The organism is Nocardia sp. NPDC056100 (genome assembly GCF_042266325.1).
Classification (GTDB): domain Bacteria; phylum Actinomycetota; class Actinomycetes; order Mycobacteriales; family Mycobacteriaceae; genus Nocardia.
Genome location: NZ_JBHJVY010000005.1, coordinates 112,724 through 228,066, shown reverse-complemented (window position 1 = coordinate 228,066; position 115,343 = coordinate 112,724). Strand labels below are relative to the sequence as shown.

Below are 115,343 nucleotides of genomic sequence, written 5' to 3'. Positions count from 1 at the left end.
CGGTCGCGACCCGGACGATGCGCACCGGATCCGAGGTGAAGCGCAGATCATCAAGTGCCGCATCGAGTTCGGTCAGCACCTTCGCGCCGGTGTGCACCGGATCGACGAACGGACCGGCGAGCAGGGCCAGGGTGTCCGAGGGTTCCGGCAGCACCCGATCCAGGGCCGCCCGGATTTCGGGCCACATATCGTCACGGCCGCTGTAGAACCCGATATAGAGCAGCGAATGCAGCGCTTCGGAGACGATTTCGGGATCACCGCCGCCGGAGTCGGCGTCATTTCGCAAGGCGGCCAGCAGCATTCGGCTCGCGGTCGCGATATCACCCTCGGTATTGAGCAATTGGTAGGCCGCGGCCAGCGCCACCGCCAGCGACCGGCCACCCGTCGCGGACTCCGGAGCGGTACGCAGTAATCGGGCGGTATCGGACACCTCCCCGGTCAGCAGCGAACCCAGATACGCCGCGCGCGCGGTGCGGCGCACCCGATCGGACTCGGCGGGACTGAGTTCCGCGGCGCGCAGCATGGTCGCGGTCGCGCGCACGCTGTCCCCCGCGTGCAGCATGCGCCGCGACACGCTTTCGAGCAGTCCGGCCAGTTCCTCATCGGGACCGGCGGCGGCCTGACCCAGATGCCAGGCGCGACGCGACGGTGCGTCCGCGAAAATATCGGCGAGCAGTCGATGCGCGTTCCGGCGTTCGGCTCCGGTCGACAACTCCACCACCGCCGAACGCAATAGCGGATGCCGGAATTCGAGCCTGCCGGTGCGCGGATCGGTGCGCACGATCCCGGCACGCTCGGCAGGTGCGAGCTCATCGCGCCCGTCCGGTGTCGCGAGACGAGCACCGAGCACCACCGCGTCCTCCGCGCCCGCCAGCACCGCGAACAACAGCATGCGCCGGGTACCGGCCGGGAGATATCGCAGCCGATCCGCGAATACCTGCTGTAGTCGCCGGGTCAGCGGGAGCATCTCGGGCAGACGCGCACGACCGCCCTCGATCTCCAATGCGACGGGCAATTCCAGCAGTGCGAGCGGATTCCCGCGCGCATCGGCGCGCAGGCGGCCGCGCACCCCGGTGGGCAGCGCCGGGAACGCGGACCGCAACAGCTCCTCGGCGGTGCGATCGTCCAGCGGCCGGACATCGTGAACGCGAAAACCGCTGCGGGTGAACGCATCACCGGAATCGGTACGCACCGCCGTCAACAGTCGGATATTCGTATCGGACAGCCGCCGCAGCGCGTAGATCAATGCCATGGCGCTGGACAGATCCAGCCACTGCACATCGTCGACGACCAGCAGCAGTGCCGCGTCCCCGGCACAGGTCCGCAGCAGAGCCAGGGTCGCAGCCCCGGCCAGCAACTGTCCCGGGACCGGACCCGCCGCCGACCCCATCACCACGCGCATCGCCTCCCGATGCGGTTCGGCGAGCGCGTCGACGCAGTCGATCGCGGGTTGCAGCAACTGATTCAGAGCGCCGAACTGGGTATCGGCCTCGAATTCCAGCGCACCCGCCCGCAGCACCCGCACCCCGTGCCAGCCCGCCACCTCGATCGCGGCGTGCAGGAGCGCGGTCTTGCCGACTCCGGGTTCGCCGGTCAGCACCAGTACACCGTCCGCACCGCATTCGCCCGCCACGAAGCGGGTGAGCAGGTCCATCTCGGCCTCGCGCCCGAACAGCACCGGTATCACACTCCGAAGTCCGCACCAGTCCCGCCATGAGGTGATGTATCCGGAGAGTTTAGGTCAATCGCACAGTGCGGAAAGAACATTCGCCGCGCCGGGTCGCGGGCTAGCCGCGTGGCAGAACGGCACCGAGCGGGTTCAGGACCAATTGCGAGCGTGTGGCCTGGACGGTGACCTCGTAGATGTCACTGCCGTTCAGACGGGTGTCGATGAAGCGGCGCAGCTCCGCGTTGTCGGGGTGCCCGGGGTCGGCGGGACGCAGGTCGAGCGCGCCTTCCAGACCGCGCGGATTGTCGTCCAGGCCGGAACCGCGTGGCAGCAGGCGGAGTTCATCGGCCGTGTACAGGCCGATGTCATAGGCGCGACCGGTGGGCGAGGTGAGGGTGGCGGGGTGTTTCGTCTGCGCCCAATCGAAGTGGTCCAGGCGCAGGGTCCAGCCGTCGGGCAGTGCGCCCTGGAAGGCCAGATCACTCGGCGCGACGAGGGTGTCGGCCGACCGGTCCCGGGGTGAGTTGGCGATCGGAATACCGCCCAGTTCCTGATCGGTCGGGGTGAAGTCCCAGGCGGGGGCGACCAGATCCTTGTGCCAGTAGCCGGTGCGGCCGTTATCTCGACCCTCGACGCGCAATTCCCGGTTCTCCATCGCGGGACCGCTGTCGTGAATGGACAGGCGGGCGGTGATCTCGCCCGGAATCTTGGGCTGTCGCAACCAGTCCTGCGCGGGTAGCGAGATCGCGGCGTATTGCGGGTCGACGCGTTCGAGCAATTGATTGGGGGCCGAAGCCTTCTGCCCCTGCGGCTGCCAGGTGTACCGCCCCGGAATGTGATTCGCGCCCGCCAGATCCAAATCGTATTTGCGCGTGTACATATCGCCGTACCGATTCATCACGAAGGTCACCGAACCCGAGGTGGTCAATGCCTCGGAAATGAAGCGGCCGTCCTCCGGTCCGCCGATCTCATAACTCAGATCGGCGGGCAGCCAAGGATCCTGGTAGGTGATGCGCGCGCCGTCCTGCGAGAGCGCGACCAATTGCACCAGGCCCGCGGTCGTCGGATGGGTGTAGCCCTCGGCATCGGTGAAACTCGCCGACATGCGATGGCTGATCGCCCAGCGGCTCGATGCGATCGGACCACCGCCGGTGCCCGGAATCCGCTCACCCGGCCACAGCCAGATCGGCCCGCCGTAGGAATAGGTCCAATTCCACAGCAGCGGACCGGAAAGCAGATTGTCCATGGAGTAGATCCAGCCGTTCGCGTCCGCCGCGACCAGCATGTTGTTGTTCACCGAGACCGCGACGATCCCGCCGTCGAGACAGCCGGGCGTCGGTATCCTGCGCCACGGCGAATTCGATTCGCGCGGGCGGGTGTACAGCGAACCATCGCGCAGCACCACATCGACGAAACTGTTGAATCCCTGGGTGTTATCGCGGAAGTCGACGCTCGGCGGGAACGAAAGATCGGCCGATGCCACGGGCAGATCGTCGAACTCCGACACTCCCCTGATGCTCGGCAGCGGCAGGAACAAACCCGGTAGCGGCGGCAGAATTTGCAGGGTGCCGATCGCGGGCACACATCCGAGCGGGCGGGAATCCGAATCCGCGGCGGCCACACCCGTGCCCGGTCCGATAACCGCCACGCACACCGCCGCGATGAGGGCCGATGTCCCTCGCGCACAACGCCCCGTCATGAAAATCAGTCGCCTCCGCTCCGCAATTCTTCGCCCGGCCGGGTTGAATCTCCGGCACTGTAACCCGCCGAAGTCGCCGCGTACGCGCACTCGCCGCACGCGTCTATCGGAATTCGCCCGAACGTATGATGTTCGAACGCAGTGACCAGAACCGCCGGAAAGGGGTGCGCGATGCCGGACAGCGATGCCGTCGAGATCCCGACCCGCACACTGGTGGAAAGCATGATCCGGCAGGACTCCACCATTGACGCCGGTGAGCTGTACGCCGTCGCGAACACCCTCGGCATGACCGATCAGCAGGTTCGGCTGTGCATCAAACGGCTCGTCGCCGAGGGACAGTTCACCCATGAGGGCCGGGGCCGCAAGGCCGTGCTGTACGCGACCGATCGCACCCGCGGGGCGCTCGAACCCGATATCGAATTCCTGCGCTATATGTACCGGCAGGATCGCGGTGTCGAGCCCTGGGACGGACATTGGCGACTGGCAGCGTTCGGGATTCCCGAAACCGCGCGGCAGGCACGAGATGCCATGCGCGACACCATTGTCCGGCTCGGCGGCGCGCCCATTCAAGGCGGACTGTATGTGAGCGCCAATCCCTGGGAGGACCGGATCGCCGCCGCCGCGGCCGAACTCGGCGTCACCGAATATCTCACCCTGCTCAGCACGACCGATCTGCTGATCGGCGGCACCCGCACCCCGCGGGCGCTGGCCGAGAGGCTCTGGCCGCTGGATCGACTCGCCGCCGGGCATCGTCGCCTGCTCGAGGTCGCGCAGCGGATACTGCGCGCACTGCGCGCGGCCACACCGCCCACGCCGACCCAACGGCTCACGCTGCAAATCGAATTGGGGACCGAGTTCACCCGCGCCCTGGACCCCGATCCATTGCTGCCGCCGGAACTGCTGCCCCGGGGTTGGGTCGGCGCACAGGCGCGCGCGGCGGTCGCGGCCTGCTGGGCGGAGCTGGCGCGCACCGAAACACCCAATGCCACAAGGGTTTTCCAGTGGTACTACGACGTCACCGCCGAGGTGCTGCGGGAACAGCCCGCTCGGGCGTCAACCCGGTAGCGACCGCGGCAGTCGGTACAGCGCTATCGCGCCCAGGACCGCCGAAATGACGGTCAGTGTGAACCACAGCCACCGCCAGGTCGGCGGTAGCGGGATCAATACCAGCGTCACGATCGGATAGATCAGCGCGGCTCGGCGCAGGCGGCGCTCGTTCACCACCTGCCGCCGTATTCGCACATCGGTGCGCATGCGCGAGCGCGCGTACCCGACGCGTCCCACGAGCACGCTCCAGGTGTGCAGTGTGATCACGCAGGAAGCCAGCAGGAATGCCAGGCCCAGCAGCTGAGTCCACTCCGGCGGGTGCGCTACGCCCGGATGCGTGAACGGGAGCGTGATCAACGCCAGCAGTTGCGAGGCGGCCGCTTCCAGTGCGCGCTGCCGTGCCATCGGATCCAGTCGTCGCAGGTCGGCCCACTGAACATTCGATGCTCCTGGCAGAAATCGCTTCACGCGATCTATCATCCCATAAACGATCGTCTGCGAAATGATAGGAACTGTGATGAAGGTACTGGCGCTGGGCGGTCCGGGCGCGATGGGAGCCGTCGCGGTGCGCACCGCCGCGCGACTCCCCGGCATCGAGGAGATCGTCGTGGCGGATCGCGATCTCGATGCGGCGCGGCGACTTACCGCGGAGCTGCGCGCGGGAAGCTGCGCGGTCCGCGCGCAACGGGTAGACGTGACCGACTCGGCCGTTCTGCACGACGCGTTGCGGGACGCGGATGTCGTACTCAATACCGTCGGGCCCTACTACCGATTCGGACTGCCCGTACTGCGTGCCGCCATCGCCACCGGTACGCACTACCTCGATCTGTGCGATGACTGGGAACCCACGCTGCGAATGCTCGAACTCGACTCCGCCGCAAGGGAAGCCGGGGTCTGCGCCGTGATCGGGATGGGCGCGAGTCCGGGGGTGAGCAATCTGCTCGCGATGGCCGCCGCGGGCGCACTCGATACCGTCGAGGACGTCTACACCGCCTGGCCGGTCGATGTGCCGCGCGGCAGCACCGAGGAGCTGTCACCGGAGGATGGCGCGCATCCGCCCGCCGCGCTCATGCACTGGATGGAGCAGATCAGCGGCACCATTACCGTTGTCCGCCACGGCCGTACGACTCGTGAGCCGCCCTTGCGTCCGATCTCCTTGGAACTGCCCGGCGATCGGCGCGGCACCGGTTACACCGTCGGCCATCCCGAACCCGTGACGCTGCACCGCACACTGCGCCCCACCGGCGAGGCCGCCACCCTGATGATCGTCACCCCGGGTACCGCGGCGTTTCTGGACGTCCTGCGCCGCGATATCGATCGCGGCGAACTGACCAATGAGACCGCCTCGGCACAGCTGCTGAAACCCGGTCTACTGCGCGGTATCCGGTCGCTCATCGCCGCCGGTCGATTCCACTCTCCCGGTACCCTGCCGCCGTTCTTCGCCGCGGCTCGCGGACGCAGGGACGACCGGCCGCACACCACCCTGGCGTATCTCGCGGACGATTCCGGAACCGGCACACCACTGTTCATCGACGATATGAGCCGCGCGACGGGAATCCCATTGGCATTGGCTCTATCCCAGCTCGTCGACGGCAGCGCCCGCCGCCCCGGCGTCCATCCCCCGGAATCGGTGATGGACCCGGACCGCTTCTTCCGCGACCTCCGCCCGCATCTCGGCCTGTCCGGTGACGGTCCCGCGGTCATTGTCGAGCACTTGACGGGATGCTGACCGGTAGCTAAACAGTGAGGTCTGGTCGGTATTTTCCATCCTGGTGAATCGTCAATCTGATCGGTCCGCCCCGAAACATGCTTTCCGGCAGGTACTCTCGTTGCAATGGGACATCGTGCACTGTTCTCGCTGGCATGCATCGTTCTGGCCGCCTCGTGCGCGATAGTCGCACCCGGCACCGCCACGGCGGATTCGGGGCTACCGCAGGTCGGCGGCAATTTCATGTGGGGTGTGTCCAGTTCCGGATTCCAGAGCGAAGGGTCTGCGCCGGACAGTAATTGGAGTCGGTACGCCAACTCCGGGCGCGCGCAGGGCTATGGCAATTCGGTCGATTTCCTGCATCGTTACGGTGAGGATATTCAGCACGCCGCCGATCTCGGCGTCGGTGTCTACCGAGTTAGCGTGGAATGGGCTCGGGTGCAACCAAATCCGGGCGAATGGGATTTTTCTTTCTATGACGCCATGATCGCGCGCATCCGCTCGGCCGGTATGCGGCCCATGATCACCCTGGACCACTGGGTGTTTCCAGGCTGGGCGGTCGATCGCGGCGGCTGGCGCAATCCCGGCATGGTCGACGATTGGCTGACCAATGCCCGCGCCGTGGTGGATCGGTACGCGGGGTCGGATCCGCTGTGGGTCACCTTCAACGAACCGCTCGCCTATGTCGGCCAGGAACAGCGCATCGGCGATATCGGCACGCTCGATGTCACCCCCATGATCGATCGCATGGTCGCCGCGCACCGCGCCATCTACGACCACATCCACGCGCGCCAGCCCGGTGCGATGGTCACCAGTAATCTCGCCGCCAACGATCTCGGTGCGGCACAGGCCGACGCGTCCTTTATCGACCGGATCGCCGACAAGCTCGACTACATCGGCATCGACTACTACTACGGCGGATCGCTGTCCAAACCGCCGAATGTGGTCGCGAGCCTGCTGAATCAGCCCTCCGGTCTCATTCTCGAACCCGAGGGGATCTACTACACGCTGCGCCGCTACGCCCAGAAGTTCCCGGGCCGCCCGCTGTATATCGTCGAGAACGGGATGCCCTCGGACAACGGGTCGGCCACCACAGACGGTATGACCCGCTCCGACAACCTCCGCGACACCGTCTACTGGGTCCAGCGCGCCAAGGCCGACGGTATGAACGTCATCGGCTACAACTACTGGAGCATCACCGACAATTACGAATGGGGCAGCTACGCACCGCGTTTCGGGCTCTATACCGTCGATGTCACCACCGATCCGAGCCTGACCCGCCGTCCCACCGATGCGGTGAACGCGTACCGCGATATAGCCAATTCCGGTGGCGTTCCGAACGGCTATCTCCCCACCCGGGCTCCGGCGCTGTGCTCACTACAGGATCTCCCCTCGAGCTGCTTCGCCCCCGTCACAGTCCCGGGCCGCTGACCCGCGGCGGTTCGTAATCGCCGATCAGCGAACGGGATCCGCGGCTGAGAGCAGCGCTTGCGCTGTGTCGCACAGGGTTTCGATGGCCTCATCCCTGGTGAGGCCCGCGACGTCGACGAGCCAGATGAACGATTCGATGCCGGTGGCCGAGCGAATCGCTATGGCCAGACGGTGAATATCGACCTCCGGGCGCGAGTCCCGCAGCGGGGTCAGCGCATCCTCGATCCAGCCGATGGCCCGGCCGCGCCGCAGCGGGGACGATTCGGCCGCACCGGGCTCCAGCGAAAGCCGCAGGGAGGCGCGTAATTCCGGCTCCCATTCCAGATTGATCCGGCCGCATTCGCGCATCACCAGTTCGAGTCGGGTGCGGACATCGCCGGGGGCCGGATCTGGCAGCAGTGACGTCTGCTCGATCTCCGGTCGCACCGCCGCGAGCAGGGTTCGCTGATTCGGAAAGTACCGATAGGCCGTGGTCCGGGAGATATCCGCGGCCTGGGCGGCATCCTCGACGGTTGGGATGAGCCCCTGCGCCAGCAGCGCCCGGGTCGCCGTGATCAACGCCGTGCGCGTGCGCGCCTTCTGTCCCCGGCGACCGGATTCCTCATATGGCACCGACATGCCCATCATGGTACCTTAGTCCCATATACTTTCCGGAGGCCGCTCATGAGCACCGATCCCGTCCTCGTCAGCCCGGAGTTGTACCGGGTCATCTTCGAAAATGACCGCGTCCGCGTCCTGGAATACCGCGATAAACCCGGCGACCGCACCCGGCCGCACGACCACCCCGACAGCGTGATGTACCCGCTGGCCTCCTTCCGCCGACGCATCACCTCGGGCGGACGCCGGGTCGAGGTCGAACTGACAGCGGGTCAGGTGCGCTGGGTCGGCGCGCAGGAACACGAGGGCGAGAACATCGGCGATACCGACAGCCACGCCCTGTTCATCGAGCTCAAGGAGCCCGCACCGGCACCGGCCGCCCCCACCCTGGGCCCCAGCGCGCCGTAGGGCCCGAATGCGCTTCGCGTCGCCGCTGATTCGTGTATCCCGGCGACACACGTAGGCTCTGGCTCATGCATGACTCAGTCACCGTCCATATGTCGGCCGCACCGGAACCGATCTGGGATCTGATCAGCGATGTCACCAATGTGGGCCGGTTCAGCCCGGAGACGTTCGGGGCGGAGTGGATCGGGCGGGCGACGGGACCTGCTGTCGGAGCGAAGTTCCGTGGGCACGTGAATCGGAATGGGTGGGGGCTCAAGTACTCCACGGTGTGCCGGGTCGTCGCGTGTGAACCGGGCCGTGAATTCGCCTTCACCGTGCTCGGTCCGGGCGGTATGGAAATCAATACCTGGCGCTACCAACTCGAACCGACGGACTCGGGCACCTCGGTCACCGAATCCTTCCAACTGCACAACTCGCCGCCGATCCGGCTGTACTGGCTGCTCGCGGGCTGGACGCGCGGCAAGACGAATGTCGAGGGGATGCGCGAAACCCTCGCACGCATCAAGGCCTACGTGGAAACCCCGCGCTGACAGCGAAATCCGCCGCCCGAGGTCAGCAGGCGATCTCGAGCAGCCGCTGCCGAGCCGAGCGCTCCCCCAACTCCGCCATGGCCCCGGGCGGATTCCCCGCCAGATCCCGCAGGCACATCCGCACGATCCACACCACCCACCGCCGCGAAAACCGATCGCCGAACTCCGAGAACAGCCGATCGACCATCGCCTCGACCAAATCCCGCTCACGCATCGGCCGCAACGGCCCCGCCACGTATCCATCGGTCATACCGAAAGCTTGATCGCCCGAACGACAGCGCGGGAGTGACCAAAGTCCCCCACCCGAGGGACTTCAGCCCGGACTACATCCCCGCCACATCGCCACCGCTGGGCATTCCACCCCCGTTGATTCCTGGGACAGAACTATTCGGTGCGGGGGCTCTTTCGCTTACAGTTGGTTAGCAAGATGCTTGCAGTTGTTAGCACTGGCTTTGCTGTGAGCGGGACAGACAAAGGAGTCTGACGATGCCGGGTGCTCTGGCTGCGACTACGTCCATGGTGATCGATGATCGATTCACGGGGGTGGCGGCGAGGTTTTTCCGTATGTTCCGGCGGCGGGGGCAGGGCGGTGGGGCGCTGTCGGTTTACCTGCACGGGGAGCCGGTGGTGGATGTGTGGGCGGGGTGGGCCGCGCCGGATCAGCGGTGGCGGGGCGACACCATCGCGCTGTCGTATTCGACCGGTAAGGGTGTCGCGGCGACCGTGGCCAATCGGTTGATCGAGAGTGGCGTACTGGCGTTGGACGCGCCGGTTGCGACCTATTGGCCGGAGTTCGCGGCGAATGGCAAGGGCGACATCACAATCCAGGACGTGCTCAGTCATCGGGCGGGATTGCAGCGGATTCGGGGACTGCTGCCGGACGCGCATGAGCTGCTCGATCACGATCGCGTCGCCGCGGCCATCGCCGCTTCCGCACCGGATCCCATGCGGCTGCGGGCCTCCGGCTATCACGCCATCACCTTCGGCACCCTGATCGCCGAAATCGCACAGCGCGCCACCGGGCGGGACTTCCGCGATGTGCTGCGTACCGAACTGGCGGAACCGCTGGGCGACAACGACTTCTGGTTCGGCGTGCCCGAACACCAACGCGATCGGGTCGCCACGCTGGGGCCGCGACTCGGCATCGCCCGCATTCCGATGGACACCCTCATCGCGCCCTTCGCCGCTGTGCGCCAGGTGCGTTCGGCACGCGGCGCGGTCTATGACGGCTGGGCCGATATGACCACGGGCCCACTGCCGTACGACGCCATGATGCCGGGCTGGAACGGCACCTTCACCGCCCGCGCGCTCGGCAAGATGTACGGCGCGCTCGCCAATGACGGTCAGCTCGGGCATCGGCGGCTCTTGAATCCGGAGACCGCCGCGGCCATCGCCCGGATGCCCGCCAATAGCCGCTACGACTATGTGCTCGGCGCCGCACCGCAATTCGCGCGCGGCTACCATCGCGCCATCGTCGGCACCAAGCTCACCCGCCGCGCCTTCGGCCACTTCGGCCTCGGCGGTTCCGGCGGCATCGCCATTCCCACGCTCGGGCTCTCGATCGGCTTCGTCACCAACCACCTCGGCAGCATCCCGACCTCGGTGGCCGATACCCGGCTGCCGTTCCTGGCGGCCTCGGCACAGCGCGCGGCAATGGCGGCGGCCGAAACCGCCCCGGTGGCGGATCGCTACGCGGAAGCCGGTTAGACACCGACGAATTGGACCCGGGTGCGGTCGCGGCTTTGCCCGCCCCGGCAAAAGCCGCGCCGCACAGCGGGTTTCGCTAGCTCACGTCGATCACATCGTCGGCGGGGCGGCGCGGGGTGAGTGGGAGTGGTGCCGCGCCCGCGGCCGCCCACCCCACTCGCACCATGGCCTGCGGGTACGCGGCGTCCTGGAGCACCTCGGTACGAATGGCGGCGGCCAGGTCCGGCATGGCGAGTGGTTCGGATTGCAGGCAGCTAGACAGGGTGAGGCTGGAGGCCGTGAGCAACAGGGCGCTGGCGGCCTCACCCGCGCGCAGATGTGCGCGGCGGTCATCGGCCGGGGTGCAGATCACCAGCCATTCCGAACTGTCGGCCTCGGTGTCGACATCGCTGAGCTCCGGACTCGCGAACGTGCGCAGCATGATCTCGTCCGCGGTGCGCGCGGGCGGCGCGCTGGCGGCGGGGACGCCGTCCGGTGAGCCGTGCCTGCCGCTCCAGCGCGCCATCTCCGATTGATAGCGCGGGTCCAGCGCATGCCGGTCGGCGGCGCGATGACTGGCCTGCGCCAGGGCCCCGCGCAGTGATGCGGGCACCTGCCGGGCGGCGGCCCCGAAGTGCGGTGCGACCGCGGACATGCGGCGCAGATGCGACTGGGTGACCAGGCGCGGACCGAAGCGGCGGCGATCGGACTGCCGGTGCACGATCGCGGCGGCGAGCTCGATTTCGCCCTGTTCGGGCGGGTGCGGGGTGACCGTGACGGCGGCCAGATGATTCGGATCGGCCGCATCGGGCAGATACTTCACCTGGGAGCGCCAACCCAGTACCGCGAGCGCCACACGCAGATGATGCAGTGCCGCACCGCAACTCATCACCAGACCGCGCGAGTCCGGATCGGCGGCGGGCAGGTGGCGTTCCGGATCGGCGAACAGATTGATGACATCGTCGTCGAGACGCCAGCGCCACGGCTGGGTGTTGTGTATCGACGGCGCTCGGGCGGCCATGCCGACGGCCGTCTCGAATGCCTGCGCCAAGGCGCTCCGGTCGATCATGCGCCCGTACCTTCGGACGCCACTACGCTCTGGTCGATCATGCGCCTTCACTTTCCGATATCGCCGGCGCGCATGGCGCCGGCGGGCCGCTCCAACGGGGACGCGGGCGGCGATCGTGACCTCCATGCTGCCCTATCGCCATGACCAGTTGCCCGCGGCCAGGACTCGCAGAGGGTGATTCAGCTCGCAAAATACCTTCGTGAACTGGGTATTTTAGAGTTTGGTTAGGATGCCCTACATGACGAGAGTAACGCTGCGTTCGGTCCCGAAACGAGTGCCCGCGGTCGCGCTGGCGGTTCTGGCCGGTGCCGCGTTCGTGCCCGCGCTCCCGGCATCGGCGGCACCGTCCGGGCCCTCGATCGAACTGTTCGCCGCCGATGGCGTGACCCCGCTCGGCGATACCGTGCTGCATCCCGGCGACCGGATCACGGTCAAGGGTGCGGGCTTCGATCCGGCCGCCAATACCGACGGGCTGCCCGTGCCCGTTCCGCCGGGCGTCCCGCATGGGACGTTCATCACTTTCGGTGCGTTCGCCCCGGAGTGGCGGCCTTCGACGGGCGCGCCGACCGCATCGCGCGCGGCAACCCGCTCGGCCGTGCAGTGGGTATTGAGCGAGCCCGCGCTGAACCAGGTGCCGCGTGTTCCCTTCGATCTCCAGCGGACCATTCGCAACCAGTGGGTGCCACTGTCCGCGAACGGTGATTTCACCGCCGTGCTCGAAGTGTCGCAGCCGAGCAAGCTGCCCGCCGATGCCGTCTACGGCGTCTACACCTATGCCGCGGCCGAGGCGGTGAACGCAAATCAGGAGCTGTCCGCCCCGGTGCGTTTCGATCCGGCACCCGGCCCGAACACACGCGTGGCGCCCAGCGCCGATCTGAGCTGGTCTCTCGCACCGGGATTCGCCGATACCGTGACCGGCACGCTACAGGGATCGGTCACCGGCGCGGACGGTGCGGGCGTCCGCGATAAGGCGCTGACCTTCGCACTCGACGAGGCGGATATCGATCCGCGCACCGGTCTGGGCACCGTGCGCTATCGCGGGGCGATCACCGCCTCGACCCGATTCCACCTCGGCGAGATCGCACTGGCGAATCCGTGGATCGAATTCACCAGTGCCGGAACCTGGCTCACCGCGGAAACCTCCACCTCGGACACCATCGGCACCGATTCACTGCATCGCATCCGGGTGGCTCGGCTCGATGCCCCGGCCACCCCGGGCCGCACCGAATGGCAGAACGTATCAGCCACTTTCGAACCGGTGCTGACCCCGGCCTCATTGCAGCTCTATGCGGGCCGCGCCGCCGCGCCCGTCAGCTTCCGCTACTGACACCCGTGCTTGTATGGGACGGTGACCCCCGACCGTGATTTGCCAGGAGAACGCCCGCCATCCGTAGTCCCAGATAGCAAGCTGCTGCTGCGGTTTGCTCCGGGTGGCTGGCGCTGGGACGCCGGGCTTCGCACGGCATTGGCGTTCGGTCTGCCCGCAGCGCTGCTGGTGGCCTGCGGTCGCGCGGACTGGGCGCTGTTCGTCTGTTTCGGCGCGTTCGCGGTGATGTACGGCGAGGGCCGGGCGTATCGCGTTCGGTGGCAGGTGATTTCGATCGCGGGCGCGGCCCTGCTCGCATGCGTCGGGCTGGGTATCGCGGTCGGTGCGACCACGCCGAGCACCGGCACCGCGGCTTGGCTGGTGGATGTGGCGGTGCTGCCGGTTCTGGCGGTGCTCGGGGTGTACCTGATCGATGCCGCCCGATTGGGGCCGCCCGGGGTGATGTTCTTCCTGGTGGCCTGTTCGGGTGCGCTCGCGGCGACCCGTTCCGGGGTGGGGGCGGACGGGATCATGATCGCGACCGCGCTCGGCGTCGCGGGCGCGCTGCTGGTATCGATGGCTGGGCGGCTGATCGCACCGCATCAGCCGGAACGGATCGCGGTGGCCCTGGCGGTGCGAGCGGTGGACGAGTACGCGGCCGCACGCGATCAGGGCACGGCGACCGCAGCCCAGCGGCATCGCGCGGCGGAAGCACTGTGGAATGCCTGGGGAACGGTCTACGACGCCGGACTGTCCGAGGACACCGAAGGCGCGACGCTGCAACTGCTTTCGGCGCATCGGCGCTTGGGAACCACCGATCCGGAGGCGGACGCGCAGGGAATTCCCCTGGCACGCCCCACAATCCGGTATCGACTGCTGCGGTCGCTGAACTGGGACTCACACGCGGCGGTCACTTCGGTACGCGTCGCCTGCGCCGTCGTCGTGGCGGGCGTACTCGGCGGACTCAGCGGCTCGGATCACCCGCACTGGGCAATCTTGACCGCCCTCATCATCTTGCAGGCCGGACCGGATCGGGTACACGGCCGAGTCCGCGCGATCCACCGCCTGGTAGGCACCGCCGCCGGACTCGTGGTCTTCGCGGCCCTGATCCAGTTGTCCCCCACCGGTTTCGCTCTCGTCCTGGTGCTCGCCGTACTCCAATTCGGCGTAGAGCTCTTCATCACCCGCAACTATTCGGTAGCCGCGATCTTCTTCACCCCGGTCGCCCTGCTGGCCGGCGGCGCGGGCGCGAACGGCCAGGCGGTGGGCGCGGTCATGCGAGATCGCCTGGTGGAGACCGCGATCGGCGTCATCATCGCCCTACTGGCCCTGCGCTTCATCCTCCCCCGCGCCCACCGCCGCACCTTCACCTGGACCGAACACCGCGTCCGCACCGGCACCACCGTCCTGCGCGACCGCCTGCGCGAGGCCGCCGCCGACGCGCCCCCGATCCTGGAACTACGCCGCGACCTGCAATTCGACCTGATCGGCGCGATGCGCGCCGGAATTGACTCCACCCACAACGATCCGCACTGGGCCCAACAGGTCTGGCCCCCGCACGCCGAACTACTGCACTCGGGCTACGACCTGCTCGCCGCATGCCGCGCGGTCCCACCGGGCGCCAAGATGTAGTGCCCGCCCGGCGATCTCGTCGAGACTGTCCGCATCGGTGTTCTCGATGCGATGAATCGCCATTTCCGGGAACAGGATTCGTAGCTCATCGAGGGTGCGCAGGTAGTTGGCACGCAGTGCGGTCAGGTGGGCGGGGCTTTCATGGGTTTCGATGCTGCCGCGGGCGGCGCAGCGGCGGGCGGCTTGTTCGGGTGGGGTGTCCAGCCAGAGGATGGTGTCGGGGAGGGTGGTGCGGTAGGCGGTGGAGAAGCGTTCCAGTGCGGTGGCGGTGGGGTGGGACAGGATGGTGACGATGTCGTCGAGGGTGGTCTCCAGGTCGGCGCCGAGGTGGACGCGGGCGGATTCGGTTCGCTGCCAGGCTTTTACGGCCGGTGCAGCACCGGGTTGCAGTTGGTCGGCGAGGGCCAACACATCGGCCAGGCGGGTTGGATCGCTGCGTTCGCTCTGGGCGATGCGGGCGTAGAGCGGGGCGTAGACGAGGGTTTCGATGAGTGGGTGGCGTTCGCAGACCAGCACATTCGGGTCGAAGGTGGTGCGGAAGAAGTCTTCGACCGGGCCGTAGAGGGTCATGCGGAGGTACAGGGCGGCGGCCTTGACGGCCCGATAGCCGACCGTGTCCGCCGCATCGCTCACCGCTTTGAGCTGGCGGGACAGCTCGTGCAGCGGGCCGTTCGGCGTGTGGTGGAAGTCGGGGCAACTCAAGGCGATCCAGCGTTCATCGGGCGGGGCCAGGTGGCGCAGCCGGGCGATGAATTCGGATTTGCCGCTGCCGTCGATGCCCACCACGGCTATGCGATGGGGTGCGGTCATAGCGCCGCGCCGATCGGGATGGCGGCGGCGATGGTGGCGGTGAGGGTGTTCGGATCGGCGGTACCGTCGAGTTCTCGCCAGCCGAGTTCGCGGGAAAGGCCGTCCAGCACGGTCTGACTGTGCTGCTGGAACCTCAGGAAGGTGTCCGCATCGCCGTATCCGCTTTCGTAATCGCTGCGTTCGAGCTTGCGGGACAGCGCGGTCTGCGGGGATACCTTCAGGTAGCAGGTCAGATCCGGCTCGGGGAAGCCGGAAGCGTATGCGCGCAGGGCGCTGGCGTCGCCGCCGTGCGCGACCTCGGTGGCGAAGTACTTGTACCAGTAGGCATTCAGCAGAATCACCTCCGGTTCCGTATCGGCCGCGAGCTCCACGGCGACCTGGACGGCATGGAATAGGAAGAGCGCGCGTGAGAGCGGGCGCAGCACACGCAGATAGCCGAAGACCTCGTCGCGGTCACGGAAGGGCAGTCGCGATGCGATGGCGGGAGCGTCGAGGGCATCCCAGATCCCTGCTTCCGCGACGCGAATTCCCCTGTCTCGCAAGACCGCTGAGACGGCAGCGACCTGGGTACTCTTCCCCGAGGCGTCACCGCCCGCGATGCACACCACGGTGGGCATCAGCTCTCCCCCGCCCAGTCGAGCCGCTGCACCACGCCGGACCCACCGTCGAGGCGCACGCGTTCGCCATCGCGCACGATCGACATCAGCCCCGGTACCCCGACCACCGCCGGAATGCCGAGTTCGCGTGCCAGCACGGCCGAATGCGACAGTGTGCTGCCGCGTTCGATCAGCAGACCCTTGACGCTGGGGAACAACGGCCCCCAGCCGGGATCGGTGCGGCGGGTGGTCAGGATCTTGCCGGTGACGTCGAGATCGTCCTCGGGACTCATGACAATCTGCACGTCGCCCTCGACAATGCCCGGCCAGCAACCGGTTCCGCGCAATGTCGCCGAATCGGCGACGGCCGCATCGGGAACCGCGGTGTCGGCGGCCAGCGACGGCGGGCCGGTGGTCTCGAACTGGTTCGGTGGTTCGACCAGTTCGTAGCGGGCGAATTCGGCGATGCGGTTGCGGGCGAGCGCCCCCAGATCCGAGGTCATGGACCTGCCCTCGGCGAATGCCTGGATTTCCTCCATGGTCAAGTAGAAGACATGCCCCGGCCCATCCAATTGCCCTGCGGCGGCGAGCAATTCACCGATGCGCAGGTAGACCGACCGGCCGACGCCGATGATCCGGGTCCGGGTGAGCCGGACTCGTTCGCGGTCGCGCACCGCACGCCGGGCCTTGCGCAGCACCGCGATCAGGCGGGTGCGGCGCGCGGCGGGCAGGGTATCGAGCACCTCGCGCTCGAACACCTCCTGTCGTGCGCGATGGGTGCGTTCGAGTTCGTCCGCGTCGATCCCGTTGTCGTTCACATAGTTTCGCAGCACGGTGACGATGAAAGACGGATCCTGGCGCAGCGAAACGGTTTCCAGCTTCTGCTCGCCCATGCACCGGTCGCCGTACAGCTCGATGTAGTCGTCGAGCACCTGCCGCACGGCGGGTGAAGCCTCCCGCACCGCGTCGTAGCCGGTGCGCGGATCGCCGGTGAACACCGCTTCCCGCAGCGCCGCGTCCGTGCGAATTCGCCCGGCCAATCGCATGAGAATCACGGTGGGCTGGAGTGATTCGACCGCCTCCTCCGAAGCGAGCAGTCTGGCGACCACCTCCTCGGGCACCGGCGTCCCGTCTTTGGCCAGCAGCCGCCGCGCCCGCCCGGCCTGATTGCTCAGATACAGATCGTTGATCATCTGCACCGACCAGCGCCCAAACAGCCGCAAACCCTGATCGGCCAGCTCGAGCAGTTCCCGCAGATCGGTGGCGGTGGCCTGGGCGCGCCGAATCCGATCGACCTCCGCGCCGACCTCCTGCTGGAATCGATCGACCAGCGCACCGCGATTGGCCATCCGCCAGCCCAGCACCGCGACCACGGGCAGCAGTTGGGGCAGGCGCACCAGTCGCTCGCGCAGACCGGGATGGATGCCCTCGATGAAGTCGACCGGGTTCTCGACGCCGATCATGCGCTCGACGTCTTCCTTGTTCCGCCGGAAGTACGGGGCCAAACTCAGTACCCGGTACCAGTTCTCGATGTTGTAGTACACCCGGCCCGAGACCAGTCCGACCATATTGCGCAGCACCTGATCGTGCGCGGCGATGACCGGTTCGCGCACGCCGATCATGCGCAGCGTCTCGGTGAAGATCACCTCGTACACCCGCGCCGCCCAGGAGAAGGTGAGCGGTGAGGTGACCCCGTTGAAGCTCTCCTGGATATTGCTGTTGTCCCACACCGCACGCCAGGTTCCGAGCGAGGCCGGATCGGCGGCCGTGGCGGCCGCGGTGATCGGACGGGTTTGCAGCACAACGATTTCGCCGCCGCGCACGGTCCATTCGATGTCCTGCGGTCCGCCGAGCGCGGTCGCTATGCGCACGCCTTCGCGCACCAGCAGCGAGGTCTGCTCGGCAGTGAGGCAGCGGCGGGTGCGGCGATCGCCGTCGATCGGTTGTTCGCGCACACCGCCCGCGGCATCGCGGATGTACTCGACGTCCTTGTCCGCGATCCGCGTGGTGAGCTCGGATCCACTGTGGGACAGCACGAATTCGTCGGTGGCGCAGGCCCCGCTCACAATCCCCTCGCCGAGCCCCCAGCAGGCGCTGATCAGCGCCTCGTCCATGCGGCCGGTGATCGGGTTGCCGGTGAACATGACTCCGGATACCTCACCATCGGCCATATCCTGCAGGATCACCGCCACTTCGGGCGCGGCGGCCTCGGAGTCGCCGCGATAGTGCAGTGCCCGCGCGCTGAAAGCCGAAGCCCAGCACCGCCGAATGGCGTCCAGCACCTGGTCGGCATCGGTGCGGAACAGGTAGCTCTCGAAGATCCCCGCGTACGAGCGGTCCGCACCGTCCTCACCGACCGCCGAACTGCGGACCGCGATCGGTCCTCTGCCACGCATGAATTCCGTTACAGCATCGGTCAATTCGGCGTCGACGGGCGATTCGACAATCGCCTCGCGCAGCACGGTCGCTGCCGCGGCGCGCTCGGCATCGGTCGTCGCGGCCGCGACTCCGCGATACAGCTCCGGCAACCGTCCCGATCGCAGGTGCGCGTCGAATGCCTCGATGGTCACCACCGACCATTCCGGAACGCGCGCACCGGTGCCGAGCAGCCGGGCCAGCCCGATCGCCTTGCCGCCCACCAGCTTCCCGTCCGCTTCGGTAACACTGTCACCGGCGTGCAATAGCGCTGCTGCGTTCTCTGACAGCACGGTCATCAGTCGGCTCCGATCGCTTCGATAATGTTCATCCGTGCCACCCGCCACGCCGGTATGAGGCTGCCGACGAGGCAGATCACCAGCGCACCGACGGCGAGCGTGAATGCCGCCGGGACGGGCACGAATTCGACGTCCACATTCCAGGCGCGCGCGGAGGCCAGATCCGCGATGACCTGTTCCACCGATCCGAAGATCAGCCCCAGCACGCCGCCGGTGATACCGATCGCTCCGGCTTCGGCGAGCACAATGGCCAGGGCGAGCCGCCGGCTCGATCCGATGGCCCGCAGCACCCCGAGCTCTCGCCGCCGTTCCAGCACCGAGAGCAGCAGCGTATTGATCAGCGCCACAGCGGAGATGATCACCACGATGATCCAGATCAGGTGATTGAGCCGGGTGGCCTGGTTCAGCGAATCCCCGAAACCCTGGACCGCCGCCGCACCCGTATAGGCCAGGGTCCCGGCGGGCAGTACGCCCTGCACCTCGGTCAGCAGCCGGTCCGGATCGATGCCGGGCGCGGCGTGCAGTTCGAGCGTGGAGGCCCCCTGGCGGGCGAACCACTCGCGCATGTTCGGGAGCGCCATGCCGATCGCGCCATTGAGGCCGGAGAAGAACGGCACCGTGGCGAGCACGGTGATCGCGCGCTCCCCCGTGGCGGTCGGCATCGAAACCGAGTCCCCCACTTTCACTTTCAGCGCATCGGACAGATCACTGGACATGATCACGCCCTGACCATCCAGTACCGCCTGACGCACCTTCGAGTCCACGGCCGCCAGCAACGGGCTGGCCGCGCCGGGTGCGAGCCCGAACGCCATGGCCCGTTTACCGCCGAGCGCGACATACCCGGCCTGGCCCTCGACGACCTGCGCCACATCGGGCAGCGCCCGCAATCGCTCCGGCAGATCCGTCGCCAGCAATGGTCCGGTGGGGAACGTCCCCGCCTGGGTCGTCGACACCCAGACATCCGCACCGCGCAGCGCCGCGAACGAATCCTTGGTCGAGTCAACGGCATTGGTATTGCCCGCGCTGATCGCGAAGGTCGCGGCCACCGCGACGCTGACGGTCATCAGCGTCGCCCAGGCGCGCTTCGGCGAGCGCCGAATGGCCTCGGCCGCGAGCTCACCGGCACTGCCGAACCGGCTCGCCACCCACGCGGCGGCGCGCACGATCGGCACGCCGAGCGCGAAGCCGAGCAGCACCTCGGCGGTGAACATGGTGGTGATTCCGGCGTTCGCGGCGATACCGGGCTGCCGGGTCGCCACGAACGCGCCGATACCGATCACCACCGCCGCCACCCCGGCCGCCACCCGCAGTCGCGGCCGCACCACATCGGCGACCGAGACGCCCACGGGGGCAAGCGCTTCCACCGGGGAGACCCGGTACACCTGCCGCGCGGCCAGACCGGCAGCGCCGACGCAGACCAGTACCGCGACGATGACCGCCAGCGGAATCGCCCACACCGGCACGATGAATTCGATGCGCGCGCTCACGGCTTGCAGGAACAGATCCGGCAGTCGCTCGATGGCGTAACGGCCCAGCAGCACACCGAGTCCCGCACCGAGCAGCGCGCCCAGGGCTGACAGCACGGCCGTCTCCAGCAGGAGATCTCCGACCAGGGTGAGCCGCCGCCCGCCGAGCGAGCGCAGCATGGAGATCACCGGTCGGCGCTGTGCGATGGCCATACCCATGGCCGTGTAGATGAGGAATCCGGCGACCAGGAACGCCATACCCGCCGCCGCGACCGCGGTGAAGCGAATGAGCATGACGCCATTGCTGGATTTGCTCGCTTCGGCGGAGGATTCGGTCACCACGGCGCGCCCGGCCACGGCCTTGCTCACCGCCGGCCGCAGCGCGTCCGCACCGCCGTCGCCGATGATCAGCACCGAATCCAGCACCCCGGATTTACCGGCCGCCCGCTGCGCCAGTGGCAGCGGTGCGAGCAGATAGCGTCCGCCGTTGAATCGGGCCGCCTCCGGGCTGTCCAGCACCCCGGCCACCGTGACCTCACCGCCGCGCAGCGCGATCCGATCGCCCACGGCGAATCCGGTGTCCGGACCCACCAGCACGCCGTCCTTGACGGTCGTCAATGCCGCGGCGTGCCCGGTCAATTCGTTCTTGATCGGACTGTCGAGCGCGGCGGCGGTGGCATCGGTGCCGAGCAGCAGCACGGTGCCGCGCGCGGTGCTCACCGCGGTGCGAACCACCGGAACCGCCGCCGTCACACCCGAGACCCGGGCCACCTCATCGCGGACCGCCGCCGGGAAACCACTGTCCGAGGCCCCGGAGACCTCGAGCACGGCATTGCCGCCGAGCCCGGCCGCCACCCGATCGATGGATTGATCGATGGAGCCGATGATGCACAGCACGGTCACCAGCAGCGCCGTCGAGACCGCCACCACCGCGATGGACGCCAGCGCCCGCCCCCGGTGCACGAGCAGATCGCGAATACTGAGGAACCGCAGTCGATCCCAGGCGGAGAGCATCAGGCGGCACTCTTCTCGTCGCTGCTGACGCCGCCGTCGCGCAGGGTGATGACCCGGTCGGTGGCCGCGGCCGCGACCATATCGTGGGTGACCGTGATGACCGCGCGCCGCCGTTCGGTGTCGTGCGCGATCGAGGCCAGCAACTCCATGAGCTGCGCACCGGTCTTGGAGTCGAGGTTGCCGCTGGGCTCATCGGCCAGGATCAGCGGCGCGTCCAGCATGAGCGCACGGGCCACGGCGACACGCTGCATCTGACCGCCGGACAGTTCGGCGGGCCGATGGTTGGCGCGGTTGGCCAGATCCACCAAGGCGAGCAGTTCGAGCGCGCGCGGTTTGGCCTTGCGCAGCGTGCCGCCGTCCAGCAGCAGCGGCAGCGCGACGTTCTCCCAGGCGCTCATGGTGGGCAGCAGATTGAAGAACTGGAAGATGAAACCCACGGTGCGGCGCCGGAATTCGGCGAGACCGTCATCGCCGAGCGCACCCAGCGCGCGGCCCTCGAATTCCACCGTGCCCGAATCAGGAGTGTCCAGGGCCCCGAGAATATGCAGCAGGGTGCTCTTCCCGGCCCCCGACGGGCCGACGATGGCGCTGAACGTGCCCGCTTCGAAACTCAGGTTGAGCGTGGACAGCGCCCGCACCTGCTGTTCGCCGATGGTGTACGACTTGGATACGTCTTTCAGCTCCAGCACTGGAGCACCTCCTCGATACTCGCCAATGGCGTTCCCAGATAGCCCGTTTCGAGGCAGTGGTCCAGCAGCACGCGCAGATAGTCCGGTCCGGTGTCCGGCGGGGGCGCACCGAGCAGTTCGGTCGCGGCGGCGGTGCCGAAGTCGCGGCGGCTGTCGAAATAGTTGGTGTACTGCGCGCCGATCCGCAGGTAGTACTCGCGTTCGACGGCATCGAGGTCCGCCGGGTCGAAGGTGGACGCGGGTACGAAGCGCGCCACCTCGAAGGAGGGGTATTCGGCGAAGATCTCGGACATGGCCCGCAGCGAGGTGGCGTTCGCGCCCACCGCGTGGCAGGTGTTGCCCTGCGCCTGATCGAATCGCGTTGCGGCGGCGACGATCACATCGGCCACGTAGTCGATGGGCGCGAAGGTCAGGGTCGCGTCGTAGCGGCCGGGCAGGCTGCGGAGCTTGCCCTCCACGATCAGTTTGACCACGCTGTAGAGGTTCTTGTAATCGCGAATCGCCCCGGACCCGGTCAGCCCGGTCACGATGCCGGGGCGCACAACCGTCCAGCGCAGGCCGGGCAGGTTCCGAATATGTTGTTCGGCAAGATATTTGCTGCGCTCATAGCCGTTGCCGAAGGATTCGGATCCGGAAGCGAAATCCTCCTCGATGAACCCTTCGCGGCGACCGCACACATAGGCCGTGCTCACGTACACCAGCGGAATGTCCCAGGACAGAGCCAGTTCGGCCGCATGCCGGGTGCCGCCCACGTTGAGTTCGGCGTAATCCCGTTCGGGGGCATCGAAATCGGTGGTGGCGGCCGAATGCACCAGGGTGCCGACATGCTCGCGCAACAGGGCAAGCGCGTCCGCGGCGAGCCCGAAACCGGGCTCCCGGACATCGCCCTTCACATACGCGACTTCGGCTGCGCCACAGGTGAACTCGACCGCGTCGATACGAGTGCCGCGACTGTCCACGATTTGCGGTGTGCGATGGGTGAGCACCACGACCGGAATCCCGCGCGCCCGCAGCCGCGCCACCACTTCCGCTCCGACCAGACCGCTCGCACCGGTGACCAGTACCGCCTTCGAGTCACTCACGCGTACCGCCCACGGATCCGAGGGTGGTGGCGACCAGGGTCACCACATCGCCGACCCGCAGCACATTCGTCAACTGTTCGGGGGCGTAGCGCGGCAGGCCGAAGCCGCGTTCCAGCGCGACCGTGAGTTCCATCAGGCGGATCGAATCGAAGCCGAGATCCTCGATCAGCCGCTGTTCATCGCGGACCGCGCTGGGCGGCTCGGGGGCCATATGCGCGATCAGGGTGCGGGTGCGTGCGGCGATGGTCGCCGCGTCGATCGGAATCACGGTCAACGGTTCACTTCTCCTTCACTGGCCCGATGACGCTGATGCGGCTGGGCGCCACCGGACGCCAGCAGGTCCTGCACCTCGTCGATCGGAAGTTCGGTGTTCAGATAGGCGGCCAGGCGCAGCCAGTCGTAGGTGATGGTCAGGGTGCGCCGCCATTGCTCATGCGAATCGAAGGCGGCCGGGAAGGTGAGATCTGCTACGCCCCTGGCGATATCGACCAGGGCGTCCACCGTCGCGAGTCCGGTGTATTCGGTGCCGGATTCGATCAGTTCGGTGAAGCGCACCGCCTGTGCCGCGCGCACCCGCGCGATCAATTCGGCCCGGTCCGCGCTCTGCGGGAGCAGTCGATCGAGCGTGGCGACCGCGGCGATATCGGGCGGTAGTGGCGCACATCCATTGGTGGACAGCAGCATTCGCACCACACCGCGCACCAGGCGCTCGGTCGCGGCCTCGGCGACCCGGCCCTGACGCTGTTCCAGCGCGCCCACCAGATCTTCGCGGGCGTTCTCGATGATCACGTTCGACCACACCAGCGCCGAGGCGCATTCGGTGAATCTGGCCGCGGGCAACGGGGACAGTGTGACGGACCGATCCGCGTCCCGTGCGCCGCCGCCCAGCCCGACCAGGACGGGCGCGGTGGTGGGCGGGGGCGTGTACGCGCCGATCACCTTGACCATGGCCACGGCGGGCCGCAGCGCACCCGCGTCCCGCCAGCTCAGGCCGACCAGGCCGAGCCGGGTGAACTCGGCGAGATCGGCGTGCGCGGACGCACGCGCACCGGCGGTCACATCGGCCAGCGAGCGGCCGAATACCACCGAGCGCCAGGCTTTCGCCGCGCCGTCCGACAGTACGAAGACCTCACGATCGGCGCGCAGTACATGAATGCGGCCGTCGATCGGCCACGAGGTAATGCCGCCGATCCGGCTCAGCCGCACCATCTTCGGATCGTTCGGGACGACCGGGTGACCCAGGGTCACCACGAATTCCAGGACCTCGTCCAGCATGCCCGGACCACTCACGTCGTCGGTAAGCCGGTGCAGCAGCGAGTAATACCGCTGCGCCACTTCGCCTTCGTCAATGCGATCGAGCTGCGGGCCGATCCACTTCGATTCGATATAGGTCTCGCCGCGATCGGCGGCCCAGCCCTTGATCGCGTCGAGCAGGCCATCGCGCGCCCAGCCGGTCGCCTCCGGCCACGCCTCGAGTGCCGCCATCGCCACGGCCTGGCGCAGCGATTGCTGTCCCCGGGCGAACCACCACGCGCTCATGAGCGCGGCGAACTCGGCGTAGGGGTACTGCTTCCGGATCTCCTCGACATCGACCGCACCGGACCGGACCACGGTGGCGCGCAGGAATCGCTGGCAGCGATTGAGCACGTCCTGGTTGAGTTCGATCAGGGCGGTCGAGTCGGAATCGTCTTGGGGCAGCGCGTTTCTCGCGTAGGCGAGCTGGCTTTCCAGCTGCGCCCGCGATCGGGTGCGGATCTCCACCCGGCGACCGCCGAGGAACAGCACGGTCGGCATCTCCGGCGCGGGATCCGCACCCGGTACGGCCACCAGGAAATCGATATCGGAGCCGGTATTACCGAAACCCTCCGCGATCGAACCCTCCAGCAGGACGGTCGAATCGGCGGGAATGTCCACCACCGCCAGGGCCGCAGTCAGCAGGTCCGCTATCTCACCGTCGGTCAGCAGCGCCTGCGCCGGGCGGCGCGGTCCGGCCGCGGTCACCTCGGAGCCGCGCAGCGCACCGTGCACGGTGACGTCGTCGCCGAGTTCGCCGCCGCGATACAGCTCCCACATGAGCCTGCGCCGGGGTTTACCGCTCGAGGTGCGGCGAATCAGACCGGCCCGGCCGGTCACGATGGTCAGCTGCTGTGCGGGGCCGAGATCACCGCGCAGTACCTTGCGCGCCACCTCGATCCAGTCGCCCGGCCGTGCCTCGGCGAACAGCACGATGCCCTGATCCGCGCCGGTGCCCTGCATGGCGACGGCCGCGAATCTGTGTTTGGCGAGGCCGGTTTCGTGTGCGACGCGATGGTCGACGTCCTCCATGAACACCGGTTTGCCGCGCACCTTGATGCTCGCGCCCATGCGGCCCAGCACGTAGAGCTGGCCGTCACGCAGGAATCCGGCATCGCCGGAATGGACCGCGCCGTCGATGAAACGCGTCGCGCCCTCACGATCGGGCTCACCCGGGATCGGCTGATAGCCCTGGGCCACCGACGGTCCCGCGATCACCACTTCGCCGAGTACGCCCTCCGGGAGCGGCGCACCCTCGGTATCGACGATCGTGATGGTGGATTCGGCTGTGGAGCAGCCCAATCCGACCACCCACCCGGCCTCGGGCAGTGCGCCGCCATCCACGACCGCGGTCGCCAGCACCCGCACGGCCGCACCGAAGCGCAGCGTCGAGCTGTCCACCCGGAGCGCGGTGGGCATTCGATCCGCCACGGAAATCGTTGCCATGAGCGTGGATTCGGCCAGACCGTAGGCCGGGCGCAGGCTCTCCGGGCGGTACCCGGTATCCGCGAGCAGCGTCGTGAAGGCGTGCACATCGGCGATATCGATCGGCTCCGCACCGGTGATGAGCGACCGGAGGCCGGACAGATCCAGACCCTCGAGCTCGGCGGGCTGCACCCGTTTGGCGGTGTAGCCCATGCCGAATGACGGCGATACCGAATGGTGCGCGCCCGCGAGAGCACGCAACCAGCGGCCCGGATCGCGGACGAACTGATCCGGACGCATCAACCGCAGCTCGCCCTGTTTCGCGACGCTGGCCAGCAGGCCGCCGATCAGACCCATATCGTGATAGAGCGGCAGCCAGGACACCGTGACGTCACCGGACCGCCAGTCCACGGCCGAGGTGATGAACGAGGTGTTCGCGCCCAGGTTCCGCCAGCTGATCCGCACCCCGCGCGGCGTGCCCAGTGAGCCCGAGGTGAACTGCACGAGTGCGAAATCATCAGCCGGTACGGGTGCTCGCTCGAAGGGTTCGCCGTCGGCGTCCGGAATGCCTTGCAGGACCAGCACTTCGGTCACACCGTCCAGCGCACCGGCCGCGCCGTCCAGCAGGTCGGCCGCGCCCGCCATCGCATCGGTCGCGCCCGTCAGAACTTCTGTGGCGCGCTTGATGGTTTCGGCGATATCGCCCGAGGTCAGCACGATGCGCGGTCGCGCCTGCGTGAGGATGCCGCGCAGGTGCGCCACGTACTCCTCGCCGCCGCCGAATACCGGCGGCGGCACCAGGCTCAGCGTCGCACCGCAGGCCCACACCGCGTACATCGAGGCTATGCAGTCGAAGCCGGTGGGCAGCACCACACACACACCGTCGCCGGGGCGCACCCCGCGTTCGCGCAGCAGCGCGGCGATACGCCATGCGGCCGTACGCAATTCGGGGTAGGTGCGGCGCTGCCAGCCGTCGGCCTCATCGGCGAGGTCGATTCCGGTGTCCGGGTTCGGGTCTAGCAGCCAGCCGCACATCAGCGTGAATTCGGCGCAGTCCGTCGCGCTCATCGAGTGTTCCGTCATTGCCGATCACACCTTCTCGACCAGGAAGCCGGTGAGCGACTCCGGCGTGCAGTATTCGAACAGGTCAACCACGTGGATATCGGTCACGCCCAGCCGGGCGCGCAGGCGTTCGCCGACCTGGATCACCATCGCCGAGGTGCCGCCCGCGTCGAAGAAGCGGGTGGAGCCGTCGAATTCGGCTCCGTCGAGCACATCGGCCCAGATGGCGTCGACCACCTCGCGGATATCGGCGCGCCCGGCCGTGCCGTCGAAGGTGATCTCCTGCGCGGCAGCTGTTTCCGCTTCGTACAGGCGGGTCAGCGCGGCCGCGTCCACCTTCGAATTCGCGGTCATGGGCATCGCGGTCCGCGTCAGATAGCGATCCGGTTCGAGATAGCGCGGGAGTGCGGCGCGCACATCGCGGCGCAGCTCGTCGATCGTTCCCGTGCCCGGCGCGAGCACGATGAAACAGACGAGTTCGGCGGTCAGGCCCGCGCCGAAGACCGTGGCGTACACCGCCTCCACCCGTCCCGTAGCGGCGACCGCGTGCTCGATCTCGCCGAGCTCACACCGATGCCCGCGAATCTTGACCTGCCGGTCGATGCGGCCGGTGATCACGAATTGCCCCGCGTCATCGAGATATCCGCGATCGCCGGACAGATAGGACGGCACACCGTCGACCTCCATGATGCGCGCGGCGGTCAGATCATCACGGCCCAGATAGCCCCGCATCAATCCCGGACCGTTCACCACCAGTTGGCCGGGGACGCCGCGTGGCACCACGCGCAGCAGATCGTCCACCACCGCCATGCCCACATCGGCGAACGGTCTGCCGATCACCGATTCGGCCGGGAAGTCCGCCGGATCGGCGGGCACCGCGAAAGCGGTGTGGTAGACGGTGGTTTCGGTGATGCCGTAGCTGTTCACGACCCGCACATCGGGGCGTGCGGCGACGAAGGCCGCCACCGAGGAGTATTCGAGGCGCTCCGCGCACAGGATCACGTATTCGAGCGCGCGGGCGGCGCTCAGGCGGCCGGACACCATGGTGAATGCCGAGGGAGTCTGGGAGAGCACCGCGATCTCATGGTCGGCGATGTACTCGGCCAGCCGGTGCGGATCGCGTCTCACGGCATCGGCCGGTACGCAGACGGTGCCGCCGCTCAGCAGTGCGCCGAAGGTCTCGGCGAAGGACACGTCGAAGGCCACCGAATGGAACAGCAGCCAGCGCCGGCCCGGGCCGGTCGGAATGGCACGGCGCAGGCCGTCGAAGAAACGCGTCAGCGAAGCATGTTCGACCTGAACGCCTTTCGGGGTTCCGGTGGTGCCCGAGGTGAACAGCAGGTAGGCGAGGTCGGTGGTTCCGACGGGATCGGGGAGCGGGGTCGCCGCGGTGAATTCCAGCGGCAGCCGCACCTCGCGTGCGCCCTCCACCGGGTCCGGGACGTCCACGAGTACGATCAGGCCGCCGCAGCCCGTGACGACCTGCGCGTAGCGTCCCGGACCCGAGGCCGGATCGATGGGTACATAGATCTTGTTCGCCTTGAAGACGCCGAGCAGGGTTGCGACCTGGCGCGCGGAGGCTCCCAGGCGGACGCCGATTCGATGCTCGGGCAGGGTGTTCACGATCCAGCTCGCGATATCGTCCGACAGGCGATCCAGCTCGCGGTAGGTGAGCCGGGTCGAATCATCGATCACGGCAACAGCATCGGGAGTGCTCGCGGCCGCGGCCCGGTACGCCTCGACCAGGGTCTGCTCGGGGAATCGGGTCTCCGGCAGCACCTCGGCGGCGGACTCCGCTGTCACCCAGCGCAATTCGGTCAATCGAACATCGGCCGCAGTCACGCCGTGCCGCAGCACCTGGGTGTACAACTCGCCGATATCGCAGTGCGGCAGATGATCGGCGCGTTCGATGATCAGGGTCGCCGAATCGGTGCCGACCTCGATATTCATCGACAGCGGGTACTGGATGAACCGCCGGTCGACATGCACAGGCACGCCGACCTCATCGTCGATCACCACCGCCAGCGGGCGCGGATAGACGGTGAAGCTGACCGAAGGCTGCACGGCGTCAACGGAATCCGAGGCGATCAGCCGGCGGGAGAAGTCCGCGAAGGCGAACTGTTCGAACTCGATGAGGTGCGCGAGCTGCCGGTCCGCGGCGCGGCACAGGTCCGCGAAGGTCGCCTCGCCGCTCAGGTCGAACCGGACGGGCAACGCGTGGACCCGCACACCGCGTGTGGCCTGCGCGGCCGCACTCGCACGGCGATTGGACATCGGTACCGACACCACAACCGAGTCCAGCCCGGACAGGCATCCGACGGTCAGCGCGTAGGTGCTCAACAGAACCGAATACCGGCGCACACCAAGCTTTTTCGCGAGCGTTCCGGCGGCGCGATAGTCCGCGCCCGGAAGGGTATGGCGCAGGATCTCCCCCGCGACCCGCCCCCGGGCGTCCCGGCGATCCCAGCCGTCGATGCCGAGGTTGTCGATACCGGCGAATTCACCGGCGTAATAGCGCTGCGCGGCAGCGGGATCGGCTCCATACGGTTCCACGGTGTCCACCGGGGAACTGGTACTCGGGCTGATATAGCCGGGGTCCGCGTACCGGGCCGCGAAATCGCCGATCAGATTGTAGAAACCGAATCCGTCGCAGAGCACGTGCGCACCGGCGAACAGGAAATAGGATTCCTCGCCGACCACCGCCACCTCGGCGTGGTACAGCGGGGCATCCGACAGCTCGAATGCCGAGTCCGCGAGCGCCTGTACGCGATCGCGCACCGCCTCGATATCGGAATACGCACGCACCGAACAGGATTGCCGAATGCTCGTCGCCGTCACGATGATCTCGCCGCTCGCGTCGAGTTCGAAGATCTCGTTGAAACTGTCATTGCCGTGCAGCACCGCCTCGACCGCGGCGGCGAAGCGCACCGGATCGGCTCCGGCGGGCAGTCTGGACAGCAGGGACCAATTCGATGCCGGATCACCGGGACGCACCTTGGCCGCCAGCACGAAACGGCGCTGACTGGGGGTCGCATATCTCACGAAGCTGTCGCCTCCTCGCGGTCGACGGAATGCACCGAACGCAGGGTTTGCGCGAAAACCTTTGCGGCGACCGCCACATGGGCCGGATCGGTGAACAGGGTGTAGTGATCGCCCGGCACGTCGATGATTCGGACCGCGCCGCGCGTATGCCGCTGCCAGGACATGGTCGCGCCGAGGTCGATGCCCAGCGCTCGCGCGCGCGGCGCGCTCAGCGGCTGGCGCGCCCGCAAGACGGTGATCGGGGAGGCGATCCGGCCCGCGGGCCGATACCGGTCCAGCGCACGGGTATTGGCCAGCCAGATCTCCCGGAAGGAATCGAGCACGACCGCCCCACTGCGATCGGTGTCAGCCGCCGAGCGGTACCCGGGCAGCGCCGCGGTAGCCGTCCGCAACCGCCCCTCGACCTCCGTCGCGAGCTGATCGGAATCCACCCGCAGCCCACCGAACGCATCGGGCGCGAACGAATCGAACATGATCACGTGCCGAGCGCTGACCCCCGCGCCCTCCTGTAGCTGCCGCGCGATCTCGAACGCGACATTCCCCCCGAACGAATATCCGCCCAGTACCAGCCGATCATCGATCGCCCCGGCTCGGCGCAGATCGTCCACGCAGGCCGCCGCGATCTCCTCGATGGATCCCCCGGCCGGATGCGGCGCGCGGAACGCCGCCAGCCCGATCTCCGGAACCACCCGGGACAGCGCCGCATAACAGTAGTTGGTGCCCCCGGCGGGCGGGAAGAGATGAATCATCGGTTCCCCGGACCCGAAGGCCAGCAACCCATCCCGGGTCCCGGCGGCGGTGGCCTGCCCGGCCAGCGCCCGCCCAAGCTCACCTACCGTGGTGATACCGTCCAGCGCCCCGAAATCCACCGCGAACGGAATCCGATCGGTCACCTTGCCGACAATCGCCACCAGCGCGATCGACTCCCCGCCCGCGGCGAAGAAATCGGTCCGCTCATCGATTCCAGCGCCGAGCTCCTCCGCCGCGAGCCGCAAGAACAACTCCCGCACATCGGCTTCCACCCCGCCGGACACGGCAACGCTCGCCGCCCGGCCGGATACGGTCACGACCCGTTCCGATTCGGGCGCGGCATCAGCGCGGCTCGATGTGGTGGTGTCGGCTAATCCGCCAGGCACGCCAGCGGCAGCCGCCCCAGCCGACGCTTCCGCGTCGTTCTTCGAATTTGACGACACTCGTGCCGGGTCATCGAGCCGAAGCGGCAGCCCATGGAAGGTCTCCGCCAAAGGCGCGGGCGGCAACCAGATTCGGTGCGCCTGGCTGTGTGCACCTGGCTCTCCGGCGACCACCCGTGTCTGTCGCGTCGCCGGGGCGCTGCCGCTGTTCGAGATCCCGTAGGGGTCACGGTCGGCCGGACCACTCGGCTCCCGGGTGGCCGCGTCCTCGTGGAGCCGATCGACGAGTTCGGTGACCGAGTCGATGTGTGCTGTCCAGGTGGCCTCCGGGTGGCGGCTACGCGCGTCGAGGGTCGCGGCGATATCTGCCAGGTCCAGGTCGGCGTGATCGCGCAAGTACGCGGCCAGGCGCGTGCGGTAGCCGCGAAGGGCCGCTTCCGAGCGCGCGTGCAGCGTGATTCGGACTCCACGATCGCCGCCCGCACGCGATACGCCGGGGTGGGGTGCGCGTTCCAGGATGACGTGGGCGTTGGTGCCACCCATGCCGAAGGAGCTGACCGCCGCGTAACGCAGATCCGGGCTCGGCACCGGTTCGGTGGCGATCGTGAAAATCGAATCGTCCAGCGGGATGGCCGGATTGGGCGCGCGGTAGCCGGGTTGCGGGAAGATGCGACCCGAGTCCAGCGTCAGGATGGTTTTGAGCAGGCCGATCATGCCCGCTGCCGCATCGAGGTGACCCAGGTTGGCCTTGGCGGACCCGAGGTGGCAGGGCGCGGTGCGGCCGCCGGTATCGGCGTATGCCCTGCTGAGGGCACGGAATTCGATGGGGTCGCCGAGTTGGGTGCCGGTGCCGTGCGCTTCGAGGTAGCCGATGTCGTCGGGTGAGACGGCGGCGCGGCGCAGGGCGGCGGTCAGCACGTCCACCTGTCCGGAGACCGCGGGTGCGCTGAAGGCCATGCGCTGTGCGCCGTCATTGTTGATCGCGCTGCCCGCGACCACCGCGAGGATCGGATCACCCTGTGCCAGCGCGTCTTCCAGGCGGCGCAGCACGACCACTCCCCCGCCGCTGCCGCGGACGGTGCCGTCGGACTCGGCGTCGAAGGGCCGGGACGATCCCGTCGGCGACATGATGCCGCCGGTTTCGTAGATATAGCCGTGCGGCTGCGGGAAACTCAGCGATGCCGCGCCCACCACCGCGATGTCCGCATCACCGAAAGCCAGTCCCGCACAAGCCTGATGGAGTGCGACCAATGAGCTCGAACAGGCGCTCTGAATGGTGAGCGCGGGACCGGTGAAACCGAACCGGTACGCCAGTCGCGCGGCCGCGAAATCGCGATCATTGCCGATCAGCGATTGGTAGTCCACGCGTGCGGTACTGACCCGATCCACCCGGCCCCGGAGGTAGGAGGATTCGGAAACCGTTACGTACGAGCCGATTCGGGCGTCACCGGTGGCAATGCCACCGGACTCCAGCGCCTGATGCGTCAGCGTGAGCAGTAGCCGCTGCTGCGGATCGGTCCAGCGCGCCTCGGCGGCGCTCATGCGGAAGAATTCGCGATCGAAGTCCTCGGCCCCGGGCAGCGGTGATGCCACCCCGACATAGTTGGCGTGCCCGATGTCCTCGGCATTCAGCCCGGACGCCAGGGCCCGCTCCCGTGACACCGACTCGAAATGGGTTGCCCCCCGGTCGAGTTCGGCGCGGAACAGATCGATATCGGTCGCCCCCGGAACCTTGATCGCCGCCCCGATGATGGCGAACTTCATTTACGCCTCCTATCCGGTGGTGAGAATCGCGACGGCGAAGACGATCTGCCCGATCAGCCACACACTGGCCGACGCCTCGGACACGTTCTTGGCTCCGACCCGAGTCGGCTTGCGCCAGAACAGCAGTGCGGCGGCCACCGGCAGCAGCGCGGTCGCACCCAGGGCGGCGTACGCCCAGCCTGCGCCCCGGTCGATCGCGGCCAAGGTGGCGAATTCCAATGCCGTCACACCCAGCGCCAGGCCCGCCAGTACCACCACGGTCCCGGTCAGCCCGAGCGAACGCGTCCAGGACGACGCCGATTTGGTGTAGTCGACCACCGTCTCGCGGGTGTCCTCCGGGGTGCGCGATTTGCGCGCGATCTCGAGCAGCAGCGCCGCCACCGACCACAGCGCCACCAGCCACCACACCTTCGCGGGCACCCATTCCGCGCCCGCGCCCATCTGCGCGGCCCAGACCGCGCCCACACCCCAGAACGGGATGACCGACAGCGCGAGCAGCACCCGCCGCGCCTCCAGCCACTCCCCGATCCACGCCCACTTCACCTGGACGAACTGCACCAGGTTGTTGGAGACGAAAATGCCGAGCAGCCAGACCGATACCGGCCCGAAGCCGCGGTCGACGTAGAACGTGCCGCCCAGCACCACCAGCAGACTGATGACGCCGATGATCTTGAGATGTGTGAAGGTCACCAGCCCGCGCTGCAATACCCGCTCGGGATAGTGGGCGTTGTCATGCGCCGCGTCCTTGTGATCGTCGATGGTCCGCACCATCAGTGTGTAGGCCACGAACGCCGCGAAACCCACGAACAGGTCCACCGTGAACCCGGCGGTCTTACCGGTGATGACCTGGCCGAACAGGAAGGCCACCAGGAACATCGGGAACTGCCCGAGCACCTGCCAGGCCGGGAATCGTTCATTGGAGTACGCCAGCAGCCGCAGGGCGAACGGGGACTGCCTGGTCGCGGTCAGAGTGCTCACGCGTGGAATTCCTGTCCGGTCGATCGAGAGGCCATCTCCGCTTCGATGTCGTCCAGCCGCCGCACCGTCGCGGTCACCCGCTCGATATAGCGCAGTCCGTGCACCGTGTGCACCAGCAGATACAGCGAGAGACGGCGAATGGTGAAGTCCGCCAAGGCGAGTCGGTAGCCGTGCCGCCACACCACCGGATCGATGTCCACGCCCGCCGCCTCCGCCACGGCGCGGCGATGGAATTCGAGGTGGGCGTCGACTGTCTCGACGTCCACGTCCGGGGTGAGCACATAAGCGAGCAGTTCGACCAGATCACGCTGTGGCAGATGGATACTCGCCAATTCCCAGTCGTAGGCGACCAGTGCGTCCGCGCCGCCGCTGGGCGAGCGCCGCAGCGCGATATTGCGGGAGTTGAAGTCGTTGTGCACCAACGTGCGCGGCATCGCCTCGAGCTGCTGCCACCAGTCCCCGATGGTGTCGATGCGCTCCAGCGTCCGATCCAGCCACGGCCCCCGCATGAGCTCCGGATATTCCGCGCGGTGATGGCTGAACAGTCCCCGCCACAGTTCGGCCATGCCCGCGAGCCGGGGTGCGTCGGTGGGCGGGCCGAGCCAGGGCAGCTCCAGCAGTTCGTCGACGCGGCCGTACCAGTGGCCGTGGATATCGGCGATACCGCGCAGCGCGGTGTGGATGTGCGCCTCGGTCCACCGTTCGGGGGTGTCCGCGGAATCCTTCAGAATCACGTTGTCGCCCAGGCGTTCCAGGATGAGCAGGAAAGCTTCGCGTTCTGGGGCTTCGTAGATGCCGTAGCAGTGCGGCATGATGCGCGCCAGCGGTCCCGGATTCCGGTACAGCTCCAGCTCGCGCATATGGGTGCCGAGGAATCCGCCCGCGTCACCGGCCCGTGCCCAGGCTTCCGAGAGCGGCCCGCCCGCCAGCGAGACCAGTCGATGCGCGGCCAGCACCACTTCACCGTCGAGGGGTTTGGCCTTGACCATCACCTCGAGCGGATCCGGATCATCGAGGAAGTGCACGTCCACCGGCAGTACGCCGACCAGCTTCTGCATGCTCACCCGCTGGGTGAGCTCACTGATAACGCTTGCGGCGGTTGAGTTTCCGATGACCTTCACGGTTTCCACCGGGCGTTCCCGGGTGGTCAGCACCGTATCGAAGAATTCGGGGGTCAGATCGGGTTCGGTGAACCAGTTGACCGGCCGATTGCGGCCGAGCCGCTCGTGCGCGGTCGCGAACTGCCCGCCGATGACCGCCGAGAGCGTCGAAAGATCCAGTGCCAGTGCGTATCCGGCAATGACCTCGGCGAGTCTGCGGGCCGTGCCGGTGCCGCCGCAGCCCATCATCTCGAGATAATCGGACTGCTGCGGCAGCTGGGTGCCGCCGCCCACGGTGCCGATGGCGAGCGCGGGCAGCAGCAGCGACGCGTAGATGCCATCCCCGTCCGCCTCGATGCCGAGCAGACCGGAACCGGATTCGTGGACACAGGCGATGTCCTGTCCGGTGGCAGCGAAGATCGCCGCGATCGCGTTGGCCACGTTGATATTCGGCGATAACGCACCGCTCAGGGCCGAACCCTGGACGCCGATATTGAAGGCGCGGACCATATCGGCCTGATCGACCTTGAACACGCGCCGCAGGACATCGCCGCTCACCCGGCATTCCGCGGTGACGCGCATACCGCGGCCATTGGCCAGCGAGCGCTGGGCGATCTTCTTATCGCCCCCGGCATTGCCCTCGATGCAGTAGGACCGGATGGTGATCTCGGGATCGTCGCGCAGTTGCGCGTCGATCCACTGGCAGGCGTGCCAGGTGCACGCGGTGGTCATATTCTGGCCCGAGGCGTCCCCGGTCTCGTATTCGAAGAGCATGTCGACGCTGCGCCCGACCTGCAACGGCCGCAGGCCGACCAGTCGCGCGTGCTGGGACACCGTGGCGATCTGCTCCGCCAATTCCGCGTGATGCTCCTGCACCCAGCGGCCGAAGCGTTGTGCGGCAACGACATCGTCCAGGTCGAAGCGCGGTGAGCGCACCATGCGCTGGCCGAGCACCCGGGTGTGCACACCACCCGATTCCGATACCGCGCGAGCGCCACGCGTGGCCGAGGCCACCAGCGCGCCCTCGGTGGTGGCGAACGGCGCGGCGATCCAGCCGTGCGCGTATTCGCCCTCGAACAGCAGCGGACCCGCCAACCCGACCGGGATCTCGACGCTGCCGATCAGGTTCTCCACATTCCCGACCAGCCGAGTCGGGTTGAGCTGGAAGCGATCCAGCGAAGACAGTTCGCTGCCGGTCAGCTCCCGAATCCAGGAGAGCCGGTGCCGGCGCGCGATCTCACTCTCATGCCCGCGGTCCGGTATACGGGGAATTCCGATCGCAGATTCACTGATCAACACACGTCCTCACTCTGTTTCGCCGCAGCGGAAAATTCCCATCGCCCGGCGGCGCACAAATCCCAACGGTCCGTTCCACGACAATGTGATGTCCCGCGACGCTCGAATCGTTCGAGTCGTCCGCCCCGCCCCTGCTCGATTACGGAATACTCACCACGCTGCGAGCCGGCGGCCATCTGGACCGAACACCAACTCTGCCAGAGGGCTACCTGCGAGTCATTGCATGAATCGACGAAATTGCGCGGCGCGCGTTCGTCTCTCGTGACAAAGCACCGTCGTGACCCCGATTCGGCTGTGACGCAACATCACTGAGACTGGACTAGGCTCCCCCTAACAGCCCCCAGTTTTGTTGGACGCACGCGTCCAAGTTTCATAGTAGGCTGGAATCTCAGCAAACCGAAGCCGATGAAGCCTTCAGGGTGCGGTGCGCGGCGAACGCACGGAACATACGGATTCGGAATACGGGGAGATCAGCGAATTGGCACACAACTCACCGCTCGCGGACGACTTCGCGCGATCGGACATCGACCATCGAATAGCACCGGACGCACCGATTCTGGCCCGCCTCGCGCGAATATCGCACACCGCCCACGGTGTCGACGCACACACCCGGGAATCCATTCGGCTGCTGACCGCGGCGATACTCGAATACATAGATCGAATCCCGGACTACGGCACCGCGGATCCGGCCGAACTGCTGACACCGCTGGTCGAGCACCATCTCGACGAGCGGTCCGCCGGACGGCCGCTGCTGGCGGGTTTCCTGCGCGCCACCGACCACCTCTGGCGGCACGCGAGCGCGGCCGCACGACCGGAGGATCACGCCGATGTGATCGCCTTCTCGCATCTGCTGCTGCGACTTTCGGGCCAGGTCATGTCCGCGATCACCGAGAAGCACGTGCACCTGGAACAGGCCGGGCACGATCGGGAACGGGAACTGCGCAGAGCCCTGTGCTCGGCCCTGGTACAGGGCGCACCGTCCGAGGACCTGGCAGCCCGGGCCGGTATCACCGCCGATCACTACGACCTGCTGGCCCTGCACCTCGCCACTCCCGAGGGTGCGATTCCGGCCACCGATATGCTGACCACCCGTCGGCGCATACGCATCGTCCGGCGCGCGCTGGACGAACTGACCGGCGGCCCGGCCCTCGAAACCTTCGACGGCCAGAGCGGTTTCGCGCTGCTGCCCGGTGACACCGTCACACCCGAACAGCGTCGCCTGCTCGCGCGCACCCTGACCGAACAGCTCGGCGTCAGCGCGATTGTCGCCGAATGTACCGGGGTGCAACGTGATTCGATGCCCCGCAAGGCCCGGCAGACCGCCGAGGTCGCCGAACTCGCCCGGCATCTGCACCGCCCGGCGGGTAGCTACCGGCTCGAGGATCTACTGCTCGAATATCAGCTGACCCGGCCCGGAGACGCCCGCGATCAACTGGCCGAACGCATTCTGCCGCTGCTGGATCAACCGCATCTGGTCGAGGCGATGGAGGCACATGTCAGATTCGGCGCGGATCGGCAGAAGGCGGCCGCGTCCGTGCACATCCACCCGAACACCTACAGCTATCGGCTGCGCCGCATCGCCGAGGTCACCGGTATCGATCCGGCCGATCCGCACGGATCACGCCTCATCGCGGCGGCACTGACGGTGCACCGCATCCAATCCTCGCGACAGACCGACCCGCAGTGACCGCCCCCGCGAGCCATACGGCTCGCGGGACCGAACCCCGTGTGGGGCAACGCACGACCCCCTCGCCAATATGTGACACTGATTGGTGTCACAATGGTGCAGCGGGACCGCCGGATGCGGAGGCGGACCGCGAAGCCCCGGAATGGAGGTGGGCAGGTGAAGCTGGGCATCGCGCTGTCGATGACGGCACACGCGGCGACCCCGGTCGAAGCCGCGCGCATATTGGAACAGCGCGGCTTCGAATCCTTGTTCGTGCCCGATGATTTGGATTCCCATACCCCGGATGAGCCGTTCGCGGCGCTGGCCAGGGCCGCCGCGGCAACCGAGCGATTGATCGTCGGGACGGTCATGACCCGGCGGGTGCGGCGCGATCCCGTTCAGCTCGCCGAACAGATCGACACCCTGGACCGGGTATGCGGTGGCCGCATGGCGCTCGGGCGCGGACCCGGCTGGATGCGCATCGGCGACGGCCTGCGACCCCGGGACCATGCCGACCACATTGCCCGATTGCGTTATCGGGCAGCCGAACTCGGCCGGGACCGGGTCCACATCACCTTCTATCAATTCGGCCTGCCCACCCCCGAGATCCTCGATCAATGCGATGATTTCGGCATCGACCGGCACGTCTCGAATCTCGGGGCGCTCCCGCTCGGACTACTGGAGCGGACACTGGACGAACTGGCTCGAATCTGAACCCCGGCAACCGAATCCGGGATCAGCTACCCGGAAAACCCTGCGGCAGCGGCTGGAAGTCCGCCTTGAACTTGGGCCCCGGCGGCAGGCCACGCAGTACGGCGGTGATCCACGCGACGGCGGGGGCCCAGCCGGTGACGGCGTTCGCGCCGTGCTCGGGAATCGGGACGGTGTAGAAGCGCAGATCCGCGCCGCGCTCCCAATAGGAGTTCACGGTCGGGATGACGGTCGAGGGCGGAATGACCTCGTCCCACATACCGTGCCACCACAGGATCGGGGTATCGGGGATGTGCTTGCCGAGACTGTTGTCCTGCAGGATCTGCACGATCTCCGGTGAGTTCTCCAGCGACTTGCCCGGCTGGTAGTAGGCGCTGATCGGCCGGTACATGCCTTCCAGCAGAATGGTTGGCAGACAACGACTCTGGAAGTCCGCGGCCAGTTGCTGACCCTCCGGGGTGAGCAGTTCCTCAGGGCGGAACGCATCGGGGTACTCGCGCGCGAAGCTGGTCAGGCCGAGCCACATGGTGAAATTGCCGATGCCCGCGATACCGGTCTGCTGCTTGGTGGCGTACCTCGCGACATCGACCAGGTTGCCGGGCGTACCGCCGATCGCGGTGCCGAGCAGTCGCACATCCGGGGCATAGCTTGCCCGAAGTTCCGCCGCGCGAATGGAACCCGAGCCGCCGCCGGAGTAGCCGTACAGCGCGATATCGGAGTCCGCGAGCCCGAGTGCGTCGTCATTCTTCATGGCGCGCAGGCTGTCCAGCACCATCTTGCCCTCGGCGTAGGTGTTGAACGTGCTGAACTTGCCGTCGAAGTCCGGCACATTGATCGCGAAACCCTGTGCCAGCCAGCCGATCGCGAGCGCGGACTCCTTCATGGTGCCGACCTGCAGGGTGTACGAGGGATTGCAGGAGGAGTTGGTCGAGTCGATGGCCTCCTGGAACGAGACCACCGGCCGCGCACTCCCCTGCCACGGCACCCCGGGCACGATGACGGTCGTCGCGGTCACGATCGGATTGTCGTGAACATCGTTGGAGCGGAACAACAATTGCCTGGTGTAGACCGGGAACGGTATGCCCAGGAAGCGGGTCTGCACCTCCCGCGAGCGCACGATCTGCCCGGGTGCGTACGAGGCGATATCGGCCGGATCGTCGTACCAGGGATCCTCGGACGGGACCGGTACCGGCAGCATGTCGTAGAACTGCGGTTCGGTGGGCAATTGCGGTAGCTGATTCTGATCCAGCGGCATCGGCGGATATCCGGGATCGGCCGTCGCGGCCTGCGCCCCACTCGCCACCACCATCGTCGACATCGCCGCCACGGCCAGCCGTCTCAACCCGGGCTTACCCACTCGATCCTCCAAGCATCATCGCTTCTATAACGCAGGTCACACCGCACCGCCGGAGTGACCCAGACGATAGTCGGCAGCGCCAGTGTTGCACACCCGTGTCCAACTTTGAAGAGCCAGCCCGCGTGCGAGATTCGATCTGGCTGACCCAAAGGGTGTTCGCGGTGGTCACGACGTGGTTTCCTGCGCTGATCGATCGGTTCGAGCGAAAGGCCCCGCCATGTCCGTGCACAACTCAGTCGAGCCCGGATCCGCGCCGCGGGTGGTCAAGCTCGGCACGAATATCGGCGCGCGCATCGAGGGGGTGCGGCTCGGCGGGGACCTGGACGCGCGGACCGTCGCGGCGATTCGGGCCGCGCTGCACGAGCACAAGGTGATCTTCTTCCAGGGTCAGGATCAGCTCACCGAGGACGGGCAGTACGAATTCGCGGAATTGCTCGGCAGCCCGACCACCCCGCATCCGACGCTGACCTCGGCGGGAGCCAAGAGTCTGGCCATCGATTCGCGGCACGGCCGCTCGAATGTCTGGCACACCGATGTCACCTTCGTCGATCGGGTGCCGCAGGCCTCGATTCTGCGGGCGGTCACCCTGCCCAGCTACGGCGGTTCGACCACCTGGGCCTCCACCGTCGCCGCGTACGAGGCGCTGCCGCAACCGCTCAAAGTGCTGGCCGAAAGCCTGCGCGCCCGGCACACCAATCTGTACGACTACGCCGGTGAGGGTCGTTCGACCGAGGAGAACTCCGCGGCCTATCGACGGGAATTCGAGTCCGAGTACTTCGAGACCGAACACCCCGTGGTCGAGGTGCATCCCGAGACCGGTGAGCGCGCGCTACTGCTCGGCTGCTTCGTGAAGGAACTCGTCGGGCTGACCGGAAATGAGTCGAAGGCCCTGTTTCAACTCTTCCAGAACCGGATAACCCGGCTGGAGAACACGACCCGTTGGAACTGGTCGCTGGGTGATGTGGCCATCTGGGACAACCGCGCCACCCAGCACTACGCGATCGACGACTACGACGGCAGCGAGCACCGCAAGCTGACCCGCATCACCCTCGCGGGTGCGGTCCCGGTCGGCGTGGACGGCCGGTCCAGCACCGTGATCTCCGGTGACGCCGGGTACTACTCGACGGCCGCGACACCGCGCGCGGCCTGAAAGGCACAACGACATAACGGCGATTCGCCTACCGCGCGCCGCCCGCAGCCGGTGGGCACGATCGACTACCGTCTAACGGCTCACGCGTCCGGTGAATACGCAGACAGGTAACCGACCCGGCCCCCGGCCGACGAGGGGAATCCCGTGCATTTGTGGAGCTATATCCGAGGACGTGGCGAGACGCTGGCCTTCCTCACCTATCAGCATGCGTCCCTTGCCTTTCAGACGGTGCTGGTCGGGACGATCATCGCCGTCGTGATCGCGATCGCGGTGTATCGGCTGCCGCTGCTCTCGGCGCTGACGCTGACCTCGAGCCGGGTGGCGCTGACGATTCCGTCGCTCGCGCTGCTGGCGCTGCTGCTGGTGCCGTTCGGACTCGGGGTGGTGCCGTCGTTCATCATGCTGGCGTTCTTCGCGACCCTGCCGGTGATCGGCAACGCCATCGTGGGCTTGCGGTCGGTGCCGGAATCGGTGATCGAATCCGCGCGCGGTATCGGGCTCTCGCGCAGGCGGATTCTGTTCACGGTCGAATTGCCGATCGCCTGGCCGGTCATCCTCACCGGCATCCGGATCTCCACGCAGATGGTGGTCGGCGTGGCCGCCATCGTCGCGTATGTGCTCGGCCCGGGTCTCGGCTCGCTCATCTTCAACGGCCTGTCCCGGCTCGGCGGCGCCAACGCACTCGAAATGGCGCTGACCGGAACCATTCTCATCGTCGTGATCGCGTTGGTGTTCGACGCGCTCCTCGTCCTGCTCGGACGGCTCACCATCGCAAAGGGACTCTCATGACCGAGGCAGTGACCCGGCCGCCCGTTCCGGCCGAACGCAATGTGACCGGTGCGTCCATCGTGCTGGACGGTGTGGTGAAACGCTATCGGGGACAGGAGAAGCCGGCGGTCGAGCGGCTCGACCTGGAGATCGAGGCCGGGCATATCGTCGCGTTCGTGGGACCGTCGGGCTGCGGTAAGACCACCACGCTGAAGATGATCAACCGGTTGATCGAACCGACCGACGGGCGGATTCTCATCGACGGGCGCGATGTCACCAAGGAGGATCCGGATAAGCTGCGGCAGTCCATCGGCTATGTCATCCAGTCCGGTGGCCTGTTCCCGCACTGGTCGGTGGCCAAGAACGTGGGAGCGATTCCGCGCGTGCTGGGCTGGGACAAGAAGCGGATCGCCGAGCGCACCGAATATCTGCTCGATCTGGTCGGGCTCGATCCGGCCACTTTCGCGGACCGGCTGCCCAAGGATATGTCCGGCGGACAGCAGCAGCGCGTCGGCGTCGCACGGGCGCTGGCCGCCGATCCGCCGGTGCTGCTCATGGACGAACCGTTCGGCGCGGTCGATCCGATCACCCGGGTTCGGTTGCAGGACAGTCTGATCGCCATTCAGCACGAGCTCGGCAAGACCATCGTGATCGTGACGCACGATTTCGAGGAGGCCACCAAACTCGGGGACAAGGTGCTGATCCTGTCCGAGGGCGGGCATATCGAGCAGTACGCCACCCCGGAGGAGATTCTCACCGATCCGGCCACGCCGTTCGTGGAGGAATTCGTCGGATCGGGGGCGAAGCTGGCGTACCTCACCGTCTCGCGGGTGCGAGATGTGGAGTACGACAAGGTGATTACCGCACGCATCGGTGAACCGTCGGGGGAAGTGATCGCGCGCGCGAAGGCCGCCGGGCACGATTGGATCGTGGTGGTCGATCGTTCCGGGCGACCACGCGCATGGCCCACCCTCGCGGAAGTCGCCAGCAAACCCGAAGTGTCGGACTTCCTGGATCGGCGGTTGCCCGTGGTCGCGCGCTCCTCCACGCTGAACGACGCCTTGGACGCCATGCTCGCGACCAGTCAGGGAGCCACGCTGGTCACCGACGGACGGGGCGCGGTGGTCGGCTCGCTCAATATCGGGGCCGTGACGGAATTGATTCGCACCAAACTCGCGGAGGGGCATCCCGAGGAAGAGGATCTGTCCTACGAAACCCATGTCGACGGAACCGAATACGCGCCGACACCGGTGATCGCCGCCGATGACGAACCGGATTCCATCGCGGTGACCGCGACCGCGGACTCGGATGGGCAGTCATGAATCGATTGCGCCGCACGCCGATCGACGTCTGGTTCGAACCGATCATCATTCTGGCCATCGGGATCGGATACCTGCTCTGGTACCGGTCCACCACCTTCACCGCCACCGAGAAGGCGTCGCTGGGCTGGGCCAATCTGCAGACCACGATTCTGGCGCATATCAAGCTGACCGTGGTGGCCACGCTCATCGTGGTCGTGGTGGCGATACCGCTCGGAATCGCGCTCACCCGACCGGCTTTGAAGCGTTTCGAGCCGATCGTGGTCAATATCGCCAATATCGGCCAGGCGGCTCCGGCGGTCGGGCTGCTGGTGCTGTTCACGTTCTGGCTCGGCACCGGATTCCGCACGGCCGTCATCGGTCTCGTGGTCTACGCCATCCTGCCGATCCTGCAGAACACCATTATCGGTCTGCGACAGGTGGATCAGCGCACCATCGAGGCGTCCCGCGGTATCGGCTTCACGGCCGCGCGCACCCTGGTGCAGGTCGAATTGCCGCTCGCGGTGCCGGTGATCCTCAATGGGGTGCGCACCGCGCTGGTGATCCTGGTCGGCACCGCGACGCTGAGCACCTTCATCGGCGCGACCAGTCTGGGCACGCTGATCACCACCGGTGTCACGCTGTTCCTGCCCAAACTGCTCATCTCCGGTGCGATCCTGGTCGGCCTGATGGCGCTGATCATCGATTGGCTCGGCAGACTGGTCGAACTGGCCGCGACTCCGCGAGGCATCTCATGAGGGCGATACGGGCCGGATCGATTGCGCTGCTGGTGGTTTCACTGCTCGCCGGATGTGATCTGGTGAGTTCGTCGGGGACCTTCCACGCCGCGAAACTGGTGGACGGCGGGCAGCCACTGGATGGCGCGAAACTGGTGGTGACCTCCAAGAGCTTCACCGAGGGCGTACTGCTCGGCAAGATCACCGCGACCTATCTGGCCGCGGCCGGAGCCGATGTCACCGATCTGACCGGTGCGCCCGGTTCCGCCTCCTCGCGGCAGGCCCAGCTCAACGGCGACGCCGATATCCTCTGGGAGTACACCGGCACCGGCTGGGTCAACTACCACAATGAGACCGAGACGATCGTCGACCCGCATGAGCTGTGGCAGCGCGTGCACGATATCGAGCGCCGGGACAATGATCTGGAATGGCTGCCGCCGTCGAACTTCAACGACACCTACGCATTCGCCGCCTCCGGTCCGACCGCGCAACGCCTGAAGGTGAAGTCCCTCTCCGATGTGGCGGCACTGCCGGTCACCGATCGCACCTTCTGTGTCGATGACGAATTCTTCAGCCGCTCGGATGGTTTCATCCCCATGCTCGCGAAATACGGTATCCCCTACAACGATCCGAACGGGGTCCCGTCCGGCAACGTCACCCGCATGGACGCGGGCGTGGTCTACCCGGCCACGGCCAAGAGCGCACCCTGCAACTTCGGCATGGTCTACACCACCGACGGCCGCGTGAAGAACCTGAATCTCACTGTCCTGGAAGACGATAAGAAGTTCTTCCTGCCCTACAGCGGTACCGCCGTGGTGCGCGGCGCGATCATCGACAAGTATCCGGAGCTGCGCACGCTGCTCGGCACCATCTCCGAACGCCTCACCGACCAGCTGATGCAGGACCTCAACGGCCGGGTCGACATCGACGGCGAGGACCCGTCCGATGTCGCCTACGACTGGCTGAAGAGCGAAAAGCTGGTCACATAGCGGGAATCAGAGCCGCGGCCTTCGATCCGCCCGGTGGGACAACCGCTCGGTGAACGTCTCCGCCCAGGCCGCGGCCTCGGTGCCCTCATCGGCGGCGGCCTTGCGTCGCCGCGCCTTCACATGCCCCAGCCGCTCCGCGCGCTTGCCGCCCCCGGGCTGCGCCTGCAACGCGAGAATCCGCACACACCAGGAGACATACGCCTCCACCCCCATTCCCGCCGCCTCAGCGGCGGCGACCAGCGCACGCCAGTCGTCCTCCCCCACCGTCACCGAAATATCTCTACTAGCCATACCACTCCACGCTAACCCTCGAATCTCTCGATTCTCGCCGAATGCCGCCGAACAACACCCGTGAGGGCTTGCTAACCCAGTCGTTACGCACCGTAGCCACGCGGAAACGCCTGCTACATAGCGTATACAGGCATGTCGACACCATTGCGGACGCGCGCCAACGGGGCCAGTGGACACCTGCGCGACACCGTGTACGCCACGCTGCGCGACGAACTCATGAACGGTCAGATCAAGTTCAGTCAGCGGTTGACCGAACCGAAAGTCTCGGCCCGGTTCGGGATTTCGCGGACACCGGCGCGCGAGGCGCTGGCCATGCTGTGCTCGGACGGACTGCTACATCGGGAGGAGATCGGGTTCAGCCCGGTGCGGCCCAGCATTCCGAAGGTGCGCGATCTCTATGAGCTGCGAATCGCGCTGGAGCTGAGCGGAATTCAGCGCGCCATCGACAATGCCGATATCCGGCACGATCATGAGCTGCTGCGGCTCGAACGGGAGCACTGGCTGGCCCTGCGGGCCGATCCGCCCGCGCAGGAGCCGGGATTCGTGGTCGTGGACGAGGGCTTCCATATCGCATTGCTGACCGCGTCCGGCAACGGTGAACTGGTGCGCGCCCTGATCGCGGTCAATGCCCGCATCCGGCACGTCCGCATGTACGACTTCATGGTCAACAACCGGGTCGAGGTGACCATCGCCGAACATCTCGCGATTCTGGACGCCGTTCTCGCCGACGATCTTCCGCTCGCCTACGACCTACTGCACCGGCATATCGGTGAATCCCTCGACGTCGTGGTCGAGCGGGTCACCCGCGCCATCGTCGCCATGTCCATGGCCATTGAACAGGAGTAATCGGTGAGTTCGAGTTTCGACACCGTACTGATCGCCAATCGCGGTGAGATCGCCTGTCGCGTCCTGCGCAGCGCCCGCGAGCTGGGGCTCAAGACGGTCGCGGTGTACTCCGACGCGGACCTCGGTGCCGCACACGTCCGCATGGCCGATGCGGCCGTACGGCTCGGACCGGGTCCGGCCGCACAGTCCTACCTGCGCGCCGACGCTGTCATCGAGGCGGCACTGGCCTCCGGTGCGGGGGCGATTCACCCGGGCTACGGATTCCTTTCCGAGAACGCGGAATTCGCCACCGATGTGGCGGCGGCCGGACTGGTCTTCGTGGGCCCGACGCCGGAACAGTTGCGAGTGTTCGGTGATAAGCACACCGCCCGCGAGGCGGCCCGCGCGGTGGGCGTACCGCTGGTACCGGGCAGCGGCATTCTGGAATCGGTCGATCACGCTGTCTCCGAGGCGAATCGGGTCGGCTATCCGGTGATGGTGAAGGCCGTCGGCGGTGGTGGCGGCATCGGTATGCAGGCGTGTTTCGACGCCGACGAGGTCCGGGCGGCCTTCGCGCGGGTACAGCGGCTCGCGGTGGCGAACTTCTCCTCCGCCGGGGTATTCCTGGAGCGATTCATCAGGCGCGCCAGGCATATCGAGGTGCAGGTCTTCGGCGACGGTAAGGGCCGGGTGGTCAGTCTGGGCACCCGCGACTGCTCGCTTCAGCGCCGCAATCAGAAGGTGATCGAGGAAGCGCCAGCCCCGGGATTGCCCGAAGAGCTCACCGAACAATTGCTCGCGACCTCCCGCGCCCTGGCGAGCTCGGTGCACTATCGCTCGGCGGGCACCGTCGAATTCGTGTACGACACCGAACGCCACGAAGCCTCGTTCCTGGAGATGAATACCCGTCTCCAGGTGGAACATCCGGTCACCGAGGCGATCACCGGCGTCGATCTGGTGGACTGGATGCTGCGCTTGGCCGGTGGTGAGGACACCGTGCTCGACGGTGTACCGGACGCAGGACCCGCGCTCGCGGGCTGGGCGGTGGAGGCGCGCGTCTACGCCGAGGATCCTGGACACGACTACCGCCCGAGCGCCGGATTGGTCACCGCGACAAGATTTCCCGCCGACGCCAGGGTCGACACCTGGATCGGGACCGGCACCGAGGTCAGCGCGTTCTACGATCCGCTGCTGGCCAAGGTCATCACGCACGGCGCGAATCGCGAGGAGGCGTTCGGGAAGCTGAGCGCGGCGCTCGCGGACACCGGCGTCTACGGTGTGCAAACGAATCTGCCGCAGCTGCGGGCCGCCGCGGTCGCGCCGGTGGTACGCGCCGCCGATCACAGCACCGGCACCCTGGCCGACCTGTCCTGGTCCAGCCGCCGGGTGGATGTGCTGCGGGCGGGCACCATGACCACGGTGCAGGACCATCCCGGCCGAATCGGACTGTGGGAGGTGGGAATTCCGCCGTCCGGGCCGATGGATGATCTGTCGTTCACCCTGGCCAATACCGCCGTCGGCAATCCCACCGGCGCACCGGGCCTCGAATGCACCTTGCAGGGACCGCGACTGCGGTTCTCCGGTACGGCGCTGATCTGTGTCACCGGAGCGCCGACCCTGGTGACCGTGGACGGCGAACCCGCGCCCATGTGGGAACCGGTCGCCATCGCAGCCGGATCGGTGCTCGATATCGGCGCGCCCTCGGATGCGGGGCTGCGCACTTACCTGGCCATTCGGGGCGGGATCGACGCGCCGCTGTACCACGGCAGTGCCTCGACGTTCACGCTCGGCGGTTTCGGCGGGGTCACCGGTAAGGCCGTCGCCGATGGCGATGTGCTGGGAATCGCTGCCGTGCAATCGGATACGGCGACTACGCCGGGACCGGTGCCGGTCGAGCAGCGGCCGCTGTTCACCCACGACTGGCAGCTAGCCGTGGGTGAGGGGCCGCAAACCGCGCCCGCCTATTTCACCGACGCCGATATGACGCAGTTCTACGAGCGTTCCTGGCGGGTCGGCAGCCATGCCAATCGCACGGGTATCCGGCTCGAGGGACCGCGCCCGCAATGGTCGCGCACCGATGGCGGTGACGCCGGACTGCATCCGTCGAACCTGCACGACAATCCGTACAGCGTTGGCGCGCTCAATGTTTCGGGCGATACCCCGATTCTGCTCGGCCCCGACGGTCCCAGCCTGGGCGGCTTCGCCTGTCCGCTGACCGTGGTGTCCGCGCACCGTTGGAAGCTGGGTCAGGTGCGGCCCGGCGACACCATCGCGTTCCTGCCCGTCACCGATGACACCGCCACCGAATTGCGCGCCTCGACCACCGCGCGCGCCACCGGTGTGCTCGCCGATTCCGGTGCGGCACTGCGTGATCGCGGCATACTCGGCGGCGTGGACGCCGACGCCGACCGTCCGGCGGTGCGCTATCTGCGCGGCGGCGATGACAATATCCTGGTCGAATACGGTGAGATGGTGCTGGATCTCGGCCTGCGCATGCGGGTGCACGCGCTGGCACAGGCCCTGGCGGCCGCCGCCCCGCCCGGCATCATCGATGTCACGCCCGGGGTCCGGTCGCTGCACATCCACTTCGATCCCGCTGCGCTGCCGCAGTATCGGCTGCTCGGACTGCTCGCCGAACTCGAGGAGCAACTGCCCGCGACCGGCGATCTGGTCGTGCCGAGCCGCACCATTCGGCTGCCGCTGTCCTTCGACGATCCGTCCATCGCCGAGGCAATCGACCGCTACCGCAGCGGAATTCGCGATACCGCGCCCTGGCTGCCGTCCAATGTCGAGTTCATTCGTCGCATCAACGGCCTGGACAGCGTGGATGAGGTCCGCCGCACCGTATTCGATGCCGAATACCTGGTGCTCGGGCTCGGCGATGTGTATCTCGGTGCGCCCCTGGCGGTTCCATTGGATCCGCGGCATCGGCTGGTCACCACCAAATACAATCCGGCGCGCACCTGGACGCCGTCGGACGCGGTGGGCATCGGCGGTAAATACCTGTGCGTGTACGGCATGGAATCCCCCGGCGGCTATCAGCTGATCGGGCGCACCATTCCGATCTGGTCCAGCTATCGACAGCACGCGCCGTTCGAGGACGGCACACCGTGGCTGTTCCGCTTCTTCGACCGCATCGTCTGGGAGCCGGTCAGCCCCGAACAGCTCCTCGACCATCGCGCGGCCGCCCGGTCCGGACGCTTCGACGCCGAGGTCACCGATGGCGTCTTCGCGCTCGCCGAACACCGGAAGATGCTGCGCGACAATGCCGCCGACATCGCCGAATTCGAGACCCGGCAGAGTGCGGCGTTCGAGGCCGAGAAACGCGCCTGGCACGCCGCCGGTGAATTCGACCGCACCGTGGCCGCACCGCCACCGGTCGAGAACCGCGGCGATCCGCTCGCCGATCTGCCGCCCGATGCCACCGTGGTCACCGCGCCCATGGTCGGCAATGTCTGGCGCGTCGATATCGAACCCGGCGCGCGCTTGCGCGCCGGTGACCCCGTGGCGGTCCTCGAGGCGATGAAACTCGAACTGCCCGTGCCCAGTCCGGCCACCGGCACCGTCCTGCGGGTGCTCGTCGCCCCCGGTGCCACCGTGGAACCCGGAACCCCACTAGCCGTGATCGGAGTGACCGAATGACCCCGTCCCAGACCGAGGCCGCCCTCCCCTCGCCGACCGCACGCGTCGCGGCGGCCTACGCGCGCATCGCCGCGGCCGATCGGCCCGAAGTGTGGATCACCCTGCGCGAGTTCGACGATGTGCACGCCGAGGCGGCCGCGATCGAACAGCGCCTCGCGGACGGCGCGGAGCTGCCGCTGGCCGGACTGCTCGTCGCGGTCAAGGACAATGTGGACGTCGTGGGACTGCCGACCACCGCGGGCTGCCCCGAATACGCCTACTCCCCCGCCGAAACCGCCTCCGCCATAGCGCGTTTGGTCGCGGCCGGGGCGATCGTGCTGGGTAAGACCAATCTCGATCAGTTCGCCACCGGCTTGGTCGGGACGCGCAGCCCTCACGGCGCGGTCCGCAACGCACTGCACCCCGAGCTGATCTCGGGCGGATCCAGTTCCGGATCGGCGGTCGCGGTCGCGCTCGGCATCGCCGATATCGGAATCGGTACGGACACAGCCGGTTCCGGCCGGGTCCCGGCCGCATTCCACGACCTCGTCGGCATCAAGGCGACGCTCGGAATCATCCCGGCGCACGGGGTGGTCCCGGCCTGCGCGGACTACGACGCCGTCACCATCTTCGCCGCCACCCTCGACCTCGCCACCCGGGCGGCGGCCGTCATGGCGGGCGCGGAAGGCCGTGATCCCCGCAGCCGAAGTTGGCCCGCCGATGTGCGATTCGCGGCACCCCAGGTGCCGCGGCTGGCCGTCCCCGTGCCCGCCAACCTCGATGCGCTCAGCCCGGAGTATCGGGACGCCTTCGACAGGTCGGTATGCGCCGCACTGGAAGCCGGATGCAAGATCGAGGCGGTCGATATCGCACCGCTGCTGGAGGCCGCACTGCTGCTCTACGACGGCTCGATCGTCGCCGAGCGCTACGCGGCCGTCGGCGCGTTCCTCGATACCGCCCCGGCCGGGGCCGATCCCACCGTGGCGGCGATCATTTCGGCCGCCGCCGCGACCACCGGGCCCGGCTTCGCCACCGATCTGGACACCCTAGCCCGGGCTCGCGCCTTCGCGGCGGAACTGCTCGAACCGTTCGACGCCCTGCTCTTGCCGACGACCACCGAGCATCCGAGTCTCGCGGCGGTGCAGGCCGATCCGATCGGAATCAACCGGCGGCTCGGCACATTCACCAACTTCTGCAATCTGGTGGACCTGGCGGCCGTGGCGATTCCCGGGGCCGCGACCGCCACCGGATATCCGTTCGGAGTGATGATCGTCGTCCCCGCCTTCGCAGATCAGGTCGCGGTCGATATCGCGGCCCGGCTCCAAAACGCCGATACCGCACCGCTTCTGGTCGATCGCGGCGTCGACCTGGCCGTCTTCGGGGCGCATCTGCGGGATCAGCCGCTGCACTGGCAACTCGAGGAACTCGGGGCGCGCTTCGCAGGAGCCATTCGCACCACCGATGCGTACCGGCTCACGGCCATGGCCACCACGCCACCGAAACCCGGACTGGTGCGCACCGAACCCGGTGCGGGCGCGCCCATTCCGGGCGAGCTGTACCGGCTGTCCGAGGCCGCGCTGGGCCGGTTCCTGGCGGCCCTGCCCGCACCGATGGCGCTCACCGCGATCGAACTGGAGGACGGCCGCGGCGTCATAGGTTTCACCGCGACCCATGACGCCACCGCAACCGCCGCCGACATCACCGAATACGGTGGCTGGCGAGCGTATTTGAGCGCTCGCTAGCGCACCGTCCCGCCGCACGACGGGCCGGATCAGAGCAGTCGCCAGTCCTCCAGCCCGTCGTAGAGCGGTACCGCGCGCGCCAGTTTCGTGACCCGGTCGCGCAGCGCCTCGATATCGGAGCCACCCGCCAGGGCGGTGGCGATGATATCGGCGACCTCGGTGAACTCGGCATCGCCGAACCCGCGGGTGGCCAATGCGGCGGTGCCGATGCGCAGACCCGAGGTGACCATGGGCGGGCGCGGATCGAAGGGAACGGCATTGCGGTTCACCGTGATTCCGATCTCGTGCAGCAGATCCTCGCCCTGCTGACCGTCGAGCTGCGAATCCCGCAGATCCACCAGCACCAGGTGCACATCGGTACCGCCGGTGAGCACGCTGATGCCCTTGGCCGCGACATCGCTGCCGGTGAGTCGTTCGGCGAGGATCTTGGCACCGGACAGCGTGCGCTGCTGCCGATCCCGGAATTCCGCACCCGCCGCGATCTTGAACGACACCGCCTTGGCCGCGATGGCGTGCATGAGCGGTCCACCCTGCTGGCCCGGGAAGACAGCCGAATTCAGCTTCTTGGCGAATTCCTGCTTGGCCAGGATCAGACCGGAGCGCGGACCACCCAGGGTCTTGTGCACGGTGGAGGAGACGATATCGGCGTGCGGCACCGGCGAGGGATGCAATCCGGCCGCGACCAACCCGGCGAAGTGCGCCATATCGACCCACAGGTATGCGCCGACCTCATCGGCGATCTCACGGAAGGCCGCGAAATCCTGATGCCGGGGATAGGCCGACCAGCCCGCCACGATCACCTTCGGCGAGGTATTGCGGGCGATCTTGCGGACCTCGTCCATATCGATGCGATGGTCCCGCTTGCTCACGCCGTAGGCGCTCACCCGATACAGCTTGCCGGAGAAGTTCAATCGCATACCGTGCGTGAGATGCCCGCCGTGCGCCAGATCCAGGCCGAGCAGCCGGTCTCCCGGATTCATCAGCGCCATCAGCACCGCGGCATTGGCCTGCGCACCCGAATGCGGTTGCACATTGGCGAATTCCGCGCCGAACAGCTCCTTGGCGCGATCGCGGGCCAAGGTCTCCACCACATCGACGTGTTCGCAGCCGCCGTAGTAGCGGCGGCCGGGATAGCCCTCGGCGTATTTGTTGGTCAGCACGCTGCCCTGGGCCTGCAATACCGCGCGCGGTACGAAGTTCTCCGAGGCGATCATCTCCGAGGGTGTCGCGTTCGCGGGCCAGCTCGCCCGCCATGGCGGCGGCCAGCTCCGGATCGAGCTCACCGAGCGGTTGGGTGTTGACCGAGGCGGTGCGGGGATGAGAAGCAACCACTGGCGTACTCCGTTGGCTAGCAAGGGGATAGCCGACGCCCTCGGGCACGCGCACCTGAGACGGTCCGGCTCCCGCACGCGGGCGGCCCGGAGGTCGGTGCTGCGCCCAGTCCACGAGGCGGCGACCGCCGGATACGGCGCATCCGGCACAGCGGGCAGGTCTTCGGACTCACAGGCACCGGCCCGAATTCGGCCGCCCTACCGGCCGTCGCTTCCCGGGCTGTCGGTCGCCCAGTGCGTGTGACGGCGTTCGTTCCTGCTCACCGCTGCGGGACAGTCCCGGATTCCCACCGGGTTCCCTCTTCGCCCGCGGGCTCGCACCGTGCGGACTTCGACGCCGGGGATCGATCCGGGGGCTCCCGATATCGCGATCACCGGCGAACCAGCTGCGTACGAAGCATACGATGCCCGCACGCCCGGGGCGCGCTCCGGTCAGTCGCGCAGGAATCGCACCGAAGTATCGCCCGCGCCGGTGCTTTCGACCCGGCAGCGCACCCGGTAGACCTCGGCGATGAGTTCCTCGGTCAGCACCTGCGCCGGAGCGCCGGTCGCCACCACGCGGCCGTGTTGCAGCACCACCAGTACATCGCAGAACATGGCGGCCAGATTCAGGTCGTGCAGGGCCAGGATCGCGGTCACCGGCAGGGCGCGGACCAGGGTGAGGATCTCGAGCTGATGCGCGATATCGAGATGGTTGGTGGGCTCGTCGAGCAGGAGTTCGCGGGGTTCCTGCGCCAGCGCGCTCGCGATCAGCGTGCGCTGGCGCTCACCTCCGGAGAGCGTGTGCCAGCGCTGAGTCGCCTTGTCCGCCAATCCCGCCGCGGTGAGCGCGGCGTCGATGGCCGCGGTATCCGCGCCCGGATCGCCGCCGAACCAGCCGCGATGCGGAATCCGGCCGAGCCGCACCACATCGTGGACGGTGAGATCGAGATCGGTATCGGCGTGCTGGCCGACCAGCGCGATCCGGCGCGCGAGCTGTCTGCGCGGAATATCGTGCAGGGCGGTGTCATCGAGGCGGACGCTGCCGGAATCGGCGCGGTCCAGGCCCGACATGAGCCGCAGCAGTGAGGATTTGCCAGAACCGTTGGGGCCGAGCAGGCCCACGGTGGTCCCCGGTTCCGGATCGAGGGTGACGCCGTCCAGCACCAGGCGGCCCGAGCGGGTCCAGGAAACCTCGAGTGCGCGCAGGGTCATGTCAGCTGCCTGCGCCGCCGGGCCAGCAGGACCGCGAAGGCGGGCACCCCGAGCAGTGCGGTGACCACGCCGACCGGAATCTCCCTGGCGCCGAACGCACTTCGCGCGAAGGTATCGGCCCACACCATGAAGACCGCGCCGATCAGTACCGTCACCGGCAGCAGCCTGGAATGACCGGGACCGACCAGGAAGCGGGCGAAATGCGGTAGCACCAGGCCCACGAAACCGATCGCCCCGGCCGCGCTCACCAGTGCGGCGGTGACCAGCGCGGTGACCAGCAGCAGCACCACCCGGGTGCGGCCCACGGCGACGCCGAGCGCGGCGGCGGCATCCGGGCCGAAGGCGAACGCGTCCAAAGCCGGTGCGTACCAAAGACAGATGAGACCGCCGATCCCGAACACCGTGGCCGCCAACGCCACATCGGTCCACGTCGCGCCCGCCAGCGAGCCCAGCAGCCAGAACAGCACGCCGCGCGTCTGTTCGGCATTGGCCGAGGACAGCACGATCAGCGAGGTCAACGCCGAAAACAATTGGGTGCAGGCCACACCCGCGAGCACCACCCGATCCGGGGTGCCGCCCGCGCCGTAGGCCAGCGCCAGCATGAGCGCGAAGGACAGCACCGCGCCCAGGAACGCACCGCCGGACAGCGTCAGCACCCCGGCTCCGACTCCGAGCACCGCCACCAGCACCGCACCGGTGGAAGCGCCGGAGGACACACCCAGCACGAATGGATCCGCGAGCGGATTGCGCAGCAGCGATTGCAGAATCGCGCCGCAGAGCGCGAGCCCCGCCCCGCACAGCGCCGCCAGCAGGGCGCGCGGCAGCCGCAATTGCCAGACGATTCCGTCGGCCAGGCGACCAGCGGTGGAGGTGCCGATGCCGAGGTGCTGACCGATGATGCCGTAGACCTCGCGCAGCGACACATTCGCGGGCCCGATGGATACCGTCACGGCGATCGAAACGACCAGCAGCACAGCCGAACCCAGGCAGATCGCGGTGGCGCGGCGGGCCGGAGTCAACGCGCCGTGGCCAGACCGGTCGCCAGCTTCTCGATGGCGTCGATCTCGCGGATGCCCGGATCCAGTTCGGAGCCGGTCATCACCACGTAGTGCTTACCCTGCACCGCGCGCATTCGATTGGTGGCCGGATTCGATTCCAGGAAGCTGATTTTCGTGGTCAGCGCATCACCCTCGATGCGTTTGCGGCTCAGGTCCGCGAGCACCAGCACATCCGGATCGCTCGCCACGACCGCTTCCCAATTGATCTCGGGCCAGTCCTCGCGCTGATCGACGAAGACATTGCGCGCGCCGACCTCCTTGGCGTAAAGCCCGGGGGCGGAACAGCATCCGGCCATATAGGGGGTTTTGACGCCGGAGAACCAGAAGGCGACGGTCGGTGCGGAACCCTGCTGCCCGCCCGTCGCGGCGCGCAAGCGGCCGCGCAGCTGATCGACCAGCTGCGCGCCCCGATCCTGGACGTCGAAGATCCGGGCCAGTTCGGTGATCTCCTGGAACAGCGTATCGATGCCGAGTGGCGCTGTGCGGGTGACGGTTTCGCCGTCCACCTTCGCGCCGGTGCAGACCGCGGGCGACTGATAGGTGGGGATGCCGAGCTGCGCGAACCGGGAGCGCTCGGCCACCACGGCCGGGGTGAAGGTGTGCGCGCTGGCCGAGGTCACCAGATCGGGTTCCTTGGCCAGCACCGCCTCGAACGACGGATCGTTATCGGCCAGGCGGGGCACCTTGGCGTTATCGGCCGCCAGCGCCGGGAGCACCGGATCGAACCAGGTCGAAGTGCCGACCATGCGATCGGCCAGGCCCAGCGACAACAGGATCTCGGTGGAGGCCTGGTACAGCGCCGCCGCGCGGGTGGGCGCCTTGTCGAAGGTGACCTTGACGCCGCAGTTTTCGAGGGTGAACGGATAGCTGGTGCGCCCCGGGCGGTCCTGGGCGCTCGCGTCTCCGGCCGTCGTCGTATCCGAGGAGCTGCCGCAGGCGGTGATACCGGCAACGAGACAGCCAACTGTTCCGAACACAGCCAGAAGCCGCATCGCTCGCGTCGTCTTCATGAAATGCACCGTACCAATCGGAATCTTATGGAATCCCCGGCGCGGTATGCGCCCGGAGCGAATGTTCAGCGACCGAATCGGTTTCGCGGTCATGCGCTGAGCGGCGCGGCGGTGACGTGGTAGCCGAGGTTGTTCAGCACCTCGCGGGTCGCCTTGGCGAAATTGAGCGTGATGAAGTGCAGGCAGGGCGCGCCCTCGTCGATGAGCCGCTGCGCGATCTCGGTGGCGATCTCGATGCCCGCCGCGCGCACGGCGGCCCGATCCTCCTCGGGACCGTTGCCCGCCGCGCGGCGCAGCCGCTCGGCGATCGCGGCCGGGAGCGCCCGCCCGCTGAGTTCCTCCGCGCGGGCCACCGTGCGCATCGAGGTGATCGGCATCAGTTCGGGGATAATGGGTTTCGCGCCCTGCACCGGATCGAAGGCGGCCATGCGATCCCGCAGCCGCAGATAGTGCTCCGGATCGAAGAACATCTGGGTGATCGAATAGTCCGCTCCGGCACGGAGTTTCGCGGCCAGATAGGCGGAATCGGTCTCCAGGTCCGGGGAGCGGTGATGCCCCTGCGGGAACGAGGCGACCCCGACGTGGAAATCGCCGAGCTCCCGCACCAGCCGGACCAATTCCTCGGCGTACTCCAGGCCGTCCGGATGTTTGCGCCATTCGCCCAGCGGGTCGCCGGGCGGATCTCCGCGCAGCACAAGGATATTGCGGATGCCGCAGTCGGCGTAGGAGCCGACCAGCGCCCGCAGTTCGGCGACGCTGTGCCCCACCGCGGTCAGGTGCGCGACCGGCAGCAAGGTGGTCTCCTGCGCCAGTTGGCCGGTGATGCGGGCGGTGCGGTCCTTGGTGGAGCCGCCGGCCCCGTAGGTCATCGATACGAACGCCGGGTGCATGCGCTCGAATTCGCGTGCCGCGCGCCACAATCGGGCTTCACCGGCGGCGTCGCGGGGTGGATTGAACTCCACCGAGAACGGCACCCGCGACCCGGAATGGGCGCGCAGACTTCGCACGACGGTAGAGGTGTTGTCAGCGTTCGACATCGAGGAGCTCCATGATCAGCGACCGATACGCCGTCACCCCATCGGGAGCGCACGCTGACGGAGCCCGCGGGGTGATTCGTCCCCGCACCGATCCTCGGCGTACCGCCCAATCCACGAGGCGACGACCGCCGGATACGGTGTATCCGGCGCAACGGGCAGGTCTTCGGACTCGTGGGCGCCGGCCCGCACCGGGCCGACCCCGGCACACACGACCGGGGCGCTACCTATCGGCCGTCGCTTCCCGGGCTCGCGCCCAGTGCCTTCACGACCGTCGTTCCCACTCACCGCTGCGGGACAGTCCCGGATTCCCACCGGGTTCCCTCTCACCCGGCTCGCGCGTGCGCGATGCCGAGCTCGACGCCTTCGAGTGGATCAGGGGCTCCTCAATACCCTCTCCGGCGAACCAGCTGCGATGACGAACTCTAGCGAAGTCCGGCGGCGTCTCCAACCGGCGGGTTGCGGTCGGACCAACCGGCGGGTTGCGACCACACCGTGAACCTCACATCGCGTCCAGTCTGTTTCATGGGCAATATGGGAGCTATGCCTTATTCGAACCCGATCAGTGCCTGGAAGTCCCTCCGCGAAGGAAATGAGCGTTTCGTCAACGGTGAACTGCAGCACCCCAGCCAGGGAGCGGCGGATCGCGCCAAGCTCGCGGGCGGGCAGCACCCCTCGGCGATCCTGTTCGGCTGCGGTGACTCCCGCGTCGCCGCGGAGATCATCTTCGACCGCGGTCTCGGCGATATGTTCGTGGTCCGGACCGCGGGCCACGTGGTGGACAGCTCGGTGCTCGGTTCCATCGAATACGGCACCGAGGTGCTCAATGTGCCGCTGATCGTCGTCCTGGGTCACGACAGCTGCGGCGCGGTGCGTGCCACCATCGACGCGCTCGACAACGGTGAGGTGCCCGGCGGATTCATCCGCAGCGTGGTGGAGCGGGTCACCCCGTCCATCCTGCTCGGCCGCCGCGAGGGCCTGACCACCGTCGACGAACTCGAGGGACGCCACGTCGAGGAGACCGCGCGCCAGCTCATGCAGCGCTCGACCAGCATCTCCAAGCGCGTCATGGCGGGCGAACTCGCCATCGCGTGCGTCACCTACAACCTCGCCGACGGCCAGGCGAAACTGAACAGCGTCTTCGGCAATATCGGCGAACACGCCTGATCGGATTATTGGCTCGGTCGCCCCGCGACGGCGTTGTAGATGCCGTCGCGCAGGCGATCGAACCATTGCTCATCGGCCTCACGATGCTCGGCTTTGCGCGCCTTCGCCGATCCGGCCTCGTATCGCCAACGCGCCCACGGTGATTGCGGGCGGGCCAGGCGAATCGCGCCGATCAGTCCCACTATCGGTATGAACAGCGCGAACAGCCCGGTCCAGGCTTTGCCCTTGGCCATGGTCACCAGGGCGAGCGAGCCGTGCAGCAGCACCACCCCGACGACCACCTGCCAGCCGCGAAAGTTGTCGGTGATCCCCAGCGGTGTCGCACCGAGCAGCATGAGGGCGCACACCGCGATTCCGATGACGACCGCGTCCACCGATACCCGGCCCTGTTCGGACCAGTAGACGTCCTTCAGATCCAGGATCAACGCGAACTCGTCGAGCACCAGCGCGGTGCCGACCCCGAATAGTCCGGCGAACAGTTCCGGCCACGGCGAATGCTCACCGATCGGGCTGAATACGCCGAATCCGGCCGCGATCATGAACACCACCCCGAACACCATGTGGTGAATATGCTTCCCGCCCGGGGTGATATTGCCCGGCCACCACGACACACCGGCGCGAATCATGCGCACGCTGATCCGGATGAACACGAATGTGATCACGAACATCAGCAGCAGAATCGCCAGCGGCAATTTGCCCGGCAGCACGATCATCCGATCGAACCAGCCGTCCGGAGCTGCTAGCGGTACACCCGCGGGAACGCGTCTCACGCCACCTCCAGGATCAGGCATTTCGCTCGCATTCGAAGCCAACGATAGCGATCTTGGTAGCCGAGAACCGGCATTCGGGACGGAGTGCGCCGAAGTGGTTCGGTGATGCCGCCGGGCAGGGGGACGATTCCGGCGGCATCAGCGTGAGCGGTGAGCACGCCCTCGGTTGCAGCGAGGGCCACCACTCAGGAGGCGGGTATACACCCGGGTTCCGGACCGCTTCGAGACTATGGGCGGAAACCCTTACCGCGCTTGATGATTGCTGACCACGGAATGACGGCCGGGTGAATAGTGGTCGCTAGCGACGCGGACGGCGGCCGTTCGCATCGCAGAATTTGCGTTCCATCGCTTCCCAGACCTCGCGCAACGTGCCGGTCCGCGGGATCTCGTCGGGGGTGACGCAGATCCCGAAGGTCTTCTCCAATTCGGCGATCAGTTCCAGCGAGTGCATGGAGTCGAGACCGCAGTCCAGGTACGGCCCATCCGAATCCTGTTGCGCCGCAGCCGATGTACCTCCGGAGGTCATGCCGTCGCCCGGCGCGGAACCGTCGCCACGGTGCGATCGACGAAGGCCGCCAGCTCGGCTATCGCCAGGCGAGATTCGGGGACCAGCATGGCGGCGGCCTGGAAGACGTGGACCTGTTTCAACCAGAGCTGGAACTCGCAGGGGACGCCGCGCGCCGCGAGGCGGGCGGAGAGCAGCTCGGCGTCGGGGAAGGTCATTTCCGTGGAGGTCGTCTGGATGAGGGTGGGCGGCAGACCGGTGAGATCACTGTCCACCGGGGAGAGCAGCGGGCGGTCGCCATTGGCCCGTTCGGCATGAGCGGTGAAGACGCCGACGGATCTGATCGGGAAGACATCACAGGTCGCGGCGGTCGGCGCGGCCACCATGCGGCTGGTATCCCAGCCGGTGAGCGGGGACATCGCGGCGATCGCCGCGGGGACCGGCAGACCCTCGTCGCGGGCGGTGATCGCGGTGGCGAAGGTGAGATACCCACCGGCCGAATCACCCATGAAGACAATGCTTTCCGGGGCAACGCCCAGACCGAGCAGATAGCGGTACGCGTCCACGCAATCGTCGATCGCGGCGGCGACCGAATGTTTGGGGAGCATGCGGTAGTCGACGCTCAGCACCGGAGCGGACAGTGCCTTGGCGATGCGGCCCACCAGCTGGCGGTGCAGCCATTTACCGCCGACGTAGAACGCGCCGCCGTGGAAGTACAGCACCACCCGCTCGCCGATCGGGTCGGCCGGGGTGACCATTTCGGCTCGGGCATTGGCGAGCTGGATCCAGCGACGATCCAAGCCGCGCGGCGACCACATGAATCGGCCCAGCTGATCGGCGAGCCGGTACGGCCACGGCAGGTTCGGGGCCAGCGCCCAGAGCCACAGCACGGGTTTCATGGTGTAGCGCAACGTCTGCCGCACCACCCTCGATTACCAACTGCCCCCGGGGAATTCGGTATAGACGAGCTTCTCGGTCACGGTGGATTCCTCCTGGATTACTGCGATGATTTCGTCACTTGCGCGGGAGCGCGCCGTCCATGCCGCCGACATCGGAGATCTTCCAGCCCGAATTCGTATCGATGGTGACGCTGTAGGTGACGGTGGTGAGCCCGCCGTCCGGGGCCTGGGCACTGGTGGAATTCACGTTCACGAAGACATTCACCTTGTAGATGCCGCCGGAATCCGAGGCGACCTTCGCCGTGATCGGGGTGGCGGTCGAGGTCCACTTCAGCGGGACCAGGATCTCCTGCAATTTGGGTGCGGTGGCATCGAATTTGTTCGCCAGGGTGGGCGTGGTGTTCGCCTTCAATTTGGCGAACCAGGAGTTCACATCCTTGTAGTCGATGGTGGCCGCGCCTACCGCGTAATCGGTGGCCACCTGTTCGGCGTGCTGATTCGCGGCCGTGGCGGCGGTGCTGTCGCTCAGCTCACCGCGCGCGGAAATCCACAGTGCCGCGAACACTCCGGCGGTGATCACCAGCGCCGCCACGACGGCGGCCGTGATCATGGTCGACAGCGAGACCGCGATGGTCCGCCCGGTCCCGGCCGCGGCGGGCTCGGCGGTGGTCTTCTCCTCGATGTTCTCGTCGATCAGGGTCGCCATCTGAACTCACACTCCATGTCTGATTACTTGACGTTGATCCGCAGCCGCAGCGCACCGTCATCGCCGACCGAGGCGAGCGCCTGTGCGAGCAGACTGCTGATATCGACCTGCGGAATGGTCGAAATACCGGTCCGGACAAGGGGTTGCAGCACCGGAAGCAGGGCTTGCAGATCCGGCCCGACGGTGCGGACCCATTCGGCCAGCTTCTGCAGGAACGGTGCGAGACCATTGCCCTCGGCGTACATCTGCGGACCCGGTGCGATCTTGACCAGATCCCCGAACGCCGCCGCGATCCTGTCCACGCCGACGCCGAAATCCACCCACTGCGGATTGCCCGCCGAGATGGCCGGCGCGGCCCAATCCATATCTCCCGCAAGCGATTGCAGATTGGTGATGACCGCGCCCAGCTGCGGCGAGCGGCTGATCATGCTGGCCGCCAGCAGATCGCTCGCACGCGCCAGTCCGGGCACCGTGGATTCGGTTCCGGTCAGCGCCCGGTCGAATGTCTCGATGAGCGGTTTGATGGATTCCGGATCGAGTTGATTCAGGAATTTCACCACCAATTGCGCGACTTCCGGAATCGAGGTGGGCATGCGAATCTTCTCGGTCGCCACGGTCTGCCCCGACCGCAGATAGGGTCCCGCGCCGGTGGCGGGCACGAATTCGATATAGGGCTCACCGATCGCGGACAGATTCTCGATGACCACGCGCGAGTCGACCGGAATCTTATAGGTGTCATCGATGCGGAAATTCACCTCGACGCCCGCCGCGGTGGTGTCCACCGAGGTCACATCGCCGACGCGAACTCCGCTGAGCAGCACCGGCGAGCGCACCCCGATACTGCCGGAATTGGTCAGCACCATGCGCGCGGTGGTGTAGTCCACGAAGGTGTCGAGCCGGACCACCCCGTACGCCAGATAGATCGCGCCCAGGATCGACACGACCGCGATGGACAGCAGCGATACCGCTCCCCCGGCCTTCATCGCACCGCGCCGATCATGCGCAGGGTATCGACGATCCGGTCCACCTGATCGTTCTTGGCGACGGTATCCGGCCCGCTCACCGTCGCGCCGGTGATATTCACCTTCGGCCCGCGCTCGACGAACGGAATGATCTTGTCGCGCAGCAGGGCGACCAGCTTGTTCAGATTGGACGGCGCGCTCAGATCCAGGGGTCTGCCCGTGAAGGCCAGCGGCAGAAAGGCTTGCGCGGCCGCATCGGCGGAATCGACCAGCGGGGCCGCCCAGATCAGCGCGTGCCCGACCGCGCCGAGCTGGCCCAGTACGCCGACCACCCCGACCACCGAGGACACCGCCGCGGAGGTCTGCGTGACGCCGTAATCGGTGAGCAGTTCCTTGATGGCGGGCGCATCGGCCGCCACCGTGCTCGCATCGGCCCCGATACCGTTCAGGAACGAATCCACCTGTGCGAGATTGTTTCCCAGATCGACGTAGTCGGCGTGCAGCACATCGGCGATGCGCGCGGTCTCCTTGGGATCCGCGGGCAGCACCCCATTGAGCTTGTTCACCGCATCCTGCATCCGGCCGATGGCACCGCCCTGGATGAAGGTCGCCAGGCCCGCCATGGTGTCCTCGAGCTGCACCGGCGGTTTGGTCTGAGTCAGCGGAATCGTCCCGCCCGCTGGGATTTTCGCGCCGACTCCGTTCGGCGGGGTGGTCAGCGCGATGTGGATATCGCCGAGCACGGTGTTCTGGCGCAGTTCACCGATGGTGGATACCGGCAGCTGCACCGAGTCCAGGATGTCGACATCGACGATGACATAGCCGCCCTTGGCGGGAGCCGCGGCCGGATCGACCACGCGCACATCGGCCACCGTGCCGACCCGCACCCCGTTGGCCATCACCTTCGCGCGTGCCGGAAGGTTCAGCGCGCTGGTGAATTCCATCTGGATGCGATGGGTCGGACCCGATACCTCCGCACCCGGCACCGGTACCGAGGCCGGATCGAAACCGCAACCGCCGGAGGTGGCCAGCACCGCCGCGGCGAGTGGCGCCGCCATCAGGAATCGTAGCGGGACAGCGTAATTCGACCGTTTCATGAGGCACCGACGATTCCGAGGATCAATTGTGGGAGTTGGATATCGGCCAGTCCATTGGCGGCGCCGGCGCAGCGGCCCGGGGCCACCGCGTTGATGGCCGCGCAGACCGCCTCGGCATCGGGCCTGGCCACCGCCACGCGCGGCGGGGCGTAATCGATGCCGATCGCACCGGTCTGCGGATCGACCGCGCGGGCGAACGCACCGGTGATGGTGGGGATCATGCGGATGATCTGCTCCAGCGTCCCGACATTCGCCCCGATCATCCGCACCAGCGGCACCGCCGAATCGAGCAGCTTCAGCACGGGATCGCCTGCCAGCGTGGTGATGTCATTGAGCAGCGGCAGGGCGCGCTGGAAGCCCTCGATGACCTCGACGACCTGATTGAACAGTTCATTGTTGACCTGATCGAGCACCCCGCCGAACCGCGTCAGCATGGATTTAATGTCACCCCAGTGCGCGGCGACGCTGTCCGACAGGGTCGCCAGCGCGTCGATGACCGAACCGAGCCTGCCTATGGCCGCGTCGGGGGCGTTCAGCGCGGTGCCCAATTTGGTGATGATCTGGTTGATCTGATCGCCGGTGCCCGCGGTGGCGCTGTTCAGCGCCTTCAATCCGGTGCCGAGCGCATCCTGCCGCGCGGGGTCCGATCCCAGCGTCCGGTTGGACAGCGTGGCCATCGCGTCGAGCATTTCGGTCATGCTCTTGGGTGTCAGGGTCTTCGAGATGCACGTCCCCGATTCCCAACGCGCACCGGACTTTCCGGGGCTGATCAGAGCCAGGTCGCGATCGGCGACCAGGGTGTTGGACAGCGTCGTCGCCGCGGTGTCGGCCGCCAGCGGATATCGCGCGTCCACCTCGAAGTCCACCCGGACTCGCGCGCCGCCGGGCTGTAGTTTGGTCACCTGCCCGACCGGAACCCCGCGCATGGTCACCCGATTGCCGGTGTACAGGCCGATGGTGTCCGGCATATCGGCGCAGTAGCTGTTCATCTTCTTCGCCGGATCGAGTGCGACGAAATACGCGGCGAAGGCGACGACGATCACCGCGACGACACCGGAGATCGTCATGAATCCGCGCGAGCCGAGCATGCGATACAGCATCAGCACGCCTTTCCCGCGACCGGAATGCACAGCTGCGGCGCGGTCACCACGGCCGCGGACTGGTCCACGCCGATACCGCCGTCGGGCAGGACCAGCTGACCGAGCCGTTTACCGAGGTCCTGTACCGAATCGATGAGCGAGCCCAGTTTCCCGCCGAGCCTTTCCAATTCGGGGACGGCCGCGACGAGCTGGGTGAGCACCGGTTGCAGACTGGACTGCCAGGCCGGTTGCAGTGCGGCGATGCGATCGACGATGCGGACCAGGGTCTTGACCGTCTCGCGCACCTCGACCCGGTAATTGGTCAGGGTCGTCTCGAGCAGGTTGGTCGTGCGAATGAACTGTCCCAGCACCGATTTCGCGGTGGTAATCGCACCGATGTACTCATCGGCCACGGCCAGCGCGCTGGAGACGTCCGCGTTCTGCTTGTTCAGGATGTCGACCAGACTCTCGACGCCGCCGAGCATTTGGCGCAGTGCGTCCGGATTAGCGGTGATCGACTGTTCCAGGGCCGCGAAGTTCTTGCGCCAGGCATCACCGTCCAGCTTGCTCACCGGTTCGGTGGCGTCCTGGAAGGTTCGAATCAGGTTGTAGGGCAGTCGAACTCGATCGGCCGGGATATGCCCGGAACCGAGCGGCCGCGAACCGGCGGGGAACAGCGCGACATAGTGGCCACCGGCCAGGGTGAGCATGCGGATATCCAGGGTCGTCTCATTGCCGACGAACACATCGGTGTCGACGGTGAAATTCATCAGCACCCGATCGGGCCGCAGATCCAGGGATTTGACGGTGCCCACCGGGATACCGGCCAGGCGCACATCGTCACCGGGCTTCACCGATTGCGCCTCGTCCAGCTCGGCGGTGAAAGTGTGCTTGCCCAAGGGCATTACGTAGGTTGCACCGGCCACACCACCCGCGATCAGCACCGCGACGGTGGCTATCACGCCGTAGCGCAGCTCACGCCTGCGTGTTGCCTGTTCCGTGCGCGACCGCTGTTCGAACATCACGCGCAATCGTTGCCGCCACGTCGGTTTCACTGTTTGCATACGGCGACCTTCTGCCCGGCGATCAGCACCGAGAGCACTTGCGGCACTTCGGCATTGCCCTGAGAGCAGGACAGATCCACCGCGGATCCGGTCCGCGGGACGAGCGCGTCGAGCGATTGCAGTAGTCCGGGCAGACGGCCGAGTACATCGACCGCGTCCTGCGGATTCGGGAACAGGGTGCGGATGAGTCCGTCGATATCCGGGTTCGCCTTCGGTGTCAGGCCGAGCCGATCCAGCAGACTGTCCACCGGATTCAGCAGCGGCGGGGCGGTCAGCGCGAAATCGACCAGGCCGTCGATATTTGTCTGCAATGAGCCGAAGACATCGGAGATGCTGCGCAGCAGGGTGACCAGATGCGGTGACTGCCCGCCGATCTGATCGGAGATGTGCGCGAGATTGCCCATCAGCGTGGAGATCACGCTCTGCCGATCGGTCACATACGAACTCAGCTTGCCGATCGAATCGAGCGCGGAGCCCACCCGGGTACCGTCGCCTTCGATCACCGCGAGCATGTTCTCGGCGAATTGATTGAGCGCGTCCGGCGACAGCGTCGCGAGCACCGGCTGTAAACCGTTGAACAGCGCGGTGATATCGAACGACGGTATGGTCCGATCGGTGCCGATGGCGGTCCCGGCGGCGAGCCGGGTGGTCGGCGCGGGCGGCTGCTGGACGTCGATATAGCGCTGCCCGGTCAGATTCTGATAGCGGATCGCCAGTTTGCTGGTGTCGTACAGCGGGTGCGAGGTCAGCACCGAGATCTGGACCTTCGCCCGATTCCCTTCCAGCGCAATACTGTTCACTTTGCCGACCTGCACACCGTACATGCGCACGTCATCACCGGTCTTGAGGCCGTTGGCATCGGTGAAGAGCACGGCGTGCGTTTCGGTCGCGCCGTCGACCGGGCGCTTGATCGCCGAAATCACCACGCCGATCACCACGATCATGGCAATGGCGAACGCCAGGGTCCGCCAGGCCGCGCCCGTCACGGATTTCATCGGCCCGCTCCCGCCGGAGCGGACAGGCCCAGCAGCGGCACTGCCAGCGCGGGCACACCGCGCAGATCCACCGACAGATCCAGCACCGGACCGTTCGGGGTGTCCGGCATGGCGGTGCGCAACCGGTCCAGCATTGCGCTCACGTCCTGACCGGAACGCGTTGGCGCGGGCACCATTTGGGCCAGCGCCCGCAGCAGCGGGATGAGCATATCGGTGTATCCGGAGAGCTGATCGCGCGCGGCGTCGCCGATCGCGCGAATTGCCGGAAGCACATCCTCGACCACCACGTTCACACCCGAATCGAAGAGCTGACGGTCCGTGCGCAGCACCGGAATGGAGTAGATCCGTTGCAGCAGTTGCACGGTCGCGTCGACGAAGCCCGCACCGCTGTCCAGCGTCGCGCCGAAATTGCCGAGCACGGTCGAGATCGGCATCGTCTGCTTATCGGCGACGGTCCCGGCGGTCACCACCATCGCCTGCAATAGCGGGGTGAAGGCGTCCAGATCGGTGGTCATCCGGCTGAGCATGGCCGCCACCTGCGGGGTCAGCACACTGTCACCGACCTGGGACAGGGTGCGCAACAGTGATCCCATCGTCGCGTCGTACACATCCTTCGCGCGCGGTCCGGTCAGATCGATGAGGGCGTCATCGCGCAGCGGCGCGCCGCCGGAGCCGCGTTTCAATTCGAGTTCGCTGATGCCGAACAGGTTCGCGGGCGCGTAGTCCAGGCGCAGGCTGTCATCGATACCGAAGAGCCGAGAGCGGTCCAGCCGCAATGCGATTCGCTGGGTGCCGCCGTCACCGGGTTCGATGGTCGAGACCGTGCCCACCCGCACCCCGTCGAGCCGCACCTCGGTGCCCGCCTCGATACCGTCGCCGATCTGCTCGGTCAGCAGCGAGACGCGCAACCGGGAGTCCGCGCGCACCCCGGCGACCACCGTGGCGATGAGCGCGGCGGTGACCACGACGGCGAGCGCCATCGCGCCCATCGCCAGCGACCGCTTCTCGTCCATGGCCACGCCGGGTAATCCGTATGCAGGCATCCCCTACCCCGTAAAGCTGATCGGTGAGTTGAAACCCCACAGCACGATGCTCAGCACCATGTCGGCGGCGATCACCGCGACGAAACTGGCGCGCACCGCATGCCCGGACGCGATGCCTACCCCTTCGGGTCCACCGGTGGCGAAAAAGCCCTTGTAGCTGTGGATCAGGATCACCAGGACGCTGAACACCATCACCTTGATCACCGCGGCGATCACGTCGAAGCCGCTCACGAACTGGAAGAAATAGTGGTCGTACACCCCGGCGGCCTGTCCGTGCAGCACGGTGATGAGCACCCGGCACGAGGCATAGCTCAGGATCAGCGCCATCAGGAAGGTCGGCACGATCGCGATGGCACCCGCGACCACGCGGGTGGTGACCACGAAGGGAATCGAGCGCAGGCCCAGCGCCTCGATGGCGTCGATCTCCTCCGAGATGCGCATGGAGCCGATTTCGGCGGTCATGCGGCAACCCGCCTGTGCCGCAAAGCCGATGGCGGCGGCGATGGGGGCCATCTCGCGGGTGGTGGCGAAGGCGGACACCACACCGGTGATCGGGCCCATACCGATCATGTCCAGCGTCACGAACGATTCGATGCCCACCGACGCGCCCATGGCGAGGCCGAGAATGATCAGCATCGGCACGGTGCCGCCGCCCACGATGAGCGAACCGCGACCCCAGGTCATATCGGTGATGGTCCGAATGGTCTGGGCGCGATAGTGGGTGAGCGCCAAGGGAATCGCGCGCAGCACCTCCCAGGCGAAGCCGAGCGCGAAACCCGCGGTGCGCACCGGATCCAGCAGCCGATGCCGGCGCTGATAGCCGCGATAGGCCCAGCCCAGGCCCTTCGGCGTGAACGATGACGCCGTCATCACGCGATCCTGGTCGGCAGGAACATCGAAACCACCTGTGTCATAGCGAGATTCACCAGCACGATGGACACCACCGAGACCACGACGGCGGCATTGACGCCGTCCGCGACCCCGCGCGGTCCACCCCTGGCCTCGAGTCCGCGCTGACACGCGATGACCACCACCAGGAAACCGAAGATGATCGATTTGGCCAGGGAGACCCAGACATCGGCGACCGTCGCGAACGAACCGAAGGTCGCCCAGTAGCTGCCGGGTGTCACGCCCAGACTCGCGATGGCCATCACATAGCCGGTCAGAATGCCGACGAAGATGATCAGGATATTGAGCAGCGGGGCGACGATGACCATGGCGACCATGCGCGGAATCACCAGGCGGTGAATGGGATCGATGCCCATGGTCTTCAGTGCCTCGATCTCCTCGCGAATGGTGCGCGCCCCGAGATCCGCGGCAATGGCCGACGCGCCCGCTCCGCCCAGCAGGAAGCCTGTCGCCATCGGCGCGCCCTGTTTGATGACGCCGAGACCGCCGCCCGCGCCGAGCATGGAATCCGCGCCGAGCTGATGGATGAGATTGCCGACCTGCACCGAGACGATGACGCCGAATGGAATCGCCATGAGAATCGCTGGAATGGTGGTGACCGTGAGCAATGCCCAGCATTGCAGAATCATTTCGCGCCATTGGAATTTGCGGCGGGTGATGTCGGTGGCGGTGCCGATAATCGACTCCACGCCGATCTGCACGGATCGGCCGAATGTTCGCATGCTCGCGATCACCGTGGCGGAGAAATTCTCCTTCACGATATTCAGCGCAGGGACCACCGAAATCAAAATACCGCCTGTCATTGCGCGTGCCGGATACACAGACACGTCACCCACCCCGGACCGTCATCTGTTGTTTACAACCTGCTTCGATCGACTGCCAAGTCTCGCCGACCCGGGACCGGCGGTCACTGCACGCCGCGAAGAAGATCGCGGGGATCTTTTGTCTCACAAGACAAAATGGATCCGCGGAGTGTTTCCGTGGTATCGAATCTGACACGATGGAATCGGACTGCCGGTCCCGAATACAGCTATGTCGCGCTACCGACGCCGAGCGTTTCATTTTCAACGGAGGTTCACCATGGGCATCACCGATGATGTCGTCACACGCGGAAGCACACCGCTACTCCCCTCCGCCGACCCGTTCTATGCACCGCCCGATGATTTCGCGAATTCGGCACCGGGCACCGTATTACGCACTCGCACAGTGGAAATCGCGCAGTTCGGCATTGTCCGCCAGCAAGTCACCGCATGGCAGCTGCTGTACCGCAGCAATGATCTGAACGGTGCGCCGGAAACGGCGGTCACGACCGTATTCCTGCCGCACGGAGCCGATCCCGCCGAACCGCGGCCGCTACTGGCCTTCCAATGTGCCATCGACGCGGTCAGCGAACACTGCTTCCCGTCCTACGCGCTGCGCCGCGGCGCACATGCGCTCGGATCACTGTCACAGCTCGAATGGCTGGTCGTGGCAAACGCGCTCGCGCGCGGCTGGGCCGTGAGCATGGCGGACCACGAGGGTATGCGAGGTGCGTTCGGCGCGCCGCGGGAACCCGGCTACCGGGTACTCGACGGAATTCGCGCCACGCTGGGTTTCGACGGACTGCGACTGCCGGAGCAGACCCCCGTGGTGCTGTGGGGCTATTCCGGCGGCGGTATGGCCAGTTCGTGGGCGGCGGAGCTGGCTCCGATCTACAGTCCGGAATTGAATATCGCCGGGGCCGCGCTCGGTTCGCCGGTGGGCGATTTCCGTGCCGCGGTAACGAGATTGAACGGCGGCTGGTTCGCCGGACTCGCGCTGATGGTGATCGCCGGGCTGGTTCCGCTGTATCCGGCGCTGGGCGCGGTGGTCGCCGAACAGACCACGCCCGAGGGGCTGCGCCACCTCGATCGGGCGGCGAAGATGAATCCGTTCGGGATCGTCACGCGATACGCCCGGCACAGCGTCGACAGGTATCTGCGCACCGATACGCTGGCGAACCTGCTCCAGCGACCCGCCATGCAGGAGATGCTCGACGATGTGCGGCTCGGAATGCACACTCCCGCTTGCCCTTTGCTCGTGGTGCAGGCCGTGCACGATCAGATCATCCACGTCGACGACGTCGACGGTCAGGTCGGGCGATATCTGGCGGGCGGCGCGCGGGTCACCTATCTGCGCGACCGGCTGAGCGAACACGGCTCACTGATGCCGTTGTCCACACCGCTGGTGCTCGATTGGCTGGCCGCACGGATAGCGGGGACTCCCGTCGCGGAATCCAGCACCAGAACCGTGTGGTCCGTGGTTGGTCTGGCCCCCGGGCTCCGGGGAGTGCTCATGCTTGCCGCCACCGCACTGCGCGTATTGTTCGGCCGGCCGCTGCGGGTCCGCGCTTCCCGAAACACGGTGCGCGGCAGTGATGTCAGCGGAGATAAAGCAGCCTGATGGAACGGGGCCGCGAGATTACGCGCGGCCCCGCGAAGATCGGCTAGCTCGTCCCGGGGCCCTCGGCACAGATCCCGGATTTGGCCCTGTCGATGCGATGGATGATCATCGCGGCGGCATGCAAGCGAAAACCATTCGGCTGCAATGGATCCACCCCGGTCAATTCCGCAACACGGCGCAGTCGATAGCTGAACGTATTCGGGTGGATGAACATCTTGTCGGCCGCCGTCTTACGGTCCGCTCCGCCGTACTGGACATGCATCTCCAGCGTTTCGAGCAAATGGGGGTGCTCGCGCAGCGGGATGAGCAGTGCCGCAATCCTTTCCCGGGCCGGACCGGGCCGGGTGATCTGCTGCTCCAGCAGGAAATCGTCAGGTCGATAGAGCCCGGACGGGCGGCCGAGCAGTTGTGCGATTTCGGCGACCTGTCGGCAGGTGTCACCGGAGGCGGGAATTTCGGCGCGCACGATATCGCGGCATACCGCCGCATGCGTATCGATGTGGAACTGCCGTTCCAGGGTGGCGATCAACTGCTCGATCGCATCACCCGATTGATCGACGTCCACGGTTTCCGCCGCCAACAGGACGACACCGGAGATTCCATCGAACGTATTGAGCACCGGCCCGCCGGCGAAATGGTCGAATGCCTGCTGCGCCAGCCGCAATCGATGCCGCGCTCCCAGCATCGCACCCGGGCCCGAAATCCCCTCCTCCGATCGAATCTGCAGTGCCACAACGTCATAGCGATCGACCAGGGTGATATCCGCGCGAATCGCGAGCTCCTCGGCGGGATCGCCCTTGAGCAGCGCCGCGCACAATGCCCGCCGCGCGAGCGGATCCCCCGAATACGCCGATTGCTCACTGTCGATGTAGGTTTCGGCCAGTACCGCGCTGACCTCACCGATGAACGCGAACAGATGCTCGGTGAAGGCGGCCAGATCCGCCGCATCCGACGGCTCGGCGGACTCGGCGATCAGACTCCACAGATGCCCCGCACCGCTGTGCAGCGCCGACATCAGCAGCGAGAGACCGATCCGATTGCCGGGGGCATGCCGTTCGGCCACGGGCATCACGATGCGGGCGATCTCCTCCCGGGAGATCGTGCGCGACTCCTCGAGTGCGCGCAGATAGCCCGAACAGCACGCGTAGATCGCGGGCCGGACGTCATCGGCGAAATAGCCCTCCGTGGCGGAGACCTGTATCGGCATCGCGCTCACACAGACATCCCGCACTTCGAGCGCGATCTCCGGAATGCGCGGCGCCAGCCTGGCGACCAGGGGCGCGTGGGCCGCCAACCGCAGTGGAGCGATCGTCATCATCAACCACCCGGGAGTGTCATGCGCCCGTGGGCACGGGGTGCCGCATCCACGCCATTCGCCAGGTCAGTTGCATAGTTTCGTACTCCTCGCCTGGATCGACCCACCCCGGTCCAGCGGTCGGACCGCCTGTAGGAAACAGTAGAGTACCTCACTCTTTTCCGCCAAGCGTGTGTGCGAGTTCACCCCGGTCGGCGGCCACGCCGCCGCATGCGGCAATCCGGACCGCGGGCGTTGCTATCGTGGCCGGGTGAACGAGCCTGCCGCAGTCGAGCGACTTCCGCGCGGCCCGCACCGGCTCACCCGCGCCGAAGTGGCCGATTCGCAATTGGCGCGCCTGTACGTCGCCATCATCGACGCGGTCGCCGAGCACGGCTACAACGCGGTCAGCGTCGCGGATCTGGTGGCGCGCGCCAAGATCTCCCGCCGCACCTTCTACGAACTCTTCGACTCGAAGGAAGCCTGCTTCGCCGCGGCCTTCGAGGTACTCGTCGACATCGCCACCACCCGGCTCGACTCCGCCATCGCGGCTGCGGGACAGCTCGATTGGCGGCAACTGGTGCGCGCCTCACTCGCCGCCTACCTCCGCATTCTCGCCGACGACCCGGCCGCCGCCCGCGCTCTGCATATCGAAGCCCTCATCGCCGGACCGGCTTTCACCGTCTACCGCCGCCGCCTGATGTCGGTCTTCGCCGGGCGCATGCGCGCCGCCCGTGATCTCGCCGCCGCCCAGGGCGAGGTAACCGGACAACTTCCCGAGGCGGTCATCGAACTCCTCATGGGCGGAATCGACGACCGCATCCGCGACTGCCTGCAAACCGCCGGAGCCGCAGCGCTTCCCGATCTCGAACCCACGCTGTCCTACGCCGCTCTCACCCTGCTGAGCAGTAGCCCGGAAAACCCCGAGCACACATAGAAATTCGCCAGGTGAGAATTGCCGCAAATCCTTGGCAAATCACGCCTGGCGAATTGTCTTCCGGCGGAGCTATTTCGCGGGCGCCGGGGTGAAGGGTTCGTTGATCGTGGTGAAGTACTGCACGGCGGCGGCGATGGCGACGGGTGCGGTCACCAGGATCATGCCCGCGATCGCGCCGAGGGCGCCCATGGCGGCGGCGCCCGCCAGGCAGCCGACCACCGCACCGGGCAGGAAGAAGAACAGGCCGCCGATGATGCCGGTGGCCAGCGAGGCGCCGGTGCCGACCGCGAGACCGCCGAGGGCGCAACCGACCGCGCCGCCGCCGATTCCGCCGACCAGGGTGCCGATGGTCGCGCCGACGCTGATGGTGTCCTTCATGCGATTCCACGCGGCCTGTTCCCGGTCATACGGGGTCTTCCACGGCGCGGATTCCTCGAAAGGCAGTGCGACAGGGCGGTATTGCGCGTGCTGGAGGTCGAACAGCGGGGTGAGGGTGGCGGTGTTGTCGCGAATCGCGGCGGCGATCGGGAAGACGAAATCGTCCACGCGGAAGGACAATTCGGTGCCCGCGACGACAGCGCCGCCGGGTGCCTTGATCTCGAAGCGGCCGTCCTGGACATCGAGCGATCCGATATCGGTGGAGATGATCGCGGAACCGTCGGTGGCGGACGCGGTGTAGTGGATGGCCTCCGCCGCATCGGAGATCGGATCGGCGTGCGCCGCGGCCGCCGTAATCACCGAAACCGCCGATACCAGTGCGGCAACCGCGGCCAGTCTGGTCTTGATCAATGCCCTACCTCTTACTTCAGCCTGCAGATTAAGAACCAATCGCCGGGTTAGCTATTGATAAGCAAACTGTAAGTTTGCAATCAGCAGCGTGCAACGAATGCAGACCTTGAAGTGACTCGATACACAGCGCAAATCACCGGATTAAACTGGAATACACCTGACGTTCATGCATATACCGCATAACCGGCAAATCGGGCAGGCGTTTATCAGTTTCCGGTGGGATATTCGGGTCGCCCGAGCAGGGCCATGGCCGCCTGGTGTAGCAGCGGGGCGAGTTCGGGCAGGTCCGCCGCGCCCCGCGTGCGCAGGAAATCGCGGATCCGATTGTCGATACCGCCGACGAGCAGATCGAAAATGCCGTCCGGGACCAGCGGATAGTCCGCGCCGTCGGCGCGCGCCATCAGATACGCCGCCCGGATGCGCTCGGCCAGCACCCGTTCCATCCGGGCCCGCTGTTCGGCGAGAGCCGCATCGCCGGAAAGGGTTTCGACATGCAGCGCCCGCGCCACGGCGGGCTCGCTCGCGAGAAAGGTCAGGTATTCCCGCAGCGAGGTGAACAGCACCTCGCGCAATCGCAGGTTCTCCGCGTTCTCGATCGCCGAATCCAATTTCGTCTCGACGATCTCCATCGCGAGCTCGAAGCCCGCGGCGAAACAGTCATCCCGATTGTCGAACATCTCGTAGAACGTGCGGCGCGAAACATGCGCTCGCTCAACGATATCGGCCACCGTCATGGGCTTGTAGCCGCGCGCGGCCACCGCCTCGATGGCCGCCCAGCACAGCCGATGCCGCTGCGAGGCCGACACATCCTCCCGGGTGAGGCGATGCGGCCCCCGCGGCAACCGCGACAGCGCGACCGTCTCCTTACTGCTCATCGGATCAGGATAGGCCCGATCAGATCGGCCGGAAGCCCGCGCCCACGCCACCCGCGGTGTCGATCTCGGCGAGGATCGGGGCAATCGGCTGGAAATAGGCGGGCGCGTGCACTGGGACGGCCGCCACCACACAGGGCACGTTGAACCCGATACCGCCCAGCGAGGTCAAACGGCCCTGGTTCATGCCCACGAGCCGATCGCCGATGGTCACCGGTCCGCCGGAATCACCCGGCTGCGAACAGGACTGATTGACTTCGCGGCCCGCGACCGTCCCCCAGACCACACCGCAGTCGAAACCGCTGGAGCGACCGTTGGAACACACCGTGATTCCCGGACCGGGCGTATCGCCGACCCCGGCGATCGTGGTGCCGCCGACGGTGCGCACCGGGGTGACCTTCGACGCGTCGAATTCGATTACCGCGTAATCCAATCCGGCCCCGCCATCGGATGCGGCGACCGTGCCGACGGCACCGGCGGCGGGCATCTCCTCCGCGCCGACCGGTGTCCCGGCCGATGCGCAGTGACCGGCGGTCAACCCGACGAGCCGCCCGGCGCCATCGGTTCCGACGGCAGTGAGCGAGCACATCGCATGCCCGCCGAGCACGATGCCCGAGCCTCCGCCGAGCGCCACCGGATCGGGAGCGGCATCGGCATTGGCGGCGGCGGCCGCGGTCGTCGCGGCCGCCGCGATCACCAACGCGCTCAACTGTTTGATCCGCACCCCGGTCACCAATCCTGGACGATGGTCAGAATCGCGCCCGGATCGGCCGGGTCGGCCGGATTGCTCAGGAACACCCCCGCCGATCCCCCGGGATGCGCCGCCGCCTCACCCAGGATCGCGGCATTGCTGGCATAGGTGCTGCCGTCCGGATTGGCCAGTGTCGAGCCCGGTGCCATGGATACCCGGGTGGCCGCGGGCGAGATCACGCCATCGGCCATATCCGGTAGCGGACTGTTCGCGAGTGCGGCTGTCTCACCGGGGGTCAGCCACACCCCGGCAAATCCCGCTTCGGGGATCACTATCGGTTCCGCCGCGGCGGCCGTACCGGCGGTGGTCACAGCTGCGATCGCGGCTGCCACGCCCACGACGCCTACCAAGAGTGTGGTTCGCATGGTGTGCTCACTTCCCTCGAATGGATCCGGAGCAAATCCTTCAGCGCTGCATGTTCCGGACTGGAGCCCAAGGAGAGCATCGAGAGCTACTTGTGAGCAATCGGTCACGAGTCGTCGTTATCGGCAGTTCATCGACCCCGGGCCGACGCTCCCCCGCTCACGGCGACGCGGACGCACACGGAAGAAACATTGGTGACCCGCACCACATTCGAGCCGTTATATTCGAAGCAGGCCGTCGAATTGGATGGAAATCCAGCAGGGGCGCGTATCGAACCTGAAACGAAATTGCATTTGCATCGGCGTGACGTTGCCGATATCTCCGGCGGATGCGATGCCGCCATTAGAGTCGAGCAGCGGCAGTCGATTCACAACCATCCGAGACACGACCGACCCATCCGGAAGGGCTCGGTAAAAACCGCCCCTGAACTGGCCATATATGAGCAGCATCCGAGTGGATCAGAAGAATCTACGCCGAAGACTTTGTGAAATTAACTTTCCAGAGTGAATATTTAATAGCGGATAAGTACATACCGATCCGCCCCCGAGGGATCCATCGATACCAAACCGTTATTTCCGATTTCGGCCGCCTCCAGATGAGAACAGGTTACATTTTAGATCCCTTACGGTGCGACTCGGATTCCCGGTCACACCGATGCTTCGCGTATTTGGAGATAGTCATGAGATCAATCGCATCCGCGCTGCTTCGTGCCGGTGTCGTAACTCCGATGGCCCTTGCCACCGTCTTCTGTTTGGCGGCTCCCGCGAATGCGGCGTCGGTCAGCTTGAACTGGAGTTGTCAGGGCACGATCTTCGGCATCGGCCAGACCTCGAGCATGAGCACCTCGGTCGACGGCACCGCACCCGCAACGGCGGCCTCCGGGTCCGCGGTGGCCATCACCCTCACCCCCGGCGTCTCCTCGGTGCCCAGTTCGGCCTCCGGATTCAGCGTGACGAATATCAGCAATCTCAAGATGACCTTCCCGACCCCGGCGAATTCCACGCTGGTCTCGGCCACCGCATCGGGCGGCACCGTGGCGGGCACGGTCAGCACCTCGGGCGGGAATGTCGTGCTCACCGTGCCGGGTCCGATCGCGGGCGGCACCAGCTTCACTCCGCCGGCGGTGACCATCAATGTCACGGCGGGCACCCCCGGAACGCCGATCACCAGCAAGTACGCGGGAACCAGTTATGCCAACCCGGGTATGACGATGACGACCAAGGTGGCATTCGTCGGCAATGTCGCGACCGCGTGCTACCCGAACCCGTCGCCGACGCTGACCAGCACCGCCGTCAGCTGATCCGTTCCGGGTGAAAATATGCCGGGACTGGGCTGTTGAAGCCAGCCCAGTCCCGGCATTGGTGCAGACTATCGTATCGGCCATCGCGTCGCAGGCGTGGCCGGTGAGTTCCGTTGAGAGGTTTCATGTTTCAAGTGTTCGAGGTTGGGAGCCCGTGCGTCCGATGTCTACCGAACCAGATCGGATCGCCGTAGAGCTCAGGCGAGCTCTCGAGTTCTATCACGGAACACTCGAAGACCTGTCCCGCGAACTGATCAGATTGCTGGGCGTGAACGAAACAGACCGGCGCGCATTGGAAATCGTCCTGCTCGGCGATGGCAAATCCACCACGCCCGGCATGCTCGCCGAACGCCTGGGCCTGACCGCCGCGGGCGCCACCATAATGCTCAACCGTCTGGAGAAGCAGGGCTATATCGCCCGCTCCCTGCACCCCACCGACCGCCGTCGCGTCATCGTGGTGGCCACGGATCTGGCCGCCCGCCGCGTGCACGAACTCATCTCCTCGCTGGTCGACGAGGGCTACAAGATGATGCTCAACTGGTACGACCCCGCCGAATTGGAAATGATCGCGACCTTCCTCAATCGAGCGGGCGAGTTGCAGCGCATTCATCGTCAGCGGTTGCGCGATATCGACCCGTATCCGCGCAACTGAATTCGCGGCGCGTCAATTCCCGTGCAGCCAGCGGTCTTTCAGCATCAGATGGTTATCCCACCAGGCTTGTACCAGTGCGGGATCCGAACCGGCGGGCGGCGGCGGGGATTCGCCGGGGAAGAGCCAGTTCGCATCCGGCGCACCGACCGTACCGGGCGCGGTGGTCGTGACCGGCGGAATATCCGAGGTGGTCGGATCGACGGTGGTGGTCGGGGCGGGGTCGGTGGTGGTGCGCACCGGGCGGGTGTGTTTCGGGGGCGCGGTGGCGATCGGCGCGGGGATATCGGTGGCGGTATCCGCATCCGGCGACGGGATCGAGGTGATCGGTTCCGGGACAGGCGTTTCCGTCGTGGTCGGCAGGGCGGTACCGGAACCGGCGGGCGTCATATGCACCTGGGCCACCGGCGTGGAATGCTCACGAATCTGTACGAACGCGACACCGGCGGCGGCGAGGGTGGCCGCGACCGCGGCGGCCCCGAGCAGGACCCGACCCGCCCGTCGATTCCCTTCGGGGACATCGGCATCCAGCTCCCGCGACTGCTCCGCCGCGACCAGTGCGGCACCGCGGGCCACCGCGTTCGCGGCATCGGGGGCGAGGGTCACCGGCGTCGCGAACCCGAGCCGCACCGCATCGGCCACGGCCGCGTCGGCGGCCACCGAACCGCAGATCAGGATGGCGTCGGGCCGTAGCCCGCTGGCATCGGAGATCGGGCGAATGCGGTCGATCGCCTCCTGCGTACCGTGCGCGTCGACGACGCCGATGGGCCACGAGTCCGCGGCCAGAATTCGCGAGCGCCCGGGGCCCACCAGCACGAACGCGCTGTGATGGTCCAGCAGTTCGAGCACCATCAGGTTCCCGGCCCCGGCTGTCTCCCGCGCCAGCGCCAGCAGTGCGGCCTTGATCGAGACATGGGAGGCCCGTTGCCATTTCCCGCCCGCGAGCGCCGAGACGGTGGCGCGCCGCTCGGTGGCCGTCCGATAGACGACCGCCACATCGTCGATGTCCGGTTCGTCCCGTATCAGCGCATCCAGCACCTCGAGGGTGACGGCCTCCGCCGAGTCCCCGAGTACCGGACGCTCCAGCGCGGGTGAATCCCGCTGCCTGCCTGCCGAATCCGACAGCAGCACCCCGCGCACCACCGACCGCTCCGCTGAAATCCCGCCGAAAACCCGCATCCGATCAACCTCTGTTCGAAAAGCACTTCTTCAGCGGTTCGTCATGCTCCGTCGCGAGGATTGGTCGAAAGTCCAATTTTTCCCATCCGCGTTCCGGGCAGACGGGGGCGCAATACGTTGTTATCGTGAACCGGTGGAGCCATCGAAGATCGTGATCATCGGCGGTGGTTTCGCTGGTGTGGAATGCGCCCGGTACCTCGAACGCCATCTGCGGCCCGAGGAAGCGTTCATCCAGCTCATCACCCCCGTGGCCGGGTTGCTCTATCTTCCGCTGCTGCCGCAGGTCGCCTCGGGTGTGCTCAATCCGCGGTCGGTATCGGTCTCGTTGCGAAGGGTGTTGCGCCGCACCGAGGTTGTGCCGGGCACCGCCATCGGCGTGGAGCCCGCGACCCGGCAGGTCATCGTGCAGCGGCCCACGGGCGGGGAATTCGCGCTCGGCTACGACCATCTCGTCCTGGTGCCCGGCAGCATCACCCGGGTGCTCGACGTCCCGGGACTTGATCAGCACGGGTTCGGTATGAAAACCCTCGCGGAGGCCATGCACCTGCGCGATCACGTACTGCGGCAACTGGATATCGCCGCGGTGCGTGGTGAGGAGGATGAGGACCGGGAGCGGCTCAACTTCGTCACCATCGGCGCGGGCTACGCGGGCACCGAGACCACCGCCGTGCTCAACAAGGTCACCCAGGCCGCGGCACGCCGCTATTTCCCGCGGCTGAACCCGGATATGGTGCGCTGGCATCTGGTCACCCACGGTGATCGCATCATGCCCGAACTCGGCGAACGACTCGGCCGGGAGACCAAACGCATCCTCGCCGAACGCGGAATCGAATTGATCTCCGGTGCGTCCGCGCAGCAGGTCACCGCGAACGGCGTCACCCTCACCAATGGCCGTCACATTCCCACCCGCACCCTGGTGTGGACCGCGGGCGTCGCGCCCAGTCCGCTGGCCGGACATCTGGGGGCCGCCACCGAGAAGGGCCGGATCGTCGCCGCACCCGATCTCTCCGTGCCGGGCCTGAACGGCGTGTGGGCGTGCGGTGACGCGGCCGCGGTCCCCAATCTGACCGAAGACGACCGCAAATCCTGCGCACCCACCGCGCAGCACGCGATCCGCCAGGGCCGGCACCTCGCGAAGAACCTGCTCGCGACCCTGCGCGGCGGCACCGTCGAACCGTACCGGCATCCCGATCTCGGCATGGTGGTAGACCTGGGCGGCCGGGACGCCGTGGCGCGCCCGCTCAAGATCGGATTGCGCGGTATCCCGGCACAATTCGCCGCCCGCGGCTATCACCTGATGGCGCTGCGCACGGTCGTCGCCCGCGCCCGGGTCGCCTTCGACTGGACCGTGCACGGCCTCAGCGGTGACGATTTCCTCCGCATCGGCTACGGCGACTACGCCGCCCACACCATCGGCGGCTTCGAACAGACCAGCTGCTATCTGCCCGCCGCCGAGGTGCCGGTGGTGCTGAAGGCGATCAGCGATATCGACTGACCGCGCTCAGCGCTGTCGCGGCCAGACCCCGGCCGCATCGACCTCCAGACTGTCGGACAGCGCGACCCGGCTCTGAGATTTGTTGTGCGGCAGCGGTTCCGTCAGCGCCGTTCCGCCCAGGGACGCGAAATACGGCAGCAGGCGCAGCAGGCGGGCCCTCCAGCGGCGGCGGATCATTGCATGCCCTCCGCCGATATCCGGGTGAATCGCCGCATCGCGGTGGACACGTGGCGGGCGACGCCTTCGATGGTGGGGTGATCCCACATGACGACGGTGGCGATCGGGAAGCGCAGCCAGTCGGCGAGATCGGTGGCGATCTCGACGGCTTCGGCGGAGTTCAGGCCGAATTCCGCGAAGGGGGCGCGGATGTCGATCTCATCGGGGTTCAGATCGAATCGGGTGGACAGTCGCGCCTTGAGCCAGGCTTCGATATCGGCGTGGTTCAGGCCGTCGGTGGCCGGGTCCGCCAGCCACCATTCGTGTACGACGTCGAATGCGTTCGACAGCAAAATCTTTCGGGTCTCATTGCGGCGGATCTTGCCGCTCGACGTCTTCGGTATCAGGCCGGGGCGAATCAGCACGATGGCGTAGAGCGGCAGCGCGTGCTCGGTGGCGATGGCGCGCCGGATGGCGGCGACCGCGGCGGCGAGATCACCGGTCCAGTCGGGGCGCACCTCCTGCACGATGACGAGGTGATCGCCCTCGTTCTCGGCGCGGGTGCCGATATCGACGGCCGCGACGCATCCCGGGCGCAGCGCCGGATGACTTTCCTCGGCGCTGCGCTCGAGATCCTGCGGATAGGTGTTCTGGCCGCGAATGATGATGACGTCCTTGCTCCGGCCGGTGACGAAAAGTTGTCCGTCATAGCCGAATCCGAGGTCACCGGTGCGCAGGAACGGTCCGCTGCCATCGGACAGGGTGGCCCCGAAGGTCTCCACGCTGTCCACCGGCCGATCCCAATAACCGAGGCCGACACTGCCACCCGCGACCCAGATCTCCCCCACCCGCCCGGTATCGCATTCGGCCCCGGACCCCTCGTCCACGACGATGACATGCTGCCCCTCGACGGGCCTGCCCGCGCTCACCAGCGCCAGTCCATTGCCCTGCTCCCGGGACGGTACGGCCAGCCCGCCGCCGAGCGATCGCGCGTCGAACCGTTCGATCTGCGGGGGATCGCTCACCGCACCGGTGGTCAGCACCAGCCCTTCGGCGAGGCCGTACAGGTTCAGATGGGCCGAACTGCGGAAGCCCGCCGATGCGAAGACCTTGTCGAAGCGGTCCAGGGTGGCCGCACGCACCGGTTCGGCGGCATTGATCGCCACCTGCCAGCAGCTCAGGTCGAGCTGTTCGACCTCCTGCCGCGTGGTGCGGCGGGCACACAGGTCGTAGGCGAAATTCGGTCCCGCGGTGGCCTGCACCCGGTACCGCGATATCGCCTCGACCCAGCGCGCGGGCCTGCGCAGGAAATCCAGCGGAGACATCATGATGATCGGATTGCGGCCGTACACCGGTTGCAGCAGACCGAAGAACAGCCCGAGGTCGTGATACTGCGGCAGCCAGCTCAGGATCGGCGCGCCCGGTTCGACGAGCCGGGCGAACACCGAACCGCAGTGCAGCAGATTGCCGTGCGTGACCATGACGCCCTTGGGCGCGGACGTCGAGCCCGAGGTGTATTGCAGGAAAGCCACACTGTCCGTGGTCAATTCGGGCGGCCGCCACGCCGCCGCCCGCTCGTCCGGCACATCCTCGGTGACGATCCACGTCAGCGGTGCGAGCGCGGGTTCGACGGCGACGAAGGTGTCGAGGCGGGCGTGCACGCTCGCATCGGTGAGCGCGACCGCGATGCCCGCATCCTCGATGATGGCGCGCAGCTGCGATACCGAACGATTGAGTTCGGGCGGATAGGCGGGCACCGCCAGCACACCCGCGTACAGGCAGGCGAAAAACGCCACCGCGTAATCGATTCCGGCGGGATAGACCAGCAGCACCCGACTACCCGCGAGCCCGCGAGCCTGCAATTCCGCCGCGATCGCCCGGGCGCGCAGATCCAATTGTGCCCAGCTCAAACGCGATTCGCGGGATTCACCGTCGATCAGATATGTGTACAGCGTCTCGTCGCCATGGACCCGCGCGCCCGAGCGCACCAGGTCGATGTAGGAAATCATGGTCTCTCACTTCGATTCGGCGCCGGATCACCCGTGGCGCGACAGGCTCTTCGCGGCTTCCTGGCCGGAACGGAAGCACGCCTCCAGCGGCGCTCCCTTGACGTAGTCACCGGCGAGTTCGAGACCGTGCACCCGGCTCACCTCGGTGCGGACCTTCGACAGGAAACCGCCGTAGAACGGCAGATACGCGCAGTACGCGGCATCCCAGATATGCGTCACCGCGTGCACCCGGTTCAATGAGCCCTCGATCTTCAGCAGGCCCTTGATGAGTTCCTCGGCCTCGTCGAGCCATGATGCGAGCCCCTCCTCGGTCGGCATGGGCCGCGCCGCCCGCCCGCTGAAGGTGTATCGCACGATATTGAGATCGTTGACGCCGTAGACGCCCGCATTGCTGCACCGGCCGCCGTCGAGGGCGATGGCGCGCACCACCTGATCGAAAACCGGGCGATCGTATTCGACGACCGCGACCGCGGCGGGGAAGTATCTGACCTCGGCCAGCAGTTCGCTCAGGTCGGGCAGGTTGGATTTCACGATATCGGCGGCGGCGTAGGCGGGCGCGGCGAGCACGACCCCGTCGTACGGAAGCACTTCCGGTGCTTTGCCATTGCCCGCGAGCTGGACCCCGGTCACCCGGCCGTCCTCGATGACCAGCGATTCGACCGTCGAATTCGGCCGCACCGTAACCAATTTCGCGAACTCGGTGAGCGCGGGCTGGATACCGTCGGTCAACTGGTCGAAGGTGCTGGCCAGGCTCAGGTTCACATTGAAGTTGCCCAGGTACATCTCATCGGGTTCGGCGCCGTTGAGCCGCACCGTCAACGGCCGGAACATATTGTTCACCAGCGAGGCACCGAAATACGCGGTGAGCGGCTTGTGATCGCGGCGAGCGCCCACGCGGGAGAAGGTCTCCCCGCCCAGGAACCGGTTGCTCTCATCGCGCTTGATCGTGAACATCAGGAACGCCAGCTTCAGGAGGTCCAGCGGCGCACCGAGTTTGGTGAATTTGCGGATCAGGTCGAACCGGCTGTTCTTGCTGTCGAAGGTGACGAGTTCGCCGTTGATCAGGCGGGAGGTGTTGACGCCGAAATACTCGAACTTGTCCGCGCGCATGGCCGCCAGGAACCCGCGCAGCTCGGTATAGGTGCGGCTGATGTTCTTGCCGCCCATCATGACCGGGCGATCGCCCAGGTGATCCACGCCGAAACGACCGCCCAGCACGGGGTTTCGCTCCAGCAACTCGACGTGATGACCGGCCAGGTGCAGTTGGTAGGCCGCGGCGATACCGGCTACGCCGCCACCGACCACCGCGAATCGCTTACCGCTGCTGTGTGCCGAACTTTCCATTGTGGTGACTCCTCTGTGTGATCAGGCGGTGGCCGGGTACGGCGCGAGTTCGATACGGCACCTGGCGATTCGTGCGCCGAACTGATGCAGCTCGAGTTCGACCGCGGCTCCCCCGGTATCGGGATCGCTGTCCGCCACGGCGGTGAAATCGATGAGCCCACCGAGCTCGGCGAATCCGGTGAAGGTGGTGGCGCAGCCGGTGACGGCGGCGATCGGGGAATCCAGTGCGCCCGCCGCCATCGCCGCCACGATGGCCGCCTGACGGCAGCCTTCGATCAGCAGCGGGCCGGGTACGTGGTCGTAGGGATGGTCGAAAAAGGAGGGGTGCCGTTGATCGACGATCAGCGGTATTCGCGGCTGCTCTCCCGGTATCGGTTGTCCGACAACGACATTGCGAGGGTCGCGCCTGCCCACCGACGCCGGTGCGACGGGTTCGACCGTGACGCTGCCGGATTCGCCGTTCATCGGCCGACCGGCCTGCTGCAGCTCGCGAATCTCCCGGTAGGTGTCGGCCGGAAACTGAATCCCGCCGCCCCGCAGGGTCAGCGCCCGCACCCCGCCGATGGTGAGCTGGGCCTCGAAGAAGGTGCCCGCCGAATCGCCGAAGGTGCCCGCAAGTCCCGCGCTCGCCCGGACGATGCCCTCCAGCGGCACATTCGCCTCATCGCGATAGGCGCTCAGGTCCTCGACCTCGAACTCCAATTGCTGCAGGCTGGCGGGGGTTCCGGGCGGGACGTTCAGATATCTGTGCCCCACCACGATCATCGCCTGCCGGATGGCCTCCACCGTGGACAGCGGATCGTGATAGTCCACCAGCCGGTCGAAATACAGCGAGTGGGCGCGCGGAATCTGGATGGCGGCGAGGAATCCGTCGATATCGGCCGGGGCCGTATCGGCGACGAATACCTCACCGAGTGCCCGCCGGTGGGCCAGGGCGCACGGCACCGTGCGCTCGAAACTCAGGCCGGTCTCGGTGGTCGGGGTCATCGGGCGACCTCCTGCAACGCGGGGGCGGCGATACCGGTGATCAGCCGGGCCGCACCGCGGATGGTCGCCTGGTCGATCAGACTGCCCAGCGAGATGGAGGTTCCGGCAACATGATTGAGCCTGCTGCGCAGTTCCAGCAGCGAGAGCGAGGTCAGTCCGACTTCGAACAGGATGCGGTCGGCGTCGAAGTCGGTGTCCTGATCGATCAGGATTTCCCGGATCTGCGCCCGCACCACGGTCATGGCGTAGTCGAGCTGTTCGGATTCGGGCAGTGCGGCCAGGGCGTCCCGGAACTCCTGTGCCGGATCTGGTCCGGCTTCGGCATCGGCTCGCTGTTCGATGTACCCGGCGGCGGTCACCTCGGCTCCGATCCAGTAGTGGCGATGCTGAAATGCGTAGGTGGGCAGGTCGATTGCCACGGCCTCGCGGCCCGCGTACACGGCCGCCCAGTCGAGTGGAGTGCCCGCGGCCCAGGCGGCGGCGGTGGCCCGCAACAGACTTCGGGCTTCCGGCTGGCCCTTGCGCAGGGTGGCGATCGTGATGCGCCCGCCCTCGGGCAGGCATTCCTGGGCCATTCCCGCCAATACCTCGCCCGGACCGACCTCCAGGAACGTCGACACTCCGGCACCGGTGAGGAATTCGATGCCGTCGTGGAAGCGCACGGCCTGCCGGGCCTGGCTCACCCAGTAGTCGGGCGAGCACAGCTGTTCGGCCGTCGCGATTCGCCCGGTCACATTGGACACCAACGGAATCGACGATGGGCGCGGGTAGACCGCGGCCACCACCGCGCGGTATTCATCGAGGATGTCGTCCAGATGCGGGGAGTGGAAGGCGCGTTCGACCTGGAGTCGTTTGGTGCGCCGCCCGCGTTCGCGCCAGTGCTTGGCCAGGGCGGTCACCGCATCCGCATCGCCCGCGATCACGGTGGCGTTCGGACCGTTGCTCGCCGCGATGGATACGGCGGCTTCTTGCCCCGCAATGGATTCCGAGACCTCGGCGTAGGACGCGCGGACCGACATCATCACGCCCGGCGGCAGCCGCTGCATGAGCCTGCCGCGCGCCGCGACCACCGCCGCGGCGTCGGCGCGGTCGAAAACACCGCCGAAGTGCGCGGCCGCCAGCTCGCCGATCGAGTGCCCGAGCACGAAATCCGGTGCCACTCCCCAGGATTGCAGGAGACGCAGCAGGGCGACCTCGATGGTGAACAGTGCGGGCTGGGTGTATTCGGTGCGATCCAATAGCTCGGGAGGCGTCCCGGCGGTCCCGAAAATCACCTCGCGCAACGGGTGGTCCAGATGCGGATCGAATGCGGCGCACAGGTCGTCGAATTCCGCGGCGAACTTCGGAAACGCTTGGTACAGCTCATATCCCATGCCGAGCACCTGGCTGCCCTGGCCGGGCAGCAGTATCGCGGTCTTGCCCGCCGCCGCCGCGCGCCCGGTGATCACCGCGGGTGCGAACGCACCCTCGGCCAGTACCGTGAGCCCATCGATCAGTTCGGCCCGGCTACCCGCCACCAGGACCGCCCGATGATCGAACACCGCGCGGGTGGTCGCCGAGGACAGCCCGATATCGGCGATATCGACGCCCGGATCGGCATCGCAGGCGGCGAGCAATCGGCGCGCCTGACCGCGCAGGGCCTGGCCGGTCTTCCCGGAGAGCACGCACACCGACAGCTCATCGGCTCGATTCGGCTGCACCGCAACCGATTCGGCCAGATCGGGATCGTATTCCACGATCACATGCGCATTGGTGCCGCTGATGCCGAACGAGGAGATGCCCGCCCGCCGCGGCCGGCCGTGCTCGGGCCACGGCTGTGTCTCGGTGACCAGCCGAATATGCCCGGCCGACCAGTCCACATGCGGCGACGGCTGATCGACGTGCAGGGTCGGCGGCACCGTTCCATACCGCATCGCCAGCAGCATCTTGATCAACCCGGCCATACCCGCGGCCGATTGCGTATGCCCGATATTCGATTTGATCGATCCGAGCAACAGCGGCTGCTCGGACGGCCGCCGCCCATAGGTGGCCAGCAGCGCCTGCGCCTCGATGGGATCACCGAGCACCGTACCGGTGCCGTGCCCCTCCACCACGTCCACATCGGCGGCCGTCAACCCCGCATCGGCCAGCGCCTGGCGGATAACCCGTTGCTGGGCCAGGCCGTTCGGCGCGGTCAGGCCGTTCGAGGTGCCGTCCTGATTGATCGCGCTGCCCCGGAGCACCGCGGCAATCGGATGGCCGTTGCGCCGGGCATCGGAAAGCCGCTCCAGCACAACGAGTCCGGCACCCTCGGACCAGGAGGTGCCATCGGCGGCCGCGGCATAGGACTTGCAGCGGGCATCGCGCGCCAGGCCGCGCTGGGCCGAGAAGAACACATAGCCCAGCGGCGACATGGTCACCGTCACCCCGCCCGCCAGCGCCAGTGCGCATTCCCCGGATCGCAGCGAGCGCGCGGCCTGGTGCAGGGCGACCAGTGAGGACGAGCACGCGGTGTCGATCGAGACGGCCGGACCCTGCAGGCCGAGGAAATACGCGATCCGGCCCGAGGCCACCGCGGGCATATTGCCGGTCAGCAGATAGCTTTCCGCCCCGGCCAGCTCCGGCCCGGCGCTCAGCAGGGACCGGTAGCCCATATCGTTGATCCCCAGGAACACTCCGGTACCGCTGCCCCGCAACGACTGCGGGTTGATCCGCGCCCGTTCGAAGGCTTCCCAGGCGAGTTCGAGCACCAGTCGCTGCTGCGGATCCATCGCCAGCGCCTCACGCGCCGATATCCCGAAGAATCCGGCATCGAATTCGCCTGCGCCGTCGAGGAATCCACCTTCTCGAACGTATGACTTTCCGGGAATGCCGGGTTCGGGATCGTATATCGCATCGACGGGCCAACCGCGATCGGCCGGAAAGTCTTCGATCACATCGCTTTTCGTGGATACCACCCGCCACAGGTCCTCCGGTGTGGCGATACCGCCCGGGAACCGGCACGCCATGCCCACGATCACGATCGGATCATCGTCCACACCGACGGAAGTCGATGGTTGCTCGGAAGACTCTGCCGCCGTGCCGGTTTCGAGCCACCCACGCAGATGTTCGGCCAATTGGCCGACCGTCGGGTGGTCGAAGATCACCGCGGCGGGCAGTGCGGTGCCGGTCTCGGCCGCGACCCGGTCCCGCAGTTCCACCGCCGTGCGGGAGTCCAGCCCCAGGTCCTCGAAACGAGTTGCGGGATCGATGTTTTCCGGCGCGAAGTCGCCGAGCACCCGATCCACCTGACGCCGAATCATGTCCGTGAGCAGCCGATCCTGCTCGTCCAGGTAGCGGCGGCGCAGCTCGCCGAGCGCGCCTCCCACCGAATCCCGTGAGCCGGCGGACCCCGGCGCACCGTTAAGATCATCCTGCGACATTCGGCAAACCTCGTATCCTTCGAAACCGGTCATGCTGCGCTACCGTGCGTTATCGACCGACCGGCTTGTTGCCATCACATTGCCTACCTTAGGGCGGCTGATGCGGCGACAGCCCATTGTCCGGTAATTGCCTGGACATAGCCGAAAACATTCGCCAATACCCCGCGGAACGGCATCCCGGACGATTACCGGTCAATTACCGGAGCCCGGCTAAAATCAATCGCGATCCAGAATTGAGGCGCCCGACTGCCTTTAAAGATATCGGGGCTCGATTCATCGTGACGACAGTTTCGAGGTTGTGATGGTTTCGCAGAAAGAAATCGAATCGATCGAGATCCCGGGCAACTTTGCCGATATCATTCGCGAGCGAGCGCGAACGCGGCCGAATGATATCGCCATCGTGTGCGGCGATCGATCGATCGACTTCGCCGCACTGGACCGGAGTTCGGGCCGCGCGTCGAACGCGCTGCGGGCGATGGGTCTGCGTAAGGGCGATCGAATGGCCTACGTGGGCAAGGACTCCGAACACCTCTACGAACTGCTGATCGCCGCGGCCAAGAGCGGCACCGTGCTCATCCCGGTCAACCGGGTGCTGACCGCGACCGAGATCGCGCACATCCTGCGCGATTCCGGCGCCAAGCTGCTGTTCGTCGACGACGCGGCCGCCGAGGTGGTGGCCAAGGCGCAGTCCGATGCGGGCACGCAGACCCCGGTGGTGCGCATCGACGGTCCGGGCGGCTTCACCGAATGGCTTGCCGGGCACGACGATTCCGGACCCGAGGCCGAGGTCGGACCGGATGATCCCTTCATCCAGATGTACACCAGCGGCACGACCGGATTGTCCAAGGGCGTGGTCATCGGCCAGCGCAGCATCTACGCCGCGCGCGCCGCGTTGGTCTCGCCGGAGGTGGATTGGTTCGACGTCCGCGAGAACGACTGCCTGCTGGTGGCCATCCCGAGCTTCCATATCGCCGGTCTGGCCTGGGTGGTGCAGGGCCTGTTCGCCGGCGTCCCGAGCATTCTCATGCCCGAGTTCGCCCCGGGCCTGGCCATGGAGCTCATCCTCACCAGGCATGTCACCGCGTTCGTCGGGGTGCCGGTGATGTTCGCGCTGGTGCTGGCCGAACCCGCGGCGACCAAGGACGCGTTCGAACATCTGCGGCTGGCGGCCTACGGCGGATCCCCCATCCCCGAGACCCTGCTCGCGGCGTGCATGGAACGCTTCGACTGCGGTTTCGTGCAGTTCTACGGGATGACCGAAACCGGTTCCGTCATAAGCTTTCTGCCGCCCTCGGAACATGTGGTCGGCAATCCGCGACTGCGCTCGGCCGGGTATCCGTGCCCGGGATTCGAGATATCGGTGGTCGACAGCGCGGGCGAACCCGCTCCCCAGGGTGAGATCGGCGAGGTGCTGATTCGCAGCCGGGCCACCATGATCGGCTATTGGAATCAGCCGGACACCACCGCGCGCACGATCGTCGACGGCTGGCTGCGCACCGGCGATGCGGGGTGGCTCGACCCCGAGGGCTATCTGTACCTGTGCGATCGAATCAAGGACATGATCATCGTCGGCGGTGAGAACGTCTATCCGGCCGAGGTCGAGAACGTCATCAACGATCACCCCGCGGTGCGCGAGGCCGCCGTGATCGGCGTCCCGGACGATCGCTGGGGCGAGGTGGTGCACGCCTTCGTCGCCGTGCACGCCGGACAGCAGATCACCGGCCGCGAACTGGCCCAATTCCTGCGCGGCAAGATCGCGCAGTTCAAACTGCCGCGGAATTTCGAATTCATCGATTATATTCCGCGGAACGCGACCGGAAAAATTCTGCACCGGCAGCTCCGGGAGAAGTTCTGGGAAGGCCGGGAGCGCGCCATTAATTGATACGTGTAAATAATTTCATGGGCCGCGCGCCGGGGCGAGGACGACTGTTCGTTCTCCCAAGGCGCGCGGCCCCGATATTGGAAGATCTAACAATGATCACGCATCGCGGATCATGCGATGCGAAATATCTTGCGTGACAGAATAAGATCCTGCTTGGGTTACAAGGACGTGGCTCCGACCCGGTTTCAGCCAGGCGTGATTTCGCTTGAAATTTCAGTCGTGGCGCAAGGCGAGAGGCGACGGTTGTGGAATTTCGCATTCTTGGTGAATTGGACGTCCTGGACAGTGGCAGGCAAATCCGGCTGGGTGGCGTCACCCCGCGCGCGGTGCTGGGATACCTGCTGCTGCACAACAATCAAGTCGTACCGGCCAGCCAACTGCGTGACGCGCTGTGGAACTACGATCCGCCGGCGACCTCCCGCAAGATCGTGCAGAACGCGGTCTCCGCGATTCGCAAGGCGCTCACCCCGCGCGATCACGCCGACGGCACCCTCCTGCTGACGCAGGAGCCGGGCTACCTGCTGCGGGTCGATCCCGATACCGTAGACCTCTGCCTGTTCCGGCAGCTGGTACAGCGCGGCGATGCCGAACTGCATTCCGGCTCAGCGGAATTCGCGCGCGTGCTGTACCGGCAGGCGATCGGGCTGTGGCGCGGGCAGGCCATGGCTGATCTGGCCGAGAGCGGAATCCGCTGGAGTGAGCTGACCGCCATCGATGACGAGCGGCTCAATGCCTACGAATCCTGTTTCGAAGCCGAACTCGCCAGCGGACGACATCGCGAGATCACGCCCGAGCTCAAGGTGTTGACCGCGGCGGCCCCGATGCGGGAGACATTCTGCAAGCAGTACATGCTCGCGCTGTACCGATCCGGTCGGCAGGTGGACGCGCTGGAGGCATACCAGCGCGCCCGCGGCGCACTCGTCGACCGGCTCGGCATCGAACCCCAGATGGATCTGCAGCGACTGCATCAGCGGATACTGTCGCAGGATCCGGATCTCGAATTCGTCTGCAGCTCAGACCCTTCGGGTCCGTGGCGGCATATCGCGACCCGGTAGCAGGCTGACCAGCTTGGCCAGCGGAATCATCATCCGCTGCCACTGCTCATCGGACAGGAACGGTGGCGTATCCAGATTCTGATATCTGGTGGTCGCCACCGTTTGCGATTCGGTGTACTTGAGCAGTCCCTCGACGCCATTGCGACGGCCGATACCGGATGCGCCCATACCGCCCATCGGTGCGCCCATGCTGCCGAAGGACGGCACATAGCCCTCGTCCACGTTCACCGAACCGGTGCCGAGCTGCCGGGCGATCTCCTCACCCTGTCGCTTCGACCCCGCCCAGACGCTGCTGTTGAGGCCGTACTCGGAATCGTTCGCCCGGGCGATGGCCTCGTCGACCGTGTCGACCGGGTAGATAGCGACCAGCGGGCCGAAGGTTTCGCTTCGGGCACAGTCCATTTCGTCGGTGACGCCGGTGAGTACGGTCGGCTCGAAGAACAGCGGACCGAGGTCGGGACGGGCATTGCCCCCGGCGAGCACCGTCGCGCCTTTGGATTTCGCGTCCGCGATGGCCTTGGCGACCCGTTCGAGTTGATCGGCGGAGATCAGACTGCCCATGGTGGTCGAGAAGTCGTATGCGGCACCGAGTTTCATCTGCCGCGTCGCGGCGACGAAGGCGTCAGTGAACCGCTCGGCGATCTCCTGCTCGACGTAGATCCGCTCCACCGACAGGCACAGCTGCCCGGCATTGTCGAAACAGGCCCGCAGCGCGGCCGCGGCGACCGTGTCCACATCCGCTCCGGCGGTGACGATCATCGGGTTCTTGCCGCCGAGTTCGGCCGAGAAGCCGATCAGACGGCCGGCGCAGCGCTGCGCCAGGATGCGCCCGGTGGCGGTGGAACCGGTGAACATCAGATAGTCGCAGCTATCGGCGATTCGGGTGCCGACGACCGGCCCCTCCCCCGGCACCACCGCGAGCAGATCACGGGGCAGCCCAGCGCGGTACAGCAATTCGGCGTTCGCGAGGAGGGAGAAGGGTGTGCGACCGTCCGGTTTCAGCACCGCCGCATTGCCAGCCAGCAATGCGGGCACCGCATCGCCGATCGAGAGCAGCATCGGGTAATTCCACGGCGAAATGAACCCGACCACGCCTTTGGGCCTATGGTGCACAATGGTTTTGACGAGCATCGGGAACAGGCCGGGTACCCGATACGGCCGCAGTAATCGCGGTGCGACCCGGGCGTAGAACTGGGTGGCCAATGCCAGCCCGAGTACCTCCGCATTGGCGACGGCCCTGGCCTTACCGGACTCGGCCTGCAGCAGATCCATCAGGAATTCTCGGTTGTCGAAGATGAGCGTGCGGTACCGTTCGAACACCGCGGCCCGCTCCCGTGGGCTCCGAGCGGCCCATTCACGCTGTGCCACACGAGCTTTCGCGAAGGCCGCGTCCACGTCGGCGACGGTGCCCACGGGGATGTCGCCGAGCCGGCTGCCAGTGAATACCTCGGTGATCTCCCGGGTCGGCCGGGCGCCCGGTTCGGTGATCGCGGCAAGGTCGCGAAGTCGATCGAAGATATGAGATTCTGGAACGGGCATTGCCGCACTCCTGACGTCGAACTGTGTAACCGATAAAATATCCCAAATTCGCAGCGCGCCACCATGACTCGGAAACCGCTCGGTAATCGCCGAGAAATTCCGAAACAAATCGGTCGATAATTTCGGCGATTACCGGACGATTCCCGGGCGATGCCCGACATCCATTACGGCACAGTACCTTTGACGTACTCGAGCGGCCGGGAGTCATTTATGGTGAAAAGTGAACCGAATAGCGGCAACTGGGCGGTGATCACCGGCGCGTCGTCGGGAATCGGTGCGGCGCTGGCCTGTCAACTGGCCGAGCGCGGCTATGCCACCGTACTGGTGGCGCGCCGGGTGGATCGGCTGGAGGCATTGGCGAGCCGGATACGCGGTGAGTACGGCACGAAGGTCGAGGTCATACCTTGCGATCTGGCCGATGCCGCGCATCGCGAACAGTTGTGCGCGGATCTGGCCGCGCGAGATGTGGCGGTGCTGTGCAATAACGCCGGATTCGCGGTCTGCGGTGAGGTGGCGCAGACGGACACACAGGCGCAACGGGCCATGCTGCTCGTCAATGTCGTTGCGGTGCACGAGCTTACGACAGCGGTATTGCCCTCGATGCTGGCCCGCCGGGACGGTGCGATCCTGTTCACCGGCTCCATCTCCGGTGTGCAACCGGTGCCGACGGCCGCCGCGTACGCCGCCAGTAAGTCATTCGTGAACAGTTTCGCGGAGGCGCTGCACGTCGAGCTGCACGGCACCGGCGTGACCTGCACGCTGTTATCGCCGGGCCCGGTGCGCACCGAGTTCTATCAGGTCGGCGGCGTTTCCACCGAACGCGAGCAGTCCTACACCACGACATCCACCGACCAGGTGGCGCGGGCGGGCCTGACCGCGCTGTTCGCGCGGCGGCGCACCGTGACGCCGGGCCGCACCGCACGAATGCAGGCGTGGGGTGGCCGCACCATCCCACGCCCACTGCTCTTCCCCGCGCTACGGCACCTCGTACTGCCGTGGCTGCGTTCGGGACTCGCCGATTCCGCATACCGCTAGGAGCGCAACCATGCCGAACAATAAAGCCCAGCGACTCCTGCGCGCCGCCGAGGCGGTCGCGGGCCGCCCAGTGCGGCTGCGACTTCGACTGTGGGACGACAGCACCGCGGGAGATGACGGCCCCGTGGTCGTAGTGCGGGACCCGAAGGCGCTGCGGCGCATACTCTTCCGGCCGAATGATCTCGGAGTCGCGCGCGCGTACGTCTCGGGCGATCTCGAAGTCGAGGGCAGTCTGGTCGATTTCATGCGCGAATTCATGCTCGCGGCCGACACCACCTTCGACGACATTCTGGGGCGTCGCATCCGGCCCCTGGCCGCCAGGGCATTCGCCGCCGCCGACACCACCCAGTGGCTACTGCGCAACGGCCTGCTCGGCCTGCCCGTCCCACCGCCCGCATCCGAGGTGCGTCGCGCCAGCTCGCGCGGGGCCGAGGCCGTCCGGCATCACTACGATCTGAGCGATGAGTTCTACCGGCTGATGCTCGGGCCGACCATGGTGTACTCCTGCGCGGTGTGGAAGAACCCCGCCCAGCCGATCGATCTCGAGGAAGCGCAGATCGCCAAGCTGGACCGGATCTGCCAGCGTCTCGAACTGCAACCCGGAATGCGGGTGCTCGATATCGGTTGCGGCTGGGGCGCATTGGGTGTGCACGCCGCCAAACACTATGGCGTGGAAGTGGTCGGCGTGACCCTCGCCCGCAATCAGGTCGCCCATGCCCGGCAGCTGGCCGAGCAGTCCGGGGTCGGTGATCGAGCCGAGTTCCGCCTGTGCGATTTCCGGGATGTCACCGACGGTCCGTTCGACGCGGTCTCCAGTATCGAGATGACCTTCCACCTCGATACCCGAGGGCGAATCCAGCACGCTCGGGCCCTGCACGATCTGGTCCGCCCCGGCGGGCGAATCTTCTGCCATGAGATCACCGCGTCGCCCAGAGGTCGCCTCTTCCAGCGCGGGTCCGGCTTCATCACCGCCTATATCTTCCCCGAAATCGATGTCCCGACTCGTGATTCGGCCATCTCCACCCTCGAGTCGGCCGGGTTCGAGATCGCGACCGTGGAAAACCTCCGCACCCACTTCACCGCCAGCCATATCGCCTGGCTGCGCAATATCGAGGAGAACTGGGAGGAGGCGGTCGCCATCGTGGGTGAACAACGTGCCCGCGCCTGGCGGATGTTCGCGGCCACCTCCGTGGTCAGCTGCGATATCGACAATATCGGCATCACCCATACGGTCGCGCACCGCCGACCGTGATCTCACGCGGGGCCCCGACGTATTTGTAACAGTCGTTCAAATACATGCTAGGGTGCCGATATGCCTCGCCCCAAGGGATTCGACACCGATCATGTGATCGACGCCGCCATGTCGGCGTTCTGGAACAAGGGGTACGCGGCTACCTCCGCACAGGATCTGGTGGACTCCACCGGGCTGGGGCGCGGCAGCCTCTATCACTCCTTCAGCGGGAAGCATCAGCTGTTCATGGAGGCATTGCGCCGCTATGAGAGTGAATGGACCGTGCGCCAGGTCGAATTGCTCGGCGGGGCGGGGCCCGTGCGCGGGCGCATCCGCACGGTGCTGATGACGGTCGTCGATGAGGAGTCCGGTGCCGTTCCGGCGAATCGCGGCTGCCTGGCGGTCAATTCCATCGTCGAACTGGGCGGCAGCGATCCGGAGGCCACGGCGCAGGTGCGCCGGATCTTCGATCGAATGCAGGATGCGTTCCAAGAGGCGCTGGAGCGGGCGCAGCGCGATGACGAGATCAGCGCGAATCGCGATCCGCGGGCGTTGGCCGCGTATCTGCTCACCGTCATGTACGGGCTTCGGGTACTCGGCAAGACCGCGGATCGCGACACCATGATCGGGACGGTCGAGACCGCGCTGGCTTCGCTCTAGCGGCCGCGAATCAAGCACTCGTAAAAGAACTTTCAGTCCGGCGGCATTGCGCTGCCTTCATAGTGTAACGATCAGTCAAAATCAGTGAGGAACTCTCTTCATGACAGAGCAATCGCCGACCGTCGCCGTGCTCGGCACCGGGATCATCGGCGCGCCGGTGGCGCGAAACCTGCGACGGGCCTTCAGCGTTCGGGCCTGGAACCGGACTCGGGCTACGGCGGAGCCCTTGGTTGACAATGGAATTCACGTCGCGGAGTCCGCCGCCGAGGCCGTGTCCGGTGCGCAGGTCGTCGTCACGGTACTCACCGACGCGGCGGCGGTACGGCAGGTGATAGCGGCCGCCGCGCCCGCGCCGGGCACGGTGTGGATTCAGCTGGGCACGGTCGGTGACGCCGATATCGACGAGTTGACCGAGTTCGCCGCCGAGCGTGAGCTGATCCTCTACGACGCACCGGTGCTGGGTACCAAACAGCCCGCCGAGCTCGGCCGACTGGTCGTCCTAGTGGCCGGGCCGGACGGTGAACGGCGTTTGGCCACTGCGGTTTTCGATGCGATCGGAAGCCGGACGGTGTGGGTCGGCGAGTTGCCGGGCGCTGCGACACGACTCAAGCTCGCGCTGAACAGTCTGGTGTTCGCGCTGACCCACGGTGTCGCCGAAAGCCTTTCCCTCGCCGAGGCATTGGGCGTCGATCCGAGGCTGGTGGTCGAGGCGGTATCGGGAGGACCACTGGACAGTGGATTCCTCCAGTCCAAGGCGAACGCGGCACTGCTCGGCGACTTCTCGACCGCCTTCTCGATTGCCAACGCGGTCAAGGATTCTCGTCTCATTGTGGACGCGGCCGACCGCGCCGGGATCGCCGTCGATGTCAGCGCGGCCGGGCTGGAGCGGTTCCGCAGGGCCGCCGCCGCTGGGCACGACGCCGCCGATATGGCCGCCTCCTACCTGGCTCGCGAGGTGCGCTGACCATGACCGCCGTCACCGCCGCACCGGCCGCGAGCCGGTTGCCCGTAGGCAAATTGCTGGCCTTCACCACGGCCGGATTTCTGGCCATCATCACCGAAACCATGCCCGCCGGGTTGCTACCGCAGATCGCCGGCGGGCTCCGCGTCTCCGAATCCCAGGCCGGTCAGCTCGTCACCCTCTACGCGCTGGGTTCGGTCGCCGCCGCCATTCCGGTGATCACCGCGACTCGCGGAATACGCCGTCGCCCACTGCTTTTGGCCGCGGTCGCGGGGATGGTCGTATTCAATGCGGTAACCGCCGTATCGTCCAGCTATGCACTGACACTGGGTGCGCGCTTCGCCGCGGGTATGTCGGCGGGCGTGATCTGGGGACTCCTCGCCGGATACGCCCGTCGGCTGGTTCCCGAACATTCACAGGGCCGTGCGCTCGCGGTGGTCGGTGTCGGGCAACCGATCGCCTTGGCCCTGGGAGTACCGCTGGGCACCTGGCTCGGCACGCTCATGGATTGGCGCGCGGCCTTCTGGATCACCGCGGCCCTGGCGGCGGTCCTGGTGGTGTGGATCCGCGCGGCGGTGCCCGATCAGCCCGGCCAGGCCGCACACGAGCGACTCCCGCTACGCCACGTGTTCACGCTCCCCGGTGTTCGACCGGTGCTCACCCTGGTCCTGCTCTGGATATTGGCGCACAACGTCTTCTACACCTATATCTCGTCGTTCCTCACCCGCTCCGGTCTACAGTCGCGCACCGATCTCATGCTGCTGATCTTCGGCGCGGCCGCCATCGCGGGGATCTGGGCCACCGGGGCATTGGTCGACACTCGGCTGCGCGCAACGACACTCGTCAGCCTGGGGGTCTTCGCGGCGGCGGCGATCGTGCTCGCCATCGCGGGCAGTTCGCCTGTCGCAGCGATCATCGGAATCATCGCCTGGGGCTTGGCCTTCGGTGGCGCTCCCACTCTCCTGCAAACCGCTATCGGCCGGGCGGCGGGGCCGGAAGCCGATCTCGCCCAATCGATGTTGGTGACGGTCTTCAACCTCGCTGTCGCGGGAGGTGGACTGCTGGGCGGGATTCTGTTGCAGAGCAACGGAACCCAATCCTTGCCGATCGCGGCGGCGGTCGCGGCGCTGGCAGCGCTGGTGGTCGCGGCGCGACGGTAGCCGATGGCGGGGTGCCGCGAGCTTGCGGGATGTTGTCTGCCCCGCGCGCGACCCGGCACAATGCCCGCATGATCACCGTTGACGCCATCTATCTCGATGGGCAGCAGCTCCCCGGTTCCCGGGCGACGACCTCCGCTCGCAATGAGCTGGCACCAGGGGCGTTCGCCTGGATAGGGGTGCGGGATCTCGACGATGCCGATCTCACCCGGCTGCACGCCGCGGTGGGATCGGATCCCGTTCCGCTGGCGAAAGCTCATCGGTCGCTGCAGCGCCCCGGATTGGAGGTGCACGGCGAGACCGTGATCATCGCGCTGACCACCGGTCACTACAACCCCGAGGACTCATCCCTCGAGGTGTCGGACGTATTGATCGCCGTAGGAAGGGATTTCATCGTAACCATCGGCGGCGACCTCACTCCCCCACACTCCGACGCCGAACTTGCAGGCGGCCCACTAGCCGCCCTCCACATAGTCCTCGACCTCATCATCGACGACTACCTATCCCTGCTCGACCACCTGGACCGAGAAATCAAACAGGTTGAGCGAGAAGTCTTCTCAACCAAAGGCGCCAACCCCGTCGAACAAATCTACCGCTTACGCCGCCTCCTGATGGAATTCGAACAAACCACTTCCCCCCTCGTAGACGAACCCCTAGAACGCCTGGTCCGCCGCCGCCTCCCCACCTGGATCACCCAAGACCCCTACAGCGCCAACGTAGGCGCCCAAGCCCTCCACGAAATAGACCGCCAATTCCGCCACATAGACACCCGCGTAACCGCCCGCCGAGAACTCCTCGACGGCATCCTCAACGCCAACCTCACCCAGGTAGGCATCCGCCAAAACGAAGACATGCGCAAAATCTCCGCCTGGGTAGCCACCGCCGCCGCCCCTACCCTGGTAGCCGGCATCTACGGCATGAACTTCCAAAACATGCCCGAACTAACCTGGACCTACGGCTACCCCACCGCCCTAACCCTCATGCTCTCCCTGGCAGCCCTCGTCCAAGCCCTATTCCGCCGCAAGGGCTGGCTCTGATCAACTCCCAACCCTCGACCACGATAGCCAGATAGCCACTCCGTGAGCGTCCCACCGTCACGACCGCTGAGGCAGACCAAAAGCTCTGGACGAGCGTGGAACTCCGCCGGACAATTCCTTGATGGCCATGGCTGAGCTGCCTGATGAACTCTTTACCGCGGTTGGTCGGGTTTCCGCCTGCAGCGCATACCTCGAGGACGTTCTCCGATTCGTTGTGTCTTCACATACGACCGGATTCGTCAGCCATGGCGCGGTGATCCTCGAGGGGCAGTCGATGGACTGGCTCATCGGGAACGGTGTCGCAGTATTGGATTCTCGGCTCAGAGGCTGGCATATCGTGGGCGAACCCCCTGAGCCCCTTGACGAGGTACGTCAGCTACGCAGCCTGCTGAAGGCAGCGGAACCGGTAAAGAATGCCCGCAACCTAATCGTTCACGGAACCTGGAACCCGCGCTGTTGCTGGGAACCCTTTCCGGAGAAGGCAGCGATCTGGTGCAAACCGCGTTCAACCACTCCGAATCGATCAAGCCAGGTGTTCCACGTATCCCGCAGCCGCTATCGACAGCTCGCTTCTCTCGAGGAGGCTTGGACAATTGCCGAGGTACTGGCCGTAGCGACCGAAATAGAGGATCTCGCCGAACGGCTATCAGACGCACAAGAGGCATACGAGATCGCTATAGAGGCAGAGTAATTCGCGTGCGGGTTTCCACTCACCCGGCAAGCACCTGCAGCCGATAATCAAGAGGTCAACACCGGAGCCGAGCCCACCCAGCCTCCGCGGTCCCGCTTTGGTCCCGCCCTGCGAGTGGTGAAGGAATTAGAAAAGCCCTTCCGACCGAGGTCGAAAGGGCTTTCTATCTGTCGGGCTGACAGGATTTGAACCTGCGACCACTTGACCCCCAGTACGGACCGGGACGCGAATCACCAGGTCAGAGCGCCTTTTCCCACGAGTACAACAGTCAAGTGGACTGGGATTGTTTGGCAGCGCGCACAGCGTGTGGTCCCGTTCTGGTCCCGCTCCCATTCGTCTGATCCAGCCACTCCGCCCGGCACGAACTAGAACATACGTTCGACTCGAGGTAGTGTCCCCTGCCATGCCGGAGTTGTCTCGCCTCGATTGGGCTCGCATGAACCTCGACCAGGTACGCACTCAGCTGCTCGATGCGGCAGCGTTCGGCAAGTACCTCACGCCGGAGCAACTGGAGCACGCGGCGGGCAAGATCGGCGAAGGAATGCGAATCTACGCGGAGGAGACGGCTACGCCGCAGAGCGAAGTCCAGGCCGACCCACGTCCGATCTGCCAGGACCCGAAGCGCTATCGAGGGCGATGAGGCGGCCGCGGCCATCGTCCTGGACGTCGGGTGAAGGTCGGCATCGTGGTGATGATCAGCATGCGCATCTGATGGAATCGCCAGCGATCCACCGGACTACTCGGATCGCATCCGGCGCGCCGAAGTCGTTCGCCTCGTTGGGTATTCATGACCATTGGACGGCTCTAGCGACGGATCGGTTCCGGTCCTGACAGAAGAAGGCCATCCGGTAGGGCCGACATTCCATCAGCCAACGGGATTCGCCCAGGTCCGGGGACTGTTCTTCTCCCTGCTTCCTCATACAGGCCATCCTCTGCGGAGGGAGGGCGTGTCAAGGATGGCGAAGCCACCGCGCAGCGGACACCGGCAGGTGGTCCTTGACTCGTTCTCCTGGAGCGAGACAATCGGGCCGCTGAGGAGGCGGGGAATGCTTGCGCACCAAGGACGTTCGGCAATCCACCGATCCGGTACGGGAGGGAAGGTGCCCGTACCGGATAGGTGGTCCCGGCGGATCGAGGGTGCCGGGGATCTGCGGGTCTGGAGTCGACGTCGTTGGCGACTCACTACCGGCTCCGTTGCCGGTGACTGGAAAGGGGGCCGAAGCCCCCAGGGCTCAGTACCGGTTGACTGCCAGCGGCTGACGGCAGTCCCAGTAGGCGTCGAGGCACTCGCGGCACACCACGTCGTTCTCGTCGGCGGGGACGTAGAGAGGGAGAGTGCCGGTTGCCGGGTTGGGGCAGTTGGGGGTGGTGCACTGGACGGTGGAGGTGGTGGCGGTCATGGTGGCTTCCTTCCCTGGGGTGCTCGATCTGGGCACAGCCCAGACCACCGGCAGGGGGCACGGAAAAGGGTTGGCGAATGCCAATCACGCAGTGACGTGGAGCGAAGCGAAGCGCCCTTTGTAGCGCCCCCTGCCGGTGGTATGCCTTCGGCAGATCGATCGCCCCAGGGGAGGAACCTAGTGACCGCCGCTACCGGTTTGGGTTGCGACGCCACGGATTGCCCCAACCCGGTAACCGGTATTCGGAGGCAACTTGGTGATGAGAACGATGTGGTGTGGGGTGACCAGCTACGTGACTGCGGCAGATGAGTCCTGGGAGGCAAGCGAGCGAAGCTCGTGCGGCAGCACCGTATGAGAACCGCGGTGGGTAGCGGACCGATCGATCGATACCGGAGCCGCCGGCCGATTTGGCGACCGGGTGAAGGACAGTCGATAGCCCCGGAACCGAGCCCGCCCCCATCCATCCTGTCTGTTCGGTGAAGCGGCCCAATAGGTTCCATGCGTAGCGCGGGTTTTCGGCGTGGGGCGCCGCCGACGCGCCCGACGCGCCGGGGCGACGCAACATCAGCCCCGTTGCGCGTCGTCGCGTGGCGGCGGCGCTCCGCGCCGTCGCCCGCGCGGAGCGCCTTGAACCTATATAGGCAAATTCGGCAACGAGACGATTGGAGCGGGAGCGTGCCATAACTGCGGGACGGTCGTCGAGGTAGTTCGCACCATCAGGCATGTCGGCCTGGGCAGAGCTGCGGCGGCTGATTACGGGGTGCGACCAGGCGGTTCACCAGGATTCCGCCCATCGGTCGAACGCCCGTGCGATCGTAAATCGTTGTGCTGCAACAAGATCGGCGGTCACCTGTCGGTACATGGATCTACCGTTGGTCTATCCGAGGTGCCACAGCGCAGGATGCCGGGCGCTCTCGGCGGTTTCGAATAGCTAAGGGGGATGGCCATGTTGGTCATCAACGAGCGGGCTGACGCACCGAGGACTGAACAACTTGTATCCGAGTGGCTACGAACATGCCGCGTTCCTGGCCTAGCGGTAGCTGGTGCCCACATACCGGGCAGGAGGCGCGGCGATTCCGGACAGGAGGCCGACTTCATTGTTTTCACGCCGAATACGGCGGTCTGCATTGAGGTCAAGGGCACGCTGAGCCCCTCCGGTGGGGTTCTGCGCTGCCCGGTCAACGGCAAGTGGTCCATGACTGGACATGAGGGCGATCCGGTACATGTTCGTAGCGGCGACGTCAATCCGCTGTATCAGGCGAAGTCAGCCATGTACGCGCTGAAGGCGCTGACCGAGAACGCCACTGGTACTGAGCAATTCGTGTCTGCGCTCGTGGTGGTCGTTGCCAGAAATGGCACCACAGTGGACCTGGACAAGCCGACCAAGCGGATGATGCCCAAAGGCGTCGACATCATGCTTGGGAACAAGCCGAACGATCTATTCACCTGGTTCCAGCGTGGCACATACCGCAAACAGATCTGGACCATCGGCCGTGTCCGCGCGATGCTGGAGCAACTGGGCGTCAATGACCCTGCGGGAAACTCCGACGCTCTTGCGCTGGAGGGCTTTTCCGGAGACGTCGGAGCGGCACCCCCGCCCCAGGAGGCTCCGGCATGGATGCCTACCGACGCAGGACAACCCGACGTCTCCGTGGTGAAGCACTCCCCCACAGCGGATCCCACCGCACAGCAACCGAGATCTCCTCGCCCGTCTTATCTTCCGGGTATCGCGGTCGCACACGACGGTCCTCCGCCGACTAAGAGCCGTGTCGTGAAGCGTCGCCGGAAGTCCGCTGGATCACTCCTACTGGCGATTGCCGCCTTGGCCGTGGTTGGCGGCGGCGCTTGGTATGTAGTTGATTCCGCCGCAGGGCTTCACAATGACCGCGGCACGAGTTCGGTCACAAGTTCGGTGCCTATAGTTCCGAATGAACTCCCCGCGCAGGTGGAGACTGCGGAGCCAACTGAGATTCCAGTGCCTCAGGGGCAGGTGCCTCAAGGGTGCTACCCGTTCCAACCCAATTGCTGACAGCGGCGGTAGGCCACGCATATATTTCCCGCCGCGCTCACGGGTAGCCCCCTGAAAAACTCTGCGTACGTTGATCTTTCAGGTCGTATACTCGGGCAGGAGGCTGTCTTCGGCGGGGATCGAGGTGTTTGTCGATGGCACGAGTTCTGGAGAAGAACCAGAAGCTGATAGCAGTGATGCTGGAGGCTGACGTTCGCGCTACCGGCCTGGCCAAGCGCATGAAAGACGAGAGCCGAAACGATGGCGGCCCCGAACTTTCCACCAGCCACACGTTAGTACGGAAGTGGATGGATGGGGTCGTAGGCGAGCCCAACGAGCGTTCTTGCCGCGTCATGCTGGCAGTCTTGGGCAAGAAGCTCAATCGGGATCTCCGACCTGCCGACATTGGATATCCCGATATCGTCCTGACGCAAGATCCGATCCCCGATCTGCCTGAGGCATTCGAGAGTCCGCTGATAATCACTCAGCGATTGCAGTGGCTAGGGCAAATCGATGCGGATGATCCCGTCCTGGACATTGTGGACTTTGCAGTCGACGACATCATCGATCGCTACGAAATTGAGGGACCGAAGAGGCTCGCTCCCGAGGTAATCGCTCTGAGGTGCCGGATAGACCAACTGCTTCGCCAGCATCAGCATCCCAAGCAGGTCACCCGGTTGTACCAGTTGGCTGCCAAGCTGTCTGGAATGCTCAGCTACATGGCAGTCAACCGGGGAAGGTTCGTACATGCCAAAATGTATGCGACGGAGGCGTTCCAGATTGCGACGCTGCTAGAAGATCCTCAGTTGCGCGCGTGGGTACGTGGTACCGAAAGCTTCTGCGCGTACTACATGGGCAAGTACGATATCGCGGCCGCCCTCGCTGAGGAGGGGCTTCGGTTTGCATCGGACGGTCCGCAGGCAATTCGCTTGCTGTCGAATGGGCTCGCACGAGCGCTGGGAAAAATGGGCGACGCCGACGGTGTTCACTCAGCAATAAATCGGGCAAATACTCTGGCTGAGTATCTCCCGACGCCCGCTGGACTGTCACCGGCACTTACCTTTGATCCCTACAGCCATGCGCGTTTGGCCGCAAACGCTGCAACAGCCTACTTGTCGGCAGGCGACTACGACCGCACCTTGAAGTACGGCCATCAAGTGGAAGCGCTTGTGGACGAATCGGATTCGGTATGGAGCCGATCACTGGTCCGGCTGGACATCGCGACGGCGTTGCTCAAGTTGAACAGGCCAGATGTAGAACAAGCAGTTCACCTAGGCTCCCAGGCTCTGACATTTTCCGAAGAACGACCAATTCGCTCGGTGTGGCAACGTGCCCACGAGTTCGGTTCAGCCACTCGATCGTTCGATGCCGCAGGGGTGCACGACTATCAGATAACCCTCCGCGACTGGGCGGACCGCGTCCGGGACTTTTCGGCCCCTACGACTGCTAGTCGGTCGAACCAAGCCTGAGTAATTCCACGTCCTGCCAGCGATATGTATTGGACTCACGACGGAGCCGTACGATCTGCACACTTTCGACGCGAACTGTGACCGGTGCGATGCTTCGAAGCTGAGAGACCTTCGATACGAGGGGTTCTGCGGGCTGACGACGGTTGCTGTACGCAATGCCCAGATGCGGACGCAGGTACTCGGTGTCCGCAATCGTGATATCTGGCAACTCCTTCAGCGTTGCCGCTCGGGCAATCTGATGGACCCTGAGGATTTCCGTCCACGGCGACATCGAGAAACGGATTGCCCCGCCTGATCCGGCCAATGGACCCACCGCCAAATCGAAGGGCTCAATTTGACTGAGCCCGTGTTTGGCGACCTCCGCGATGGTGCGGATTTGGTCCTCGCCTATGTGCGAACTGTTCCCAATCTTGAGCAGAGTGGTGTGCAAACCATCGACTGGTACCCAGTCCAGCCCAGATCCCCCAAGGCTGTGCTGGCACCGTTCCGTCATGTCGGACAGCTCCGGATCGGTGAAAGTCAAGTACCAGAAGTACGTTTCCTGCCCCGCCGACCACGCACTGCGCGTCCAGTGATTCTCCATGTAGTCGAGGCCACGGAACGCGTCCCAGTCGTTCTGACAGATGGACTCTTGGCTCGAAAACGATTTCGGAGCCGAGACGGGGAACGGCTGCGGTTTCGTCGGCTCGGCGGCATGGTTGATCTGCACCCTCATCACCCTACGTGTGCACCCCGTGAGTCATTTGCACCCTTCATGTGCACTGTTCAGCCTCCTCCGAACCGAGTTTCCTTATGTGGCAGGACATTCCAAGGCACACGGACACAAGGAGATTAGATTGAGAGCTACGACAGGACGTAGGACCAAGAGCGCACATAACGAGGATTCCGCGGCCGTTAGTCAGCCGCAGCGGCAGATTCAATCTGCTCGACTCGCCTCGCCAGGTCAGTAACCATCGACCGCAGCTCGCTGACTTCTTCCTGAAGCGAGTGGTTCGATGCGGCGGCGGGGATGGAGTCGGCAACAAACACACCGAGTGATGGAACCGACTTCGTCCAGCCCTCATCACAGAGTGCCTTGACCGCTTTGGCCGCGGTCATCGGAGCGATTCCGTACTCGTCCGCGATCGCCCGTTGCGACGGGATGCGATCCCCAGCCTTCAACTGCCCAGTTTCGATCTTGGTTCGGTAGTCGTCCACGACTTGCTGATACGGAGCCCTGGCGCTGTTCGTGGCACTCATACCAGCCAGCCTAAACGGTCTTGCTCTATGGCGGCATAGCGCAGATCGGTAACAACTATTGACTACCACCCTATGGTGCCATAGGGTGGTATATATCACCTCTTGATGAAGGAGTTCGAAAATGGCCCTCAAAGACATGTGGTTCGACGTGCCGACCGCCGAATCGAGCTTCATGCTCATCGGTTCGATCGAGCCGATGACGGAGTTCAGCCAGAACCGCAACGCGCCCAAGCGTCAGCGGGTGGACCTGGACGACAACGGCAACGGCACGGGCAAGCGGCTGTGGAAGGGCACGGTGGCTGACCCGACCGGGATCGGCGAGAAGAACGCGACGTTCGACGTGCTGTTCATCGCCGATGTGCAGCCGGTTCCCTCGACCGCTCCGGTGAGCCCCGGCTTCACGCCGGTGGTGCTGGAGGGCATGCAGGTCAAGCCGAAGATCGCTGGTAGCGGGGAGTTCAAGTCGATCGGCTGGAAGGTTCGCGCCACGGGCATCGTCGGCGATACCTCGGGCAGCAAGGTCGCGCCGGTGGATGTTCCGGCGTCGCGGCCGTCCAATGGCAAGGCGGTGGCGTGATGAGCGAGGTCTTCATGTCGGTTTCCTCGATCAACTCCTTCCGTGACGAGGAGATCGAGGTCCGATACTCCGACGGCGTCGAGAAGATCGTCGTCACGGTCGGCTCCGGCGGGCTCTACATGTCCCTGCCGATCGCGGAGGAGCTGTTCGAGAAGCTGCGCGACGCGCTCCAGGACGGTGCACTCGCCCAAGCCATCACCTCCGGCTCCGGATTGTGGCTCACCGCAACCGAATTCGTTCCCGCTGAGCGTGTCTCGGACCTCGAGAAGATCGAGGTCTACGCCGCGCCCTACGGCGAGCCCTACTGCAAGCCACACGAGCGGAGCGCATGCGGGTACTACCCGGATGGATGCTCGGGGTGCGTGGAGTTTTCCGCCGATTACTACGCCATGGATGCGGTCGAGGACGCTGCCGATCACCGACAGCACTCGGCCGATGACTACTGGACGGCGGAGTCGTGACCACTTCCGAGCAGCGGGCGCGGGCCCGCAAGACCCGCAAGGGGCAGGACATCGCGGCTGATCAGGGCGTGAAGCCCAAGCGCGGCCGCGAAAGCAAGAAGATCAGCTGGGACATTCCGAAGACCTGGCGGTGCGAAGGTCAGATGGAACTGTTCGACCCGCGAGGAGAGCAGTAGCCGTGGCCCGCAACACATTTCCTCGCCGGAAGACCTTCACCCGCGACATGTCCGACCCGCACCACTCCCCGTTGCGGGAGTGCGCGGGCATGGACACCGAGTTCTTCTTCCCGCTGTCCGAGTCCGGAGTCCGTGAGGCGCAACAGGTGTGCGAGGTGTGCCCGGTGTTGGCGCGCTGTGCGGCCTGGGCGCTGCGGGAGGGCTTCACCGATGGCGTGATTGCCTCGGTGAAGATGCCCGCGCACCAGTCGGATCAGTGGCAGGCGCGTCGCCGTCTGGAGCAGGTAGCGGCCACCGGTCGGCCTGTGACCGATGGGAAGGCGGTTGCGTGATGTGGAACAAGGTCACGGTCATGCTCGCGGTGCGTGGGCTGGCCGTGGCCGCCATCCTCTCGGTGGGGTTGGCGGCCTTCCGGCTCTCCTTCGTCACCTTGCGGGAACTGGCGGTGCTCGCTGGCATCCGCCCGGGTGATGCCTGGCTGTTCCCGGTGATCATCGACATCACTACCGCCATCGCCGCCGTGATGGCACTCGCGGCAACCGATCCTCAAGTGCGCCAATGGTTCTCCTGGGTGCTGGGTATCGGCACCGTGGTCAGCATCGTCGGCAACGCGGTGCACGCGATCGTCGGCACCGACCGTCTACCGGTGTGGGCGTGCGCCATGGTCGCCGCGGTGGCTCCGATCGCGCTACTGGTTGATGTCCATGGCCTGATCCTGATTCTTCGTGCGGGACAACAGGTTCCGCTGTCCTCGACTGATCCGGTGTCCGAGTCCGTTGCGGTGCCGGTACCGGTCGCCGATCCGGGCTCGGTGCTGGCCGAACCTCGCCAACTCGACCCGCTGCCTGACCCGCCGATGGTGGCGGTGTCTGTGGCGGTCGCTCCGCCACCGCGTCCGCTTCCGGTCGCTGTCGCGCCGGTGCTGCCGGTTCTTCCGGTCGCCGCGCGCTCCTAATCCTGATTGCTCGTTCGTCCCTTGGGGGTTCCCATGCTCGTCTCGTCCATCGTCTCCGTCGCCGTCCCCGCCTCCGGTGCCCTTGCCTTCTGGGCGTGGATCACCCCCGGTCCCTGGCACCGCCCGCTCCCTCCGCGTGAGCCGACCCCGGAGGAGATCACCTCAGCGGCGCCGGCCGTTTTGCGTCCTGCGGTGTTCGTGCTCGCGGACCCCGAGCAGACCGACCTCATGTTGGCCACCCTCAAGCTCGGCTCCGTCGAGACCGGGTTCCCGCATATCGCGGTGTGGGATTACGACCGTCACGGCCTGCACGTGGATGTGCTGATGCTGGGCGGGCAGAAGTTCCAGGACTGGAACAGCGAGGACGTCCGCGCTCAACTGGCTACCTATCTGGGGGTGCAGCAGGTGACCGTGTCGTCGCCTGCTCCGAGTTGGGTTCGTCTCCAAGTGAGGGTCAATGACACCCTCGCTGTCCCGGCAGTGTCGCCGGTGGCGGTTCACAACGGCGTGGACTTGGAGGCGGCCCATATCGGTGTCCGTGAGGACGGCGAGCCCTGGCTGCTTCGCATCCTGTATTCGCACACTCTGCTGGCCGGTGCCACCGGTTCGGGTAAGGGCTCGGTGCTGTGGTCGGTCCTGAATGCGCTCGGCCCCGCGATCAAGTCGGGCCTGGTGGATGTGTGGCTCGCGGATCCCAAGGGTGGCGCGGAGTTCGGCCGCGGTGAGGGCCGCTTGTTCGTCCGCTTCGCCACCACGGTGGACACGATTCTGGCGATGCTGAACGAAGCTGTCGAGCTGATGGACGAACGCCTCGCCAATATGCGCGCGGCCGGTGTGCGCAAGCATGTGCCGACCGTGGATGAGCCGCTGATCTGGATTCCGATCGATGAGGCTGCCGCGCTGTCGTCCTACGCGGACCGGAACCAGCAGGAGGAGTTCCGTCGCCTGACCGGTCTCCTGCTGTCCAAGGGCCGCGCCGCTGCCGTATCGGTGTTCGCCGCCTTGCAGGACCCGTCCAAGGAGACCATGCCGAACCGGCAGCTGTTCCCGGTCCGGATCGGGCTCCGCCTGGATGAGCCGACCCAGAACGCCATGGTCCACGGCCAAGGCGCGAAAGATCGCGGTGCGCGCTGCCATGAGATCTCCGACCAGACACCGGGAGTCGGCTACGTCGGCGAGGACGGCTCCTCCGAATTCGTGCGGGTTCGCGCGTTCTGGGTCAGCGACACCGATGCCGACGCGATCGTCGAGGCGTACTCCCCTGCGCCCGAGATCACCGGCCCGACAGAGGATTACAGCGGTTTCGACCCTGATGATCTCGGCGACGAGGGTCTGGAACCTCCGGCGGTGGCGGCATGAGCCCGGTGCGAGTGCGGCTGACCGGTGAGCTTGACGGCATCACGCAGATTCTTACGGACCTGATCGGGTCCAACGCCTACAGCGTGACCGTCGATCCGAGCACCTATCCCGATATCGATGACGGCGGAGTACACGTCTACGCCCTTGTCGACCTCGATGAACTGGAGATCAGGAAATGACTACCTCCCAGAACAGCGACACGCCGCCCGCGGCCGATCGCACTGTGCGACTGCGCCTTTCCGGGCGACTCGGGGACATCACCACCGTGCTCGCGGATCTGGTGGCCTCCAACGCATTCCGCATCGAAGTGGACGACAGGCCGTACCCGAACCGCACCGGTCTAGATGTGCGGGTCTACGCCGAACTGTCCCTTCCGACCGAACAGGACCGCCGAGCATGAAAAAGGGATTCGTCACCGAGACCGTGATCGCGGCCTATTGCAGCGACTGCGGCGACCAATGCGAGGGCGATACCGGCGGGCTGGTGTTCGCCTCCGTCGAGGCCGCCTCGGACCCCGAGAGCGGTGTTCCCGCCTACGGCTGGGAGATCGACGGCGACCTCCTGACCTGCGACAACTGCCAGGGTCGGGTCGATTGCTCCGAACGGGGTCACGCCTGGCTGGACTGGCGGACGATCACAACAAAGGTCGACGGACGCGAGCACGCCAAGCGGGTCCGGCGCTGCGACCGCTGCTGGGACCGCGAAGTGGAGGTGCTGTCATGAGCGCCCCGACCGCCCGCCACGCGCGTGCCTCGGCCGACAGCGATCCTGTCGATGCCCTCCTGACCGCTCTCGGCTATCTGCTGGGCTGGGTTGTCCGGGCGGTGTTCGTAGTCCTGTGGTGGGCGTTGCTCTTCCCGATGATCTCGGGGCCGATCGCCCTGGCTATCGCCGCCTCCGTGCGGTTCGGCACATCGGTGAGCGTGATAGTGGCCGCGGTCAGTCTGTGCCTGCTTGGTGCGTGGAAAGCTCAGTGGCCCAGCTCATTCCGGCGCTGCGTGACCGGTCGAGCGCGGGTGCGGTTCCTGCGCTGGTTCCGCTATCGCCGCCGTTGGGCGCGCCGGTTGACCGCGTGCAAGCTCACCGATGGCGATGCCGACGCGCTGTACGTTCCGCATCTGCGGTCGGTGCAGATCGGTGAGCACATCGACCGAGTGCGGGTGCGGATGCTCGAAGGCCAATCCCCCGAGGACTACCACGTGCGCGCGGTCCGACTCGCTCACGCGTTCGGCGCGCAAGAATGCCGACCAATCGACGCCGGACCCGCGGTGGTGGAACTGGTGTTCCGCCACGGTGATCCGCTCGCCGACACGATCCCGCTACCCGACAAGCATCCGCGCACCTTGCCCCGGCACCGCACGACCGGGAAGGACGCGGCCTGATGAACACCACCCACTCGTCTTCCCGGCCGCCGCGGCTGCTGGATCTGTTCAGTTGCGCCGGAGGTGCCGGAACCGGCTACCACCGTGCGGGTTTCGACGTGGTCGGGGTCGATATCGCCGATCAACCCCGCTACCCGTTCACCTTCCATCGCGCCGACGCCCTGGAGTTCCTCACCGAGCACGGGCACCAGTTCGACGCCGTACACGCCTCCCCGCCCTGCCAGCACTACACCCCACTGCACGCCCTGCACCCCGACAAGTCCTATCCGGACCTGGTCGCGGCGGTCCGTGACGCCCTGGACGCGCTCGGCCGCCCCTACGTGATCGAGAACGTGATGGCCGCCCCGCTGCGCAAGGACCGCTCGATCACCCTGTGCGGGGGCATGTTCGGGCTGCGCACCTACCGACATCGCCGATTCGAGAGCCCCCTACCCTTGGCCGCGCCGGAGCACCCCAAGCACGTGACCCGCACCGCCACCCGCCAGCGCCGCCAACGCTGGGCCGAAGGCTGGCACATCTCGGTCACCGGCGACGTGGGCCGTTACGTCGGCCCCGAGGCCATGGGCATCGACTGGATGACCGGCGATGAACTCTGCCAGGCGATCCCGCCCGCCTACACCCACCACATCGGTGCTCAACTCCTGGCCGCGGTTACCGGCCACACCACGAGGGAGGCCGCGTGATGTCCACCGACCCGATCCCGGCAACCCCTACCGATACCGCCCCCGATCAGCTGACGGCCGCCCAACGACGCGCGCTACCGAACATGGCCGATATCGCCCAAGCGTCGGCCGACAAGTTCGGGGTATGCAGACGACCGCTGCCGATGCGCGCGTTCGACCCGTCGACCGGAGAGTCGAAATACGTTGGCGCGGCGTGCAAGTCGACACGCGAATCGGACTGCCCGAGTTGCGCGGCCAAGGCACGCGCACTGCGGTTCACCCAATGCCGGGAGGGCTGGCACCTGCCGGAGGAACCGGTCAGTGACCGCGCCGAGCCCAGCGACTATCAGCGGGACCTGCTGACCGCCCGGGCGGATTGCCTCGGTGCCTACAAGGACGCCCGCGAGCGCGGCGATGAGGATGCCGCGCAAGGGTTCCGGGAGGTGATCGCGGACCTGGACCGAGAGCTGAAAGCCTCGGGGATCTCCGGCCGGATCAAAGGCATTGACGCACAAGCCAAACCGCGCACGACGCGTTCGACCAAGCGGCGGCAGGATGTGCCGAACCTGCCGCGCCTGAAGGTGGACAAGACGACCGTGGGACGCGTCTACGCCGACAAGTACCAGCCCTCGATGTTCGTCACCTTCACCATGGATTCCTACGGCCCGTGCCATCGCGACGGCGCGACCGACAAGAACGGCAAGGTGTGCGGGGACGGCTCGCCAGTGAACCCCGAGACCTACAACTACCGCCGCGCCGCCCGCGACGCGATGTTCTTCCCCCGCCTGTTCGACCGCACCATGCAGAACTGGCGCAGAGCCACCGGCCGCGACGTGCAGTACTTCGCCGCGGTGGAACCCCAGCGCCGCGCGGCCCCGCACGCGCATATCGCGGTTCGGGGCACCGACCCGCACGCCCTGATCGATCAGGTTCGCGCCGCGAGCTATCACAGCCTGTGGTGGCCGCACTTCGACGATGAGCGGTACACCGACGACGCGATGCCGATCTGGGTGCCGGAGGCGGGCACGTTCGTGGACCCCGAGCACGGCTACATCCTGCCCAGTTTCGATGACGCCCGCGCGCTCATCGATGAGGACGAACACGCCACCCCCGCGCACGTGATCCGCTGGGGAGCCCAGATCGACCGCCAAGCCATCGGCGAGACCGACCCCGACGGCGAGACCCCACCGGTACGCCCCGGCAAGGCCAAGGGCGTGATCGCCAAGGACGCGAACCGGCTGATCGGTTACCTGACCAAGTATCTGACCAAATCCATCGCCGAAGTCCTCGAAGCCCCGAACGAGCGCACCCGCCGTCACTATGAGCGACTGCACCAGGAGATGCGGCGGACACCGTGCTCGGAGAAATGCGGAGTGTGGCTGCGCTACGGCATCGTCCCGCGCGGCGCCAGCGCCAAAACCCAGCCCGGTCGCTGCAAGGGCAAAGCGCACCGGCGCGACACCCTGGGACTGCGGGGTCGCCGGGTGTTGGTCTCGCGCCGCTGGTCGAACAAGACCCTCCCGGATCACAAGGCCGATCGGATCGAATTCGTTCGGCAACTGCTCGCCGCGGTCGGCATCGCCAAGGCCGAGGACTCCAAACGGTGGGTGGTGCGCCTGGTCGAACCCGGCGACCCCGACATCCCACCCCGCGAGCATTTGATCCTGGGTGAGATCTACCGCCGTTCGATATGGCGCAAGGAACTGCTGGATGCTCAGCTGGCGATGGCGGAATCGCCTGATGTGCAACCGATTTCGATCAATGCCGACGCGGCCTAGGGGGTTGTCATGGATTCAGGGCGATTGGTTGACGGCCGGTGGTATACGACCAACGAGTTCGCGGCGCTGATGGGGGTTGATCCGTCGAGTGTCCGACGCTGGCGGACCTCGGAGACGCCCTATGGTCCGGCGTATGTGCGGGTCTCACCTCGCGTGGTGAAGTACGCCGCGGAGGATATCGAGGCATGGTTGCGCGAGAAGCGGGTTGATCCCGGGAAGGCTGCATGATGACCGATTCGGTGAATCTTCCTGTAGGCGTGCGCCTTTCGTGTGACATCGAGGAGCGTGACGATTACGGGCGACGGCCGTTCAAGGCTCGGGTGCGCTGGACTGTGCCGGGCACGAAACGGCGGCCCTCGATCACTCAGCCCTTCGAGACTCGCGAGGAAGCCGAAGCCTGGTTCGAAACGCTGCGAGCCAAAGCAGCCCATGGGGTCGATCCGAAGACGGCCACGATGTCACTGGCTCAGTACGGTACGGCCAATCTCGATCTTGCGATGCGTGGACTGGCGAAGAAGACCCTCGACCCGTACAAGGCAGGCTGGACCAAGCGGGTGGTGCCGACGCTGGGCCATATTCCCGTCGCCATGCTCAGCAATGGTGCGGTGGACCGCGCGGTGGTCGGCTGGATCGGCGAGGGCGTGAGCAAGTCGACGGTGAAGAACACCCTCGCGGCGCTGTCACGGGTGCTCGAACAGGCCAAGCGGGACAACTTGATCGATCGCAATCCGGCGGAAGTGAAGGGGTGGCAGAAGCTCTACCGGCAGATCGAGGATGAACTCGAAGATCCTCGGGCGCTGGCACTTCCGAATTGGACGGCGCTGCTCACCCTGTCGGATGCGTTGGTGCAGAGATCTTCTGGCCAGTATCGGGGCTGGGGCGAGGTGGTGATTTTTGCGGCGTGCACCGCGGCGCGGATCGGTGAGATCTCGGGCTGCCGGGTCCGAGACATCGATCCGACCACGTGGACGTGGACCGTACGACGCCAGACCACGCCCTCCCCCGGCGGCATGGAAGACAAGGGCACCAAGGGAAATCGTGCGCGCGTGGTGCCGCTGATCGAAGAAGTTCGGCAATTGGTGACCGAGCGATTGGACGCGGTCGGGCGAGACAACAAGGACGCTCGCCTGTTTCGGGGACCGCGCGGCGGCCGGATCGCCACGGGGGTGCTGCGCGATGCGACCCATTGGGATGAGGTGGTCGCCGCGCAGGGATTCGAGTGGCTGCGTCGGCATGGCCTGCGTCATACGGCGCTGACGTGGATGGCGGACGGCGGGGTGTCGCTGCATGTGCTCCAGCGCATCGCCGGGCATGCCGACAGTCGCACGACGGAGAAGTATCTGCATCCAGATCATCGGGAGATCGCCGCCGCCGGAGACAAGCTCTCCCGGCATCTGCGGTCCCGTTCTGGTCCCGCTCTGCGGGTGGTGGGGAAATGAGAAATCCCTCCCCGACCAGGTCGGAGAGGGATTTCTTACGTCGGGCTGACAGGATTTGAACCTGCGACCACTTGACCCCCAGTCAAGTGCGCTACCAAGCTGCGCCACAGCCCGTGGTACTGCTTGCACTCCGCTGCGCTTCGTGCTCGATGAGATTACATCAGGACCCCCCTGTTCCTCCAAATCGGCTGGTGCCGGGCGATTCGGAGAGGTGGGGAGGGGGTGGGAGGTGGGGGCGAATCGTGGTCTGGGGCAAGGGTTGTGCGGGGTGGGGTCAGGGGGTGCAGATTGCTGTGTTGAAGGCTTGTTGGAGGGCGGTGGTGGCGGTGGGGGTGTCGGAGCGTTGGTTGGCCATGAGGGTTACGGCTCGGCCGGTGGTGGTTATGCCGTCGGAGGTTTTGAAGCCGGGGATGGAGCCACCGTGGCCCCAGACCTGTTTATCGCAGGGGACGGTGAGGTTGGCCAGGCCGAGGGCGTAGTTGATGCCGGCGGGGCGGTTGGTGAGGGGTTTAGGGTTTTTCTGCATTTCGGTTAGTTGGGTGGGGTTGAGGAGGTTTTCGAAGAGGAGGGCGGTGAAGAAGCGGTTGAGGTCGGTGCCGGTGGAGACCATGGCTCCGGCGGAGGAGGCCCAGGAGGTGTCCAGGCGGGTCAGGTCGGCTCGGTGGCCGTCTACAGATTCGTAGCCTTGGGGGTGGGGGTCGCGGAGGTCTACTTCGCCGGGGGCCGGGATGTAGGTGGATTTCAGGCCCAGGGGGGTGATGACGCGGCGGGTGACCTCGTCGGAATACGAGTTGCCAGTGATTTTCTCTATGAGCATTCCGACTATCAGGTAGTTGGTGTTGCTGTATTCGGCTTTTTCGCCGGGCGGGAAATGGGCGGGCATGGTGGTGAGGGCGCTGTGGACCAGGTCGGCGGGGTTGAAGTGCTGGGTGAGCATGGTTTCGTAGTCGCCGTCGAGTTGCGGCATTTCGAGGTATTCGGGGAGGCCGCTGGTGTGCTGCATGAGGTTTCGGACGGTGATG

At 66.4% G+C, this 115,343-nt stretch carries 103 protein-coding genes, 1 tRNA gene, 1 pseudogene and 2 riboswitches (2 of these 107 running past the window's edge); of the genes and pseudogenes, 51 read left to right on the top strand and 54 right to left on the bottom strand.

Annotated elements, in window-relative coordinates; all coding sequences use genetic code 11:
* Both ACFC0O_RS37715 and ACFC0O_RS37710 read right to left on the bottom strand, forming a co-directional pair.
* On the bottom strand, positions 1-1,678 hold the 5' portion of the coding sequence (locus ACFC0O_RS37715) for an AAA family ATPase (protein WP_375966785.1). It extends 1,061 nt beyond the left edge of the window; 1,678 of the gene's 2,739 nt are visible here — the first part of the coding sequence; it begins with the start codon at positions 1,676-1,678; its stop codon lies off the left edge, out of view.
* Between the two features lie 109 nt (positions 1,679-1,787).
* Complete coding sequence (locus tag ACFC0O_RS37710; protein ID WP_375966783.1) at positions 1,788-3,317, bottom strand: hypothetical protein; 1,530 nt, start codon at positions 3,315-3,317, stop codon at positions 1,788-1,790.
* Positions 3,318-3,539: 222 nt separating this feature from the next.
* Between ACFC0O_RS37710 and ACFC0O_RS37705 the strand changes: the two genes are divergently transcribed.
* On the top strand, positions 3,540-4,433 hold the full coding sequence (locus tag ACFC0O_RS37705; protein ID WP_375966781.1) for a PaaX family transcriptional regulator C-terminal domain-containing protein: 894 nt from the start codon (positions 3,540-3,542) through the stop codon (positions 4,431-4,433).
* On the opposite strand, the gene ACFC0O_RS37700 is transcribed toward ACFC0O_RS37705, so the two are convergent.
* Positions 4,422-4,883 carry a hypothetical protein gene (locus ACFC0O_RS37700; RefSeq protein WP_375966780.1) on the bottom strand — a complete coding sequence of 154 codons (462 nt, stop codon included), beginning with the start codon at positions 4,881-4,883 and terminating at the stop codon, positions 4,422-4,424. The genes ACFC0O_RS37705 and ACFC0O_RS37700 overlap by 12 nt on opposite strands.
* 49 nt (positions 4,884-4,932) lie before the next feature.
* On the opposite strand from ACFC0O_RS37700, the gene ACFC0O_RS37695 reads away from it, so the two are divergent.
* Entirely contained in the window at positions 4,933-6,144 is a 1,212-nt protein-coding gene (locus ACFC0O_RS37695; protein ID WP_375966779.1) for a saccharopine dehydrogenase family protein, read from the top strand.
* A gap of 105 nt (positions 6,145-6,249) precedes the next feature.
* A complete protein-coding gene (locus ACFC0O_RS37690; RefSeq protein WP_364633186.1) occupies positions 6,250-7,554 on the top strand; it encodes a family 1 glycosylhydrolase in 1,305 nt (434 codons plus the stop codon).
* 24 nt (positions 7,555-7,578) lie between these two features.
* On the opposite strand, the gene ACFC0O_RS37685 is transcribed toward ACFC0O_RS37690, so the two are convergent.
* On the bottom strand, positions 7,579-8,172 hold the full coding sequence (locus ACFC0O_RS37685; RefSeq protein ID WP_375966777.1) for a TetR/AcrR family transcriptional regulator: 594 nt from the start codon (positions 8,170-8,172) through the stop codon (positions 7,579-7,581).
* A gap of 45 nt (positions 8,173-8,217) precedes the next feature.
* On the opposite strand from ACFC0O_RS37685, the gene ACFC0O_RS37680 reads away from it, so the two are divergent.
* Positions 8,218-8,559, top strand: coding sequence for a cytoplasmic protein (locus ACFC0O_RS37680; RefSeq protein ID WP_375966775.1), 342 nt, complete (start codon positions 8,218-8,220; stop codon positions 8,557-8,559).
* A gap of 65 nt (positions 8,560-8,624) precedes the next feature.
* Entirely contained in the window at positions 8,625-9,086 is a 462-nt protein-coding gene (locus tag ACFC0O_RS37675; RefSeq protein ID WP_375966774.1) for an SRPBCC family protein, read from the top strand.
* Positions 9,087-9,108: 22 nt separating this feature from the next.
* On the opposite strand, the gene ACFC0O_RS37670 is transcribed toward ACFC0O_RS37675, so the two are convergent.
* Positions 9,109-9,336, bottom strand: coding sequence for a hypothetical protein (locus ACFC0O_RS37670; protein WP_375966772.1), 228 nt, complete (start codon positions 9,334-9,336; stop codon positions 9,109-9,111).
* A gap of 236 nt (positions 9,337-9,572) precedes the next feature.
* Between ACFC0O_RS37670 and ACFC0O_RS37665 the strand changes: the two genes are divergently transcribed.
* Positions 9,573-10,793 carry a serine hydrolase domain-containing protein gene (locus tag ACFC0O_RS37665; RefSeq protein ID WP_375966771.1) on the top strand — a complete coding sequence of 407 codons (1,221 nt, stop codon included), beginning with the start codon at positions 9,573-9,575 and terminating at the stop codon, positions 10,791-10,793.
* Positions 10,794-10,869: 76 nt separating this feature from the next.
* Here ACFC0O_RS37665 and ACFC0O_RS37660 read toward each other — a convergent pair whose 3' ends face one another.
* Positions 10,870-11,841 carry an Acg family FMN-binding oxidoreductase gene (locus ACFC0O_RS37660; protein ID WP_375966769.1) on the bottom strand — a complete coding sequence of 324 codons (972 nt, stop codon included), beginning with the start codon at positions 11,839-11,841 and terminating at the stop codon, positions 10,870-10,872.
* A gap of 238 nt (positions 11,842-12,079) precedes the next feature.
* On the opposite strand from ACFC0O_RS37660, the gene ACFC0O_RS37655 reads away from it, so the two are divergent.
* Both ACFC0O_RS37655 and ACFC0O_RS37650 read left to right on the top strand, forming a co-directional pair.
* Positions 12,080-13,168 carry an HtaA domain-containing protein gene (locus ACFC0O_RS37655; RefSeq protein WP_375966768.1) on the top strand — a complete coding sequence of 363 codons (1,089 nt, stop codon included), beginning with the start codon at positions 12,080-12,082 and terminating at the stop codon, positions 13,166-13,168.
* Between the two features lie 21 nt (positions 13,169-13,189).
* The gene (locus ACFC0O_RS37650; protein WP_375966767.1) at positions 13,190-14,779 is read left to right on the top strand and encodes an FUSC family protein; all 1,590 of its coding nucleotides are present in this window, start codon (positions 13,190-13,192) and stop codon (positions 14,777-14,779) included.
* On the opposite strand, the gene ACFC0O_RS37645 is transcribed toward ACFC0O_RS37650, so the two are convergent.
* The 12 genes from ACFC0O_RS37645 to ACFC0O_RS37590 are packed head-to-tail and all read right to left on the bottom strand — an operon-like array spanning position 14,714 to position 36,243.
* Positions 14,714-15,589, bottom strand: a complete 876-nt coding sequence (locus tag ACFC0O_RS37645) for a hypothetical protein (RefSeq protein WP_375966766.1) — start codon at positions 15,587-15,589, stop codon at positions 14,714-14,716. The two genes, ACFC0O_RS37650 and ACFC0O_RS37645, sit on opposite strands and share 66 nt — an antisense overlap.
* Positions 15,586-16,206, bottom strand: a complete 621-nt coding sequence (locus tag ACFC0O_RS37640; RefSeq protein ID WP_375966765.1) for a hypothetical protein — start codon at positions 16,204-16,206, stop codon at positions 15,586-15,588. Before ACFC0O_RS37640 ends, ACFC0O_RS37645 begins: the two co-directional genes overlap by 4 nt.
* On the bottom strand, positions 16,206-18,899 hold the full coding sequence (locus ACFC0O_RS37635; RefSeq protein WP_375966764.1) for a phosphoenolpyruvate synthase: 2,694 nt from the start codon (positions 18,897-18,899) through the stop codon (positions 16,206-16,208). The genes ACFC0O_RS37640 and ACFC0O_RS37635 overlap by 1 nt, the downstream gene beginning before the upstream one ends.
* The gene (locus ACFC0O_RS37630) at positions 18,899-21,379 is read right to left on the bottom strand and encodes an FtsX-like permease family protein (RefSeq protein WP_375966763.1); all 2,481 of its coding nucleotides are present in this window, start codon (positions 21,377-21,379) and stop codon (positions 18,899-18,901) included. Before ACFC0O_RS37630 ends, ACFC0O_RS37635 begins: the two co-directional genes overlap by 1 nt.
* Positions 21,379-22,068, bottom strand: coding sequence for an ABC transporter ATP-binding protein (locus tag ACFC0O_RS37625; RefSeq protein ID WP_364633164.1), 690 nt, complete (start codon positions 22,066-22,068; stop codon positions 21,379-21,381). Before ACFC0O_RS37625 ends, ACFC0O_RS37630 begins: the two co-directional genes overlap by 1 nt.
* Complete coding sequence (locus ACFC0O_RS37620) at positions 22,056-23,150, bottom strand: SDR family oxidoreductase (RefSeq protein ID WP_375966762.1); 1,095 nt, start codon at positions 23,148-23,150, stop codon at positions 22,056-22,058. Before ACFC0O_RS37620 ends, ACFC0O_RS37625 begins: the two co-directional genes overlap by 13 nt.
* Positions 23,143-23,418, bottom strand: a complete 276-nt coding sequence (locus ACFC0O_RS37615; RefSeq protein ID WP_375967140.1) for an acyl carrier protein — start codon at positions 23,416-23,418, stop codon at positions 23,143-23,145. The genes ACFC0O_RS37620 and ACFC0O_RS37615 overlap by 8 nt, the downstream gene beginning before the upstream one ends.
* Before the next feature lie 2 nt (positions 23,419-23,420).
* Positions 23,421-26,936 (bottom strand): AMP-binding protein, encoded by a 3,516-nt coding sequence (locus ACFC0O_RS37610; protein ID WP_375966760.1) that lies wholly within the window; start codon positions 26,934-26,936, stop codon positions 23,421-23,423.
* Positions 26,937-26,957: 21 nt separating this feature from the next.
* Entirely contained in the window at positions 26,958-29,972 is a 3,015-nt protein-coding gene (locus ACFC0O_RS37605; protein WP_375966758.1) for an amino acid adenylation domain-containing protein, read from the bottom strand.
* The gene (locus ACFC0O_RS37600; protein WP_375966757.1) at positions 29,969-32,869 is read right to left on the bottom strand and encodes a beta-ketoacyl synthase N-terminal-like domain-containing protein; all 2,901 of its coding nucleotides are present in this window, start codon (positions 32,867-32,869) and stop codon (positions 29,969-29,971) included. Before ACFC0O_RS37600 ends, ACFC0O_RS37605 begins: the two co-directional genes overlap by 4 nt.
* Positions 32,870-32,878: 9 nt before the next feature.
* Positions 32,879-33,847, bottom strand: coding sequence for a hypothetical protein (locus ACFC0O_RS37595; RefSeq protein WP_375966755.1), 969 nt, complete (start codon positions 33,845-33,847; stop codon positions 32,879-32,881).
* On the bottom strand, positions 33,844-36,243 hold the full coding sequence (locus tag ACFC0O_RS37590; RefSeq protein ID WP_375966753.1) for a hypothetical protein: 2,400 nt from the start codon (positions 36,241-36,243) through the stop codon (positions 33,844-33,846). The genes ACFC0O_RS37595 and ACFC0O_RS37590 overlap by 4 nt, the downstream gene beginning before the upstream one ends.
* A gap of 424 nt (positions 36,244-36,667) precedes the next feature.
* On the opposite strand from ACFC0O_RS37590, the gene ACFC0O_RS37585 reads away from it, so the two are divergent.
* Positions 36,668-37,930 carry a PucR family transcriptional regulator gene (locus ACFC0O_RS37585; protein WP_375966752.1) on the top strand — a complete coding sequence of 421 codons (1,263 nt, stop codon included), beginning with the start codon at positions 36,668-36,670 and terminating at the stop codon, positions 37,928-37,930.
* 156 nt (positions 37,931-38,086) lie between these two features.
* Positions 38,087-38,623 (top strand): LLM class flavin-dependent oxidoreductase, encoded by a 537-nt coding sequence (locus tag ACFC0O_RS37580; RefSeq protein ID WP_375966751.1) that lies wholly within the window; start codon positions 38,087-38,089, stop codon positions 38,621-38,623.
* A gap of 22 nt (positions 38,624-38,645) precedes the next feature.
* Here the strand turns inward: ACFC0O_RS37580 and ACFC0O_RS37575 are convergent, their stop codons facing one another.
* On the bottom strand, positions 38,646-39,929 hold the full coding sequence (locus ACFC0O_RS37575) for a lipase family protein (RefSeq protein ID WP_375967139.1): 1,284 nt from the start codon (positions 39,927-39,929) through the stop codon (positions 38,646-38,648).
* A 265-nt stretch (positions 39,930-40,194) separates the two neighbouring features.
* On the opposite strand from ACFC0O_RS37575, the gene ACFC0O_RS37570 reads away from it, so the two are divergent.
* The 5 genes from ACFC0O_RS37570 to ACFC0O_RS37550 all read left to right on the top strand — a co-directional run bounded on the left by ACFC0O_RS37570 (position 40,195) and on the right by ACFC0O_RS37550 (position 44,919).
* On the top strand, positions 40,195-41,127 hold the full coding sequence (locus ACFC0O_RS37570) for a TauD/TfdA dioxygenase family protein (protein WP_375966749.1): 933 nt from the start codon (positions 40,195-40,197) through the stop codon (positions 41,125-41,127).
* Positions 41,128-41,271: 144 nt separating this feature from the next.
* Complete coding sequence (locus tag ACFC0O_RS37565; RefSeq protein ID WP_364633148.1) at positions 41,272-41,916, top strand: ABC transporter permease; 645 nt, start codon at positions 41,272-41,274, stop codon at positions 41,914-41,916.
* A complete protein-coding gene (locus ACFC0O_RS37560; protein ID WP_375966748.1) occupies positions 41,913-43,217 on the top strand; it encodes an ATP-binding cassette domain-containing protein in 1,305 nt (434 codons plus the stop codon). The genes ACFC0O_RS37565 and ACFC0O_RS37560 overlap by 4 nt, the downstream gene beginning before the upstream one ends.
* Positions 43,214-43,951: an ABC transporter permease gene (locus ACFC0O_RS37555; RefSeq protein ID WP_375966746.1), complete on the top strand. Its 738-nt coding sequence runs from the start codon at positions 43,214-43,216 to the stop codon at positions 43,949-43,951. The genes ACFC0O_RS37560 and ACFC0O_RS37555 overlap by 4 nt, the downstream gene beginning before the upstream one ends.
* A complete protein-coding gene (locus tag ACFC0O_RS37550) occupies positions 43,948-44,919 on the top strand; it encodes a glycine betaine ABC transporter substrate-binding protein (protein WP_375966744.1) in 972 nt (323 codons plus the stop codon). Before ACFC0O_RS37555 ends, ACFC0O_RS37550 begins: the two co-directional genes overlap by 4 nt.
* Before the next feature lie 6 nt (positions 44,920-44,925).
* On the opposite strand, the gene ACFC0O_RS37545 is transcribed toward ACFC0O_RS37550, so the two are convergent.
* Complete coding sequence (locus ACFC0O_RS37545; protein ID WP_364633140.1) at positions 44,926-45,210, bottom strand: hypothetical protein; 285 nt, start codon at positions 45,208-45,210, stop codon at positions 44,926-44,928.
* A 132-nt stretch (positions 45,211-45,342) separates the two neighbouring features.
* Here ACFC0O_RS37545 and ACFC0O_RS37540 point away from each other — a divergent pair, with 132 nt between their 5' ends.
* The 3 genes from ACFC0O_RS37540 to atzF are packed head-to-tail and all read left to right on the top strand — an operon-like array spanning position 45,343 to position 51,398.
* Positions 45,343-46,056, top strand: a complete 714-nt coding sequence (locus ACFC0O_RS37540; RefSeq protein ID WP_375966743.1) for a GntR family transcriptional regulator — start codon at positions 45,343-45,345, stop codon at positions 46,054-46,056.
* 3 nt (positions 46,057-46,059) lie between these two features.
* On the top strand, positions 46,060-49,677 hold the full coding sequence (uca, locus tag ACFC0O_RS37535; RefSeq protein WP_375966742.1) for an urea carboxylase: 3,618 nt from the start codon (positions 46,060-46,062) through the stop codon (positions 49,675-49,677).
* Positions 49,674-51,398: an allophanate hydrolase gene (atzF, locus tag ACFC0O_RS37530; RefSeq protein ID WP_375966741.1), complete on the top strand. Its 1,725-nt coding sequence runs from the start codon at positions 49,674-49,676 to the stop codon at positions 51,396-51,398. Before uca ends, atzF begins: the two co-directional genes overlap by 4 nt.
* Positions 51,399-51,427: 29 nt before the next feature.
* On the opposite strand, the pseudogene glyA reads toward atzF, so the two are convergent.
* The 5 genes and pseudogenes from glyA to ACFC0O_RS37505 all read right to left on the bottom strand — a co-directional run bounded on the left by glyA (position 51,428) and on the right by ACFC0O_RS37505 (position 57,028).
* A pseudogene (glyA, locus tag ACFC0O_RS37525) lies at positions 51,428-52,652 on the bottom strand (serine hydroxymethyltransferase).
* Between the two features lie 213 nt (positions 52,653-52,865).
* Positions 52,866-53,063: riboswitch (cobalamin riboswitch) on the bottom strand.
* A 98-nt stretch (positions 53,064-53,161) separates the two neighbouring features.
* Positions 53,162-53,923 carry an ABC transporter ATP-binding protein gene (locus ACFC0O_RS37520; protein WP_375966740.1) on the bottom strand — a complete coding sequence of 254 codons (762 nt, stop codon included), beginning with the start codon at positions 53,921-53,923 and terminating at the stop codon, positions 53,162-53,164.
* Entirely contained in the window at positions 53,920-54,942 is a 1,023-nt protein-coding gene (locus ACFC0O_RS37515; protein ID WP_375966739.1) for a FecCD family ABC transporter permease, read from the bottom strand. The genes ACFC0O_RS37520 and ACFC0O_RS37515 overlap by 4 nt, the downstream gene beginning before the upstream one ends.
* The gene (locus tag ACFC0O_RS37510; RefSeq protein ID WP_375966737.1) at positions 54,939-55,991 is read right to left on the bottom strand and encodes an ABC transporter substrate-binding protein; all 1,053 of its coding nucleotides are present in this window, start codon (positions 55,989-55,991) and stop codon (positions 54,939-54,941) included. The genes ACFC0O_RS37515 and ACFC0O_RS37510 overlap by 4 nt, the downstream gene beginning before the upstream one ends.
* A gap of 89 nt (positions 55,992-56,080) precedes the next feature.
* Positions 56,081-57,028, bottom strand: coding sequence for a methylenetetrahydrofolate reductase (locus tag ACFC0O_RS37505; protein WP_375966736.1), 948 nt, complete (start codon positions 57,026-57,028; stop codon positions 56,081-56,083).
* Positions 57,029-57,164: 136 nt separating this feature from the next.
* A riboswitch (cobalamin riboswitch) is annotated at positions 57,165-57,401 on the bottom strand.
* Positions 57,402-57,568: 167 nt separating this feature from the next.
* On the opposite strand from ACFC0O_RS37505, the gene ACFC0O_RS37500 reads away from it, so the two are divergent.
* Positions 57,569-58,192 (top strand): carbonic anhydrase, encoded by a 624-nt coding sequence (locus ACFC0O_RS37500; RefSeq protein ID WP_375966734.1) that lies wholly within the window; start codon positions 57,569-57,571, stop codon positions 58,190-58,192.
* A 5-nt stretch (positions 58,193-58,197) separates the two neighbouring features.
* On the opposite strand, the gene ACFC0O_RS37495 is transcribed toward ACFC0O_RS37500, so the two are convergent.
* The 12 genes from ACFC0O_RS37495 to ACFC0O_RS37440 form a co-directional block, all read right to left on the bottom strand.
* Positions 58,198-58,962 carry a hypothetical protein gene (locus ACFC0O_RS37495; protein WP_375966732.1) on the bottom strand — a complete coding sequence of 255 codons (765 nt, stop codon included), beginning with the start codon at positions 58,960-58,962 and terminating at the stop codon, positions 58,198-58,200.
* A 298-nt stretch (positions 58,963-59,260) separates the two neighbouring features.
* Positions 59,261-59,488, bottom strand: coding sequence for an acyl carrier protein (locus ACFC0O_RS37490; RefSeq protein ID WP_375966730.1), 228 nt, complete (start codon positions 59,486-59,488; stop codon positions 59,261-59,263).
* Complete coding sequence (locus ACFC0O_RS37485) at positions 59,485-60,390, bottom strand: alpha/beta hydrolase (protein ID WP_375966729.1); 906 nt, start codon at positions 60,388-60,390, stop codon at positions 59,485-59,487. Before ACFC0O_RS37485 ends, ACFC0O_RS37490 begins: the two co-directional genes overlap by 4 nt.
* 91 nt (positions 60,391-60,481) lie before the next feature.
* Positions 60,482-61,072 carry a hypothetical protein gene (locus ACFC0O_RS37480; RefSeq protein WP_375966727.1) on the bottom strand — a complete coding sequence of 197 codons (591 nt, stop codon included), beginning with the start codon at positions 61,070-61,072 and terminating at the stop codon, positions 60,482-60,484.
* Between the two features lie 23 nt (positions 61,073-61,095).
* Positions 61,096-62,055 (bottom strand): MlaD family protein, encoded by a 960-nt coding sequence (locus tag ACFC0O_RS37475; protein WP_375966725.1) that lies wholly within the window; start codon positions 62,053-62,055, stop codon positions 61,096-61,098.
* The gene (locus ACFC0O_RS37470; protein WP_375966723.1) at positions 62,052-63,092 is read right to left on the bottom strand and encodes an MlaD family protein; all 1,041 of its coding nucleotides are present in this window, start codon (positions 63,090-63,092) and stop codon (positions 62,052-62,054) included. The genes ACFC0O_RS37475 and ACFC0O_RS37470 overlap by 4 nt, the downstream gene beginning before the upstream one ends.
* Positions 63,093-63,127: 35 nt before the next feature.
* Entirely contained in the window at positions 63,128-64,231 is a 1,104-nt protein-coding gene (locus ACFC0O_RS37465; RefSeq protein WP_375966722.1) for an MlaD family protein, read from the bottom strand.
* Positions 64,231-65,274, bottom strand: coding sequence for an MlaD family protein (locus ACFC0O_RS37460; protein ID WP_375966720.1), 1,044 nt, complete (start codon positions 65,272-65,274; stop codon positions 64,231-64,233). Before ACFC0O_RS37460 ends, ACFC0O_RS37465 begins: the two co-directional genes overlap by 1 nt.
* The gene (locus ACFC0O_RS37455) at positions 65,262-66,269 is read right to left on the bottom strand and encodes an MlaD family protein (RefSeq protein WP_375966718.1); all 1,008 of its coding nucleotides are present in this window, start codon (positions 66,267-66,269) and stop codon (positions 65,262-65,264) included. Before ACFC0O_RS37455 ends, ACFC0O_RS37460 begins: the two co-directional genes overlap by 13 nt.
* Entirely contained in the window at positions 66,266-67,312 is a 1,047-nt protein-coding gene (locus ACFC0O_RS37450; RefSeq protein ID WP_375966716.1) for an MlaD family protein, read from the bottom strand. The genes ACFC0O_RS37455 and ACFC0O_RS37450 overlap by 4 nt, the downstream gene beginning before the upstream one ends.
* 3 nt (positions 67,313-67,315) lie before the next feature.
* Positions 67,316-68,182: an ABC transporter permease gene (locus tag ACFC0O_RS37445; protein ID WP_375966714.1), complete on the bottom strand. Its 867-nt coding sequence runs from the start codon at positions 68,180-68,182 to the stop codon at positions 67,316-67,318.
* On the bottom strand, positions 68,182-68,943 hold the full coding sequence (locus ACFC0O_RS37440) for an ABC transporter permease (RefSeq protein ID WP_364635929.1): 762 nt from the start codon (positions 68,941-68,943) through the stop codon (positions 68,182-68,184). Before ACFC0O_RS37440 ends, ACFC0O_RS37445 begins: the two co-directional genes overlap by 1 nt.
* A gap of 358 nt (positions 68,944-69,301) precedes the next feature.
* On the opposite strand from ACFC0O_RS37440, the gene ACFC0O_RS37435 reads away from it, so the two are divergent.
* On the top strand, positions 69,302-70,642 hold the full coding sequence (locus ACFC0O_RS37435; RefSeq protein ID WP_375966712.1) for a lipase family protein: 1,341 nt from the start codon (positions 69,302-69,304) through the stop codon (positions 70,640-70,642).
* Between the two features lie 43 nt (positions 70,643-70,685).
* On the opposite strand, the gene ACFC0O_RS37430 is transcribed toward ACFC0O_RS37435, so the two are convergent.
* Positions 70,686-71,957, bottom strand: coding sequence for a PucR family transcriptional regulator (locus ACFC0O_RS37430; protein ID WP_375966711.1), 1,272 nt, complete (start codon positions 71,955-71,957; stop codon positions 70,686-70,688).
* 250 nt (positions 71,958-72,207) lie between these two features.
* Here ACFC0O_RS37430 and ACFC0O_RS37425 point away from each other — a divergent pair, with 250 nt between their 5' ends.
* Positions 72,208-72,873: a TetR/AcrR family transcriptional regulator gene (locus tag ACFC0O_RS37425; protein WP_375966709.1), complete on the top strand. Its 666-nt coding sequence runs from the start codon at positions 72,208-72,210 to the stop codon at positions 72,871-72,873.
* 69 nt (positions 72,874-72,942) lie between these two features.
* On the opposite strand, the gene ACFC0O_RS37420 is transcribed toward ACFC0O_RS37425, so the two are convergent.
* The 4 genes from ACFC0O_RS37420 to ACFC0O_RS37405 form a co-directional block, all read right to left on the bottom strand.
* A complete protein-coding gene (locus ACFC0O_RS37420) occupies positions 72,943-73,662 on the bottom strand; it encodes a hypothetical protein (protein ID WP_375966708.1) in 720 nt (239 codons plus the stop codon).
* Between the two features lie 206 nt (positions 73,663-73,868).
* On the bottom strand, positions 73,869-74,537 hold the full coding sequence (locus tag ACFC0O_RS37415) for a TetR/AcrR family transcriptional regulator (RefSeq protein WP_375966706.1): 669 nt from the start codon (positions 74,535-74,537) through the stop codon (positions 73,869-73,871).
* Between the two features lie 19 nt (positions 74,538-74,556).
* Positions 74,557-75,267, bottom strand: coding sequence for a hypothetical protein (locus tag ACFC0O_RS37410; RefSeq protein WP_375966704.1), 711 nt, complete (start codon positions 75,265-75,267; stop codon positions 74,557-74,559).
* A complete protein-coding gene (locus tag ACFC0O_RS37405; RefSeq protein ID WP_375966703.1) occupies positions 75,264-75,650 on the bottom strand; it encodes a hypothetical protein in 387 nt (128 codons plus the stop codon). The genes ACFC0O_RS37410 and ACFC0O_RS37405 overlap by 4 nt, the downstream gene beginning before the upstream one ends.
* A 192-nt stretch (positions 75,651-75,842) precedes the next feature.
* Between ACFC0O_RS37405 and ACFC0O_RS37400 the strand changes: the two genes are divergently transcribed.
* The 3 genes from ACFC0O_RS37400 to ACFC0O_RS37390 all read left to right on the top strand — a co-directional run bounded on the left by ACFC0O_RS37400 (position 75,843) and on the right by ACFC0O_RS37390 (position 77,600).
* Entirely contained in the window at positions 75,843-76,136 is a 294-nt protein-coding gene (locus tag ACFC0O_RS37400) for a hypothetical protein (protein WP_375966701.1), read from the top strand.
* Between the two features lie 191 nt (positions 76,137-76,327).
* Positions 76,328-76,948, top strand: a complete 621-nt coding sequence (locus ACFC0O_RS37395) for a hypothetical protein (protein WP_364633096.1) — start codon at positions 76,328-76,330, stop codon at positions 76,946-76,948.
* A 163-nt stretch (positions 76,949-77,111) separates the two neighbouring features.
* Positions 77,112-77,600 carry a MarR family transcriptional regulator gene (locus tag ACFC0O_RS37390; RefSeq protein ID WP_364633094.1) on the top strand — a complete coding sequence of 163 codons (489 nt, stop codon included), beginning with the start codon at positions 77,112-77,114 and terminating at the stop codon, positions 77,598-77,600.
* Positions 77,601-77,612: 12 nt separating this feature from the next.
* Here the strand turns inward: ACFC0O_RS37390 and ACFC0O_RS37385 are convergent, their stop codons facing one another.
* Positions 77,613-78,776, bottom strand: a complete 1,164-nt coding sequence (locus tag ACFC0O_RS37385; protein WP_375966699.1) for a hypothetical protein — start codon at positions 78,774-78,776, stop codon at positions 77,613-77,615.
* A 133-nt stretch (positions 78,777-78,909) separates the two neighbouring features.
* On the opposite strand from ACFC0O_RS37385, the gene ACFC0O_RS37380 reads away from it, so the two are divergent.
* A complete protein-coding gene (locus tag ACFC0O_RS37380; RefSeq protein ID WP_375966697.1) occupies positions 78,910-80,271 on the top strand; it encodes an NAD(P)/FAD-dependent oxidoreductase in 1,362 nt (453 codons plus the stop codon).
* A 6-nt stretch (positions 80,272-80,277) separates the two neighbouring features.
* On the opposite strand, the gene ACFC0O_RS37375 is transcribed toward ACFC0O_RS37380, so the two are convergent.
* The 5 genes from ACFC0O_RS37375 to ACFC0O_RS37355 are packed head-to-tail and all read right to left on the bottom strand — an operon-like array spanning position 80,278 to position 88,168.
* Complete coding sequence (locus ACFC0O_RS37375) at positions 80,278-80,448, bottom strand: hypothetical protein (protein WP_375966695.1); 171 nt, start codon at positions 80,446-80,448, stop codon at positions 80,278-80,280.
* On the bottom strand, positions 80,445-82,436 hold the full coding sequence (locus ACFC0O_RS37370) for an AMP-binding protein (RefSeq protein WP_375966693.1): 1,992 nt from the start codon (positions 82,434-82,436) through the stop codon (positions 80,445-80,447). Before ACFC0O_RS37370 ends, ACFC0O_RS37375 begins: the two co-directional genes overlap by 4 nt.
* A gap of 27 nt (positions 82,437-82,463) precedes the next feature.
* Positions 82,464-83,780 (bottom strand): FAD-dependent oxidoreductase, encoded by a 1,317-nt coding sequence (locus ACFC0O_RS37365; protein ID WP_375966692.1) that lies wholly within the window; start codon positions 83,778-83,780, stop codon positions 82,464-82,466.
* Positions 83,781-83,801: 21 nt separating this feature from the next.
* The gene (locus tag ACFC0O_RS37360; RefSeq protein ID WP_375966691.1) at positions 83,802-84,767 is read right to left on the bottom strand and encodes an AfsA-related hotdog domain-containing protein; all 966 of its coding nucleotides are present in this window, start codon (positions 84,765-84,767) and stop codon (positions 83,802-83,804) included.
* Positions 84,764-88,168, bottom strand: a complete 3,405-nt coding sequence (locus tag ACFC0O_RS37355) for a beta-ketoacyl synthase N-terminal-like domain-containing protein (RefSeq protein WP_375966690.1) — start codon at positions 88,166-88,168, stop codon at positions 84,764-84,766. The genes ACFC0O_RS37360 and ACFC0O_RS37355 overlap by 4 nt, the downstream gene beginning before the upstream one ends.
* Positions 88,169-88,469: 301 nt before the next feature.
* On the opposite strand from ACFC0O_RS37355, the gene ACFC0O_RS37350 reads away from it, so the two are divergent.
* Entirely contained in the window at positions 88,470-90,050 is a 1,581-nt protein-coding gene (locus tag ACFC0O_RS37350; protein ID WP_364633079.1) for a long-chain-fatty-acid--CoA ligase, read from the top strand.
* A gap of 245 nt (positions 90,051-90,295) precedes the next feature.
* The gene (locus tag ACFC0O_RS37345; RefSeq protein WP_364633077.1) at positions 90,296-91,105 is read left to right on the top strand and encodes an AfsR/SARP family transcriptional regulator; all 810 of its coding nucleotides are present in this window, start codon (positions 90,296-90,298) and stop codon (positions 91,103-91,105) included.
* Here the strand turns inward: ACFC0O_RS37345 and ACFC0O_RS37340 are convergent.
* Positions 91,064-92,644, bottom strand: a complete 1,581-nt coding sequence (locus tag ACFC0O_RS37340; protein ID WP_375966689.1) for a succinic semialdehyde dehydrogenase — start codon at positions 92,642-92,644, stop codon at positions 91,064-91,066. The genes ACFC0O_RS37345 and ACFC0O_RS37340 overlap by 42 nt on opposite strands.
* Before the next feature lie 210 nt (positions 92,645-92,854).
* Here ACFC0O_RS37340 and ACFC0O_RS37335 point away from each other — a divergent pair, with 210 nt between their 5' ends.
* The 8 genes from ACFC0O_RS37335 to ACFC0O_RS37300 all read left to right on the top strand — a co-directional run bounded on the left by ACFC0O_RS37335 (position 92,855) and on the right by ACFC0O_RS37300 (position 100,056).
* On the top strand, positions 92,855-93,679 hold the full coding sequence (locus ACFC0O_RS37335; protein WP_375966688.1) for an SDR family NAD(P)-dependent oxidoreductase: 825 nt from the start codon (positions 92,855-92,857) through the stop codon (positions 93,677-93,679).
* A 10-nt stretch (positions 93,680-93,689) separates the two neighbouring features.
* The gene (locus ACFC0O_RS37330) at positions 93,690-94,931 is read left to right on the top strand and encodes a class I SAM-dependent methyltransferase (protein WP_375966687.1); all 1,242 of its coding nucleotides are present in this window, start codon (positions 93,690-93,692) and stop codon (positions 94,929-94,931) included.
* Positions 94,932-94,991: 60 nt separating this feature from the next.
* Entirely contained in the window at positions 94,992-95,570 is a 579-nt protein-coding gene (locus tag ACFC0O_RS37325) for a TetR/AcrR family transcriptional regulator (protein WP_375966685.1), read from the top strand.
* 100 nt (positions 95,571-95,670) lie between these two features.
* Complete coding sequence (locus tag ACFC0O_RS37320; protein ID WP_375966684.1) at positions 95,671-96,534, top strand: NAD(P)-dependent oxidoreductase; 864 nt, start codon at positions 95,671-95,673, stop codon at positions 96,532-96,534.
* A 2-nt stretch (positions 96,535-96,536) separates the two neighbouring features.
* Complete coding sequence (locus ACFC0O_RS37315) at positions 96,537-97,691, top strand: MFS transporter (RefSeq protein ID WP_375966683.1); 1,155 nt, start codon at positions 96,537-96,539, stop codon at positions 97,689-97,691.
* 68 nt (positions 97,692-97,759) lie between these two features.
* On the top strand, positions 97,760-98,725 hold the full coding sequence (locus ACFC0O_RS37310; RefSeq protein ID WP_375966681.1) for a magnesium and cobalt transport protein CorA: 966 nt from the start codon (positions 97,760-97,762) through the stop codon (positions 98,723-98,725).
* Between the two features lie 121 nt (positions 98,726-98,846).
* Positions 98,847-99,416: a hypothetical protein gene (locus tag ACFC0O_RS37305; protein WP_375966679.1), complete on the top strand. Its 570-nt coding sequence runs from the start codon at positions 98,847-98,849 to the stop codon at positions 99,414-99,416.
* Positions 99,417-99,819: 403 nt separating this feature from the next.
* On the top strand, positions 99,820-100,056 hold the full coding sequence (locus ACFC0O_RS37300) for a DUF6374 family protein (protein ID WP_375966678.1): 237 nt from the start codon (positions 99,820-99,822) through the stop codon (positions 100,054-100,056).
* Between the two features lie 592 nt (positions 100,057-100,648).
* Here the strand turns inward: ACFC0O_RS37300 and ACFC0O_RS37295 are convergent.
* The gene (locus ACFC0O_RS37295) at positions 100,649-100,816 is read right to left on the bottom strand and encodes a hypothetical protein (RefSeq protein WP_375966676.1); all 168 of its coding nucleotides are present in this window, start codon (positions 100,814-100,816) and stop codon (positions 100,649-100,651) included.
* Between the two features lie 946 nt (positions 100,817-101,762).
* On the opposite strand from ACFC0O_RS37295, the gene ACFC0O_RS37290 reads away from it, so the two are divergent.
* Together ACFC0O_RS37290 and ACFC0O_RS37285 are read left to right on the top strand one after the other, a co-directional pair.
* The gene (locus tag ACFC0O_RS37290; protein WP_375966674.1) at positions 101,763-102,845 is read left to right on the top strand and encodes a nuclease-related domain-containing protein; all 1,083 of its coding nucleotides are present in this window, start codon (positions 101,763-101,765) and stop codon (positions 102,843-102,845) included.
* Between the two features lie 134 nt (positions 102,846-102,979).
* Positions 102,980-104,293 (top strand): hypothetical protein, encoded by a 1,314-nt coding sequence (locus tag ACFC0O_RS37285; protein ID WP_375966673.1) that lies wholly within the window; start codon positions 102,980-102,982, stop codon positions 104,291-104,293.
* On the opposite strand, the gene ACFC0O_RS37280 is transcribed toward ACFC0O_RS37285, so the two are convergent.
* Together ACFC0O_RS37280 and ACFC0O_RS37275 are read right to left on the bottom strand one after the other, a co-directional pair.
* Complete coding sequence (locus tag ACFC0O_RS37280; protein ID WP_375966672.1) at positions 104,271-105,002, bottom strand: 2'-5' RNA ligase family protein; 732 nt, start codon at positions 105,000-105,002, stop codon at positions 104,271-104,273. The two genes, ACFC0O_RS37285 and ACFC0O_RS37280, sit on opposite strands and share 23 nt — an antisense overlap.
* 185 nt (positions 105,003-105,187) lie before the next feature.
* Positions 105,188-105,532 carry a GntR family transcriptional regulator gene (locus tag ACFC0O_RS37275; protein ID WP_375966671.1) on the bottom strand — a complete coding sequence of 115 codons (345 nt, stop codon included), beginning with the start codon at positions 105,530-105,532 and terminating at the stop codon, positions 105,188-105,190.
* A gap of 121 nt (positions 105,533-105,653) precedes the next feature.
* Here ACFC0O_RS37275 and ACFC0O_RS37270 point away from each other — a divergent pair, with 121 nt between their 5' ends.
* Genes ACFC0O_RS37270 through ACFC0O_RS37205 form a run of 14 tightly spaced genes read left to right on the top strand, consistent with a single transcriptional unit; the run spans position 105,654 to position 114,321 of the window.
* Positions 105,654-106,109 (top strand): hypothetical protein, encoded by a 456-nt coding sequence (locus tag ACFC0O_RS37270; protein WP_375966670.1) that lies wholly within the window; start codon positions 105,654-105,656, stop codon positions 106,107-106,109.
* Positions 106,109-106,570 carry a hypothetical protein gene (locus ACFC0O_RS37265; protein ID WP_375966668.1) on the top strand — a complete coding sequence of 154 codons (462 nt, stop codon included), beginning with the start codon at positions 106,109-106,111 and terminating at the stop codon, positions 106,568-106,570. The genes ACFC0O_RS37270 and ACFC0O_RS37265 overlap by 1 nt, the downstream gene beginning before the upstream one ends.
* On the top strand, positions 106,567-106,746 hold the full coding sequence (locus ACFC0O_RS37260; protein ID WP_375966667.1) for a hypothetical protein: 180 nt from the start codon (positions 106,567-106,569) through the stop codon (positions 106,744-106,746). The genes ACFC0O_RS37265 and ACFC0O_RS37260 overlap by 4 nt, the downstream gene beginning before the upstream one ends.
* A gap of 2 nt (positions 106,747-106,748) precedes the next feature.
* Entirely contained in the window at positions 106,749-107,078 is a 330-nt protein-coding gene (locus ACFC0O_RS37255) for a WhiB family transcriptional regulator (protein WP_375966666.1), read from the top strand.
* On the top strand, positions 107,078-107,701 hold the full coding sequence (locus ACFC0O_RS37250) for a DUF2637 domain-containing protein (protein ID WP_375967138.1): 624 nt from the start codon (positions 107,078-107,080) through the stop codon (positions 107,699-107,701). The genes ACFC0O_RS37255 and ACFC0O_RS37250 overlap by 1 nt, the downstream gene beginning before the upstream one ends.
* Before the next feature lie 33 nt (positions 107,702-107,734).
* Positions 107,735-109,060 carry an FtsK/SpoIIIE domain-containing protein gene (locus ACFC0O_RS37245; protein WP_375966665.1) on the top strand — a complete coding sequence of 442 codons (1,326 nt, stop codon included), beginning with the start codon at positions 107,735-107,737 and terminating at the stop codon, positions 109,058-109,060.
* Positions 109,057-109,239 carry a hypothetical protein gene (locus ACFC0O_RS37240; protein ID WP_375966664.1) on the top strand — a complete coding sequence of 61 codons (183 nt, stop codon included), beginning with the start codon at positions 109,057-109,059 and terminating at the stop codon, positions 109,237-109,239. The genes ACFC0O_RS37245 and ACFC0O_RS37240 overlap by 4 nt, the downstream gene beginning before the upstream one ends.
* Positions 109,236-109,460: a hypothetical protein gene (locus ACFC0O_RS37235; RefSeq protein ID WP_375966662.1), complete on the top strand. Its 225-nt coding sequence runs from the start codon at positions 109,236-109,238 to the stop codon at positions 109,458-109,460. The genes ACFC0O_RS37240 and ACFC0O_RS37235 overlap by 4 nt, the downstream gene beginning before the upstream one ends.
* On the top strand, positions 109,457-109,783 hold the full coding sequence (locus ACFC0O_RS37230; RefSeq protein WP_375966661.1) for a hypothetical protein: 327 nt from the start codon (positions 109,457-109,459) through the stop codon (positions 109,781-109,783). The genes ACFC0O_RS37235 and ACFC0O_RS37230 overlap by 4 nt, the downstream gene beginning before the upstream one ends.
* Entirely contained in the window at positions 109,780-110,442 is a 663-nt protein-coding gene (locus ACFC0O_RS37225; RefSeq protein ID WP_375966660.1) for a hypothetical protein, read from the top strand. Before ACFC0O_RS37230 ends, ACFC0O_RS37225 begins: the two co-directional genes overlap by 4 nt.
* Positions 110,442-111,125: a DNA methylase gene (locus ACFC0O_RS37220; RefSeq protein WP_375966659.1), complete on the top strand. Its 684-nt coding sequence runs from the start codon at positions 110,442-110,444 to the stop codon at positions 111,123-111,125. Before ACFC0O_RS37225 ends, ACFC0O_RS37220 begins: the two co-directional genes overlap by 1 nt.
* Positions 111,125-112,882, top strand: coding sequence for a replication initiator (locus ACFC0O_RS37215; RefSeq protein WP_375966657.1), 1,758 nt, complete (start codon positions 111,125-111,127; stop codon positions 112,880-112,882). The genes ACFC0O_RS37220 and ACFC0O_RS37215 overlap by 1 nt, the downstream gene beginning before the upstream one ends.
* A 9-nt stretch (positions 112,883-112,891) precedes the next feature.
* Positions 112,892-113,110, top strand: coding sequence for a helix-turn-helix transcriptional regulator (locus tag ACFC0O_RS37210; protein ID WP_375966655.1), 219 nt, complete (start codon positions 112,892-112,894; stop codon positions 113,108-113,110).
* Entirely contained in the window at positions 113,110-114,321 is a 1,212-nt protein-coding gene (locus ACFC0O_RS37205; RefSeq protein ID WP_375966653.1) for a tyrosine-type recombinase/integrase, read from the top strand. Before ACFC0O_RS37210 ends, ACFC0O_RS37205 begins: the two co-directional genes overlap by 1 nt.
* Before the next feature lie 40 nt (positions 114,322-114,361).
* Here ACFC0O_RS37205 and ACFC0O_RS37200 read toward each other — a convergent pair.
* Both ACFC0O_RS37200 and ACFC0O_RS37195 read right to left on the bottom strand, forming a co-directional pair.
* A tRNA-Pro gene (locus tag ACFC0O_RS37200) sits at positions 114,362-114,435 on the bottom strand.
* A 160-nt stretch (positions 114,436-114,595) separates the two neighbouring features.
* Positions 114,596-115,343 carry the 3' portion of a serine hydrolase domain-containing protein gene (locus ACFC0O_RS37195; protein WP_375966652.1) on the bottom strand. Its footprint extends 410 nt past the window's final position, so 748 of the gene's 1,158 nt are visible here — the last part of the coding sequence; its start codon lies beyond the right edge, outside the window; the stop codon is at positions 114,596-114,598.

Coding starts and splice junctions, on each gene's coding strand:
- ACFC0O_RS37705 (WP_375966781.1), top strand. CDS start 3,540: ATGCCGGACAGCGATGCCGTCGAGATCCCGACCCGCACACTGGTGGAA.
- ACFC0O_RS37695 (WP_375966779.1), top strand. CDS start 4,933: ATGAAGGTACTGGCGCTGGGCGGTCCGGGCGCGATGGGAGCCGTCGCG.
- ACFC0O_RS37690 (WP_364633186.1), top strand. CDS start 6,250: ATGGGACATCGTGCACTGTTCTCGCTGGCATGCATCGTTCTGGCCGCC.
- ACFC0O_RS37685 (WP_375966777.1), bottom strand. CDS start 8,172: ATGTCGGTGCCATATGAGGAATCCGGTCGCCGGGGACAGAAGGCGCGC.
- ACFC0O_RS37680 (WP_375966775.1), top strand. CDS start 8,218: ATGAGCACCGATCCCGTCCTCGTCAGCCCGGAGTTGTACCGGGTCATC.
- ACFC0O_RS37675 (WP_375966774.1), top strand. CDS start 8,625: ATGCATGACTCAGTCACCGTCCATATGTCGGCCGCACCGGAACCGATC.
- ACFC0O_RS37670 (WP_375966772.1), bottom strand. CDS start 9,336: ATGACCGATGGATACGTGGCGGGGCCGTTGCGGCCGATGCGTGAGCGG.
- ACFC0O_RS37665 (WP_375966771.1), top strand. CDS start 9,573: ATGCCGGGTGCTCTGGCTGCGACTACGTCCATGGTGATCGATGATCGA.
- ACFC0O_RS37660 (WP_375966769.1), bottom strand. CDS start 11,841: ATGATCGACCGGAGCGCCTTGGCGCAGGCATTCGAGACGGCCGTCGGC.
- ACFC0O_RS37655 (WP_375966768.1), top strand. CDS start 12,080: ATGACGAGAGTAACGCTGCGTTCGGTCCCGAAACGAGTGCCCGCGGTC.
- ACFC0O_RS37645 (WP_375966766.1), bottom strand. CDS start 15,589: ATGACCGCACCCCATCGCATAGCCGTGGTGGGCATCGACGGCAGCGGC.
- ACFC0O_RS37640 (WP_375966765.1), bottom strand. CDS start 16,206: ATGCCCACCGTGGTGTGCATCGCGGGCGGTGACGCCTCGGGGAAGAGT.
- ACFC0O_RS37635 (WP_375966764.1), bottom strand. CDS start 18,899: ATGACCGTGCTGTCAGAGAACGCAGCAGCGCTATTGCACGCCGGTGAC.
- ACFC0O_RS37630 (WP_375966763.1), bottom strand. CDS start 21,379: ATGCTCTCCGCCTGGGATCGACTGCGGTTCCTCAGTATTCGCGATCTG.
- ACFC0O_RS37610 (WP_375966760.1), bottom strand. CDS start 26,936: ATGAGCGCGACGGACTGCGCCGAATTCACGCTGATGTGCGGCTGGCTG.
- ACFC0O_RS37600 (WP_375966757.1), bottom strand. CDS start 32,869: ATGAAGTTCGCCATCATCGGGGCGGCGATCAAGGTTCCGGGGGCGACC.
- ACFC0O_RS37575 (WP_375967139.1), bottom strand. CDS start 39,929: ATGGTGGTGGCGAGTGGGGCGCAGGCCGCGACGGCCGATCCCGGATAT.
- ACFC0O_RS37570 (WP_375966749.1), top strand. CDS start 40,195: ATGTCCGTGCACAACTCAGTCGAGCCCGGATCCGCGCCGCGGGTGGTC.
- ACFC0O_RS37560 (WP_375966748.1), top strand. CDS start 41,913: ATGACCGAGGCAGTGACCCGGCCGCCCGTTCCGGCCGAACGCAATGTG.
- ACFC0O_RS37555 (WP_375966746.1), top strand. CDS start 43,214: ATGAATCGATTGCGCCGCACGCCGATCGACGTCTGGTTCGAACCGATC.
- ACFC0O_RS37550 (WP_375966744.1), top strand. CDS start 43,948: ATGAGGGCGATACGGGCCGGATCGATTGCGCTGCTGGTGGTTTCACTG.
- ACFC0O_RS37545 (WP_364633140.1), bottom strand. CDS start 45,210: ATGGCTAGTAGAGATATTTCGGTGACGGTGGGGGAGGACGACTGGCGT.
- ACFC0O_RS37540 (WP_375966743.1), top strand. CDS start 45,343: ATGTCGACACCATTGCGGACGCGCGCCAACGGGGCCAGTGGACACCTG.
- atzF (WP_375966741.1), top strand. CDS start 49,674: ATGACCCCGTCCCAGACCGAGGCCGCCCTCCCCTCGCCGACCGCACGC.
- ACFC0O_RS37520 (WP_375966740.1), bottom strand. CDS start 53,923: ATGACCCTGCGCGCACTCGAGGTTTCCTGGACCCGCTCGGGCCGCCTG.
- ACFC0O_RS37510 (WP_375966737.1), bottom strand. CDS start 55,991: ATGAAGACGACGCGAGCGATGCGGCTTCTGGCTGTGTTCGGAACAGTT.
- ACFC0O_RS37505 (WP_375966736.1), bottom strand. CDS start 57,028: ATGTCGAACGCTGACAACACCTCTACCGTCGTGCGAAGTCTGCGCGCC.
- ACFC0O_RS37500 (WP_375966734.1), top strand. CDS start 57,569: ATGCCTTATTCGAACCCGATCAGTGCCTGGAAGTCCCTCCGCGAAGGA.
- ACFC0O_RS37490 (WP_375966730.1), bottom strand. CDS start 59,488: ATGACCTCCGGAGGTACATCGGCTGCGGCGCAACAGGATTCGGATGGG.
- ACFC0O_RS37480 (WP_375966727.1), bottom strand. CDS start 61,072: ATGGCGACCCTGATCGACGAGAACATCGAGGAGAAGACCACCGCCGAG.
- ACFC0O_RS37475 (WP_375966725.1), bottom strand. CDS start 62,055: ATGAAGGCCGGGGGAGCGGTATCGCTGCTGTCCATCGCGGTCGTGTCG.
- ACFC0O_RS37470 (WP_375966723.1), bottom strand. CDS start 63,092: ATGGCGGCGCCACTCGCCGCGGCGGTGCTGGCCACCTCCGGCGGTTGC.
- ACFC0O_RS37465 (WP_375966722.1), bottom strand. CDS start 64,231: ATGCTGTATCGCATGCTCGGCTCGCGCGGATTCATGACGATCTCCGGT.
- ACFC0O_RS37460 (WP_375966720.1), bottom strand. CDS start 65,274: ATGCAAACAGTGAAACCGACGTGGCGGCAACGATTGCGCGTGATGTTC.
- ACFC0O_RS37455 (WP_375966718.1), bottom strand. CDS start 66,269: ATGAAATCCGTGACGGGCGCGGCCTGGCGGACCCTGGCGTTCGCCATT.
- ACFC0O_RS37450 (WP_375966716.1), bottom strand. CDS start 67,312: ATGCCTGCATACGGATTACCCGGCGTGGCCATGGACGAGAAGCGGTCG.
- ACFC0O_RS37445 (WP_375966714.1), bottom strand. CDS start 68,182: ATGACGGCGTCATCGTTCACGCCGAAGGGCCTGGGCTGGGCCTATCGC.
- ACFC0O_RS37440 (WP_364635929.1), bottom strand. CDS start 68,943: ATGCGAACATTCGGCCGATCCGTGCAGATCGGCGTGGAGTCGATTATC.
- ACFC0O_RS37435 (WP_375966712.1), top strand. CDS start 69,302: ATGGGCATCACCGATGATGTCGTCACACGCGGAAGCACACCGCTACTC.
- ACFC0O_RS37430 (WP_375966711.1), bottom strand. CDS start 71,957: ATGACGATCGCTCCACTGCGGTTGGCGGCCCACGCGCCCCTGGTCGCC.
- ACFC0O_RS37415 (WP_375966706.1), bottom strand. CDS start 74,537: ATGAGCAGTAAGGAGACGGTCGCGCTGTCGCGGTTGCCGCGGGGGCCG.
- ACFC0O_RS37405 (WP_375966703.1), bottom strand. CDS start 75,650: ATGCGAACCACACTCTTGGTAGGCGTCGTGGGCGTGGCAGCCGCGATC.
- ACFC0O_RS37395 (WP_364633096.1), top strand. CDS start 76,328: ATGAGATCAATCGCATCCGCGCTGCTTCGTGCCGGTGTCGTAACTCCG.
- ACFC0O_RS37390 (WP_364633094.1), top strand. CDS start 77,112: ATGTCTACCGAACCAGATCGGATCGCCGTAGAGCTCAGGCGAGCTCTC.
- ACFC0O_RS37385 (WP_375966699.1), bottom strand. CDS start 78,776: ATGCGGGTTTTCGGCGGGATTTCAGCGGAGCGGTCGGTGGTGCGCGGG.
- ACFC0O_RS37375 (WP_375966695.1), bottom strand. CDS start 80,448: ATGATCCGCCGCCGCTGGAGGGCCCGCCTGCTGCGCCTGCTGCCGTAT.
- ACFC0O_RS37370 (WP_375966693.1), bottom strand. CDS start 82,436: ATGATTTCCTACATCGACCTGGTGCGCTCGGGCGCGCGGGTCCATGGC.
- ACFC0O_RS37365 (WP_375966692.1), bottom strand. CDS start 83,780: ATGGAAAGTTCGGCACACAGCAGCGGTAAGCGATTCGCGGTGGTCGGT.
- ACFC0O_RS37360 (WP_375966691.1), bottom strand. CDS start 84,767: ATGACCCCGACCACCGAGACCGGCCTGAGTTTCGAGCGCACGGTGCCG.
- ACFC0O_RS37355 (WP_375966690.1), bottom strand. CDS start 88,168: ATGTCGCAGGATGATCTTAACGGTGCGCCGGGGTCCGCCGGCTCACGG.
- ACFC0O_RS37350 (WP_364633079.1), top strand. CDS start 88,470: ATGGTTTCGCAGAAAGAAATCGAATCGATCGAGATCCCGGGCAACTTT.
- ACFC0O_RS37340 (WP_375966689.1), bottom strand. CDS start 92,644: ATGCCCGTTCCAGAATCTCATATCTTCGATCGACTTCGCGACCTTGCC.
- ACFC0O_RS37335 (WP_375966688.1), top strand. CDS start 92,855: ATGGTGAAAAGTGAACCGAATAGCGGCAACTGGGCGGTGATCACCGGC.
- ACFC0O_RS37330 (WP_375966687.1), top strand. CDS start 93,690: ATGCCGAACAATAAAGCCCAGCGACTCCTGCGCGCCGCCGAGGCGGTC.
- ACFC0O_RS37325 (WP_375966685.1), top strand. CDS start 94,992: ATGCCTCGCCCCAAGGGATTCGACACCGATCATGTGATCGACGCCGCC.
- ACFC0O_RS37320 (WP_375966684.1), top strand. CDS start 95,671: ATGACAGAGCAATCGCCGACCGTCGCCGTGCTCGGCACCGGGATCATC.
- ACFC0O_RS37315 (WP_375966683.1), top strand. CDS start 96,537: ATGACCGCCGTCACCGCCGCACCGGCCGCGAGCCGGTTGCCCGTAGGC.
- ACFC0O_RS37310 (WP_375966681.1), top strand. CDS start 97,760: ATGATCACCGTTGACGCCATCTATCTCGATGGGCAGCAGCTCCCCGGT.
- ACFC0O_RS37305 (WP_375966679.1), top strand. CDS start 98,847: ATGGCCATGGCTGAGCTGCCTGATGAACTCTTTACCGCGGTTGGTCGG.
- ACFC0O_RS37300 (WP_375966678.1), top strand. CDS start 99,820: ATGCCGGAGTTGTCTCGCCTCGATTGGGCTCGCATGAACCTCGACCAG.
- ACFC0O_RS37295 (WP_375966676.1), bottom strand. CDS start 100,816: ATGACCGCCACCACCTCCACCGTCCAGTGCACCACCCCCAACTGCCCC.
- ACFC0O_RS37290 (WP_375966674.1), top strand. CDS start 101,763: ATGTTGGTCATCAACGAGCGGGCTGACGCACCGAGGACTGAACAACTT.
- ACFC0O_RS37285 (WP_375966673.1), top strand. CDS start 102,980: ATGGCACGAGTTCTGGAGAAGAACCAGAAGCTGATAGCAGTGATGCTG.
- ACFC0O_RS37275 (WP_375966671.1), bottom strand. CDS start 105,532: ATGAGTGCCACGAACAGCGCCAGGGCTCCGTATCAGCAAGTCGTGGAC.
- ACFC0O_RS37270 (WP_375966670.1), top strand. CDS start 105,654: ATGGCCCTCAAAGACATGTGGTTCGACGTGCCGACCGCCGAATCGAGC.
- ACFC0O_RS37265 (WP_375966668.1), top strand. CDS start 106,109: ATGAGCGAGGTCTTCATGTCGGTTTCCTCGATCAACTCCTTCCGTGAC.
- ACFC0O_RS37250 (WP_375967138.1), top strand. CDS start 107,078: ATGTGGAACAAGGTCACGGTCATGCTCGCGGTGCGTGGGCTGGCCGTG.
- ACFC0O_RS37245 (WP_375966665.1), top strand. CDS start 107,735: ATGCTCGTCTCGTCCATCGTCTCCGTCGCCGTCCCCGCCTCCGGTGCC.
- ACFC0O_RS37240 (WP_375966664.1), top strand. CDS start 109,057: ATGAGCCCGGTGCGAGTGCGGCTGACCGGTGAGCTTGACGGCATCACG.
- ACFC0O_RS37235 (WP_375966662.1), top strand. CDS start 109,236: ATGACTACCTCCCAGAACAGCGACACGCCGCCCGCGGCCGATCGCACT.
- ACFC0O_RS37230 (WP_375966661.1), top strand. CDS start 109,457: ATGAAAAAGGGATTCGTCACCGAGACCGTGATCGCGGCCTATTGCAGC.
- ACFC0O_RS37225 (WP_375966660.1), top strand. CDS start 109,780: ATGAGCGCCCCGACCGCCCGCCACGCGCGTGCCTCGGCCGACAGCGAT.
- ACFC0O_RS37220 (WP_375966659.1), top strand. CDS start 110,442: ATGAACACCACCCACTCGTCTTCCCGGCCGCCGCGGCTGCTGGATCTG.
- ACFC0O_RS37215 (WP_375966657.1), top strand. CDS start 111,125: ATGTCCACCGACCCGATCCCGGCAACCCCTACCGATACCGCCCCCGAT.
- ACFC0O_RS37210 (WP_375966655.1), top strand. CDS start 112,892: ATGGATTCAGGGCGATTGGTTGACGGCCGGTGGTATACGACCAACGAG.
- ACFC0O_RS37205 (WP_375966653.1), top strand. CDS start 113,110: ATGACCGATTCGGTGAATCTTCCTGTAGGCGTGCGCCTTTCGTGTGAC.